This window comes from Psychrobacter sp. FME6 (assembly GCF_014861365.1).
In the GTDB taxonomy this organism is placed as follows: Bacteria; Pseudomonadota; Gammaproteobacteria; order Pseudomonadales; family Moraxellaceae; genus Psychrobacter.
The window spans coordinates 1-94,162 of the sequence record NZ_RRYW01000002.1 but is presented as its reverse complement, the minus strand read 5'-3'; the positions used below and the strand labels follow the sequence as shown (position 1 = coordinate 94,162).

Sequence of the window (94,162 nt, the reverse complement as noted above, 5' to 3'; positions counted from 1 at the left end):
TGCCGCCTTGTCTCTTGTCACGCCAGATATAGCGATAGATGCTCATGTGACTAATACCACCATGAACTCCGGCTATTTGTTCAGGACTCCAGCTGTCTTTTAGCTTGTCTGTAACCCAACACCAGATATCAGTAATAATAGTGACGGCGTTGTTTGCTCGTCTGTCACAAGCCTTGTTATGAGCATGATTAACCCGATAACCTCGAAGGCTTTTATTGCGTCTGATCTCTCTTGATATGGTGCTGGGACTTCTGCCTAATGCTCGAGCTATAAATTTAATACTATGTTCTGCCCCTATCAGGGCATAAATCTGGTATCGTTCCCCTAGGCTTAGATGTGTATAGTTCATGGTTGCAATCTCACTTTGGCGGTGGATAAAAACTTTGATGCTAGCGCATCTAGGTCTTTTTTTCACCTCGCATTTGGTATTGCACTTCATGTGTTAATCTAAGATTCATTTAATGTTAGGGGAGAAACTGATTAAATCGGTTAAAGGAACTACGCACCCAGGCGTGCAGAGCTTAACTAATCCAGATGCATACAATAGTGCAAGAACTGGATCTCCAGTTTGGGATTTTGGTTGGCATTATGGTGTTTGGAGTAAAGGTAGACACCGTGGTAAAATTGACGCTTTTGCCCATACTGGGGTCGCTTATATTAGGGGCTGTATAGAATTGGGAAATAGTTGAAAAAAATAAGCAACGCCTTACACTCTTGTTTACCACAACAATGAACCGCCCCGACTTTATCGGAGAGTGATTTACTTGAGTCAGGCAGCGATGCCTGACAGGATTAAACTATCATAATACCGCTTTTCAAACTCAAAGGGTGACACATATCCAATCGTGCCATGTAAACGGGTTTTATTAAACCAGTCTACCCACTCAAGGGTTGCCAGTTCAGCATCGTTCACACCGTGCCATTGCTCTTGTAGATACTCAATCACCTCGGACTTATACAGACCATTGACCGTTTCAGCTAAGGCATTGTCGTATGAATCGCCTGTGGTGCCGACCGAGGCAATGATGCCAGAGTCCTTCATCTTATCTGTGTAGCGAATGGATAAGTACTGAACCCCGCGATCACTGTGATGAATGACATCTTTGGGATTGTTTCTATCTGTTATCGCTTGATTTAATGCTGCCATCACCATATCGGTATTCATGCGACTCGATACTTTCCAGCCGACGATAGTGCGAGCAAACACATCAATGATAAAAGCGGTATATACCCAGCCGCTTGTCGTCTTGATATAGGTAAAGTCAGCCACCCATAGCTGATTAGGGCGATGCGCATTGAAGTTGCGATTAACCAAGTCATCAGCGCGCTTCTGATCGTCACGGCTGTTGGTGGTAGTCTTACCCTTACCACGCCAAACGCCTTGTAAGCCATGCTGCCTCATTAAACGCTCTACGGTGCAACGAGCAACCTTTAACCCGTCAGATTTCATCTGCTGCCATACCTTACGGACACCATAACGGCATTTACTGTCCTGCCAGATGCGTTTAATCTCACTGATATAATAGTCGTCATGTTGACTGCGTAATGAGCGCTTTTCAGGGCAGCTCTCCAAGTCTTTAGCACGATAATAGGTTGACGGGGCAATCGGTAATACTCTACAAATTGGCTCGATCCCATAAAGATGTTTATTGTCGTCGATGAATTGAATCATGGTTTTAGTCAGCGGCCCGTCTCCGCCTGGGCGAAAAAAGCCGCAGCCTTGCGTATAATTTCATTAGCTTGTTTAAGCTCTTTATTCTCGCGTTCAAGCGCTTTGATGCGCTCTTTGTCACTTTGCGCTTGCACTGAGGCAGGAATAGTTTGATCGATGTGCTTTTTATGCCATGATCGTAAGGTTTCAGGTGTGCAGCCAATCTTAGGGGCAATGGCTTAAATGGCTGACCATGTGGAGGGGTAATCGCTCGACGCTTCAATCAGCATGAGAACGGCGCGTTCTTTCATCTCAGGAGTGTAGGTTTGTTTTTTCATTGTCGTATTCTCTCAGAATATTAAGTCTCCGACAATCCCGGGGCGGTTCAAAGACTTATGACGAGATGTCTGAAGAAGAAAGAAGGTTGCAACAAAGTACAGCAAAAATCAGGCATACCTAATGTATCTTAAATACAAGGGATCTACAGTGAGAATAATAATCACTCTTTTTTTCATTTTTGTATTAGTATCATGCACAAATAACTACGGTGATACTAATACAAACGATGATGCTATCAATAAAACTGATATTAAAAATGACAATACAGTCATAACGAATATTGAAAACAGCTCTCTCTTAGAGGATAACAGTAACCCGCTTATTTTTAATAAAATAAATCCATCCATAGTCTATGATAATAGTCAGGATAAAATTGACATTAGACATGATAATACTGCCATCTCTATCAACCTATTTGGTGATGATGAGTCTGATTTAACCTTAATAATGAATGGTAGCGTTGTCAGCAAAGGGTTTGATGGGCGTTTTAATTATACTTATGAAGTAGATTTAAAAAGTGCATTAAAGAGAATTAGTGTTTTCTCTAATGATGCTAATAGGCAAATTTTGATATTACCTGCGACAACAGAAGAATATCTGACATACAACGCTATTCTGTTTGATGATAGTGGATTTTTACACACTTATATGTTTGAAATAGCTGAATGGCATTGTGGGGGTATTGAGTCGATAACTGCAAATACTAAAGCCGACGCTAACGCCATTAAAGTTATAGATAATACAGGTAAGAGTTGTAGCACCCATATTTATCTGATTGATGGGGAGTACATAAAGGAAGATCCTAAATCATTTTCTTTTACAGATATTGTAGAAAAGCATGAGAAAAAAACACATAAGATCTTCACTTTTGATATCAATGGAGATGGCATTGATGATAAAGTTATTACTCATATTAATAAATTAAATTCAAGCGGAAGTGGCTATCAAGGAAACGACTTGGTCGTATATTTAGGAGTGCCTAATGATAAATATATGCTGAGTTTAAATAGTATTAATTATACTGAAGATGGGTTATTTTACTTCAGCAGCCTTTCCCCGCGCACTAATAGTACAGGCTTTATTTTATCAACATATTTTGGTAGTCGAGGCTACCCATATAAAGACTATTACTTTACATTAGATAATGATGAATGGAAGATTGCAAAAGTAATAGTGAAGGGGTATATGGGTAATAATGCGTTTTATTGCGAACATCTAACGGATTATAATGTATCTAGCCCTACCGCTGAGCCAGAAGATTTAGAGGTTCAAAATTCCGAAAATGATATCCTTGGTCAATGTCCTTCGCCTCCTACTAAATATACTGTCATATCAGAGAAAGCAGAGATACTAACAGAGGATTTTGAGTCTAGATCATCACCAAATTACTATATTAAAGGTGATTCGATTGAAGCCGTCAACCAAAATGAAGATTGGGTACAAGTATCTTATAAAAATGGTACTAAATTTGGTTGGATCGATAAGCGTGATTTGACACCTATACCAAACTAGCCCGAGGCAAAAGCTTTCATTATATACTTTGACTATAGTAGCTAATAGAAAGATTAAACCAAAAAAAAGCCAGCCACCTAAGTGACTGACTTCTTTAACAATATTTGGTGGAGATGGCGGGAGTTGAACCCGCGTCCGCCAGCATTACGCTCATGAATCTACATGTTTAGTTTCTGTCTTTAGTTTTAGTCCGCACCGATCCGACAGTCAGGATGGATTGGACGATTCTCTACTTTTGAACCCAAGCAATTGAGACAATCACTTGTGGCGAGCCTACATGCGGACGCTTCAACTTAGTTGACCAACTGTAGGTGATCAGCAACCAAGTAAGCAGGGTTTAAGCTGCTAGAGCGTAAGTTTCGTCGTTTGCGACTATAACAATATATGTTGGATTAACGAGAGGACATATACTCTCGACATGCATCATTGAGTTTCATCACCAGCGTCGAAGCCAGAACATCCCCAATAAGACTGGCTATTATATACGATATATAGCTCAGGTTTCAAGCTGTAATAAGCCCCTATTACATTACGTTACAGCCTATTGGGCTAAGCTAAAACTTTATTTAGCCACTTACCGATATTTTGAATCTGCGGCATACAAACCTGATGTGCCATCGGATAAGTATGATAAACAACATTATAGCCCTTCTCTGATAGTAGCTGCTGCGCCTGTTCACCCAAAACAGAAGGAACGACGGGGTCATGCGTACCATGCTCAATCAATATTGGTATGTTTTTATTAGCAGTACTATAGTTGATATTGTCATTAGTCGCTAGATAAGTAGATAGCGTCATCAATCCAGCCAAGCGCTCTGGATAGCTGAGCGCGACATGATAAGCCACTGCTCCGCCCTGTGAAAATCCTGCAATAACAATATGCTCAGGTGACACGCCACGCTCTAGCTCACGGCTGATTAATTCTCTTATTTGCTGAGAAGACTCTTCAATCTGAGTAACATCAATTTTACGCTCAAGGCTCATCTCTATAATGTCATACCACGCCGGCATTACCATTCCACCATTGACGGTCACTGCACGCTTAGGCGCATGTGGAAAGATAAAACGTACGGCCATATTATCAGCCAGCCCTAACTGCGGAACGATTGGCTCAAAGTCATGACCGCTTGCACCTAAGCCATGCAACCAAATAACGGCTCTATCTATTTTTTTTTGCGATGGATTATGCTCAACAATCACAGCATCTAAATAATTGCTCATATAGCCTAATTTCCTTTATAGTCATAACAACTCTATATTCTTAACGAGATATATCGTTGCAACATATTTTATCTTGGTATTATTTTCAAACTGCTGATTATTCTACAGCCTTTAAACAAAACCGCCAGTCAGAAAAACTATTCGCTAACAACCCCAATTTTCATCAATTTTTCACATCATTTACTTACTGGGTCCAAAAGCTAGAACGGCTTTTATGCTACGATCATTCAGTAGGTTTATACTCAATACGTTAACCATTGTATGACGCCCTACTCTTGTTTTTCAATGTTCGTATAATGGTTAGACATAAATGAGTTATGTATCTTAAGCCATTTTCTTATCTTATATAGTGATATAAAACCTATGACCCATATTTTATTGGTAGAGGATGACCCTGCTATTGCGATGTCGCTTAAAGTCACTTGCAAGCGTGAAGGTTGGCACATTACGTGGCTAGATAATGCCAGTAGCGTCCTACCGATGCTACATAGCGATGAGGCAAAAGATTTATCAGCGATCATATTGGATGTTGGGTTACCAGATGGTGATGGTCTTAGCCTCTGCCAACAAATACGTCATACAGCCGATATTGATGCTTTAAAGGATATCCCTATCGTATTTTTGACGGCGCGTAGCGATGAGGTCGATCGTATTTTAGGCTTAGAGATGGGCGGCGATGACTACTGTGCCAAGCCTTTTAGCCCACGAGAATTGGTTGCCCGTCTAAAAGCCATTTGGCGACGTGAGCATTTGCTTTCGCAGCAGACTACTACCATAGAGACAAACGATACAGCAAATCCAGCCTCTTCGCATAATATGTCAGGGCAAGCGTTAACCTTTGAATGCCAATCTGGCATCTGGCACTACCAACCGCTTAATTACTCGTTAATGTGGCAGGAGCAAAAGCTAGAGCTGAGTAACACAGAGCGCAAAATTTTATTGACCTTGCTACAAGCGCCCAACCAAGTATTCAGCCGTGAACAGCTACTCAATGCTGTCAGCGATTATCCCGATCATCGCTTAGCGCGGACGATAGATAGCCATGTTAAGTCAATTCGTAAGCAGCTAGCGACCATCGACCCTAGTGTTGAGGTGATACATACACATCGTGGCCTCGGTTATGCATTGTGCCCCGCCTAGCTGCATGCCCATAGTCGTATTTTGATTAAAACTGACTTTCTATAACGTCAAAGAACACGCCTAATAATATGAATCAAAACACCCATAACCGTATTAACGAGCATGTTAGCCAAAGTAACTGGTATGCAAAATTGCATCCTATTGGCACCGCACAGCAAATAACAGAGCCAAAACGACTACTCAATTTGAGTATATTTTTTAGGATTTGGTTAGCAGTTGCTCTCGTACTCATCATTTGCGGTATGGTCGTCTTTACTCAGCTGTTTGGTTATATCAAACCGACAGCACAGCAAGTCATGGAAGATACCTTATTAGATACCAGTAAGCTGCTCGCGGCAAGTTTGCAAATGCCACTATCTTCAGGGCAGCTATACGATGGTGTCTATCAAGTAAGACTTGATGCGGCATTTATTGGCATGCCAGCGGTTGGTAAAACTCAAGACCCAGAGTATAAAAACAAAAGCTATAGTAGCTTTCGGATATACGTAACGGATGATACAGGCCTGGTCATATACGACTCTTTACCCGAGCCTGACAATGACGAAGGGCGAGATTACAGTCGCTGGAATGATGTGTACTTAACCTTAAAAGGTCAGTATGGCGCGAGAAGTACCACGCGAGATTATAATCAGCGCGATGGTACAATTATGTATGTGGCGCAGCCAATCAAGGATGAAACTGGTCATCTGATTGGTGTGGTCAGCGTCGGTAAACCTATTGCTAGCGTGTTGCCTTATTTGGACAATACGCGCAATCGTATGCTTATCACAGCGCTATTCATGAGTATTGCCGCTCTTATATTAGCAGGATTGGTCGCATGGTGGCTCAAGCAAAGCATCAGTTTAGTGACCCAATACACCAGTGCGCTAGCAGAAGATACCAAAAAGCCGTATTTTTACTTAGGTCATGAACTCAATAGCCTGACAGATACCATTGAATCTATGAAGCATCGATTGGAAAACCGCGCTTATGTCACCGATTATGTCCATACGCTTACCCATGAGCTCAAAAGTCCCTTAACCGCCATTCGCGCTAGTAGTGAGTTGCTAGAAGATGACGGACTTGATGAAGAAGATCAACAGATGCTGATCCAATCCATCGGTGAACAAAGTATCAAAATGCAGCAGCTAATTGATCGATTACTGCTGCTTGCTAAGGTTGAGCAACCAACCTTTAAGCTGAATCGGCAGCTGACGCCTTTATTACCATTATTACGGACCCTCGCAAAAGACAACGCTGCTAAGTTGCAACAGCAACACTTGCCAGCTATCGATATCTATCTTGACGAAAAGCAGGTTACTGAAACAACCCTTTTATCACCAGATATCTTGGCAAATACCAGCGTTTTCGCTGACCAGTTTTGGTTGGTACAAGTACTGCAAAATGTATTGGATAATGCCATCCATTTTGCTGATAGCAAAGTCGTTATTTATCTGCACAGCATTACGCAACATAGTTCAGCGCAAAATAGTACCGCGCGAAATGTGACCATTGACATCTTTAACGATGGTAAATTGCTGCCTAACTATGCCGTTGACAAAGCGTTTGACCGTTATTTCAGCTTATCGCATCAGAGCCAACCTGCTTATAATCCATCAAATCATTTATCAGAATATTCGTCAAATGAGGATTCAGCACAAGGCGTTAAGCAAGCGCCACCTAGCATGGCTAGTAGCACCCTCAAAAAAGGCTCGGGACTTGGTTTAACTTTAGTGAAGCAAGTGATTGAACATCATGGAGGTCAGGTAACTATTAATAACGTCAATGCTAATAACGATAAAATTGGTACTGATGAGAATCAGCGTTCTGGTGTCATGGTTAGCTTAACCCTACCTTTGGCTAAAGAATAAAAAATTATGATAATCCATAGAATTTTCATCATTCCTACACAGGTTTTCTATCTCTTTATTTTATGATGCTGTTATTCAAATTTATCATTAATATTAAGGATAGAAAAGCCATGCCAAACCTTCTTGCTCAAAACCAAATCATAGAAAACTACTTAGGATATAGCCGTCACGATTGTACGCAAAATTTATCAAATCAAGGCATCGACAGTCTTGAGTTTGGACATTGGCTAGCCATTCCTAGTCAACATCTGCTATTGATATTTCGTCATCAGCAATGTGTGGCGGTTGACTATTACCAAATAGCGGCTTAAGGCTTTTCATCATTTACGGGTTAAACTCTATCGATTAAGTTATTAACTTTCTAGGGCATGTCATCAATTAGCCATGAAAAAGCCCTTTGTCGCTGCTAATGATATTTAATTAGAAGCGATAAAGGGCTGATATTTTTACGATATAGCTTTTTAACTATTCACCTAAGTAATCGACTCAACCGGCGCTACTACATCCGCATTTTGACCGCGATGGCGTAAATAATGATCGAGCAATACAATCGCTAGCATAGCTTCAGCGATAGGCGTGGCTCGTACCCCCACGCAAGGATCATGACGACCTTTGGTCAGCATATCGACCGACTCCCCTTTGGTATTGATACTCTTGCCAGCCGTCGTAATACTAGAAGTTGGCTTTAGCGCGATACTGACACGAATATCTTGTCCTGACGAGATGCCACCCAAGATACCGCCCGCATGGTTGGCGGTAAAGCCATCTGGCGTCAGCTCATCACGCGAGCGATGACCGAACTGTCCTGCCACGGCCATTCCGTCACCAACCTCAACCCCTTTTACCGCATTGATACTCATCATCGCATGGGCAATATCTGCGTCTAAGCGATCAAATACCGGCTCACCCAATCCAACAGGTACGCCGCTGGCGATTACTTCTAAACGCGCCCCGCAGCTAGTACCTTCACGGCGCAAGCTGTCGATCAATATCTCAAAACGGGCAACCGCTTCTTTATCTGCACAGAAGAACGGATTGCTATTGACAAAATCCCAGTCGATTTGACTTGGATTTAGCACTTCACTATATTCAGAACCAATTTGCGTAACATGACCTCGGACTTGCACACCTAAGCGGTCTTGCAAGTATTTCTTAGCGATAGCGCCAGCTGCGACGCGCATGGCAGTTTCACGTGCTGATGAGCGACCACCGCCACGGTAGTCACGAAAGCCATACTTCATACTATAAGTATAGTCAGCATGACCAGGGCGAAACGTATCTTTGATTTCGCTATAGTCTTTGGATTTTTGATTGGTATTGCGAATCAACAGACCGATAGACGTGCCCGTGGTTTTACCTTCAAATACACCAGAGATAATCTCAACTTCATCAGATTCGCGGCGCTGAGTCGAGTACTTAGACGACCCTGGCTTGCGGCGATCCAAATCTATTTGCAAGTCATCTTCACATAATGCTAAGCCGGGTGGCACGCCATCGACGATGGCCATGAGGCCTGCCCCATGCGACTCGCCGCACGTGGTGACCGTGAATACTTGCCCAATGCTATTGCCTGCCATATTTATCCTTAAACAAATGAAGTCAATTTTTGATTGATGATAGCCCTAATCTCGATGGTTCTATTGAATGCTATCTAATAACTGTACATAAGCGGCAAACAGCTGGCGATGTGTCACGAGTTCATCATAAGTAATCGCAAAGACACCATGACCACCATGAGCAAATTTCAGCCAATCGAACTGGATTTCAGGGTAGGCTTGTTTTAATGCCCATTCGCTATCGCCCACTTCACAGATCAGCAAGCCTTCTGGGCTTAGATAGTCTGGTGCTTCAAATAAGATACGATGGACCAAATCTAGGCCATCTTGACCCGCGGCTAGTGCGTGCTCAGGCTCGTACAAAAACTCAGGTGGTAGGTCTGCCATAATAGCCGCATCGACATACGGCGGATTGGTAACGATAAGCTCGTATTGGTTTTCGGCAGGAATCTTGGCAAATAAATCTGACTCAATCACATTGACCTGATGCCCAAGGTCATGATGGTCGACGTTAACCATCGCCACTTGTAGCGCACCTTTATCAATATCAACCGCATCGACCAGCGCATCAACGAAGCGCGTTGCCAAGGCAATAGCTATACAACCAGAGCCAGTACATAAGTCCAAAATGCGCTCAGGCTGTGACAGTTGCTTGACCTCTAAACCGTGATCGTAAAATGCGGCTGCTTGCTCATTGATGCTAATGCCGAGTGGTTTGGCCAGCTCATTGACATCGAAGTACGGATGGAACTGCTGACGTATCAATTCGGCGATAGGTGAGCGCGGGATAAGCACGCGCTCATCGACATAGAATGGCAAATCACAGAAGTAAGACAAGTTAATTAAGTAGCTTAACGGCTTGCGCTCAGCGATACGCTCTTCTAGCAGACTGAGTACCAATTGCTTCTCTGATGAGGTCAAGCGACAGTCAAGAATCTGCTCATTGGCTGACCAATCTAATGATAGAGAGTGCAAAACGATGGCAGAGGCTTCAGCGAACTCATCGGTGGTTCCTTGGGCGACGACCACGTCATAGTTGCGCAATTGGGTGACCGAAAAACGAATGAAATCACGAATACTAACCAGTTGCTCGCGTGCTTCTTCTAACTCTGCATGCAAGTTGGCAAATTGCTCGTCTTCGCCAAGAAACCCCGCCTCCAAATCGAACGCCTTATCACTGTCTAAACCTTGTGACTCATCATCATTGAAGTATTGATTTTGAAATTCTTCTGCGCTCATTGTTTGGTCGTCTGACATATCGCACCTTGCTGACTGCATGCTTGCTGATTACATGCGGGTGGGTTAAATCGCTTTGGGTTAAAAGCTGATCTATTAAATAAAAAACTCTTTATACATTATAGACGCAAACGCTAAGTTGCGCCAATATTTGCGTTTTTGTGCCAAAAAAACATTATAGAGATTAGATCATAAAGATTAAAATGTATTGAACATTCACAAATAGCTACTGTCAATGCCAGGGTCGTATGTTCAACACCCCTAAACGTTTTTGGTATAAATCGAATAGCATCCTATACACACCTTCGCTAAGTTATTGCCCAACTGTAGTGAATACGTCAACAGTTGACGTTTGGGGTGTTTTAGTTGAAAAAAGATGTATCAAAAGTTTGCGAAGCTTCCAAATTATGCGCATAATAGCCGCATTAGTAGCCACCACAAGTGATTCAATATGATGAAAATAAAGCCTCTTATTACCGCTATATCTATCGCTGCCGTTAGTGCCAGTGTTAGCGCGCTTGCCGCCCCCACCGACGATACCCGCACATTGCCAGTGCGCACCGCGGATACAATGCCTAACCTCGCTAAGAAAGTTAGCCTCAATGTGGAAGAAAATCGTAGTAGCTCAATCGATGCTCATCCTGCTGTCAAGCCAAGTTCTGACAAATCAAATGCTGAAAAGCCAAATGCTGAAAAGCCAAATACTGAAAAAACCAAACCAGCTGATCGTATGACGCAGCTGATCGATGCCAAGCAAGATGCGCAGTCAAAGACCGAGCCAACAGCGACGGCCGCTGATAACATGAGCGCAGAAGAACTGACTCGCAAAGATGAACAATCTGACAGCACTGATGATATTAGTGACGGTCAAGCCGTCGCAGCCCCTAGCAATGTCTCCTCTATCGACTCATCTGACCCGCTGGCTTTTGAATTACCTGACAACGAAAAACGTCAAGACTTTAGTGATGACCCTACCATCAAAAATATCGAAGACAAAAATGGTAAAAGATATACCACGCTAAACTTGTCAAGCTATGCCAAACAAGTTAATGATGCAGCTTGGTCACCGAATATGAAAGTCAACTCAGCGATGACTATTAAGATGCAGGCTTTGCTCGACTGGAACCATGCTTCTCCTGGCCCTATTGATGGTGGCTGGGGTATGAATAGCAAAAAAGCCCTTATCAACTTTCAGACCATGAAAGGCTTGCCAGCCACTGGTAAGATGGATCAAAAAACGTGGGATGCATTGATTAAAAAAATTCCTACCGATAAGCCGGTGTTAGTGACTTATACCCTAACCGAAGACGATATAAAAACCAACTTTGCGACCACTCCTGCTGGCTCAGAAGCGAAGTCAAAAATGAAAGGGCTGTATTATCAAGACATCAAAGAGATGCTAGCCGAACGCTTCCATATGGATGTGCGCTACCTAGATAAGCTAAATACAAATAAAAACTATAAAGCCGGTGAGACCATTACGGTGCTTAATACCCGTGCTCCACTCAACCAACGCATAAACCGTGTCGTCGCTAACAAAGCAGATAAAACCTTATACGCTTATAATGACAACCAATTAGTGGCTACTTATCCGACCACTGTCGGTAGTGATGCTACGCCATCGCCGCAAGGCAGCTTTAAAATTGTCAATAAAGTAAAAATGCCTTGGTATAAAGCAACCGTTGGTAATGGCGCGGATAAAAAAGTGCATATGCTACCACCAGGTCCAAACAACCCTGTCGGCGTCGTATGGATGGGCTTGTCTAAACCGTCGTATGGCCTACATGGCTCACCGAAGCCTGAAGGCATCAGTCGCCAAGCGTCAGCAGGTTGTGTGCGTTTGACCAACTGGGATGTGTTAGAGGTTTATGCCAATATCGAAAATGGCGCAACTGTTGAGCTTAAATAATTCATCATAAACGAGAGACAAAAAAAAGACCTTGATAATCAAGGTCTTTTTTTATGGCCAAATATAGATTTTATACTATTTATTTTCTGTCTTAGGCTTTATACCCTTCTTCCTTGCCAGTAATACTACCGACTTTTTTAGTGAAAAATAATGCTGCCGGAATAGACAATACAAAGCCTGCTGCTACCGCCATTTGAATATGCGGAATTTGGTTAAATCCTGTAACCAAAGCGCCAATCATGAATACACCGATGGTGACGGTTGCGGCAATTGAATAGATAACAGAGAATAGTGGCCAGTTCATGATGTATTCCTCATTTTTTGTGTGGGTATAAGTACTTTATACACTAAACCCACACAAATAGTAAGCCTTTTCTTTTAGACCCTCAAGCCAGTTATATTAGGAGACTACACACATAAACCATGTTATAGTTATGGTTTTATAATGACGTTTTTAATGCCTCGTTTATGGCCTTTATATTCAATTTTTAATATACTTATATTCAATTTTCGACGATTGTATTGCAACGACAGCTCTCTTCGTTTATCCGCAAAAAACTCATACATCGCTTCTTATTTATCATTACAATAATGACTTTCTGTTATTCGTTAAGAAAGCTATCCGCTATGACCTCACCCGAAAAAAACCACTCTAATGAGCCTCCACACTCCAAGGGCTCATCAGGCATTACCGACTATTCAGACCAGCAAGCTGCTTTAGTGAACGCTGACCGCCCTACCCAAAAGCAAGGCAAGGCTATATTAGACAATGCTGATGCCTTAGAGCATCCAGAGACTGATGATGAGAGTGAGTTGGACGAGGACATGGCTGGTGCTCAACCACCTGAGACGACAATAGCGATAGAATCACTCGGTTCTGATGAAGTGGTTGCAACATTAGAGACGTCTAAACCCGAAGCTCAACCTACTAACGAAAACGCAGAATACGAAACTTTAGAGTCTGACGAATCATTCTTTCAGGAAAAAATGGTTACTGCTACCGAAATGGGTGCTAGTACCGAGAACAGTGTAGAAACAGATAGTACTGACACTGCTAATACTCACCCTTCTACGCAGCAAAGCTCACCAACTATACAGGCTCAGGAATCGTCAGTTGACGCCGCCATTCCTTCTCATAATAATTTAGACGAAGGTTCTCAAGAGTCCTTAAGGTTAGAAAATACAAGTGAGCAAGAAAATGTAGCTTCTGACGAGGAGCTTTCTATTGCTGAGCAAAATAATGACACTGCAGTAAAAGATAAGTTGGACGAGCAGGAGAACCAAGAAGAGGAAGTTCAAGAACAAAAAGAAGCCAAACTTGAGTCTTATAAACAGTTTGTCGCCGAACAGTTTAGCAACCAAAAAGTAGACTATCCAGAAGTACGGGTAAGAATTGAAGCCAATGCTCTGCCTAGTAAAATGTATTTCATTATGAATATACTTTCTGCCATCATCGCCAGCTATGGCTTAGTGACCAACTCAGCGGCAGTGGTTATTGGGGCCATGTTGGTCGCCATGATGTTAGGCCCTATCACTGGAATCGCTTTAGCGATTATTGATCACCGTATGCCACTGCTGCGCAAGTCACTTATTACCGTTATCATCGGCATATCATTGGTGGTAGTGGTAGGCTTTATCGTCGGATGGCTACACAAAGACCAGCCATTGACAGCAGAAATATTGTCGCGCACCCAGCCAACCTCTATGGACTTAATGATTGCTCTCGCAGGTGGCACTGCTGGTGCTTATGCGATGGTCTCGCCGCACCTTTCGGTCGCTGTTGTCGGCGTAGCAGTAGCCACTGCTTTAGTACCGCCTCTTGCCGCTAGTGGAATTTTATTTGCCAATGGCGAGATGCAGCTTGGCCTCGGTGCATTGCTACTGGCCTTAACCAATATTATTGCTATTCAGTTTACCAATGCTTTAGTACTTTGGTTGTTGGGCTTTCGCCGCTTGGTCGATGACGATTATAAATCAAGCACCTACTTAACCTTTTTGCGTCGCAATGCAGTGACCTTATTACTGTTGAGTGGATTAGGAGCCTATTTGACCATTAATTTGCAAACCAACGCCAAGCAGCAAGTGTTCGAGAGTAGCGTAAAAGAAGCCATCAATAGTTACTTTAACGATAAGGGCAACGTGCTGACCAATACGCAATTCGACACCGGCGATGAGAATCAAGTGGTACGTGCGGTTATTCGCGGTGAAACCACGCCCAGCTCCTATGATGTCCAGCAGATTGAAATGATTATTACCCAAGATATGACCGAGAATTTTCCTGACTACCTTCCGATTAAACTGCAACTACGCTACTTGCCAGTACAGGTGATTGAATCCAATCCATTGATACAAGACAAACTGGACAAGACGGATGCAGCGATTTTAACCAATTAGCCTTTGTTTCACCAACTGATCCTTGCTTTAATATATATTTTTTGGTTAATTAAAATATAGGCTGTTTCTATACAACAACCTAGCTGTTGTAACTCTTGTACCAAGAGCTTGGGCGTTTATGCTAAAATCGCTTGCAAAATTACTTTACTTAACCTACTCAATCCTATCCGTCAGTAAGGAGCCGCTGTGAGCCAGCCATTTCGCTCAGCCGATATTCGCCAAGCTTTTTTCGATTTTTTCATAAGCAAACAGCATACCCCAGTCTCATCGTCTAGTTTGATTCCACACAATGACCCGACATTGTTGTTTACCAATGCCGGTATGAATCAGTTCAAAGAGACCTTTTTGGGTATGGAGCCACGTGACTATACCCGCGCTGTAACGTCGCAAAAATGCGTACGTGCTGGCGGCAAGCACAATGACTTGGATAATGTCGGCTACACTGCACGTCATCATACGTTCTTTGAGATGCTCGGCAACTTCTCTTTTGGTGATTACTTTAAACAAGCAGGTATTGAATATATCTGGGAGTTTTTGACCTCGGATCAGTGGTTAGCAATTGATAAAAACCGCTTATATGTGACCATTTACGAAACCGATGACGAAGCGTTTGAGATTTGGAATAAGGACATCGGCATCCCAGCTGAGCGCATTATCCGTATTGGCGATAATAAAGGCGCACCTTATGCGTCTGATAACTTTTGGACGATGGGTGATACCGGTCCTTGTGGTCCTTGTACCGAAGTGTTTTATGACCACGGTGCAGACGTCGAAGGCGGTCTACCGGGCACAGCTGAAGAAGACGGCGATCGCTATATCGAGATTTGGAACTGTGTGTTTATGCAGTTTAATCGTCAAAAAGATGGCTCGATGCTACCGCTACCAGCGCCAAGTGTCGATACTGGTATGGGGCTTGAGCGTATTAGCGCCATCATGCAAGGCGTGCATGGCAACTATGAGATAGACTTATTTGTGCATTTGATGGATGCTGCCGCTCAGATTTTAGGTATTGAAAACCAGCAACAATCCTCGTTAAAGGTGATTGCCGACCATATTCGTGCGGTGGCATTTTTAATCGCTGATGGTGTTACACCAAGTAATGAGGGTCGTGGTTATGTGCTGCGCCGCGTGATTCGCCGTGCGGTACGTCATGGTAATAAGCTTGGCGCAGACAGCGACTTCTTTTATAAAATGGTCGCGCCACTGGTCGCTGAGATGGGCTCGGCCTACCCTGAGCTAAAAGACAAACAAAGCGTCATCGAAAACGCCATTCAAAAAGAAGAAGCACAGTTTGCTAAAACCTTAGCGCAAGGGTTACGTTTACTCGCCAGTGAGCTTGAGGATTTGCAAGATGGCGATGTGCTCTCTGGTGCGGCAGCATTTAAGCTATATGATACTTATGGCTTTCCGCTTGATTTGACCGCTGATATCACTCGTGAGCGCGGTATTGTCATCGATGAGACTGAATTCGATGAGCATATGCAAGCGCAGCGTGAACGCGCGCGTGATGCGGGTAAATTCGATGTTGACTATAGTAGTGTCATTCAAGTAGACAACCCAACGACGTTTGTTGGCTATGAGCAGCTTGCAGCAGAAGGTGTGACGATTGATGCGTTATATCAAGACGGCAATCCAGCTAAAAGCTTAAACGAAGGTATGGAAGGCGTTATTGTTCTTGACCGTACACCATTTTATGCTGAAGGCGGTGGTCAGGTTGGTGAACTGGGCGAAATTCGTACCGAGACGGGCGTCTTTGAAGTTCAAGACACCAAAAAATCTGGTCAAGCCATTATTCACTATGGTGTCATTACCATGGGTGAAATCACACCCAATCAGACGGCAGAAGCACAAGTACTATCGAGCATCCGTGCTGCTAGCGCCAAAAATCACTCTGCCACGCATCTATTACATGCGGCATTAAGAGAAGTACTAGGGGAAGAAGTCACGCAAAAAGGCTCGCTAGTATCAAGCGACGTATTGCGTTTTGACTTCTCTTACGACAAGCCAGTCAGCGGCGCTGAGATTAGCCGTATTGAACGTCTGGTCAATGAGCAAATCCAAGCCAATACCCCTACCCGCATCGAGCACATGTCTATCGATGAGGCCATGAATCAGGGTGCTATGGCATTGTTTGGTGAAAAGTATGGCAGTGACGTGCGTGTGCTGACTATGGGCACAGACAGCATCATAGATGGTCAACGTAAGCCTTTCTCTATCGAGCTGTGCGGCGGTCTTCATGTGCAGCGTACTGGTGATATTGGTGTTTTGAAAATCACTAGCGAATCAGGTATCGCTGCTGGTATCCGCCGCATTGAAGCGGTCACTGGCATGAACGCGATAAAAAATATTCAACAAAGCGAGCAACAGTTAAGTGAGCTGGCCAGTCATTTAAAAGTAAAACGCCCTAACGTTGCACAGCGTGTACGCACCATGGCTGACAAGCAGCGCGATTTAGAAAAACAACTAGAGCGTTTGCAACAAAAAATGGCCAGCGCCCAAGCAGCAAGTTTGCTAGACGACGTTCAGACTATCGCTGGCACTCCCGTGCTCATCAGTACGCTAAGCGGTATCGATGGCAAATCAATCCGTACGCTAATGGATGATATCAAATCCAAACTGCCTGATAGCGTGATCGTTTTGATTGGCGATAAAGACGAGCAGTTAGCCCTAGCAGCCAGTGTGGCAAAGTCGGTGACGGCTAAAGTAAAAGCCGGGGATATCATTCGTCATTTGGCAAGCGAGCTTGGCGGTAAAGGCGGTGGTAAGCCCGACTATGCCCAAGGCGGCGCGCCAAAATCAGGTAACAGTGCGGCTGTTATCGCAGCCTTACCTGCTTGGATAGCAGACCAGCTCGGCTAACCATTAAACTGAGTTCATGCCGTTTTATCATAGATAAAATACGCGATTGGTTATAACGCTTATAACCAATCGCCATACATCTAAGCAGCTCTAGTACTTAACGTTGTGATGCAGATATGGTATAAAGGTCAACGCTTGAACGCATCATTTCTGTGTTAAATTAATAGCAAGCAACACTGGATAAAAAAAGCATAGAGCGCAACTCTTATAATACGGCTTTATCTATGCAAACATTGATTGAGGGTCACATCCGCACATTGATTCTTTTTGATGATAAAAAAGTCCATTAATGAATAATAGGTAGATTTTTATGGCGTTAATAGTACAGAAATACGGCGGCACCTCGATGGGTAGTATCGACCGCATAAAAAACGTCGCCAAACGAGTCAAACGCTGGCATGACAACGGTCATCAAGTGGTCGTTGTGGTTTCTGCTATGAGCGGAGAAACCAACCGTTTGATTGATCTGGCTCGCCAAATTAGCACTCAACCTGATCCACGTGAATACGATCAAATGGTCTCAACGGGTGAGCAAGTTTCTATCTCATTGCTTGCGATGGCGATTAAAGAGCTTGGTGTTGGTGCTCGCTCATTGACTGGCCGTCAGGTGGCTATCAAAACCGATGGTGAGCATAATAAAGCACGTATCGAAAGCATTGACGACAAAAATATCCGTGAGCAATTAGATGCAGGTAATGTCGTTATCGTGGCCGGTTTTCAGGGTATCGACGAGCAAGGCAATGCAACCACATTAGGTCGTGGCGGTTCTGATACTACAGGTGTCGCGGTTGCCGCAGCTTTGGGTGCGGATGAATGTCAAATCTATACCGATGTCGATGGCGTGTATACCACAGACCCTCGCGTCACTTCAAAAGCCAAAAAGCTTGAAAAAATCACCTTTGAAGAGATGCTTGAGATGGCAAGCCTTGGCTCTAAGATTTTGCAGATTCGCTCAGTAGAGTTCGCAGGTAAGTATGGTGTACCGCTGCGCGTACTATCTAGCTTTGATGAAAATACCGATGGCAGCTTTGACCAAGACTTTCAAGACAATGTCGGCACCCTAATTACGATAGACGAAGGAGACAGTATGGAACAGGCAATTATCTCAGGTATCGCGTTTAACCGAGACGAAGCAAAAATTGTAGTACGCGGCGTACCTGATCACCCTGGTATTGCCTCTGCTATCTTAAGCCCCATTGGTCGCGCCAATATCGAAATCGATATGATCGTGCAAAACTTATCGGACAATGGCACCACAGACTTTACTTTTACTGTCAATCGCACTGATTTAGACAAGACCATGAAAGTGCTCAACGACGAAGTCAAAGATGAGATTGGTGCCAAAGAAATATTGGGTAATAGCGAAGTTGTCAAAGTTTCGTTAGTAGGTGTTGGCATGCGCTCACATGCAGGCGTTGCTAGCCTCATGTTCCAGACCCTTGCCGAACACAATATCAATATCCAAATGATATCGACCAGTGAAATCAAAGTATCTGTCCTTATTCAAGACCAACACCTAGAAAAAGCGGTTAAGTCATTACACACCGCCTTTGGGCTGGATCGTGAAGACGGTGATAGCACAATCCCTGGTCTGTGATATAGCGGATTTACTTTAAAACGATACAGAGCTACTATCAACAAAATATCAATAAAATAGGGTCTTTTTAGATCCTATTTTATTTTTTATTATTGCTAGGGTAAGTATTAACCCAATAGTTTTGTGAAAACTCGTGACAGCATCTGTTATGCCGCCTATAATGAGGCTTTCATTTGGGCTAAATGAATCTACCTATCATTGCCGCTATTGGTACAAGTTTAGGCATAGCGTCTAGCAATGTGTTTTATGAATATAATGCATATTTAGTGCTGCGGTGATGTCCTGCAATTGAGAAGTAATCAGATGAGTAATAATTTTTTGATGCGACATAAGGAGTGTGACGCATGTTAATTTTGACACGCCGCGTGGGCGAAACGCTAATGATTGGTGATGAGGTCAGTGTGACTGTCCTAGGTGTCAAAGGCAATCAAGTACGTATTGGTGTAAATGCACCAAAAGATATTGCCGTACACCGCGAAGAGATTTATCAACGTATTCAGCATGAGCGGTCTGTACAGTCGCAAATGCAGCATCTTGAGCAAGGCAACTTTGCGCCTTCATTTGATGACGAAGACTACTTTAATCGCTAAGCTGTAAGACTTAACGCTTAATTACTAATAATTATTGAGCATATAAAAGCATGTTACTTTTATAATACTGTATTTTTATACGTATTATATTTTGCTTTATTAATCTGCTCTGAGGTCATTTATTTATGAGTATCCGCCAATCAGACGTATCGGCTCTACTTAATGGTTTAAATAAAAAAGCCATTGGATTCAATGATGTCATCAGTTTTATTGATGATTTTTATCGCTATGCACCTGCCCCTTTTGTCAACGGCATGGTACATAATGCAGCGGGTGAAAACGAAGACAGTGCGAAGATTTTTGGCTTTGCCAAGCACCATGGTCTTAATCAATTAGATACGCTAAAACTATTTGGTGAACATTACACCAAAATTCAGGCCACCCCTAAGGGTACGGATCATGCCAATATCCGCAATTTTTTACATTGGGGCTGGCAAGGGTTTTTGATGGAAAAAAACCCATTAACCGTACGTCCAAGTGTTGATACTACCGCGCTTTAATTTTTAATCGAATAACAAAAAATCCACGCTATCATAGCGTGGATTTTTTTGGGGCTGACTTTATTCGGAAGTCTATTTATTACGAAACTTGACGGGTTGCACCGCACCTTTAGGATTGGGCATATTCGGGTAATGATGCTCATGTTCGACATCACATTCAGCGCCAACGATAGAACCATCATCTTTTACGGGTTTATGAATGTAGCCAGTACGTTCGACAGGTGGTAGATGCTCATGCTCCCACACCATTACTGCTTGCATACAAGTGTCACGCTGTTCAGCGGTTAATTTGCGACCATCAGGCCACTTGCCAAGCTCAATTGCCAGACGAAATTTTTCAACCACTTCTGGCGTTAAGCTTGCTAATATCGTTTGTTTATCCATCTTGCCTACTCTCCACCATTGTTTTCTATCATATATTTCATATAATGTTTTTATATAACAGCCACGCTTATTCATCATCCATAATATCATCATCGACATCCAGACTGAATTCTTCGGCATGGACGTTCCAGTGCAGCTTTGTGCGGCACGCCTCATAAAAATCAAACCCTGGCGGATGTAACAAGGTTAATTTATCAGGATGCTTGCGTATGTAGAGCCTTTGCTCTTGCTCAAGTGGCACACTTGGCTTGCCATCTGCACTGACCATCGGCTGTGTACGATTGTCTTCATGGATGCGGATACACACTTCACTATTACCACTGACCACGATTGGCCTACTAGACAAGGTGTGTGGATGCATAGGCACTAGACAAATGGCATCCATGCTCGGATGAATGATAGGGCCACCGCCAGACAATGCATAAGCGGTCGAGCCAGTAGGCGTGGCAGCGATTAAACCATCACTATGCTGACGATAGACATCTTGACCGTCAATTTTCATCTGAAAATCAATCATATGCACGGATTTACCAGCATGCAACACTACATCGTTGAGCGCCATGTCTTCATGGATGATATTGCGCCCTTCTCGTATCTCCATGGTCAATAAAAACCGATGATCCAACTGGTAATCACCCATCAATACTTGGCGTAGTTTAAACTCAGCTTCATCAGGCTTTACATCGGCTAAAAACCCCAAACGACCACGGTTGACGCCGAGTACGGGTACACGGTAACGCGCCAGTGCTTCAGCGGCGTGCAATATCGAACCATCACCGCCAACGACGATGACTAAATCGCAAATCTCACCAATTAGGCTACGTTTAACGATTTTGACTTTTTCAATCTCAGTAAAATTCAGTGTGGGCAAATTAGCTGTTTGCACATCCATAATCAATGTGAGATTCATCTCATTGATGGTTTGCGCAATTTGTACCAAACTTTGAGTGACACTGCGCTTGCCGGCGCGCCCCATCAGCCCAATGCGCCTAAAAGCGGGGTTTTTGATAGCGTGGAACAGCTCTGACTCATGTAAATGTGGCAATCTCGCAGACTGCGCTGAGTTTTCCATAAAACGACTCGGTATAACGGTAAAATACAGAGTAATGATAGCGATAAATGAGCGCTTAGACTAGCATGTTTATGATTTATCGTTGTTAACTGTCGTAATCGACCCAATATACAAGCCATCACACGCTATTTTCAAACGTGTTTGTTTGGCTACACAAGGTCGTTTTATCTATGAGCCAATCGGCTATTTAGATGGTTGTTGAGTGACGCGAAGCCTTGATGGCTGTCACGTAAACACAGTTGACAATAATGGCGGTTTTGCTAAAGTAGCTGACATCTATATTACTTATATTTTATTATTAAGGACACATGTATGGCCAATCCTATTGTCAGTCGCGCAGAACTTGCGATCGGCGGTAATCCAATGACGGTCAAGGGCGTGATTCAAAAGACCAGTCTATTACTTGGATTATCAGCAATCACTGGTGTGGGTTTTTTCTTTTACGCACTGATGGCTGGTCTATCGCAAGGTTTTATCACCATGGCAGCCTTTGGTAGTATGTTTGCCGCTTTTGGTCTCGCCATCTTTATTACCTTTAAACCACAGAAAGCCAAAACTTTCGCGGTACCTTACGCCCTCTTAGAAGGTATATTTTTAGGTGGTATCTCACTGTTCTTTATGAGAATGTATCCAACCGTACCGGTCACCGCTATGTGTGCAACCTTTGTGACTGCAGCGGTCATGCTAGGGTTATATCGCTCAGGTCTGGTTAAGGTTACCGAAAAATTCCGCTCCATTGTAACCTCAGCATTGATTGCTATCATGCTCGTTTATGTGGCACAGTGGGTACTTTCTTTGGTGTTTAGTTCAAGCCTGCCTTTCTTGTTTGAAGGTGGCGCTATTGCTATCGGTTTTAGCTTATTTGTGATCGTTATCGCCTCTTTCACGCTCTTGTTAGATTTTGACAACATTGATCGCGGCGTTGCCATGGGTGTCTCTGAGGACTATGAATGGTTATTCAGTATTGGTATACTTGCAACACTAGTCTGGATGTATATCGAATTTATGCGCTTGCTTAGCTACTTACAAGACTAAGTTAATAAGCCAATCAATAAAAATTCTGCATAAAAACTAAAACCGTCTTAACTATTTATATATAGTTAAGACGGTTTTTTTATGGGTAAAGTTAAATATAATCAGTAAAAAGTAGTGTCGATACACCACATACCGCTTGTATAGTTTTTTCTTGCTTGCTATGCCTTCGCAGACAGAGGCTGCAAAAAAACTATACAAGCAGTATCGTAGTGTTCTTAAAGTACTTTAACTATCATATAAAAAGTGTCCATACACCTAAAAATGCTATTAAGCACGTTTTAAGCGCAGCGCATTTAGCACCACAAACAATGAACTTAGCGACATACCAATAGCAGCGAGCCAAGGTGGTACATAACCTAAAGCCGCTGGTATTAATACACTGCCATTATAAATAAGTGCCCAGCGGAAGTTTTGCTTGATAATGCGCTCCGTTTTATTAGCGATACGCTTGGCCGCAGTAATGGCCTCAATCTGTCCGTTTAAAATAATACTGTCACTCGATACTTGCGCCATATCTGCCGCGCCAGCAATCGAGGTTGAGACATCTGCTGCTGCCAATACGGGTGCGTCATTGATACCATCGCCGACCATCAGCACCACTGCACCGTTAGCTTGCAGCTGCTGAATATGGTTAACCTTGTCTGTTGGTGATAGACCATTATAAGCGGACTGCATACCTAAAGTTTCCGCCATTACCATTGCTTGCGGGCTTGGGTCACCTGTCAGCATCACCGATTCAATCCCCAGCCCTTTTAGTGTATCGAGCATCGATTTGGCGCTATCACGCACCTTGTCATTAAAATAAAAACACGCCAGCGCTTGCCAAGTGGCTGATTCATTTTTCTGACAAGTTTTCTGACAAGATAGTATCACTGCTGAGCTTGCTCGCTCAGCGGCCAAGTCAATCGTAAAATCATTGCTTGCAGTGGGATTACTAGTGCTGTCTAAGGCAAAATCCACATGACCGATGCGATAGAACACCCCATCAATCATAGCTTCAACGCCACCAGCTGGATAGTGCTGTAATGCTTGCGTGGCTGGTAGATGCAGCTGATAGGCAGCGGTTAGCAAGGCATGCGCAATCGGATGCCGACTGCCTACCTCTAGTGCCGCGGCAATTGCTAATAGATGATCTTTTTGCTCAGGTGGTTCGGCATTTCCAAAATCGTTCACCTCATAAGCTTTATGTTGCTCTATAGGTTCTACTAGCGCAATATTCAATAAATTAGGCTTGCCATAAGTCAACGTACCTGTTTTATCAAAAGCCACATGGGTGATTTCTGCTAAAGTTTGTAGCGTATGTCCACGCGTGGTCAAAAATCCATAGCTTGCCAGTCGATTGGTCGCCACCGTGAGCGCAATCGGTGTCGCCAAAGACAGCGCACAAGGACATGTCGCAACCAATACGGCAACGGTTGCCCAAATCGCTTGGCTTGGATCGACAATGTACCAGCCAATAAACACCAAGGCTGACAGCACTAAAATCCGTGCAACAAACCAACGTGCCAGCTTATCTGCTTGCTGTGCCAGTTTGGGTTTTTCGCTCATGGCACGGTTCATCAGCCGATCAATCAGACCAATTTGGCTGTCTTCTGGCAGCGCTGTCACCAACATCTCAAACGGTTGGCTATCATTTTGCGCCCCGCCAACGATATAATCCCCTTGCGACTTAATGATTAAATCGCCCTCGCCCGTTAGCAAGCTTTGCGATACTGTGGCAGCCTGACTCAGCAAAATACCATCACTGATAATTTCCGAGCCAGCCTCAACCAAAATGATGTCACCCACCTGTAAGCTATGAGCGGTTACCATTTTCTTTTCTTCCGCGTCGCCTTCTACATTTGAGAGCGCGTCTAGTTTTGAGGGGTCGGCTGGTTGGTTTTTCGTCTGCTGCCATTTTTGGGCGATATCCGATGTCAACTGATGGATATTGCTATCCATACTCTGCATAAAGTCAGGCACAGACTTTGATAAAACTATAGTAGTTACTTTATCAACAGCCAAACCCTCCGCCTGATTAATGGTTTGTTCAGACTGCTTATCAAAGGCTTGTTGCTTAAGTACATTTTGTTCTAGTCGCTGCAAAATACGTTCAGCAGCTTCTTTATCTTCTGCAATTTTTTGTACCAATACTGGCTCAACCACCACCAAATCATTGGCCATACTGGCTGCTTTTAGGCGCGCATTGTGCTCGATATAGCGTCCAGCCAGTAAGAAGAATATAAACATGCTGACCGATTCATAATAGGTTTCCCCTTGTCCAGTGATAGTGGCATAAAGACTGGCAAAGAATGTTACAATCAAAGCAATACTAACCGGCACATCCATATTGACTTGACGCGCACGAACCGCTGACCATGCTGAGGTGAAGAAAGGAACGCCAGCATAAAAGAATACCGGTGTACTGACGAATAACGATACCCAGCGCAGAAAATCACGTTGAAATATCAACATATCGCTGCTCGCGCCAAAATACATCGGCACTGCATACATCATTGCCTGCATCGAACCCAATGCGGCGATGCCTAAACGAACTAGCATTTGGTTGTTATGTCGCGCCAGCATGGCTTCGTGGGTATCCTGCCGATAAGGCTTGGCTTCATAGCCAATCTCATTAATAACCGCGAGAATACGGCTAATAGGCAGTTTGCTCTCATCCCAAATCACGCGCATACGCTGATTGGTTAAATTGACCTGACATTGACTGATACCATCCAGCTCATCTAACCGCGATTCAATCAACCAAGTACAGGCCGCACAACGTAAGTTATTGACAGACAACTCTGCAACCGACATGCCGTCTTGCGCATAGACGAACTGTGATTTGATTTCGTCATGGTCATAAGCTTCGAGACGCGTCAACTGCGTCGGTAAGCTGGCCGTGCGGTTAATTTCTGAGCGATCCAGATAATACTGCTCAAGCCCAGCCTCTACGATACTCTCTGACGCTAACTGACAGCCCATACAGCACATCTCACGAGACTTGCCTAGTATTTCAGCATGAAACGGCGGTTGTGGGACTGGATCACCGCAATGAAAGCAATGACCAGCAAGTGGCAGTACTAAACCGTCAGTGATGGAGTTGTCTTCGTAGTGATGACTGGAGGTTGATGCCATGGGTGATGGGACACTGGACATAATCGCACTTATTTCCTTTAGACAGGTTTGCTCAAACCCTATTCGCTTTGAGTAAACTGGCTACCGTTAATACTGCTCAATGATTATTTAAAATAGCTAGGGCGTGTCTTCAAACAAGGTAAAAGACAACAACCGCTAATTTATAAAAAACACATCATGATAGCAATCTTAAACTGCTATCGTGAATATCTATGCTATATGGCACTTATTAGGCCAATTAAAAGCTTTTAAGGCTTTCGTATTAATAACCATTATACTATACGCCAGTGCTGTGAGCAGGATAACCACTCATAGTTGAATACCAATGAATGCCCACATTGACGATGATAGATTGAAAAATTTATCAATTTGCGTCATTATGAGGCAGTTTTTTATCCCAAAATGGTGCGACATCAGTGCAAAAATCCAATTCTAAGTTACCAAATACCAAATTATCACAGTCATCTAAGTCTGTTAAACACACGCTACCTTCACAGCAGCGTGGCTTGGTATTTAGTAGTCTGATATTAATTGTTATTATCGCTGGTATGGTGCTATTGGCGCTATATTTAATCAAACTTGATCGCACCATTACTCATAAGTTTGAGGGTAAACGCTGGGATATTCCTGCCAAAGTATACTCACAGCCGCTTGAGTTATACCAAGGTGCTAGTGTTGATAAAGATACGATGAAGACCTGGCTGGAATTGCTTAATTATCAAAGCAATAAAGCCTATGATCGCACGGGCACCTATCACAAATCAGGCAACACCTACTTTATCCACACTCGCGGTTTTAGTTATAGCGCCAACGATGTGGACAAAGAGCAAGTCATCAAAATGACCATTGCCGGCAATAAAATTGAGTCGGTACAAAGCACCTTGCCTGCCAAAAGCGGTATTATTCGTTTAGAGCCTGTCAATATTGGTGGTATTTATCCAGACAGCAATGAAGACCGTATGGTCGTCTCATTAGATGACGTGCCGCAGCCGTTGATTGATGCGCTAATCGCTACTGAAGACCGCGCGTTTTATGAGCACAAAGGGGTCTCTATACGCGGTATTGCTCGCGCCGTACTGAACAACTTTTCTGGTGGCTCTAGACAAGGCGGTTCGACCATCACTCAGCAGCTGATCAAAAATTTCTATCTCAATTCAGACCGTACCCTAAAACGCAAAGCCAACGAAGCATTTATGGCGGTACTACTTGAGCTACATTATAGCAAAGATGAAATTTTACAAACGTATCTAAACGAGATTTACTTAGGGCAAAATGGCAACCGTTCTATTAACGGTTTCGGTTTGGCCTCACAGTTTTATTTTGACAAACCTTTAAAAGAGTTGCGCTTAGATCAGCAAGCGATGCTGGTCGGTATGGCAAAAGGTCCTAGTGTTTATAACCCGCGTCGCCATCCAAATGATTCAAAAGCACGCCGTGACGTGGTGCTTAGCAATATGCTAGCCGTTGGCTCACTTAGCCAAGAAGACTACGACAAAGCCTTAGAAGAGCCGCTAGGTATCGTCGATAAGCCTGTTGAAGGCAAGAGTCAGTTCCCCGACTTTTTGGATATCGTCAAACGCGAATTAAACACCGTCTACTATTCTGATGACCTCAAAAATGAAGGCTTGATTATCATCAGTACCTTGGACCCTATCGCGCAATTGGCCGCAGACAAAGCCGTTGATAAGAAATTAGGTGAACTACGTCGTAAAGGTAGCAAAACCAAAGATCTACAAGGTGCATTGGTGAGTGCCAATCCAGAAACTGGCGAGCTGGTCTCTGTGGTAGGTAGCGGCAGTGAATTTACTGGCTTCAACCGTGCCGTCGATGCCAAACGCCAAGTAGGTTCATTATTGAAGCCCATTATTTATATGACCGCGCTTGAAAGCGGACGCTATAATCTAGCCAGTTCAGTAGATGATTCGCCGATTACTGTCAATCTAAGCGACGGTACAAAATGGAATCCAAGAAACTACGACAACCGTGACCATGGCTATGTACCCTTTACCACGGCCCTGTCTAAATCTTATAACCATAGTGCGGTACGCTTGGGTATGGAGTTTGGGGTCAACACCTTTGCCAAACAGTTACAACGCATGGGGGTCAAAGAAAAAATACCACCCTATCCTTCGGCTTTATTAGGCTCTGTCAATCTTAGCCCAATGGATATGCTCGGTGTCTACCAAGTCTTTGCCACCGGTGGCTTCCGCACACCTATTCATAGTATCCGTACCGTAATCGATGATCGTGGCCGCATATTGCAGCGTACTGGCCTAAATACTCAGCGCAGCATTCCACCTGAGACAAACTTTTTGACAAACTATGCGCTACAACAAGTGGTCTCAAACGGTACTGCTAGACGGGTACAATCACTTGGTAGTAACTTAAACTTGGCAGGTAAAACAGGCACCACGAACGATTATCGTGATGCTTGGTTTGCCGGTTACAGTGGCAACTATGTCAGCGTGGTTTGGGTGGGCCGTGATGATAACAAGCCGATTGGTCTAAGCGGTGGCACTGGCGCGTTGCCGGTTTGGGTTGATTATATGAAGCGCTTAAAACTGACACCTGTGGCACTACCAGAGCCTGAGGGTATCGAATGGTTATGGTTAGAGAACAACTCAGGCAAACTCTCTAATGAGCGCTGTGCCGACGCCCGCTATCTGCCAGTGATGTCAGCACATTTACCAGAAGAGGCCAGCAGCTGTGCCATTGGCTTATACCAACAAGAGCGTGCTCGTGAGCAGATGCAGTGGCAAAATCAGAGGGGCGCGACCGATCAGCAACGCCGCCGTGAAAATTTAGAAAGTCCAAATGGTGACGCCGTTGAAACAGACGATGACGATAGTGCCGAGCAAAATGGTGACACACCCAATCGTGCTGACACTTGGTACGACCGCGCAGTTGAATGGTTCTAAAATTGCTATTAAAAATCAAAAAGGATCTCGAGATGGTGTTACCTCTACAACAAACTGTATCGGTTAAAGAAGCTATTATTAACCCGTTAAAAAAATACACAGCAGCCAATACGTTACTCGTAGCCAGTGCTGTGATTGGCATGCTAAGTTTGAGTGCTTGCCAAACTGCACCAAGTACGCCCACTGCGATGAAAACCTCGACCGTTCAAACGGTGCCATCCTCACAAACCCCAAAAACCTCCACAACGACGGTCACTCAAGCGCCCATTGTTAATACAGATATGGTTAGAACAGATAACGAAAACAATCATCCCATCGAGCCATACCCTACATCTGAGTCAACAAATCCATTGACGCAAGAAACGCCTGTATTCGCACCGTCTAATCCAATGTCGACCCAGCCTGACACGACTATAATAGCGCCTTCTCGTGAAGACTATATAATCTCTGAGCCATCAGCGCCTTCACATAATGAGCTGTTGGAGCGTGCCAGAAAAAACTCACAACAAAAATCCCAGCAACCAGTCATTAATAACAGCAATCTACCAGCATTTCGCAATTTGATGCAAGCGGGAATCAGTCAGCTAAAATCTGGCCAACTAACCAATGCTGAAAACAGTTTTACCCGTGCTCAACGCATGGCACCCAAGTCGTCTGCGGTTTATTTTTATTTGGCCCAAGTAGCACTGAAAAAGAACCAACCTCGCAAGGCAGAAGCCATGGCACGCCGTGGACTGAGCGTTTCTCAAGATGCTAATCGCAGGCGTGCGTTATGGCAAATAATTTTGCAGTCAGGACAAGCACAAGGCAACTCGCGTGTGGTCAGTGAAGCCAAACAAGCATTGCGTTAATATCAAGACATATCGAAGTGAATCGATACTAAGTTTATAACTTTGTAATCTATAGTTAAATCACTTTAGAATAGATACAAGCGCTACTGGAGTAAATTTTTCGCAGCCTCTGTCGGCGTAGGCACAGCAAGCCAGAAAAACTTACTCCAGTAGTGCATGGTTATTAATGTGTCGACTTTAATCTCCAACTGACTATACTCACTTTTTCTATTCTGCACCCTCATTATTTATCCAAATCATACATTCATTTTTATTTTAGCTTAAGGTTATCGTTATGGCATGGCAACAACTGCATTTACAATGTGAAAAAGCAAACGTCGATTTGGCTGAGGCGCTGCTACTAGAGGCAGGCGCATTATCAATAGCCTTAGACGACGCAGGTGATCAACCTTTGTTTGAGCCACTTCCTGGTGAGTCACCACTGTGGGATGAGGTCATCCTAACAGGATTATTTGATGCCACTACCGATGCTGGTAATCGTCAGGCCATCGAGCAGCTAAGTCATGACATCGCCGCACAAGTACAAGCCACCCGACTTTGGCTAAGTGCTGTCGATGACAAAGACTGGGAGCGCGAATGGATGAGCAACTATCACCCAATAGAATGTGCCAATAACTTGTGGATTGTGCCTAACTGGCTAACGCCGCCCAATCCTGACGCGACTAACATTATTATGGATCCTGGCTTAGCCTTTGGTACTGGCTATCACGCCACCACACGCTTATGCCTCGACTGGTTAACAGAACAAGACTTAAAAGACAAAGTCGTGATTGATTACGGTTGCGGTTCAGGTATTTTAGGCATCGCCGCTTTATTATTGGGTGCACGCCAAGTTTACGCAGTCGATATTGATCCCCAAGCGGTGCTCGCAACCAATCAAAATGCAGCACGTAACCATGTTGGTGATCGTCTACAAGCGTTTTTGCCAGAAGACTTCACTGATTACTGCTCGCAAAATGATGTCTTACCTGTAGAAGCTATCATCGCCAATATTTTGGCCAAACCACTTATCGGCTTAGCCCCTTATTTCGCCACCTTAATCGCACCGAAAGGTCGCATTGTATTGGCAGGCTTAATCGAGTCGCAAACCGAACAAGTAACGGCGGCTTACCAACCTTATTTTACGCTTGATGCAAAACATGCTTTTACGGCACAAGAAGACCAACATTGGCAGCGTTTATCTGGTATATTTACAGGCTAGCAACATTTAATTACATCTGTTACGATAGAGGGCAGTCAAATGTTATGTGTTTGACGCCACTCTGTCCATGACTCATAGAATTTTAGAGCTTTTAAATGGCAGTATTAGCACCATAGGCAGCTTTTAGTGAGTGGCTCAGCGGTAGTGATAACCATACTTTCTTGGATTCAACCCTATGACCACCCCAATAAAAACCCAGTGCCCTCATTGCCAAGCTTGCTTTAAAGTAAAACAAACTCAGTTAAATAAAGTCAACGCCACTGTTAGCTGTGATCAATGCCAGCGAAATTTTTTGGTCAATAAGCATCTAATCGTCACTCCTAACTCCCTCAATGACACTACTATTCAAGCAGATATCGACTCTACTCAACCTAAAGCACGGTCATCAAAAGACTTCCCATCCGATACATTGATTCATGACGACTTGATTTATGATGATATGGATATCGATGAGTCAAAAGAGAGCGGTTTGGAGTATGACTCTTTAGATAGTATGGATGCTTGGTTGACTCAAGCCAGTCTTAGCTCTACAACAACGAACACCCCCTCAAAGAGCCGCGCTAAAACGTCTGATAAAAACGCCAATTCATTGGTGAAATCAACTTCTAACACTGTAACAAACCACTCATCATCCGCACAGGTTGCACTAAGTTCGGCAGCCGCTAATGATATTCGTGCAAACGTTGATGCTGCCACTGACAACGCCTGGCTCGAAAAACTCCTTAAAGACCAAAATATAGACCAAAACATACCGCAAGATGATACAGATTTATCGCAGTTATTACTCGATATGGGTGTGCCACTCAAACATGAAGACAGTGCTGCTACTAACGGGACTGTAAATAGAGGGGCTGTAAAAAAACCACCAGCCCATCACAGCTCAACTCCTGAAAGGCGCTCGGTCGCATCGTTACTGTGGATACTCGGATGCTTGGTATTAGCCATGTTGCTTTTTGCACAATATGTCATTTTCAACTTAGAAACCTTGGTAAAAACCCCCGCTCATGCAGAGCGCCTTCAAGCCATATGTTCGATCGCGGCTTGTAGTTTACCCAGTGCAGATCTAATGGCATTTACTATTAACAACCCCAGTCACAAACCCAGTCAAATCAATCAAACCGGCAGGTTTAGCGATGTCAGCGCCACATTGAGTAATCAGAGCGCAACCGCGCAGCTATACCCTAATGTTAAGGTCAGCGTTTACGGCGCAGACAATCTGATTGGTGAATTTATCGCGGCACCAGACGATTATCTATTGAGCAAGCAGAATCAATTAGCCGCTAATAGTGACAGAAAACTACTGTTTACAATACCTGTTGCTAATGCACAAATTCGCGAAGTGACCTTAAATGCTCTGTATTAAGCCTATTTTTATTTATACTTTTTGGATAGGCTATAATATCTCTAGCCTATTTACTCGCTTTCGTTCAGTTTGAGGTTACGCCCTAATTCATCAAAGTCTAATCCAGACAAGAGGCAAATCAACGGTAATGCTAAGATAGTGACCAATCTTTCGGTGCTAGACGATGTTAATTTGATATAATGCCTTAACATCTTACGGTTTGACTCTTTCTAACCCAAAGGACATTATCTTATGGCACCTCATGTACAGCATAATGCCAATCATTTTGCCAAAAGCTCTGAGCATCCTGCCGACTATACTAAAGAAAACTGCCTTCACCCCACTCAAGATGTTGAGTACGCTCCAGACAACCATAATAGTCATGCGCAAGAGCCTCTGCGGGTACATGTTGAGCGTGTGGTACGCCAGTATTTTTCGATGCTAGGCGATGAGATGCCCACCGACCTATACGAGCTTATCTTAAGACAAGTCGAAGAACCCCTGCTATCCGTCGTCCTTGAAAAAACTCGGGGCAATCAAACCAAATGTGCGCAAATTTTAGGTCTCAATCGCGGCACCTTACGCAAAAAACTCAAAACTTATGATTTAATGTAGCACCGGCTATATGAGTCTACCTATTTTCACTGACAATTCTTATGCATGGCCATTCATTATTCATGACCTTATCTATCGTGACTTTATCCATGGTGACCATGTCTGCAATGATTGTCGCTATCACCTTGCCAGACATCAATGTCAGGCTTTTTTTATGGAAGTTTTTTTATGAGTACAACCCCACTTGCTCTATTATCAGTTTCCGATAAATCTAATATCGTTGAATTTGCTCAAGGCCTCATTAAAGCAGGTTTTGGCTTATTGTCTACTGGCGGTACTTATCGGCTACTCACAGAAAACAATGTCGATGTGACCGAAGTGTCAGATTACACTGGCTTTCCTGAAATGATGGATGGCCGTGTTAAAACGCTGCATCCGAAAATTCATGGTGGTATCTTAGGCCGCCGTGGTACCGATGATGCAGTGATGAGTGAGCACGCGATTGAGCGTATTGATTTGGTTGTGGTAAATCTATATCCTTTTGCTCAAACCATTGCTCGTAGCGACGTTACCATGAATGATGCCATCGAAAACATCGATATTGGCGGTCCTACGATGGTGCGTTCGGCGGCAAAAAACCATGCTCACGTAGGTATCGTTACCGATCCAGCAGATTATCAGCGCATACTTGCAGCCTTAGGGGATGGCACTGAGTTGACAACGGCCCTACGCTACGACTTAGCGGTCAAGGCATTTGAACATACTGCCCAATACGACGGTATGATTGCCAATTTCTTAGGCAGCCGTGTTAATGAAAATCAAGAACCTGAGAATTTTTCGCGTACATTTAATGTTCAGCTTGAAAAAGTTCAAGACCTACGTTATGGCGAAAACCCGCATCAAAACGCCGCTTTTTATACTGAAAATCAGCCGTTAAAAAGCCAACAAGCCTCTATTGCGACCGCTAAGCAGTTGCAAGGTAAAGCGTTATCGTACAATAATATTGCCGATACTGATGCAGCGCTTGAATGCGTTAAAGCCTTTAGTACGCCTGCCTGCGTTATCGTTAAGCACGCCAACCCTTGCGGCGTTGCAGTGGATAACGATCAAGTAGCCGCTTATCGCACTGCCTTTAGCACTGACCCTGAGTCTTCTTTTGGTGGCATCATTGCCTTTAACCGCCCCTTGACGTTGGTGGCTGCTAAAGCCATTATCGACAATCAGTTTGTAGAAGTTATTATTGCCCCTAGCATTGAAGACGGTGTTCTTGAAGCGACTGCGTCAAAGAAAAATGTCCGCGTATTGGTATGCGGTGAGTTACCAACACCAGATCAGCGCGATGGCCAGCTTGACTATAAACGTGTCAACGGTGGTTTGCTTGTTCAAGAACAAGATCTTGGTCTAATTACAGCAGATGATCTAAAAATTGTCACTGACGTGCAGCCAACTGAAGCACAAATTGCTGACCTGCTGTTTAGCTGGAATGTGGCAAAATACGTCAAATCCAACGCCATCGTTTATGCCAAAGGTCAGCGCACTATCGGTGTGGGTGCGGGTCAAATGAGCCGTATTAACTCAGCCCGTATCGCTGCTATCAAGGCTGAGCATGCAGGACTTGCCACTGAAGGCGCAGTAATGGCATCTGATGCTTTCTTCCCGTTCCGTGATGGCATTGATAATGCAGCTGAAGTAGGTATCGCTGCTATCATTCAGCCAGGCGGCTCTATGCGTGATGATGAGACCATCGCTGCGGCAAATGAGCATGGTATCGCCATGGTATTCACTGGCATGCGTCATTTCCGTCATTGATATGCTCTAAACAGCACTTCATGTGTTAATATAAGTATTGAAAAAAGCCACTGTAACTATAGTTACAGTGGCTTTTTCATATCAAATATTTATGGCTGTTTAAGTTTAAAGACCAGCCAAACGCTTAACGTCCCTGCGCATTGGCCATATTAGAGTCATTAATCTCAACTTTATACACCAAACGTAGATAATCTAAATAATCTTGTAGCTGGTCTTGACCTAAGTTATCACGAATAATGGTCGCGGTTTGTGCTCTTTGCATATCAGACAATGGTGATTGCTGCTCCGTCTTAATACGATCGCCCACCAATACCGTCGCACCCATCTCAGATTCGCTAGCAACGGCCACGACAGCATTTTCAGCCGCTTGCTTACTGAACGCTAGCCCACGCTCTTTTTCTGTCAATACTGTGGTCTGACGGTTCACATCACCCAATGCTTGAAAGCTGACTGGTTGCTTACTGATATCAGCAGTGGTTTTAATCCCAGCAGCAACTGCTTGAGCATCTTTTAGCGCCAACGCCGTGGCTTTTTGTTGACGTAATACTTGAGTGATTATCGGTGTAGCCGCTGATAAGGTTAATACTTTAGTCGGACGATAATTACTCGGCTGTACCCATACTGTACCATTCCCAACTTTTATACCTGCAGTTACTGCTTGATCTTGAATCGTAAATTCATCAAACGCTTGCTTGATTACTGCTGGTTGAGACAGTACCGATTGGTTGTTTTCTTTACGGTAATCTTTGATATGCTTGAGCGTCACGTTTTCTTGCTGAGCAATATCTTCGATACTAAAACCATCTGCGGCCAAGTCATTAATCGACGTCACTTTATCGGCATATATTTCCTGACGCTTATATTCTTTTGCTTTAACCGTCAACTCGTCACGCATGCTTTCTAGGCTTGGCATTTTGCTACCATTGTCTTCGGTAACCGTAAATATTTGATAGCCAAAGCTGGTCTTAATAGGTGCCGTGACATCACCAACATTTAGACCCTCTAGGGCCTTTTCAACAGCAGTGGCGTCATTACCAAATACTGCCGCGTTAAAGCGACCGATATCGCCGCCCGTTTCTCCTGATGGATCATCAGACTCTGCTTTAGCAAGCTTGGCAAATGATTCACCTTTATCTAGGCGCGCTTTCACTTTATCAGCGCGAGCCTTAGCGTTATCACCAGTTAATAGGATTTGGCTAACTTTACGCTCGTCAGTGATCGCAAGACCTTGCTTATATGCTTCATATTGCTGCTGTAAATCTTCTTTAGTAACGTCGCTCACCTCAATGGTTTGCGGACTCAGTTGCAGATAAGCCAAATCGACCATTGCTGCACTTTTTAGCGTTTCTTTATTACTATCATAATACGCTTGCATGTCATTTTTGCTCAGTTTCACTTTGTCTTGATAGTCTTGCCAATTAAAGCGATGTAGCCAGATGTTGCGCGACTCAAGCTGTAGATCGATTAATTGACTGACCGCTTGCATCGGATAAATAGCGGTACCAACGATACTGGCATTGAGCTGGTCGAGGCTTAGTTGATTACGAAATTCAGCAAACAGCTGATCTTTTGTCATATTGCGCTGACGTAAAAAATTCGAAAACTGATCGTTAGAGAAGTTGCCTTCTGCATCTTTAAATATCTCTTCTTGACGCAGCAGACGATTAATCGTGTCATCAGAAACGGTCATACCAAGCTTGCCCGCTTGCTGCTCTAATAAGGTACGATCAATGAGCCCTTTTAATACTTGCTCATGCAGTACATCTTCATTTAATAGACTGGCATCATCAACCTGCTCTAATATTTCGGTACGACGGTTATTCACGGCAGTCTGATACTCTGACAGCCCAATACTTGCATCACCCACCTGAGCAACTTGGTTGGGATCAACGCCACCGCCAAAATAGCTTTCGACACCCAATAGAGCGAGTGGCGATAGGCATAAAATCAATAAAATGCGACCTGGCCAGCTTTTTAAAAAATCGCGCAATTTATCCATAGTTATCTCTACTTTATTAACCTATATTGATGAAAAACCATTGTAATACTATTATTAATATCGATGCTATCTAAGCAGGCAATGGTAAGAGTAAGAACATGTACATGTTATATAGGTTGTGTTGCAGCAACCTGATTTTGACAATGCGTCTATCGCGCGCCCTATGATACGTGATTTTTGATGCAGACTCAAAATATTCACGTTATATGATGCAAACTATAGCACTAAAAAAGCACCTAAATATTAGGTGCTTTTTTAGTGCTTCTATTGTGAACTACGCTATGAGCGACTGTCTATTATTTTACTGCTAACAAACGCTATTTTTATTCGTATATCACGTTCATTATATAGCGCTTATCTATAATAGAAATAAACTTTCTTAGTTTAAGCGCTCTTTTAAGTTTTTGCCAGCTTTGAAGCTTGGTACTTTGCTTGCTGGAATACTAAGCTCTTCACCAGTCTTAGGGTTACGGCCTGTACGGGCTTTACGGTCTTTTACGCTAAAAGTACCAAAGCCAACCAATGAGATACTATCGCCAGCTTCTAATGCTTCACCAACACTTTCCATAACAGCATTCAATGCATCACCAGCTTGGGTTTTATTTAGACCACTTTTGTCTGCGATGCTATCAATTAATTCTGACTTATTCATAAAATTTCCTTCAAGTTTAAGGGGATAATAAATGCTCACGCCAAGTATTGTAACGCTCTCATAGCACTTAAGCAATAAAAACTACCTGACCCACATATTAACGAGTTTCACTTTGTTATCGTCTTTATATCAAGGCAGCATAGGGAGCGCAAGCGATTTTACATATTTTTGTGTACTGTACTACGTATTTGACACTCAATGTTACGCAAAACATCTGCAACGGTTCTAACTACTCATCACTTTAGCTTACTATGAGTTCGGCTTACGTAGCCGAACTGTGTCAATTTATGGTTTGCAGCCGTTGCTACGCAATATCAATACATTACCAGTCATTAATACCAGTGTCTTTATCGACTGCCGAATTGTAAGGTAATAATTTACCCACTGGTAGCGAATTAATAGAAACTAGCGTTACTTTTTATTATAAAGACGTTAATATAAGCAAAATATCACTGCACATCTTGGATGGGTTTCGACTCTTGTTTGTCTTTTGCCTCTGATTTGCCAAATAAAAAACGGATTACTTACATGAAGCGTTCTACGTTGTCTCACTCTTTTCTCAATATTATTCTGGTGTTCATCGAGTCGGCGCTGACCCTACTGTTACGTCTAGACCCCGAGCTACGTAAAGCCGCTTATCCACTTGCCAAGCAAGGTACTGTCGTGGCGCTGCGCTTATATTTACCACATGTAGAGGTTTTCGCCACTTTTAGTACCAAAGGTGTGTTGCTCGATTCCAATTTACCCATCGGGCGTAGCGAGCCTGACGTCGTCATCAATGCTTATAGTCTTCAAGTAATCAACGCGATTACCACTCACGATAGCGAAACCACGGAAAAGCTACAGATGCGTGGGGAGTCCGTTCAGGTACAGCTGGTCAAGCAGTTTATTATGCAACTCGGTCTTGGTAGCTTAATCCAAGGCTTGATTAAAAAGATAAAAGGTGGCAAAGGCAAATCCAAACCTACAGAAGCTGAAATGGCAGATAAGAAGGAAAGCTATAAGCTACGCATTAAAGAACAACAAACTCAAATCAATACCTTGACCATCAAAAACCGCGAACTTGAAACCACGGTTAAAGAATTACAAAGCAAGCAAAAAACATTCATGATCGTGACGGTGGTCGCGCTCGTTGTGATGGTTGGATCAATCATCGCATTATTAATGAATTAGTTTAGACAATGCCGAGTTCGGCAATACTAAAAATACATTTAACTGCAACTATTATATTGTTTGATGAATTGAGCGCTTAATGCCTGTAATAAGATATTAAACGCTTTGTTCGGCTTTTATACTCATATGCCAATTGCTCTAAACATCAACATTCCTCTCGCACTGCCCCCTCTTTTATTGCCCTTATTATTAACACTATTGATCACATTGTTTTTATCAATCACAGTTATAAGCTGCATTAACCATTCAACCACATTTTAATCTTGACTAAATTACTCGGGATTAAGTATAATTGGATTAATCGTTACACACATCGGGTGCACCATCTGTTGTTTAATGACGATAGAACACAACTTAGCGGTAGATATGTAGATACTCTGATAGGCCACTCTCATGTTATTTCAATAGTGCCCATAGATACCTTTTCGTTAAGATCGTTGTTAAATATAAAAAACATAAAAGTTTGGAGATAACACATGCGTTTGACTACCCGAGGCAGATACGCCGTTACTGCATTATTGGATTTGGCACTACAAACCAGTCAACAAGACAGTGCAGTATCATTATCTGATATTGCCAAACGGCAATCGATTTCTATCTCGTATCTGGAGCAACTATTCTCTAAACTACGTAAACGTGGTCTCGTTACTAGTATTCGCGGTGCAGCAGGTGGCTATCACCTCGCAAAACCATTGCACGAGATAGATGTCATGAGCATCATCTCTGCTGTCGACGAATCAGTTGATGCGATGCAGTGCGAAGGACGCGGTGACTGTCAAGGTGGTACAATGTGTCTAACCCATGATTTATGGTGTGCATTGTCCAATCATATCGAACAGTACTTGAAAAATATAACATTAGCGCAATTACTAGACATGGAAAATGTGCAATTAGTCTCAGAACGTCAGCACACACCCACTAAAAGTATTTCTATAAAAGATATCAATACTATTACCCTATCGAACAGCGAGGCAAACCCAGCATGAGCCAACATAACAACCTTATATACTTAGATTATGCCGCCACCACGCCAGTTGCAAAGTCAGTAGCTGCTAAAATGAGCGAGTATCTGACTGTAGATGGCATCTTTGGTAATCCAGCCTCGCGCTCGCACGGCTATGGCTGGCAAGCAGAAGAAGCGGTAGAAACAGCGCGTCAGCAAGTGGCTGAAGTGATCCACGCTGATCCACGCGAAATCGTCTTCACTTCTGGTGCGACAGAGTCTGATAACTTAGCCATTAAAGGCGCAGCACATTTCTATCAGTCTCGTGGCAAACACATCATTACCAGCAAAATTGAACACAAAGCAGTGTTAGATACTTGCCGTGAGCTTGAGCAAGAAGGTTTTGACATTACTTATCTTGAGCCACAGCCAAGCACTGGTTTGATTTTACCAGAACAAGTTAAAGATGCTTTGCGTGAAGACACTATCTTAGTCTCACTGATGATGGTAAACAACGAACTTGGTACGATTACTGATGTGGCTGCTATTGGCGATATCACTCGTGAAGCCGGTGTGGTTTTCCATGTCGATGGCGCACAGTCTGTAGGTAAAGTGCTGATTAATCTCGAAGAAATGAAAATCGACTTAATGAGTTTTTCAGGTCACAAAGCATACGGTCCTAAAGGTATCGGTGCGCTATTTGTTCGCCGTAAGCCTCGTATTCGTTTGAAAGCCGAACAACACGGTGGTGGTCATGAGCGTGGTATGCGTTCTGGTACCTTGCCAACCCATCAAATCGTTGGTATTGGTGCCGCATTTGCCTTAGCCAATGAGCGTTACCAAGAAGACCATGCTCACGCAGCGAAACTACGTCAAAAACTGTGGGACGGTCTACAAGATATCGAAGAGATCTACCTTAACGGTGATTTAGAGAACAGTGTACCTAATATCGTAAATATCAGCTTTAACTTTGTCGAAGGCGAGTCATTAATGATGTCGCTAAAAGACTTAGCTGTCTCATCAGGTTCGGCCTGTACGTCAGCGACACTTGAACCATCCTATGTACTACGTGCTATTGGTCGCCCAGATGAATTGGCACACAGCTCGATACGTTTCAGCTTCGGTCGCTATACCACTGAAGAAGATATCGAAACCGTTATTAAGCAAATGCATGAAGCCGTTGATAAATTACGCGCGCTATCACCACTTTGGGATATGTACCAAGAAGGTGTTGATTTAAATTCAGTCGAATGGGCTGAGCACTAAAATTATTGAGAATATAAACATGGCTATTAAATGTAGCCATCAAACGATTGATCAGACAATTAAATTACGTGTTTGACCCCAATTATCGATGAGCAAATAACACTTCAAACTAATCAGTTATTGCTCATCATCTAACTAGGAGAAAACCTCATGGCCTATAGTGACCAAGTTATTGATCATTACGAAAACCCACGCAACGTTGGTAATTTTGATAAAAACGCCAAAAATATCGGTACTGGTATGGTTGGTGCCCCAGCTTGTGGCGACGTAATGCGTCTACAAATCCAAGTCGATGACAACGGTGTTATCGAAGATGCACGCTTTAAGACTTATGGCTGCGGTTCAGCAATTGCATCAAGCTCGCTCGTTACCGAGTGGCTTAAAGGCAAGAGCTTGGATCAAGCTGGCGAAATTAAGAACAACGATATCGCTGAAGAATTGGCATTGCCACCAGTAAAAGTGCATTGCTCTGTACTAGCAGAAGATGCCATTAAAGCCGCTATCAGCGACTATAAAGGTAAGCATAGTACAGCAGCTGACGCTGTTACAGAAGAAGCTACCAGCTAAATCGTTTAGCCTGTGCGCTATATCTTTATGGTAGTACAGTGTTAACGAATTACTGAAAGCGACTGACGCTAAAAAGGTGACAATGACGCTTATGCAATTGTCACCTTTTACTTTATATTGTCAGTTTAGATAGAATCTATCTCGGCACCATTTTATAATACATATTTTTTTTATTAATGGCTTCTTAATTAAGTTAATACCTCTATTATTGATAATCAATGGGAGTTGGCATGATTGAAATGACAGAACGCGCCGCCCAGCATGTTCGAGATTTTTTGGACAACCGCGGCAAAGGTGAAGGCATTCGAGTGGGCATTCGTACGGCTGGCTGTTCAGGCTTAGCCTATGTTTTAGAGTTCGTCGATACGCCTGACGAAAATGACACGCGCTATGAAAGCCGCGATGTTAGTATCTTTATTGATCCTAAAAGCCTAGTATATTTAGATGGGCTACTAATGGACTATGAAAAAGAAGGTTTAAACGAAGGTTTTAAGTTCACTAACCCCAATCAAAAGGGTGAATGTGGTTGCGGTGAGTCCTTTACAGTCTAGGGCTTTCGTACTTTGTGTTTAAGCTTAGCTGGTAATTTAAGCTCAAGCGATGAACTATTACAGCTACAACGGTATAATGAACCCAGTCGTAAACAAGTCCTTAGTCTGAAAAACTTAAAAAACAAATAAAAAAGTAAGGCGTATGACATGACAAATATTACTCAAGAAGCACAGTTTGATAACTTCTTTGCCCTATTTGAGCAACCTGTACAATTTGAAGTCAATCAAGACAACCTCGACCAACATTTACGTCTGCTACAAAAACGTTATCACCCTGACAATGTCGTCAAAAACGGCACAGATGCTGCACAAGCGAAACAGCAATCTGAGCAAGCTTCTGCGCTAATCAACCAAGCGTATCAAGCATTAAGCGCCCCCGATAGCCGGGCAAGCTACCTATTAGATATGGCAGGCCAAGCACAGAATGTGGAGCACTCTATCGCAGACTTAGATTTTTTAGAAGATGCGATGCAGATGCGGATTGATTTAGATGAAGCCATTGACGATAAAAATCGTTCAACCTTACAACAGCTACATCCACAGATTACTGAACGTCTGGCTAAACAGTCTCAACGCTTTAGTAGTGCCTACCAAAATCAAGACTGGCAAACAGCGATCGATGCGACCCAAAAACTCAAGTTTTTAGTAAAATTGAATGCTGACGTAACCACAGGACTTGATGAAGTGGCTACTACTGAACATTCAGATGACGATGATTTATACGTTTAATATTTTATTTTAAGCACTCTTAACCGATCGGCTTTTCTGTTTCTATAGTAAGATAGCTGCGGTAGTGCGTATGTTGTATTTGCTCCATTTCACTTATTCATTTTATCTCTGAGTTATCTTATGTCTTTATTGCAAATTGCCGAACCCAATCAAAGCGCTCAACCTCACCAGCATCATTTTGGTCTGGGAATCGATCTTGGTACCACACGCTCATTAGTGGCAGTGGTACGTTCAGGCAAAGCGCAGGTCTTAGAAGCAGGCACAAGTACAGATACCTTACTCCCTTCTGTTGTTTATTATCCCAGTACAGGCAAGCCTCTTGTTGGCTATGATGCCCTAGCCCATTTAGCGGATGATCCAAAAAATACGATCGTCTCGGCTAAGCGGTTTATGGGCCGTAGTCAAGCGGATATTAAGTTCTCTCATCCTTATGAGTTGAGTGGCAACAAAGACGATATGCCAGCATTCGTGACCAGCCAAGGGGATGTTTCTCCGGTCGAAGTCTCAGCACGTATATTAGCAGCGCTTGAGCAACGTGCTGCAAGTACATTGCCTGCAGATAGCATCGAAGGCGCGGTCATTACCGTTCCAGCCTATTTTGATGAAGCTCAACGTCAAGCGACAAAAGATGCGGCGCAAGCGGCAGGTATCAATGTTTTACGTCTCTTGAATGAGCCCACTGCTGCTGCCGTTGCCTACGGTCTCGACCAGACAACACAAAGCAATGAGTTAGAAAGCTATTATTTAATCTATGATTTGGGTGGCGGTACCTTTGACGTGTCTATTTTAAAGCTGACTGATGGCGTCTTTGAAGTATTGGCGACCGGCGGTAACAGTGCCTTGGGTGGTGATGATATAGACCGTCTTATGACCAACTGGCTTATCAAACAATTAAACATCGACCCTAAAGACGTGAGTCGTCATGACAAATCGATACTTGCGCAACAAGCCAAAGCGTATAAACAAGCATTGACTGATGCTGAGCAAGTTGCTATCAGCATCACTGTCAATGAGCAATCTTTTCAAGGTATCTTACACCGCAAAGATTTACTGGCTATCGCAGAACCAGTTAGCCGCCGTACACTAAGTGTATGCGAGCAAGTATTACGCGACGCCAAACTGTCTGCTTCAGAATTAGACGAAGTAATTTTGGTCGGTGGCTCTACACGCATGCCTGCTGTACAGCAAGTCGTGACAGACTTTTTTGGCAAAGAACCACTTTGTCGTCTTAATCCAGATGAAGTAGTCGCTTTAGGCGCTGCTCAAACGGCGCATCAATTGATCAATGGCGACAGTGACAACAATCTACTATTATTAGATGTAACACCACTATCGCTAGGTCTTGAAACGATGGGCGGTCTGGTTGAAGTGCTTATCCCACGCAACACTCCAATCCCTGTCAAAAAACGCCAAGTATTTACGACCTATCAAGATGGTCAAACAGGTATGGTGATTCATGTAGTACAGGGCGAGCGCGAAACCGTGGAAAACTGCCGTTCACTTGGGCGTTTTGAGCTATATGGCATCCCGCCAATGAAGGCTGGATTTGCGCGCATTGAAGTGACTTTTAGTATTGATGCTAATGGGCAGCTTACCGTCAGTGCTCAAGAGACCACCACCAAGACAGAAAGCAAAATTGAAATTGTACCTGCTTATGGTTTATCAGATGAGCAAAAAGAACAATTACTGGTGGCAGGATTCAAGCATGCAGAAGAAGATAAAAATGCACGCTCTTTAATCGAGACCAAAGTAGAGGCTGAGCGCGAAGTATTGGCACTACAGTCTGCCCTTAAAGAATTTGCCTCATTAATATCGCCTGAAGAGCAGCAAGCATTAGCAGAGCAAATACAAGCGCTACAAACCGTACTCAGCACTGATGACTTAGCGCTTATCGAAGCACAGCAAGCCAAGCTTAAACCCCATAGTGATGCTTTTGCCGCTCGTATTATGAATCAAAGCGTCAAAACCAGCATGGCAGGAACTAGCGCCCAAGACTGGTAACAAATACGTTAAAATTACCGCTTAGCACCTTTACTAAGCTGATTTTTCATTTTTTAAATTGATTAGCATCGGATAAAATATTTATGCCAAAGATTACCGTACTACCCCATCACGAAATTTGCCCTGAAGGCACCGAAGTTGAGCTAGAGTCTGGTGAGAACCTTTGTAAAGCGCTGCTAGAAAAAGGCATCAAAATTGAACATGCTTGTGAGATGTCAAAGGCTTGTACTACTTGCCATGTGGTAGTACGTAAGGGTTTCAATAGCCTAGAAGAGATGGACGATATCGAAGCAGATTTATTGGATCGCGCTTGGGGATTAGAGCCTGACTCACGCCTATCTTGTCAGGTAATGCTTGATGAAGACGATTTAACCATCGAGATTCCTAAATATACCCTTAACCATGCCAAAGAAAACCATTAAACACTAGGGTGTGTCATAAATTTGTTTGTTGTTATATTAAAAAAGCCAGCTATCATATGATAGCTGGCTTTTTTCCACTTAAACGTATTTATGTACGTCAATCCAAAATAAAAGAAATACAAGTCAAATAGTGCATCCCATCTTAAAAAACAGTATTTCTTGAGCGCTTAATTAGGGTTGCTATCGCTACGTTTACTTTCTGCTTCTATATCAGTGGCTACCTTTTCTTGCTCCTGCTCAACACGCTCAAGCGCAAAATTTAATCGCGCTCTGATATCCTGATAATCACTGTCACTCATATCTTTAAAGTTCAGATGTAAGTTAAACCCTGGTAGCGTGTGGTCAACCCACTTTGATAAATGTCCCTTATGCGTATCAGGATCAAATACTTTCCAGGCGTTTACCTTGTTATCAAATCCTTTTAGCTGAAACGCGCCAGCATGCTGGCACTCATAATTATGGCAAATATAATCATAAGTACTTTCGCTTACCAATATCTCATCTTTACCCGCACTAGACTCTAGTCTTGACGCCAGATTGGCCTCTTTACCAATCAATGTATAGCTAAGACGGTTGTTACTGCCAAAATTACCAACATGACAATAGCCTGTACTGATGCCAATACGTATGTACAGCCCCTCAAAGCCCATCAACCGCCATTTCTGCCTCAAAGTTCGCATTTCACGGCGCATATCTATTGCCATTGCAATACAGTCTAAAGCATCTTGGCGCGCACCGCGGCTATCTGGCTCACCAAAAAAAAACACCATGCCATCTCCAATAAACTTATCCAAAACGGCGCCATGCTTGTTGGCAATCAAAGTCATGCAATGCATATAGGTATTCAAAATATCCGCCAAATTATCAGGGCTTAGGCTATCAGAAAGTTCAGTAAAACCAACAATGTCTGAAAACATAATGGTCAGCTTGGCACGCTTATTAGAAACGTTAACGGGAATGTCTTCCTTAACAATTGGCTCCCAGACCTGCGGTGGTACAAAGCGCGTCAATTTATTGATGACCGATACCATGGTACTTAGCCGCCCTACTGCCTGATGAGCACGTGCTTCATGATTGATATATTCCCTATAAACATAGCGAAACTGGTATAAAATGACAGTTATAGTTGCTAATAGTACTACAGAGGGTAGCCAGCCTTCATAACAGTCCATATTGGGACCGTTTAAGGTCACACTGACATAATAAAAAGCAATAACCGTCACTATCGACACAGTAATGAGCTTAAGCTGGTTCTCAGAATTGCTGATAATGACGCGAAGGCTGATTAAGGCGGCTAGACTGATAGACATCACAGCGCAGAACTGTAACGACCCTATCACCACTGCCAATAAAATAACGACAATATTAGAGGTCCAAAAACTGCTTTGGCGTCGATAATTATAAATCAAGATCATTAAACTTGGCAGGCAAACAATGACAAGAAGTGCCATTGAGCGGGGATTAAAATTGAAATGTACAGCGAGAAGTATGACCGTGAGGATTAAGACAAATACTTCCGGATAGTCAAACCGATAGCTGCCTTCATTTACCGAAGGTAGCTTCGGTCTCAACGTATCTAAAAAAGGCATATGAGATGTTCGCTTAAGCAAAACAGATTATCAAAAAAATAAAGAGAACATAATTTCAGCAACGGCCTCTCATGATAAGTACAGTATAGATTATCTAATCAATATTATACGTTTTAAAGGTAATAAAACCTAGGTCACTGATAACTAAAAGCATACCACCTGTCATACAACCTGACTAAAAGCATGTTCAAATAGCAAAAATTAAACTAAAAATAGAAAAGCCAGATAATACTTATCTGGCTTTTCATAGCTCCTAAACCTATTCAGTATAGGACAGAAACAGTCAAATGCTTTAACCTTTGCTTCAACTTTATTACATTTGCCAATCAAATGGCATTTGATGATGACCACGTAATGCCATCATCAAAGTTTGCTGCATTTGTGCCAGCACTTCTTTGGTATAAGGAACAGCAGGCACGCCCCATACTGGGTTTGGCCATTGCATGTCATTTTGATAGCGAACGATATGATGGAAATGTAGCTGCGGCACTTGATTGCCAAGGGCTGCCACATTCATTTTATCGGCTTGAAAAGTTTTGGCTAGCTGGCTTGATAACCAGCTCGATTCACGCAAAAACTGCGCTTGATCTGCCTCCGATAATTCATACAATTCTTTGATACCCGATACGCGCGGTACCAATATCAACCAAGGAAACTGACAATCATTAATTAAACGACAGGTTGATAATGGGAAATCACCCACTAAAAAACTATCGGCAGCAAGTTTATGATGAAGTTGGAACATAATAACGGTTCTCTTGTTATGACGCTTAGATAAAAGAAGGTAAAAACTTAAAAGGATAAAACATGAATAAGTAACGATTTAGTTCTGAAAACATAGTGCTAAAAACAATATAGTGCTGAAAATAAAGGCTTAAAATACGATATCACTATTTTATCAGTTATCCAGCCGATAAAATAGCACCACGACTCATTACCTTAGTCTTATCTAACCACGATGATTGGTTTATCGCTAAGCGGACTCCACCACCATATGCTCGCTAAAATAGTGTAACAACTCCTGAATAACGGTCACACGTTGCTGCGGTGTTTCAAGCTTATCGCCATCTTGATAGCGAATACCAGACGCGCCATTCATACGATAGTTCTGCCCATTTGATTGAATCAATTTAATAATAGCTAGAGCATCGACTGGGGTATCTGGTGCGAACTCTAACGTCATACTACTATTGGCATCAATTTTATTAATCTTTAGCGGCTCTGCTTGTATGCGCAGTCCGTGAATGGCAAAAAGATGCTTGGTTTGATCAGGTAGTGTACCAAAGCGATCAATCATCTCAGTGCGAATATCGGTCAACGCCTCTTTATCATCGGCATTACCAATACGTTTGTAGAATAATAAACGCTGATGCACATCGTGCAAGTACTCTTCTGGTATCAGCGCAGAGCTGTGCAGGTTAATTTCACTGGTGAGCGACAGTGGTGTGCTTAAATCAGGCTCCTTACCCGCTTTGATTGCTTTTGTCGCCCGCTCCAGCATGTCCATATATAAGCTAAAGCCAATCGCCTGCATATTACCACTTTGCTGCTTACCGAGTATCTCACCGGCACCGCGAATCTCTAAATCTTCACTGGCCAGCATAAAGCCTGCACCCAGGGTATTAGCGCGCTCAATGGCATGCAATCGACGTTTGGCATCGCCTTTAAGTCCTTTAATAGACGGTACGAGTAGATAGCAATAGGCCTGATGGTGACTGCGACCCACGCGGCCACGTAACTGATGCAACTGCGCCAAGCCAAATTTATCAGCGCGTTCAATAATAATCGTATTGGCATTGGGCACATCGATACCGGTTTCGATAATGGTTGAGCATATCAGTACGTTGAATTTTTTATGATAAAACTGCTGCATGACTTGTTCTAGTTGACGCTCTTGCATTTGCCCATGAGCGACCCCTACTCGTGCCTCAGGAACCAGCTCACGGATAGTTTCTGCCATACGTTCGATACTGGCCACATCATTATGTAATAAGTAAACCTGACCGCCACGCAGTAGCTCACGTAAAATAGCTTCTTTCATCAAGGCTTCTGTTTTTTGCATCACAAAGGTTTTAATCGCAAGGCGACGGGCAGGTGGCGTAGCAATAATCGACATATCACGCATACCAGAGAGCGCCATATTCAGCGTTCTAGGGATTGGGGTCGCTGTCATCGACATACTGTCCACATCGGTCTGAATCGCCTTGATACGCTCTTTATGGCGCACGCCAAAGCGATGTTCTTCATCGACAATCATCAAACCTAAGTTAGAAAACTTCACGTCAGGTTGTAATAGTTTATGCGTACCGATAACGATATCGACCTTGCCTGCTGCGAGGTCTGTTAAAACCGTTTCCTGATGCTTTTTGCCACCAAAGCGCGAGAGCGTTTCAATACGTACTGGCCAATCCGCAAAGCGATCGCGGAAATTGTCTTCATGCTGACCTGCTAGCAATGTCGTAGGCACCAATACAGCCACTTGATAGCCGGCGCTGACCGCAATAAAAGCTGCGCGCATCGCAACTTCTGTTTTACCAAAACCCACGTCGCCACAGATAAGGCGATCCATCGGTTGGTTTTGCCTCATGTCTTCCATAACCGCATGGATGGCATTGGCTTGGTCAGGCGTTTCTTCAAAAGCAAATTGACTGGCAAATAACTCATATTGCGATGGGTCTATTTTAAAATGAATGCCTACTTTGGCTTCGCGCCGTGCTTGCATATTGAGAAGCTCAGCGGCAACATCGTGAATTTGTTCTAACGCTTTTTGCTTAGCCTTATCCCATTTGCCGCTACCGATTTTGTGTAATGGCGCAAGCGCAGGGTCGCCGCCACTATAGCGGTTAATCATTTGCAAATTAGCGACTGGCACATAAATACTGGCATCATCAGCGTATTTTAGATGAATAAACTCTTGCTCACCATCACCGACATCTAGCGTAATCAAACCGTTATAACGCCCAATACCGTGTTCGATATGGACCACAGGACTGCCATCCGTTATTTCGGTCACGCTTTTAACTAAGAACTCTTCTGACACACCGCTTTGGCGACGACGGCGTGTTTGCAGTACTTGCCGACCAAACAATTGTGTCTCACTAATCAGCACCAAGCGCTCAGGGACATATACACCGCGCTCAATGGGTGCAACGGTTAGACCAACCTGTGGTAAATTTTTATCGTTAAGCGCGCGCGTTTTATCAGCGGCTAAAAACGCTTCAAAACTGTCATAGGCTTTGATATCGATTTTGCCTTTAAACAGCTCAATAAGAATCTCACGGCGACCCGCTGTTTCGGCAACCACCAATACTGGTGTCGCGGTTTGCGCTTGTAGCTCTAAAAATGCCAATAGCTCCGTAAGAGGCTCTGCCTTTTGATGGTTCACTGCTAGCTGAGGTGGTTCTTGAGCACTAAGCGTCACTAAACCTTGCTGTTTATTTGGTTGTTGCTCAAGCTCTAATGATAAATCGTCACTATCGATCGCGGCGACATCTGTCATTGTCGCTAGCTCATCACGCGCACTAAGTATCACGCGTGGATAATGATTGAGATGTTCATTAAGCGTATTAGACAATAAATATAATAACTCAGGGGCAACGATAGGTTTATCGATATCATGACGACGCTCTTCATAGCGGCGCTGGATTTGTGACCAATAATCTGCCTGTTTTTCGTTAATCAATTCATCAGTAATAAATAAAGCATCGCTTGGCAAGTAAGAAAATAAACTGCTCTCATTTTCCCAATCTTTTAAATCAAAAAATAATGGCTGATAGTATTCAAGCCCACTACTCGCGATACCCGCCATCACATCTTTGTGCAGCTCAAACTTACGGCTACTGGCATTAGGGAACATCGCGGCAAAATTTGTCCGGAACGTCTCACGCCCTTCATCGAGTGGAAACTCTTTTGCCGGTAGTATTTGGAATTGTTGAATAGGTTTTGAGATATCTGGCAGTTTATGCAGCAGCGACAGTGATTCTTTGCCCATACTATTATCGTTGCCACTCATCATGGTTTTCAGGTCGTCAACGGTTAATGTGCGCTGGGTCTGCGGATTAAAAAAACGAATCGTTTCAATCTCGTCATCAAATAAGTCTAGACGCAACGGAAACGGCTGCCCCATCGCAAAAATATCAATGATACTACCCCGTACCGCAAACTCACCCGGCTCAAAGACATTTTCTACTGCGCGGTAGCCAGCCTTTGCTAGTAATGTACGCTGGGTATTGATATCAAATCGATCACCCACACTTAAATCAAAATGCTGTCCAATCAGCCAGCTGGGCGGTGCCACACGATGCATCAGTGCTTGTACTGATATTAGCAACACGCCTGAGGTTGGCATGTCAGTTAATAGGTTGATACGCTCGCTGACGATATCCTGATGCGGTGACAGCTCATCATAAGTCAGCGTTTCCCAATCAGGAAACACATGAGCATCGACCCCACTAAATGCCAACTCTGTTTCTATTTGATTGAGCTGATTTTGATCGCGGGTTACCACGACCTTTAGCCGATCAGCAATATCCCATATCGGTGTCTGCACCAAGCTTGCCAGCCACAAACTACTGACCGCACCATGCACAGGTGCTAGCCAACGCCTCTGGGCATTTTGGATAGGGAATAACTGCTGGTTAATAGGGTCAAAAGCGTCAGTCAAAGCAGTGATAGGCATAAAGGATATGGTCAACGTTAAGAGTCAGAAAGCTATTATACGAATATTTTAGCAATTACCAAAATTTATGCCGTAACGGTTTGTCACTTAGTCTATTGCTTTGTCATCCGCCTGCTAATTATTTGACAACGGACTACTTTTTATAACCACTGAGATTTATAGCCACCATAACAGGGTTGCGTGCTCATTTGACAAGGCTAGGTATTTTGTTAACATAGTTTGCTTTTTTACAAAAAAGTTCATATATCAACACAGGATGTTATATCTGCGCCTAAAAAAGTGCCCCTTCGCTAAAATCAGGATCTTTATTACCTATGAAAGAGCACAAAAAAATCCCCAAAGTTTTACTCGATAAATTCCAACGTAGGCTTTATACCACCAAGCATGAAGTTGGTGAAAACAATATTAATATTCTTGGGTTAGAGCTACATAACCCAGTGTTTTTTGTCACTGCTCTTGCGGTTATTGCCTTTGTATTATTCACCTTAATCCTTCCCGATGTCTCTAAATTATGGCTCAATGGTACTAAAAATTGGGTGGTAAATAGTTTTGATTGGTTCTTTATCAGCGCTGCCAACATCATGGTGGTATTCTGCCTGTTACTCATTGTCTCACCCTATGGCAATATTCGGATTGGCGGTGTTAATGCCAAACCCGACTTTAACCGACGTTCATGGTTGGCCATGCTGTTCGCGGCGGGTATGGGCATTGGCCTGATGTTTTGGAGCGTCGCTGAACCTTTAGCATACGCCAGTGGCTGGGCGGGTACGCCGCTTGGTGTCGAAGCCGATAGCCCCGAAGCCTTTAGAGCAGCAATGGGCGCGACCATGTATCATTGGGGGCTACACCCATGGGCTGTGTATGCAGTAGTTGGCTTGTCATTGGCAATATTCGCCTATAACTTTCGTTTCCCTTTGACCATGCGCTCGGTATTTTATCCTCTACTAAAAGAAAAAACCTGGGGATGGCCGGGGCATATTATTGATGTGATGGCTGTATTGGCTACTATTTTTGGCTTAGCAACGTCTCTTGGTCTAGGCGCCCAACAAGCGGCGAGCGGATTGAACTACCTATTTGGCTGGGACTTTGCCGGCAATACCCTGGAGATGATCATCATTATATTGGTGACCGGTCTGGCAACCATATCTGTGGCACGCGGTATCGATGGCGGGGTGAAGTTTTTAAGTAATATCAATATGATCGTAGCGGCCTTGCTATTATTGTTTGTCTTTTTTGTCGGCGACTCCTTAGGATTACTCGTTAAAATAGGCGCAACAGCGGTTGATTATATCAGCTATATCATTCCCTTATCCAATCCTGTAGGCCGCAGCGACAGTAACTTCTTCCATACTTGGACTATATTTTATTGGGCTTGGTGGATCAGCTGGTCACCATTCGTAGGGATGTTTATTGCGCGTATTTCTAAAGGGCGTACGGTACGTGAATTTGTTACCTCGGTAATGCTAGCGCCTACTATCGTCACTATCGTTTGGATGACCGTATTTGGACAAACAGGCCTTAGTCAATATACCAATCAAATGGGTGAATTATCAGGTGGCATTAGCGATGCTTCGCTAACCTTGTTTCAGATGCTTGATAACTTGCCATTGGCTACCTTTACCTCATTGATTGCTGTTATTTTAGTGATGGTGTTTTTTGTGACCTCATCAGACTCAGGATCATTAGTCATCGATACTATCACGGCAGGCGGCAAGCTTGAATCACCGATGTCGCAGCGCGTATTCTGGGCGATTGCCGAAGGCTGTATTGCCATTGCCCTACTTTATGGTGGTGGTACTGAGGCGCTAACCACCATTCAAGCAGGCTCTGTTAGTACTGGCCTACCCTTCACCTTTCTGTTGATTATCATGTGTGTCAGTCTGTGGTTAGGGCTACGCCGTATTTATAAGGCTCGTGAACAGATGCTTTCAGAATTAGAAAAGTATTGATAGCACAGTTTAGAAATGGTCATATTTAAAAACGACTCTCTAAAAGCCTGCAAAAACTAAAAACTTATCAGCTATTTAAACGCAAAAATCCCAGCTTTTGACAGGCTGGGATTTTTTATTGGCTGTGTTTGTAGTGGTTTATTCTATAGGGCTAACAACAACCCCTTAAAAAACCAAGTTTCGCTTCACCCTTATATTAAAGATTTGTCGCTAGCGATAACGCCATTATTGTCTGCATAAACAAACATACCAGAGTTTAATACTAAATCACCAAAGCTGATTTCAATATCAGTCTGACCTTCATCGCGACGAGTCGATTTGCGCGGGATACAGCCTAATGCTATTACGCCAACATCCATCTGTGCCATATCATCGACATCACGAACACATCCATATACGACTACACCCGCCCAGCCATTATCAATGGCTGCTTGGGCAATCATGTCGCCTAACAGCGCGCAACGCATAGAGCCGCCACCATCGACGACCAAAACCTTGCCATTGCCGTCTTTATCTTTGCCATTGCTGTTTAGTAGTGATTTGACACGGCTGTTATCTTCAAAGCATTTAACCGTCACAATTTCACCGCAAAACTTGTCCTTGCCGCCAAAACTATAAAACGACTTACCTTCAATATTGGGCAAGCACACTTGTGATTCAGGGTTGGCATCCAACAAATCACAAGTTACAAAGTTTTCTTTATTCATCGTTGTTGCTTCTGGCATGGTTAGACTCCTTGTCTTTAATTATGTTTTTAATCGTACTTTTAATTTAATCCTACTTTTAACTATGGAAACATCGTTCTTGATTAGGCTATTTAGTGGGTTAAGCCATTTTAAAACCCAGGCTCATTGATAGCTTAATGTTTTACTCGGGTCATCGCAAGCATCTGTTTATTTTCGATAATCTCCGTGGTTCTAATCATCGGTTCGGTACGATACTTACTGCGCTCATAAATGCTATGCGCGCTCATAGCCATGGCATTGGCAACACGTTTCGCAGAAATGGGGTGCAGTGAAAGCGACTCTGATACCAGCGGCGAGATAAGCTTAAAGGCTTTTTGACCCATACTTTCCAGTGGGCGGCCTTTATGCTTACCCAATAATAATGAAGGGCGAAAAATGACTAGCTGTGCAAAATCTAACGCCATAATAGTACGTTCAGTTTCAGCTTTTACCCGATTGTATAAAAAGCGACTCTCGGCCTCGGCATTCATTGAGGACAATAAAAAGAAGTTTTCAACGCCTTTATCTTGGCACAATTTGGCAAAATTTACATTATAGTCGTGGTCTACTTTACGAAAAGCCTCATCACTACCCGCTTGTTTTTTTGTGGTGCCAAGGCAGCTAAAAGCATCCGTATTTCGATCAACACCAACATTTGCAAATATTTCAGCCAAGTTTTCAAAATCGTTCACCTGATAAAAGCGCATGCAGGCATTGATATAGCGTGGCGGTCGCCGTGCAATCACAATTAACGTATCATAAAGCTCACTAAGCTGCTTAACAAGATGCTGCCCTACCAGTCCTGTCGCGCCAATTACAATTGCTTTTCGCTGCATATCCTACCCATTTATATAGTGTTGGAGAACTTTACCAAGATGAGAAGAGGGGGTGTTAGAAAATCCTTGATTTAGTATCATACCTAAATTAACAGAAGACTGACGCTATTCTACAGAATTTATTGTAAAAGATTTTATCAGTAATGAGGCTTATTGAACCAACACTATTTTTTATAACTATAATGACAACCTGTTCGATAAAAAAAACACTGCGGGACTGGAAAGCTTTTATTTAAGACATAAATTTTGCAGCGTAGGCACAGCAAGCCAGAACAATCTATACCAGTCGCACGTCTAACATCATGTACCCATGTTATTTAGTATCAGCGTTATTTAGTATCGACGATACAAAGAATGGCTCAATAAACACCCTAAAAAACAGTTATCCATATAGGGACACAACTTCTTTAAGCATTAATCATCAAATATATTGTTCTAAGCGCGATAATTTGCTAAGATAACCGGCTTTACACGTCAACGCTGTTTAATTATTCCAAACAGTTCTGGCGCTTGCGATGTTCCTATTGATATTAGATACTTTAATATTAGACATCGACATCATGTTTGACGAGACGGCTGCTCGTCACCGATGATTGTTAAACCCATTATTGTAATCAACATTCATATTTTTATCTGTCTTTATCAAGGAGATACGCGTGGCTAATACTGCACAAGCTCGTAAACGCGCCCGTCAAAACACCAAACGTCGTCAGGACTCTGCGTCACAACGCTCTATGGTTCGTACTTACTTAAAACGTGTTGACGCGGCTATCGCTGCTAAAGATTATGACGCGGCTACCGAAGCTTACAAAAAAGCGGTACCGGTTCTTGATCGTATGGCCGACAAAGGTATTATTCATAAGAATAAAGCTGCTCGTCGTAAGAGCCGCCTAAACAAAACAATCAAAGGCCTACAAGCTTAAGATTTGTATTGTTTGGACCCCATGATGCTTTGAGAGCATCATGACGAAAACCTTGTCACTGGTTCTAATACTGGGGCAAGGTTTTTTTATGCCTGCTCAAAAATATCCCTTTCAGCACATAATAGAAAGATTTTATGTCCACTTAACCTCTGGTGGCAATAGCAACTTGTTAGGATGAAACCCAGCCGCGCGGTAACCATCCAACAAAGTATGAATCGGACGCACATAAACCTCACCGCGCCAGACAAAGTAGGCGCTGGCTTGTTCAAATGGCTTATCATCAAACCACAAAAACACTCCCTCCATCATCTTTGGCCAATCGTTCCAGTCAATCTCACTCACATCAAACATCACTGCTAAGAATGCAGACAACAAGGTATCATGGCTGACAGCCAACATGAGATGCCCGTCTTGCGGCTGATTTTGATAAAAAAGCGATAAAATATCAAGTCCCCCTTGATAGGCATTTTTAGTGCCTTCAAGATTGCCTTGTAAGAATCGATTAATAAAGTTGAGCACACCAATTTCTTTAAAGATTGGATTGGCTATATCAGGTTCGGTCACGAGGCTGCCAGGTTCGACCAGTAACGACTGATGCGCAATATCTCGACGCAGCCCTGCTCCTTCTTGCATCAACTGTGCAGTATCAATACAGCGCCCTATTGGGCTTGAGATACTATCGACATCGAGTGAATACGGCAGATGTCCTGATAACCAACGGCCCCAAGATTTTGCCAGCACACGACCTCTAGGCGTCAGTGGCAACTGATAACTGGCAAAGCCATTACCATCAGAACGCTCACGTAGAGAGTGCCTAGTAAATAAAATAAGGCGCTTATCTTTAGGCAATAAACTGACCGAAGAAATCATGCTATCAGGCAGGTGAGAAGGTGCTGGCGCACTTGGGATGTGATTCCCAAGCCTCTCAACAGATGGCTTTGATAATGGGTTATTAGAAGTTTTACTCATGACACAAGACTAGCAGATTTTCTGAGAGTAATGAACTAAATATAAATTCAGTTGCAATATAAGCAAGCTGAATGGAAGACACGCTCTAATAGCAGAGAAATTGAGGCACGTCCTCAAAAAGTCCCCTATTCGCCAATATCAATCACTCTATCCCATGCAAACGCTAATGCCGTACTGCTAACCTCATTGGGGTAAGCACGTGGATTGACGATCACGCGTGTCTTATTAATCTGATAATCAAATGCTTCGTGGGTATGACCATGTACCCATAATATTGGTGCCCAATCTTCATGCATCCATGCAGAAAAATCACTGACAAAAGCAGCATTACTCGGTAAGTCAGCAAATTTCTCAGATACAGATAACGGGCTAATACTATGATGACTCATGACTACAGTTTTTTTGCCCAACTCTTTAGCGGTTATTAATGCTTGTTTTAACCAATGACGGTGCTTAGCATGAATCTGCATAGATACTTCAGGTGAAAATAACTCGCTACCAGCATAGATTTGCTTATAGTCACGCATAAACCGCGTAACAACTGCCATAGTGTCTTCATTAGCTTGATACTGATAGTCAGTCCAAAGTGTACAGCCTAAGATTCTTACTTCGCCAATATCAATATGCTGGCACTGCAAAACGCGAACGCCAGTTTTTGATTCAGCATTATAATTGTCCCAAGTCGCCAGCTTTTTATCGAAATGTAGCACATCTTCATTGAAATACTCATGGTTGCCAGCAATGGTGATAAGAGGGACTTGTAAGCGCTCTGCTTGCTCTTGTAGCCACGGCATACCACTATCACTATTGGCAGTGTCTCCCGCCACTAGCACGATATCTGCGTCGGTTTTGGGGATGTGTCCCATCGGATGTGACTGACGCGCATAACTATCAATATGTAAGTCACTCAAAATCTGTAATTTCATATGATCCAATATTCTTAAATAAACCCAAATAGTTTAGCACCTTTTTACCTACCCGCAAAAACTAAAAAAGACAGCGGCTTAGGCTGTCATTTTTAGTTTTTCTGGCGCATTATAAAGTATTAAATACCTTTAAGTATCGTCTGCAATTTAGCCGCAGGGTCTGCAGCTTGAGTAATTGAACGCCCAATCACCAGATAATCAGAACCATCACTTAATGCCTGTTTTGGAGTACAAATGCGCTTTTGGTCATCTGTATTGTCATCAGGCAAGCGTATACCTGGGGTCACCAGTTTAAAATCATCACCGCACAATTTCTTGAGCGTTTTTGCCTCTTGTGCTGAGCACACCACGCCATCAAGACCTGCTTGCTTAGTCAATTGAGCTAAGCGGCTCACTTGTGCATCCAGACCGTCAGTGATACCCGTTTGCATGAGTGCTTCGTTATCCATAGAAGTCAATACGGTGACTGCGATCAACAGTGTTTCAAAGTTTCCATCTAACAAACGCTGCTTTGCTAATGACATCGCATCGTAGCCGGCGCTTGCATGGACATTTACCATCCATACTCCCAGCTCAGCAGCTGCTAATACTGCTTGCGCTGTGGTATTCGGGATATCATGGAACTTTAAATCTAAAAACACCTCAAACCGACGCTGATGTAATGCTTTGATTATGTCAGGGCCACAGCGGGTAAAGAGCTCTTTACCTACTTTTAATCGGCATAACGCCGGATCTAATTGGTCAGCGAGTGCTAGAGAGTCATCCTTAGTCATATTGTCTAATGCGACGATGACTGGAGAGCTAATTGTGTTGTTCATGGTTATGCCACTTTATATCAGGTTTATCACATAATTATAAGACGATTTATCAGCAACAGATTGACTAGGGGCTGTATAGAATTCAGCTAAGGAACTGACAGAGACTATTTTTTAGGCAATTCGACGCCAAAAATAGTAAGTTTAGTTATTCTAAGCGCGATATTTTTGGCTATGAAGTGGCAAAAAATAGTCCTGTTCCTTCGGACTGATGCTAAAATCGCCCCAGACGTTGTTGTAAATCTAGCTAAGGTCTCGACATTACCTTCGATTTACGCCTAGTCTGGAATTATTTTAGCGATCAGCAGTCCTAATAGATGAATTCTATACAGCCCCTATTTACCCAATCAATAATCTCGCTTTTTTTTGGTTAAGCTTGCACCTTCGTCATTATTATCTGCTATGCCATTCTGTACGTTTTCAGCTGTGGCGCCATAGACGGCTTCGTCTACTGTTGGCGAATTCGCTTGACGATCAATAACGACATTGGCTTGGTTTATCTGCTCTTGCAAATTAGCGTTCGCCTTTTGTAAACGCGAAATTTCCCACTTGTTTTGTAAAACACGGAAAATGAGCAACGCTAATAAAATACCAATGACGATGCCAAGTATCAGGCAGAGGATCAGTAGCAACCCTAAGTTCATCGTCGGTGCTTGCGAAAACAGCAAATTCACGCCGACTTCCGTATTATTTGCCAATACCAAACCCAGAGAATAAGCAAAGCTCAAAAACAGTAATACAAATAGTAAAAAGCGCATGAGACGTATACCTCGGTTTGAAATATTATTAATCTTTTAAGAGCAGGACGGTCACAAAGATAGCTGACAAATCATTTCATAGAGCACGCTTACTCACTCTATGATTTATGGCTACACTAGCTATTTGCAACGGTATCATTGACTGCTTCGCGTAGCGCTTTACCCGGCTTAAAATGTGGGATAGCCTTGGCGGGTACGGGGACGCTTTCCCCTGTTTTAGGGTTACGCCCTAAACGAGCACGGCGATGATGGAGACAAAAACTCCCAAACCCACGCACTTCTACCCGACCATCATTGGCTAAAGTATGGGTCATCAAATTTAATATTTCACGCACTGCATCATCGACAACGGTATCCGTTATGTTGTCACAGTTCGCACTCAAATTACTAATAAATTCGGACTTATTAATCGCTTGCTGCATTATTACGCTTGCCTTGTTGATTGATGGATAAGATCATTTTGAGTCCAAACCACATAAATTATGCTAACAGCGGTAAGTTTACTCGTTAAGCCAATTATTAACTTATAATGATTCAAATTCAGGTGTACATCTCGTTACTCGATGTTGTAAATGATAGCGGATATTAGTGTAAATGGAAATAAGAGTTTACCCATTTGGGCAAAACCCTAATAGCAATATCAAAATTCACTCATAAAAAAAAGCGACCGGGGTCGCTTTTTTTATATTACTTTTATATCAATAACTTACTGCATTTGTTCTTTGATCAAGTCACCAATGGTTTTTGGCTGTGCATCAGAACCTGCAGCTGGAGTAGTACCTGCGCCGCCTAGATCTTTAATCGCTTGACGCTCTTCAGCTTCGTCTTTCGCTTTGATAGACAAGTTGATGTTGCGTGTTTTACGATCAACACTGATGATCTTAGCTTCAACGTCATCACCAACGCTTAGATGCTTAGTTGCATCTTCAACGCGGTCACGTTGGATCTCAGAGGCACGTAGATACGCTTCAACTTCATCAGCAAGCTCAATAGTAGCACCTTTAGCGTCTACTTCTTTTACTTTACCATTAACGATAGCACCACGGTCGTTACCGACTAGGTATTCGTTGAATGGATCAGAGCTTAACTGCTTCACGCCCAGGCTAATACGGTTTGCTTCTGCATCTACAGATAATACCATTGCTTCAACGGTGTCGCCTTTGTTGTAGTTACGGATAGCGTCTTCGCCAGTTTCGTTCCAAGAGATGTCAGATAGATGAACCAAGCCATCAATACCACCGTCTAGACCGATAAAGATACCGAAGTCAGTGATTGATTTGATCGTACCAGTGATTTTATCACCGCGCTCATGTTTCTTATCGAACTCATCCCATGGATTGGCTAGAGTCTGTTTGATACCCAAGCTAATACGGCGACGTTCTTCGTCGATATCAAGAATCATTACTTCAACTTCATCACCCACTTGAACTACTTTTGATGGATGGATGTTTTTGTTGGTATGATCCATTTCTGATACGTGTACTAGACCTTCGATACCTTCAGAAATTTCAGCGAAGCAACCATAATCAGTTAGGTTAGTTACGCGTGCTTTAACCACACTACCTACTGGGTATGTGCCGCCAACGTTGTCCCAAGGATCAGTACCAAGTTGTTTTAGACCTAGGCTAACGCGGTTACGCTCACGATCAAACTTCAATACTTTAACTTTTAGGTCTTGACCAACTTCAACCACCTCAGATGGGTGCTTGATGCGACGCCATGCCATGTCAGTGATGTGCAATAGACCATCAATACCGCCAAGGTCAACGAACGCACCGTAATCAGTTAGGTTCTTAACGATACCTTCGATCTCGATACCTTCTTCAAGCTTGTTCAGTAGCTCTTCGCGCTCAGCTGAGTTTTCAGCTTCCATAACAGCGCGGCGGCTTACCACAACGTTATTACGTTTTTGGTCAAGCTTGATAACTTTGAACTCTAGCTCTTTACCTTCAAGATGCGTCGTATCACGAATAGGACGTACATCTACTAATGAACCTGGTAAAAACGCACGTACTGAACCGATATCTACAGTGAAACCGCCTTTAACTTTGCTTGAGATAATACCTTTTACGATCTCATCATTGTCAGAGATTTTTTCAAGGATATTCCAGGTCTCAACACGTTTGGCTTTTTCGCGTGACAGTAAGGTTTGACCCATACCGTTATCAACCGCTTCAACCACGACATCAACGCTATCGCCAACTTCAACTTCAAGTTCGCCTTCTTCGCTTAAAAACTCTTCACGAGCGACGATACCTTCAGATTTAAGACCAGTATCTACTGTGATCCAATCGTTATCGATGGCCACAACAGCACCTGTAATAACCGAGCCACGCTCGATATCCAGACCCTGCTCTTCAATGCTCGCTTCAAATAGTTCAGCAAATGATTCCATTATGTCTACCTTTGTATAGCCGTATCCTGTCCAGCACAGTACGGATCAAATTTATGACTGCATAAAACGAGAATACTGGTTTTATATCTTATGCAATCATATATAAAAACGATTGTTGGTAATAAGCAAATGGTTCAGAAAACTCACTAGCAACAATGGTTTTACATCAAAAAACTTTATATTCTTAATCTTTATACTTTTTAAACAGAGCCTTTTAGATAGCATTTTTGATGCCTACCTAAAGACTATCAAACTATTACTACTGTAATTTTATACTAAAACCCATCCTCATTGTAAGCTTTTTAGTGCTTACTATGTTGTTTTTATTAACTATTAAAACAAATACCTTTCGCCTGACAGTGCCTTTTGACTTGCTCATAGACAGTATCAGCATCTAATGTTGAGCTATCAAGTAGCAAAGCATCTTTTGCAGGTTTAGAAGGTGACGTCTGACGATTTTCGTCACGATCATCACGGGCTTTAATGGTTGATAAAATTGCCTGATAATTAGCCTGTTGACCTGCTTTTATTAATTGTAATACACGACGTTCAGCACGTGCTTGGGCGCTGGCAGTCAAAAACACTTTAACATCAGCATCTGGAAACACTACCGTACCCATATCACGACCATCAGCAACCAACCCTGAGCGCGTTGCCATATCTTGCTGCAAAGCTAACAGCGCTTGTCGTACTGTTGGATAAACCGCCACCTGTGACGCATAACCGCCAACGGTTTCGTTGCGAACTTGCTCACCGACTGCTTCACCATTCACAACGATATCGACACGCCCTGAGTCAGTATTAGGCTCAAATACAATCTGCAAGCTTTGAGTCAATTCTAATAGCGCGGCTTCGTCAATTGTTTGGCTAGCATCTGCTGTAATCAACCCCGCTTCAAACGCCTTGAGTCCGACAATACGGTATAACGCCCCTGAGTCTAGCAACTGATACCCTAAGGTCTGTGCTAAACGCCACGTGACTGTGCCTTTGCCTGCACCACTTGGACCGTCAATACAGATAACAGGGTAACGCACTATTTGAGCCTGGCGGTCATCGTCACTATTAAGTGTAGAGCGATCAGTAGTAGAGACAGTCATAATACTCACTTAATAGTAGGCGATACTTGTATGGCTTTTTGCATATTAATAACAAAGCAATATTTACTTATATATCAAACATTTGACAGCGACTTAGCCACTTCACCATCAAATAGGGCAATATTATAGCAAAGAAACCTGCCTATCACTAGCAGCAAGACTGATATCATTGTTAATGAGGCATACTGGCTTTATTTTTTGCCACTTTTCGGCGCTCACGAAAAAACGTTCTGAGCATCTGGCTGCTATGCTCGCCGCACAAGCCCTTATGTACTTCGATAGTATGATTATAAAAAGGTTGCTCAGGCAGATTCAGTTGACTGCCAACCATGCCAGCGCGCGGCTCACTCGCTGCATAGATTAACCTATCGACTCTTGCATGAATCAGTGCACCTATGCACATGGTACAAGGCTCCAAGGTCACATATAGGGTCGTCTGTAGCGGCAAGCGATAGTTTTTTAGACGTGCGCAGGCATCTCGCAGCGCCACAATTTCGGCATGAGCCGTTGCATCATGGCGACCAATTGGCTCATTAAAGCCTTGGCCAATGACTTGCTGCTGATGCACCAGTATCGCTCCTACAGGAACTTCCCCATACTTAGCGCCCTTTTTAGCCAGTTTCAGCGCTTGTTGCATCCATTTAACATCGTCAACCGACCAGAATGTACTGGTTTTAAGCTGCTCGCTTATGAACGTTCCATCGATGGATAAGCTATCTGATAAATAATAAGGCGGCAATTGGTGATGTAGAGAATTTATCATTTATTGCGGTAACTGCCAATCGATGGGTGTTTGACCATACTGTTTTAGATAATCATTGGTTTTAGAGAATGGTTTAGAGCCAAAGAAACCACCACGGTTGGCAGCTAATGGCGATGGGTGTACCGCAGTCAGAATTAAGTGTTTATCAGTATTGATATACTTGCCTTTTTTCTGCGCTTTACTGCCCCACAAAATAAACACGGTATGCTCTGTTTGCTCATTAACCACATCAATCACCGCATCGGTAAACTGCTCCCAACCTTTATTTTGATGGCTGTTTGGCTCGCCTTCTTTTACCGTCAATGAGCTGTTTAATAGCAAAACGCCTTGCTCTGCCCAATAGGTCAAATCACCATGTGCTGAATAGCTAGTGTCAATATCATCTGCCATCTCTTTCAATAAGTTGTTAAGAGACGGTGGCTTTGGGATCGCTTTGGGTACAGAAAAGGATAAGCCCATTGCTTGCCCTGGACGATGATAAGGGTCTTGTCCCAAAATGACGACCTTGACCTGAGATAAGGGGGTCAGATTAAAGGCATTAAACATCAGCGGCGCTGGTGGATAAATACTGTCATCTGATTGGTACACTTCTTTTAAAAATGCCCGCAGGCTATCCATATTATCAGAGGTCAATTCTTCCGCTAACGCTTCTTTCCAGTCTTCTGGCAAGCGCACATTGTCTAAAATCACTTGCTTTTGCGCTTGCGTCTTTGCTGGCTGTTCATCGAACAATTCCATAATATGTCCTGTTTTATTTGTTATAGGAGAAGAGAATATCTTATATTAGTACATCACGACTCATCTTAAAACGAATGATAGCAATAAAAAAACGGCTACCGTAATAATAGGATAACCGTTTTTATAACACATAGGCTAAAAATTAGCTGGCTAATGATTCAGAGTCTGGATGAGGCTCATGAGTTTCAACGACCGTCAAGACAATACGACTGTCCGCTGAACCTTTATCCGAAGCTTTCTCACTATATTTATCTAGCTTCACAGCGTCACTATTTTGTTCATCGACCTCTTCTGGCTCTAAAGTGAGGTGTACAACACCACCATTCACTAAGTCACCAAATAAAATCATACCGGCCAATGGCTTTTTGATTTCATCTTGAATCAAACGTTGCATCGGACGTGCGCCCATTAGACGATCATAGCCTTTGTCAGCTAAATAATCACGGACATCATCATCGATCTCTAAAGTTACTTGCTTATCATCTAGCTGGACTTGTAGCTCAACCAAGAATTTATCGACTACAGATACAACGACTGACGTATCAAGAGGATTAAACTGGATAATCGCATCGAGACGGTTACGGAATTCAGGGGTAAAGACACGTTTGAGCGATTCAGTATTGTCACGGCTATGATCTTGCTGAGTAAAGCCCATAGACGAGCGGCTGATACTCTCAGCACCGACGTTGGTGGTCATAATGACAATCACTTGCTTAAAGACAGCAACTCGACCATTATTATCGGTCAACGTACCGTGGTCCATCACTTGTAGCAACAAGTTAAAGACATCGGGATGCGCTTTTTCGATTTCATCAAACAATACGACACAATGTGGATGCTGATTGATTTTTTCGGTCAACAAACCACCTTGATCATAGCCAACATAGCCTGGGGGTGCACCAATCAAACGTGAAGCAGTATGCGCTTCCATATACTCTGACATGTCAAAGCGTACTAGCTCAACGCCCAGTAGGTTTGCCAACTGACGTGAAACTTCTGTTTTACCCACGCCTGTAGGCCCAGCAAACATAAACGAACCGATAGGCTTATCTGGTGCTTTTAGACCCGCACGCGATAGCTTAATCGCATCGGCTAAAGTTTCAATTGCCTCATCTTGACCAAACACTAAATGTTTAAGATCACGATCTAAGTGTTCAAGAATGCTCTTATCATCACTCGATACTGATTTGGGTGGAATACGCGCAAGCTTGGCAACAATCGCTTCAATGTCTGCCACATCGATTTTCATCGGTGGTTTCTTTTTGGTTTTCGACACTTTTGACTTATCATCTGACTCACTATCTAACTTGGCACGGTCATCGGCTTTTGCCGTATTGGCCTCATCCCGCATCTCGTTATCAATAGCTTCATTACCTACAGTGCTATCAGCATTATCGCTATCAACACCTTCTTCGTCAGCATCAATCTGTGTATCAAAATCTTGCTCTAAATCAGCAATAAAGCTTTGTTCTGCATCGATATCATCCGCATCAGGAATCACGCCTAAGCGCTTATAAGCACCCGCTTCATCAATGACATCAATCGCCTTGTCTGGTAAAAAGCGCTCATGAATATGTTTGGCTGATAATTGAACGGCAGTTACCAAGGCCTCATCAGTATATTCAACATTATGGAACTCTTCGTAACGTGGTTTGAGACCGCGTAAAATATCGATGCTGTCATCGACACTAGGTTCTTTGACATCAATTTTCTGGAAACGGCGTGACAATGCATGATCTTTTTCAAAAACCTGACGATACTCGGTAAATGTCGTAGAACCAATACAACGCAGCTCGCCATTAGCAAGTGCGGGCTTAATCAAGTTTGATACATCCATATTACTACTCATCGACGACCCTGCGCCAATAATCATATGAATCTCATCAATGAACAAAATTGCATTGGGCTTTTTCTTGAGTGCATCGAGCAGTGATTTCATGCGTTTTTCAAAATCACCACGATACTTAGTGCCAGCAATCAACGAACCAATATCAAGACTATAAATCACACAGCCATTCAGCGGCTTTGGTGCTTTTTCATTGATAATCAACCATGCTAGACCTTCAGCGATTGAAGTCTTACCCACACCAGGCTCACCGACCAACAACGGATTGTTTTTGCGGCGGCGACACAGAACTTGTGCAGCGCGCTCAATTTCAGGACCGCGGCCGATCAATGGGTCGGTTTTGCCTTCAGCCGCGCGCTGATTTAAGTTGGTTGCAAACTCGACTAATGGGTCTTTACTGGTTTTTTCTGAGGCACTGCGGCGCTCACCCGTCATAGAAACTCGTGGCTCAGATGATTCGTCTTTATCTTGACCATGTGATAGATATTGGGTCAGCTCAAGGCGGCTAATGCCCTGCTTTTTAAGCAAATAAACCGCATAAGTATCATGCTCTGAAAACATAGAGACCAAAATATCTGAACCTTCGACGAGGCGACCACCACCAATAGACTGTACATGGAAAATAGCGCGTTGCAGGATACGATCAAAGCTTTGGGTTGGCTGCGGCGACTGCTCTGTATCTACGTCGACTGTTGGTGTGTGCTTGTTGATATAGGCCTCAAGCTCGCTACGCAGCGTTGAAACATTAGCATTACAGGCAGTCAATGTATTTGCCGCATGGGTGTTTTCTAATAAGGCCAGTAATAGATGTTCAACAGTGAGATACTCATGCGATTTTTGACGCGCAAGTGTCATTGCTAAACGTAAAGAAACTTCAAGATGACGACTTAACATAACGACTTCCTACGGTTATACCTATCTTTATAATTGATAGCTTTATGAATGAGTTAGTAAGTAAATCAGGGCGATAGATGGATTGTTCAAGGGCAATAATTTATTATTAAGAGACATTACTAAATGACCACATCCATGACTTGAGTGTTGTTTTCAGCTTTTCTTTATCTCAACACGATACTTGAGAAGAGTCAATCTATTAACGCAGTCTAAAATGTATCAAAGCATGCTGCTTATCGATAAGCACAGAAATAACAGTATATTAGGGCTGGGCAAATAAAAGAGAGGTTGGCAGTAAAATAATGAACGAAGATATAGATGATAGACAACACACGCTTCAAACAACTATTTGACGGTGTAGTATAATATGTGGGGCTTCTTTGTAGAAAAATCAAGGTTGAAACAATAACCATCGACATCGTTTAAGAGAAGTTTTTTAGGCAATTATTGGCTAAAAATATCTGCCAGGCTCACGCTATAAGGGTGATATTCATAACATATGCAGACGGTTTGAAAGGGTAAAACAGAGAAAGCTGTAAAGCAGAAGAATTAAAAATCGAGCCTAGAACCTAGCATTACAATCAAGAAAACCTCATAATCAAGAAGACCCTGCTACTCACCTTGGTGTGGTTCTATTTGAGTTAATAATGGATAGCCTTCACGATGAGCCAGACTGTTTACTTTCTTGGCTTTGGTTTCCGCAATATCCTTAGGATAAATACCCGCAATACCCTTATTGCTATGATGAATCGTCAACATAATCTCAACCGCAGAATCCATACTATGACGGAATTCTGACTGTAAAATATAGACGACAAACTCCATCGGCGTATAGTTATCATTGTACATAATAACGGCATACATTGGCGGCTTGGCCACTTCTGGCTCTGCCACCAATACATCTGCTTGTGGCGACGTTTCGCCATCTGTATCACCGTCTTGCGCACGGTGAGCAGGCATATTTGGGAAGTGCCAATCAGATACGGCTGGCATCGCTTGTAGGTTTTTTTGTTTTATCATAGTTAGAATACAAATTAATAAGTATATTTATAATAGGATAAAGCGCTATTAAAATAGATTGGCAGAAATAATACTAAGATTGGTTGGACATCGCGGTTCTAGATCATCAAAAGCTATAGACTGTCAGAGCCAACAACCATTAAAACGACTAAGGCGCAATCGGGCTTTCATCGACTTCTGGTAAGTCTAAAAGCGAGAGCGGCATATTATCAACTCGATCACCGAGTTTCCAATCATACAGCTGTTCTATCTTTTTCCCACCAGCTTGCAAGCTGATTTTTGCTTGTAGCGGCTTAAAGCCTGACGGCATCGTAAAGCGGCCGCGAATACGGACGATACCTTCAATCGTATAAGAGGAAGGATCTAGCGGTACTTCTACAAAATCATCATCGTTGAGCAATGTTAGTACTGGTGTTAGGCGCTTGGCTTTACCATCTTCACTAAGCATCGCAATATCAAAACCATATTCGAACGCATTTTCAGGCAAGGGTTGAATTTTGGCACCCAATATATGTAATGGCATACCACCCTTTTCACTCAGAAATTCAGCATATAGCTCATTGAGCTGTGAGACTTGTTTGTTTTCCACTGTCAGTTCTTGCTGATTTTCACGAAGCTCATCCAGATTCGCCAAACTAATGGCCAGCTCTTGTTTAGCAGTGCTGGCTTGATTAGTCGCGATTTTATTACTGATCCGTAAGTCCTCAAGCTCTTGGACGGCCTCGCTACTATTAATCATTGCTTGCTTGGTTTCGGTTTCTATGGAATGAAATCCGCGCTGATAGCCGATTTTATGTCCAAATATCAACCCCACCACTGCGGTCACTAATATGGCCACAACAAACAGTGCCAATACCAGCGTAGACGCCCCTCGTTGTGTGCTACTAATATTATTGACTAAGCGATCACATTCTTTAGGAGAATACAGTCTACGTCCCACATTATCTGGAACAGAAGCCTGACACGATAAACGTGCTGGCCGTGAGCAAAAGCGTAGTACGAGCTTAACACGCATCTAGACAGTATCTCTTAACAGGAAGGGCAAGTTATTATAGCGGAATTCATAATCAATACCTAGCGCCATAAATATGAAGGATTTTTTCCTTAGTAAATCTCTCTTAAGGAACGATAGGCGCAAAATTTAGCCCCATTGATTCATCGAAACCAAACATTACATTCATATTCTGCACTGCTTGTCCCGCTGCCCCTTTCACCAAATTGTCTTGAACAACGATAACCGTCAGCTCAGCGCGTTCATTGTCTTGATGAACAGCAATACGCAACCGATTACTGGCCCGCACGCTGCGCGTATCTGGGTAGATACCCTTTGGCATCACATCAACGAACAGCTCTGACCTATAGGCATTTTCAAACGCTTGCTGCCAATCAATAGCAGCCCCAGCATCCGTTAGCTCCATATGAATAGAGCTAAGCATGCCACGTATCATCGGCACCAGATGCGGTAAAAAACGAATACGATGGGTGAATTTACTATCCAATAACTGCGCAACGCCTTGCTCAATTTCGGGCAGGTGCCGATGGCCTTCAACGCTATATGCTTTGAAATTGTCTGTGGATTCAGCATAATTAAGTGCAAGCTTGGCTTGACGTCCAGCACCAGAAACACCAGATTTTGCATCGATAACGATACGCGATTCAACAAGCTGTACGGCTTGTTTATTTTGCGCCTCTATAATCGGTTTTAAGCCCAAAATAGCAGTGGTTGGATAACAACCAGGGTTACCAACGACTAAAGCATCAGCAAGCTTATCACGATTGATTTCAGGTAAACCATATACAGCTGTTTTTAGCAGCTCAGGACAAGCATGTGACTGTTGATACCAGTGCTCAAAATCCGTCAATGATTGCAGACGAAAATCAGCAGCAAGATCAATGACTTTGACGCCTGCTTGCGTCAGCGCTTCAGCCTGCTTCATTGCCACGCCATGCGGTGTCGCAAAAAACACCACATCGCACTTTTGCAGCGCTGCAAGCGTATCATCACCCAAGTCGCTAAAAACAATATCTGAGATACCGCGTAAGCTTGGAAATATCTCATCAGCTCGTGTACCCGCTTCACTACGCGAGGTTAGCAAATCAATAGATACCTCAGGATGAGCAGATAATAAGCGAATGAGCTCAATACCTGTATAACCTGTGCCACCGACAATCGCTGCTGAAATCATAAGACATCCTTTTTTCTGTTACTTAGTAAACATCTGGCTTTATAGATTATAAGCTTTAGATTTTATAATCATGTACCGCATCGATAAATACTTTGGCATTATCAGGGTTGACCCACTGGGTAATACCATGACCTAAGTTTGCGATGTAGCCAGTCTTTTCGCCATTCGCATAAGCGCTATCGAGCATCGCGTTTACTTCAGCACGGATAGTCGCAGGTGAACCATATAAAGTCGCTGGATCCAAGTTACCTTGAATGGCTTTGCTACTTTGTAGTTTTTTATGTTGTTTGGTCAATTGGCGCTGACTTTCTGTCAATACTTGGCGGGCACGATCGATCGGCATTGTCCAGTCTAGACCCAAAACGTCTGCTTCACTATCCGCTTGCACATCTAACCAAACGCCACCACCTTTGGTAAATAATACCACCGGTATTTCAGGATGACGTACTTTTAGCTCAGCGACAATACGCTTGTTATAAGCGTGAGAGAAATCGATAAACTGACGATGGGCTAACGCGCCGCCCCAGCTATCAAATATCTGTAATATTTGAGCACCAGCAACCACTTGCGCATCCAAATAATCAATGACAGACGTTGCTAATTTATCTAGTAATTGATGTAAAAACTCAGGATTGCTATATAAGAAGCCTTTAGTATAACGATAGTCTTTTGAGCTGCCACCTTCAATCATATAAGTGGCGAGTGTCCACGGACTACCAGAAAAACCAAATAGCGGTACCTGTCCATTTAGCGCGGTACGAATGCTGGTCACCGCACGCATGACATAATCAAGAGAGTCATTGACATCCAGCACAGGCAATCTATCCAAATCTGCTTGCTTACGAATAGGATGCTTAAACTTCGGTCCTTCCCCAGTTTCAAAATATAAGCCCAACCCCATAGCATCAGGAATGGTCAAAATATCACTGAATAAAATAGCCGCGTCCAAATCCATACGACGTAACGGCTGCAAAGTCACTTCAGTGGCACGTGCGGTATCTTTACACAGACTCATAAAATCACCTGCTTCAGCGCGAGTGGCTTTATACTCTGGTAAATAACGACCCGCTTGACGCATCATCCATACAGGCGTGGTATCTATTGGCTCAAAGCGGAGTGCCCGTAGCAATCTGTCGTTTTTTAGAGGCGCAAAGTTCTGCTCAAGCGCACTATTATTGTCTGAAGCACTCATGTACAAATCTCCAAAGCAGCACTGTATTTAATAAATATATAAACAGTACCGGATAAAATAAATTGAATAAGGGAATACTAAACGCTAATAACTTATAGGCCGCGACAGCTAAACTTTATGTTAACTGTCATTGACCAAATAAAACTTGAGACTAGGTAAAGGTATGTCGTTAGGGCATATCCTCACTCTGAACGAAGCCAGCTAAATGGGCTAAAAATGAGGACACACCCTAGTATTATACCGTTAACGCTAAATTATCTCGGTGTACCATGACCACACGCTCTTCATTACTGCCAAGGATTTTATCGAACTGCTCGGTACGCTCACGCGCAACGCGCGACGCATCACGAGAGGAGAAATTAACCTGACCGACCGCTAAACGCTCACCCGTATCTTGATGAATAATTTCTACCACATCACCTTCATCAAAATTACCGCGTACATCTACTACGCCGACTGGTAACAAGCTTTTGTTGTGTTCAGCCACCGCTTTAGCAGCCCCTGCATCCACAATAAGCGCGCCTTCCATGCGCAGATGCGCAGCGATCCACTGTTTGCGGGCGATTATTTTGTCTTCATCATTGGTTGTGAGCAACGTCCCGACCGCTTCACCTGATACCACACGAGTGATGACATCTTCGATAGCACCACTGACGATGACTGTTGGACAGCCGCCCATAGCAGCGAGGCGACCAGCACGGATTTTGGTCAGCATACCGCCGCGACCAAGCTTACCGCCGTCGCCTGCAATATCAAATAAATAGTCTTCCATCGCCCGTTCTTGACGAATCATTTTGGCATTAGGGTCGTTGCGAGGGTCCCCTGTAAACACACCTTCTTGATCGGTTAAGATAATGTATAAGTCAGCATTAACCATCGCTGCTACCATCGCGCCTAAGGTGTCATTGTCGCCAAACTTAATCTCATCGATAGTGATGGTGTCATTTTCATTAATCACTGGCAGTACATGCCATTCTAACAGCTGAGTTAACGCACTGGTGGTATTCAAGTAACGGCTGCGGTTAGATAAGTCGTCATGGGTGAGTAACAACTGCGAGCTTTGAATACCGTGCTGAATAAGTGCTGACCACCACGTCTCAATCAAGCCCATCTGGCCGATAGAGGCACAAGCCTGTAGAGCAGCCAACTTCTTCGGTCGCTCATCTAAGTTCATACGTACCACGCCTTCAGCGACTGAACCGGAGGATACTAATAGTACTTCAACCCCTTGCTTATGCAGCTCTGCAATCTGTTTTGCCCACCCATAAATGGCAGTTCGATCCAGCCCTCGGCCGTTATTGGTTAGTAACGATGAGCCAATCTTGACAATAACGCGCTGAATATCAAAGTTACGAGTTTGCTTAACAAACCTTGCTTCTTCTGTCGTGTTCTCTATGTCAACTGCCATATAAACTCCTGTTGCTAATGTAAATTGATTAAGGGGATTAATTTAAAAATACGCACAAGCATCTATCAACTTAAGGGACGTAAACCACTTCAACGCCATCTTCATCATCATCACGATCATCATCTAGACTGGCGTCGTCGGTTAAGTCTAACCCTTCGCGTTGTGCTTTGCGAGCCGCACGATAGGCTTCACGCTGTGCTTCAGTATTAAGACGCACTTCTGCTTCTAAACGTTCAAAGCGTTCTTGTTGTGCTTCAGCGAAAATAGGATCTTCTAATTCACGTTCGCGTTCAAGTTCAATTTCGTTCATCAAATGATATTTGACCGCGTCGACGCCTTCGCCTGTCAGGGTTGCGGTGCGAAAGACAATACCTGTCCAGCCAAGTTCCGCGACAATATGGGTACAAAGTGCATTCAAATCTTCGTCAGCGACCTGATCGATTTTATTTAATACTAAAATCTGTGGCAAGTTGGCCAACTCAGGTGAAAAACGCTCAAGCTCATTTAAAATAACGCGGGCATTTTCTACTGGATCGCTGCCATCGACAGGTTTTACATCGACTAAGTGTAACAGACGGCGAGTACGAGCGACATGCTTTAAGAAGCGAATGCCCAGTCCAGCCCCTTCTGATGCGCCTTCAATTAGTCCAGGAATATCAGCCATAACAAATGAGCGATGGCGACCGATATCGACCACTCCTAAATTAGGTACTAGGGTAGTAAATGGATAGTCGGCAACTTTTGGCTTAGCCGCAGAAACTTGGCGGATAAAGGTAGATTTACCCGCATTTGGCAAACCAACCAAACCCACGTCAGCTACTACTTTTAGCTCAAACTTAAGAATCTTTATTTCACCTTCAAACCCTGATGTGGCTTTGCGTGGTGCCTGATTGGTAGAGCTTTTAAAGTGAGTGTTACCCAGACCACCATCACCACCTTTGGCAATCAGTAATGTCTGATCAATCTCAATCAAATCACCCAAGACTTCATCTGTTTCAGTATCAACCACGGTCGTACCAATAGGTACCGATAAGTAAATATCATCAGAGGCTTTACCTGAACAGTTCTTACTATGACCGTTCTCACCGCGCATCGCGTCATAGCGGCGCGTATAGCGATAGTCAACTAAGGTGTTGGTGTTATCATCTGCAATGACGTACACATCACCGCCACTACCACCATCACCACCATCGGGGCCACCGCGCGGGACGTACTTTTCTCGGCGAAAACTGGCGATTCCGTTACCACCGTCACCTGCTTTTACCGTTACGACGGCTTCATCAATAAATCGCATTTCTTACGTTCCTTTATTTACACTCTGGTTTATAAGCCATAATTGAGATCATCGACCGCGTTTTAAGCCTATAGTTATCTTTTAAATAGCTATCTTTTAAAAATCTTAAAGATTTATCTCTATATTTTATTGCATCATTGCTTTCATGATGACAATAACACCCGATAACCAATCGGACTATCGGGTGCTGTCTATCCTAACTTTAAACTGTATTACTTTCAAAATCACATTTATCTATAAATGCTGTAACTGACCTTTAAGAATTGGCTCTTAAGAAATAACTCTTTTCATAAGAGTACGGTTAAAAAGTCGATACGGCTTTATAGAAGTTTTAAGCTGGAATCTGAGTATAACTGATACCGGCCATTTGCGTCGCCAAACGCAATACTTGTGTACTATAGCCTACTTCGTTGTCATACCAAATATAAACAATAGCATGATTATCAGTCAAAATAGTGGCTTGTGCGTCTACGATACCCACATGAGTGTCGCCGACAAAATCGGTTGATACCGCTTCTGTAGAATCGGTATATGCAATTTGTGTTTGCCACTGGCTGCTATTAGAAATTTTACGCATAAAATCATTTAGCGCGTCGGCACTGTCTGGGGCTGTTTTCAGATTCAAATTCAAAATCGCCAAGCTAACGTTTGGCGTTGGCACACGAATAGCATTACCCGTCAACTTACCGCTAAGCTCTGGTAGTGCTTTACCCACTGCTTTTGCCGCACCAGTACTAGTAATGACCATATTCAATACGGCACTACGACCACGGCGATCGGCTTTATGGTAGTTATCAATGAGGTTTTGATCATTGGTAAACGAGTGAATCGTTTCGACGTGACCGTTTTCGATACCGTACTCGTCATTTAATACTTTAAGCGTTGGGGTAATCGCGTTGGTAGTACAGCTCGCTGCACTAACGATCGTATCATCACCAACCGTATCGTTATTCACACCATACACGACGTTTTTGATATCGCCGCCAGCAGGTGCGGTTAATAGTACTTTTTTCACACCAGTAGATTGCAAATGCTTACCAAGGCCCGCTTCGTCTTTCCAGATACCCGTATTATCCACCACGAGTGCATCGTTAATACCATAAGCGCTATAATCGATATCGCTTGGATCGTTGGCATAGATAACTTGCACAAAACGACCGTTAATAATTAAACCATTGTTTTTATCATCAACAACTACGCCACCGGCGAAGCTGCCATGAATCGAATCACGCTCTAGCAATGAGGCACGTTTGGCTAAATCGCCTGCGGCAGCTGGACGTACGACGATGGCCTTTAATTGTAAGCCTTTCGAGCTTGAGGCTTGCGACAGCAACAGACGCGTTAAGATACGACCAATACGGCCAAATCCGTATAGCACTACATCTGTGGCACCATTGATAGACGCTTTAGTATTATCGATAGATTGTAATGCTGCTTGAATATCACTGTCATTGGCGATCAGCTGGCCCACATCGATACGAGTGGCTTGAAGGTCTTTGTTTTCTGCCAAAACTTTGACCATCGCTAGCGTATCAGCGATATCGATAGATTTTGCGCCTTGCTCACGTAGTGCTACTTTTTGATGCAATGCCAATATTTGACCAACAGAGGTGGTATCTAGCATGTCACCGAATAAAGTCACTTGCACGTCTTGCTCATTATAGAGCTTGTTCAATAGACCCATTAGCTCAATCGCTTGTTGCTCTTGATTGTTATAATTGCTCAAGTGGTCTTGATGTAATTGGCGTAAGGTATCAGCGTTGCTCACGAGAAACATCCTTATGGTCAGTAATGTATGATCAGTAAAGTATAAAGAGAGTTAAATTAGATAGGTATATGTGGTCTAAGCAGTCACTCTAGTGTGCCAACCAGACACTAACGGTGCTGGTTATTCGCAATAGAGTATTTAGATCGTCTAGATTTTAGCTTAAAACGGCCTATTTTGCTAGTGATAACCGAACTGCTAATACTTATATGGGATTTAATGGCAATATACCAGTGATTGTAAAAAACATCAGTGATGATAAAAAGTGATGATAAAAAATAAAGGCAGCCAATGATGCTGCCATCTTATTTATGCATTTCCACTTTATGCATATCCACATTAAAAATAAGTATTAAGCATCAATCATTAAGGAATCAGACTGACCGTTTGATTGGTTTGCGGGGTTAACTTAAATTCTTTTAATTCATAGCCTTGCTGCTGTGCAACTTGACGATATTTGGCATAAGTTTTTTGACTGATATTTGGCGAGCGCGACAATAACCATAGATAGTCTTTATCCGGCGTCCCTACCAAAGCAGTTTTGTAATCAGGGTCGCGTGCCAATACCCAATAGTCGGCGCGACCGACTGGTATCCAGCGAATCCATGACGGCAAAAACGTGACTTTCAGCTTACTACCGGTGTCGTCAGCTGGCTTCGCTAAACCCTCAGCAACAATACCAGAACCGTCTTTATCTGCACACTTATTGGTAACGATAATACCTGAGCCATCCGTTTTTTCGGTGTAATTAGCCGTGACGTCACTGGCGCAGTTACGCTGAAAATACATCGGTAAGCGACCTATCTCATACCACGTACCAGCGTATTTTTTGAGATCAACACTATCAACTGTGGTTGGCGTATTTGCAGACTTATGAATAATAGTGCTAGGGTCAACAGACAGCGTTTCTACTGTGGTGGTATTATTAGTAGGGGCAGCCGTTGGTTGAACGGGTGGCGTTGCCGCGTAAGCTGAAAATGCGGCTAACGGTATAATAATCGCTAAGGCAATACCCGTATGCTTGATAAGGCCATTCATAAATACGCGTTCCGGTATCTCTTTATATGATGAGAGGGTGTTTTGTTCAGAATCCTGTTTTTCAAAGGCCTCTTTTTCAGTGCCATGCTTTTGAGTGCTGTGTTTTAAAGCGTCTGTCTGATCATTCAAAAACTCTGACATTAGCGGTTGGTTTTTGACAGGTTTCTGTGGTTTTTTATACCCACCCGCACTGCTATCGTTTGTGTCATCAAAGCCATTTATATCGCTATACTTCAAGTCGTCATTTTCTGCATTATCATGATCAATCATAGCAGACTCTTTTATTTTCACAGGACTTTTAGCGGCGCTTTTGTAGCCAAAGCAACTGTCTTGCAAGGAGATGTTTTTTGAGCATTCATCGTTCGAGCTTTCATGGTTGTAGCTAGCATCGTTGCTAGCATAGCTTGTCTGCGGCTTACTATCATTTGGATAATAGCTGCTCGACTGGCTGGTCCGCATAGGTTGAGAACCAGCTTCCTGTGAATCAGACCATGCTGATTGAGGTAACTTATTGGTTTTCATAGGAATACCATTGTTAATAGTGTTGTTAAAATTTATTATACATGCCTTCAATATGATTCAACTTTCTATGCATTATCAATTTTAAAATCAATTCAAAACCACACTTTCAATATGAAAGCTAATGCGACGAAAAATTAAATTTTATCTAATAGAGCAGCTTTCTCTTTTTACAAGGTTTTTACAAGCAATTCACTTATAAAAAGCAGAGTAGATACTCTTTAATTCGATAATATATATTAAGGGCAACTCGACTATTAAAACAGTGTCGCAATGTAGGAAAACGCAACGGTTTGTAAGTAACTATGTGTCTATACTTGAGAACAAACACATAGTTACTGTTTGGATAAATAGATTTAAAATCAATTGTTTGTCATAAAAAAACTCGATAAACAACTATTATAATATAGGTTTTGTAAGAACTTTTAGCGGCGGTTATATGCTGGCTTTTATCCTTATAAAAACTGACGAATACCAGCAATACTAACTCCACCATATTGTAAAGCTTGGTCAATCATCATGGGTGACAATCCACCCAAACCGATAATCGGCATGTCAGCCAATTGCGCCAGCGCTGACCATGATTCCCAACCAAGCGGCGTAGCATCAGGATGTGTTTGAGTGGCTAAAACAGGCGATAAAAAAGCACCAATGACTGGTGGTAGCTGTTGTTGTAGCCGAGTATTGGCCAGTTGATTGGCAGCATCAATGCTAGTGGCGTCATGACAACTGACTATCAACGGAAAATCTTGTGATAGCAGTGGGCTGGATACAAACTCATCGTTATTATTAAAGCATTGCATCAATGCCTGATGAGTCAGATGGTGGGCGACGATTCGGTCAGTGATTTGATTGATGGGTTGGCTATTAACCGCCATCTCTTGAGCCACTGGCAATGCCTTAACATCTAAAGGCTGACTGTCAACAGCACAGGGTACAATCACATGGATATCTGGTCGTGCCTCTATTAATCGTGCAGCGATACTATCGGCACAAGTTTCTTTGACTCGAATATATAACCAAGATTCTGGCGCTACATTCTGTTGATGATATTGTAGCCATGCCAATTCTGGATTAGGATGCGCGTTGAAATGTGCTAACGGATAGGTAATCGCTATCTGTGTAGGCAAAGCCAACCATTTAAGAATCGTCTTGTTGGCAGCCGGCAGAGAATACTGCCCTGCTAATAACTCATCCTTATTTACCCATGTCAGCGCCTGCCCTTCTAAACCATGCTGGCAATACTTATATTTCTCGTATTGCAGCGTTGTCAGCTCTGTTATATATACCTGTAAGCTGACCTGCTTGTCACCATAATCATGATGCAGACGCCCAAGCTTGACGATCGTATTGCCACTGATTGCCATCCCTGTCTCTTCCGCGACTTCTCGTATCAATGCCTGCTCTGCACTTTCATTGGCATCTATTTTGCCGCCTACAAACTCATAGCGATTGCCTTGATGCTGCGCCGCGTTGCGAAAACCAAGCAAATACTGCTCTTTATAATGAATAACTGCCACCGCAACATTGACGATGGTTGCTTTTTCATTTGTGGCTTGGTTTTCAGCTTGTTTTTTGGCGGGATTGACTGACTGGCTTGACATGAGATTGTCCTTTATTATTTTTTAACTTAGGTATTAAAGCATGCTGAATGTTTCTAGGACATAGAGCATGTCCTCAATCTGAACGAAAGCAACTAAATGAAGACACGCCCTAATATATTTACTTTATAACGCCTGCTTTAGTTAAATTTACATAATGACTGCAATTCATTTTATTAATTAGCTTGCAAAAGCACTTAATCTAAATGATAATTATTATCGTTAATAGCTTGTTTGCTGTCACTCTTTACTGTTTAATTATTTCATCAAAAGGAATTTATTATGAGCATGGTTATCTCCCGTTATTTGAACTGCCGTGAAAACCGTCTGCCTACTCTACAATCACAGCATCTTTTTGCACTAACCAAAGAGGTACGTATCGAGCATGAAGGCGAAGAATACCGTCTACGCCTAACGCGCAACAACCGCTTAATTTTGACCAAATAAATTAAAATTAAGAACCGTCCTATCTATAAAAAAACGCCTTCATTACAAGGCGTTTTTTATGGGATTGACTAGGGGCTGTATAGAATTCATCTACTAGAACTGCCAACTGTAGACCACATCCACGGCATTCTCTGCCGCTGAGGTTGCTTCGACATAGATACGGCGTGTCAGCTGATAACGAATCGACAAGCTGTTTTGAGCATTGAACACCCCTACGCCGTAGCGAATATACAAGTCAGGGGTCACATAACCTGTGACATTGACATTGGTGTCTTCGCTGCTACCTGAGGCATCAACGGTGAGGCTTTGCAAACCGAAAGCTTGACCAATTTGATTGGTTAGGCTGCGGGTTCCACTAAGCCCAAAGCTCAGTCCTGCTGCTGCTAAGTTATTGGTGACTTGTGATTTAAACCCTTGCTCACTGATTTGCGTGGCGCCCTTATTATTGATTCGACCTGTCACCAAGGCATTCATCGCTTGCTGCTGGGTCAATCCAGCATTATTAAAGACGATAATATTTGGATTTTCAGTACTGCCTTTGACACGTAGGCCCACTGTTTTGCCATCAATAGTTTTGACCGCCTCAATACTCAGGTTAGGTTTCATCACGTCGCCATTAAAGCGTACTTGACCATAGTTCAGCTCTAAACTCTGTCCAAAAGCGTTGACGTTGGTACGACGCGATACTTGCACCACCCCTTTAGCGCGCATAATACCAGTGCCATTTTGATTGATATTGATCGCACCCGCCAGAGGAATAACCGCACCAAACCCTCGGAAATTAATATCGTCACCCAAGTCTACACCGACATCTGCGTTGATCGACCAAGGTTTTGAGATAGCCAATACCTCATCGATATTACCAATGAGGCGACGATCAAGGACGACCGCATCTTCGGTTTGGGTAATGATATCTTCACTGGCTTCTGGTGGACGGATGGTCGCTGATGGCACACTGACAGCACCTTTAATATCGACATAACGGTCACCTGGGCGCACAATAATGTCAATATCAGGATTCACTTCAGCCACTAGTAATGGCGGTTGGGTGATGACCAAGCGCTCGCCAATAACGCTGAGTTTGGCTTGTAGCTTTTGTTGCCAGTTGACCGAACCAACCAATTTACCCGTCCCCGTACCACTATTGAATGTCCCATCAATAGTCGCTTGCGTACCTCGGATTTTGGCTTCAGTATTAACATTGGTTAGATTTACGGGCAAGTCAAGCATAGCGATACGACCGTCAGCGAGCTTTACATCACCATAAAACTGCGGCTTGTCCAAGGTGCCACCCAGTCCACCTGCCATCGTGACGTTACCTTCTAATACGCGCATACCTGGGAAGAAAGGCTTAAATATCGCTAGATTCAGCTCATTTAGTACCAACGCGCCCGAAATAGGCTTAGGTGCTTTGTAGGGATCAACGACAACTTCAGCATAACCACGAGCGCCGCGACCAGTATTAATATCTGAGCGTAACTTGATACCTTCAGGGACTGATAAAGCGATGAGCGAGATACGCTTATACGGCAGCGTGACTGGCGCACTATCCCCTTCTTGGATTAAGCCAATTTTACCATTATCCGAATATAGCGTGGTGTTAATGGTCGGTGGACGCCCACGTTGCCAGCCGACAATAGCTTTACCATTAATCTTGCCATGCCAATCGATGTCTTTGGGTAAAAACACTGAAAACAATGAAGTATCTATATTTTGTAAAGCGATATTGACGTCACCTTTATCTGGTGATGCGACCAAGTTTTCACGTAAGCACAGTTTGCCAGTTTGGTCGGTCGCCTGCCAACAATGCGCTGCCAATTGTACTTTTAAATCGTTACTATTGCCATTTTGCTCATTAGGTAAATTCACAATTAATTGCGCTGGCTGTAATTGATTCAAGGTAGCGTATTTAGATTTGATGCGCCCCTTACCAATCACACCTGACCAACTAAGCTTATCTCGATCGAAACCGCCTTTTAGACGTGCCGCAATATCGAGCTGCTCATTGGCGACGTCAAGGTTGACCACATGCGCCTGTTCAGTACCATTAAACGAGGCTTTGATATTCTTGAATGTCTGCCCAGCGGCATCTAAGCCTTCAGCCGTAACGATAAGCTGACTGGGGCTATTTGCCAAATTAACCAGCTTGCCGCGCACTCGACCTTGGCGCAAAATAAAGCCTGGCAGCGCAATACGCTCACCGACCAAATCGATATAAATAGTGGGTAACGCTTGACCTGCTGGCTGTGATAACGTCGCACCGCCAGAGACTTTACCAGCGAGCTTATCTGATAGCTGATCTAGACTGGTAAGATTTATTTTGGTTTGTAATTGCTTGGCGTTACCATTAGCCGTGAGGTAATTATCACCCCAGCGTAGTACTAAATTATCAGCATCTAAGCTATCGATTAAGGCATTGACTTGTTGGTATTGCGCTTGAGCATCTTGCGTTTGTAGACGTTGAAAGTAACTTGCCAAGTCTTTTGGCAGACGCATTTTTGCCGCCAAGCTGCCTTTTGCACTCAGTGGCTTGCCTTTTAACATACCGCTTAAGTCAATTTTTTTGATATTAACAATTTGCTGCGAGTCGCTCCAGCGCCCATCAGTATTGAGTGTTCCGGTGATGAGACTTGGGGTGTCTTTTAGAAAATATCCAACGTTAAAGCGATCCATCACCGCATCAATATCCCAAGCGATACCTTGGCGGACATCGACGGTGCCTTTGGCATCGATACTGCCCGCCGCACCTACATGACGTAAGCGCTTGATACGAATCAGCTGGGCATCACCACTGGCATTAATAGTCAGCTTACCTGCTGGCAATTGCTCAGCATCTAATACGCCATCGAAGTTTACGGCAAAGTTTTTAAGCTGACCTTTCGCATTGGTGTTATTTTTAGGTGCGCTCTGCCATGCACCACTGGTTTTCAGATCACCAGTAATAATCGCTGGATTATTGGGTAAGAAATAACCTAGATTAAATTTATCAAAACGACCCTCTACCGTCCAGCCGATATTTTTACGCAAATCGATAACACCTTTCGCATTCACTGCGCCGGCTTCACCGTTATAATTTAATTTTCGAATACTGATAAGCTTTGGCGTACCAGCAGCATCGATAGCTAGCTGTCCTTTTGGCACATCAGCAGTATCGACTTGCCCATCAAAGCGCGCATCGAACACCGATAGCTCACCACCAACGATATCAACACTGGCATCGCCGCCACCGGTCAAACCGATCTTACGACCATCCTGCGAGGCATCAAGTTGTGCCTGCAAGTCAGTATTATTCAAGGTAATAATATGGCGCTGACCACTGATGCCGCCTTTATTGATATTTAGCAAACGCCCGCGCGCGCTGACACTTCCTGTCAAACGCTCAAGCGGTAAGTCACTGCGATACTGTTTGGGTAGTAAGCCATTGGTACGAGCGTCAACCTGCCATGTTAAAGGACGCTTGTTACTCGCCAGTTGAATCTGCCCAGTACCCGATAAATCACCCACTATCCCATTATAATCAAGGCGGTTAATACCAATGACATCACCTGCTTTGCGCACGCGCACATCATAGTTGCCTTTGGGTGCGGCATTGAGCTCATTAATCACTGCATTGGCATCAACGGACAATCGTGACCCACGAACGATGACATCTGCCTGCCCACTCGGGCTATCGATATTACCAATATTAGGGACATCGCGGCGGATAAGATTTTGCCATTTTGCATCAATATACCAAGGTGCCACCTGTTTAGACTTCGCTGATGTTTTACCTTGAGCAATGTTAGCATTGATATGCTCGCCATCACGCTGGCGCAAATCCGCATCAATCTCTGTATTACCAGCAAGATTTTGCTGCTGATAATGTACTGACAGTCGACCATTTAACTTTTGCGGGGCATAGGCTTTAAAATCGGCGTACTCATCAGGAATAGCTCGGCGAACATCAAAATTGCTGCCTGTCGCTCGTACTTTTGCATCAAAGCTGTCTTTCCAATCTAAAATACCTTGCAGTACCAAGTTTCCAGCTGGAACTTGTGCATCTAAGCGATCAACGCGCAACTGGCTGTTGGCAATGATAGCGCGGCCTTGATAATGACCTGACGGAATGTCTTTGGCTGTCAGCTCGGTGTTGATACGCAGACGTATCTCAGAGATGACACCAGTGGCGGTCGCGGTACCACTTTTTAGACGAATATCTTGACTGTCGGCATAAGGAATAAGGATGTCATCCCATTGCAACTTTGCCCTAAATGGTGCATCGTCATCCAATCCTTGCACCACAAAATCACCGCTGACATCGCTGTCGTTATAACGACTACGCACCTTGCCGACGGTGCGTTTTAGCGTACCTTTTGCGGTAATATTCAGTGGGTCAACGTAGGCTTTTTCTAGTGCGCTAACTTCTACAATGGCGCTCAGATCCAGCGGATAATCGCCTTGTAAGTCAATCTTACCCTTTAAGGCGTTGATCTTGACGATATCGGCATACTGTAAATTACCGCGACCCACCGTGACTTCAGTACCCACCCATGCCAAATCACGGGCAACAATATCATGGACAACGACAGGTTCTTTAGTCACTTGCTTATAAGTGATATTTTTGATTTTGGCTTGATCGAAACGCAAGTTGACGGGTAGTTGTAGCGTTTTATAATCGAACGGCTCACCTGTCGGTGGCGCATTATTGATAATCTCGATGGTTTGTATATCGGCATCACGCAAATGCACTGTTTTAGCAAATACGGCGCGCCAGCCTATCTTGACGTAGGCTTTATCGACCAATATTTCAAGATCTTCGGTCGCTTTGATGTCGATATCAGACACCCAAATACCGTCACGCAAGTTACCGCGCCCGTATTTGAAGTCGATACCCGTCTCGACACTAATTTTCTCTAGGATAAACTTGGTGCCTGATTCTGTCCCAGCCGCATACAAAAATATGGCGAACATAATCGCCAATACGATGAGAATGAGCACAGACAGTTTGATCAAAAATGACAGCGGATACCAACGTTTGACTGCACGGGCATCGCGTTGTGCTGGATCTTCATCTGATGAGTTATTGGGCGGGGTATTTTTTGTCAGCATGACACTCAACTACGTTAAAGAATGATTACCAGCAATCGGTATGATAAATAATACATGGAACAAATCAAGCGATGGGTCTAATTGGTTACTTTAAGCTATTTATTTAAGTCACTAATTTAAGCAACTATAAAGGCGAGCCAATAAAGAAGTGCAGTCTAACTGGAATACTACTTTCTGTCACACCAGCCGCGACATCGACGCGCACCACCCCTACAGGAGATGCCCAGCGGATACCGACGCCGACGCCGACCTTTGTGTCAGTCTCAAATTTTTTGTCGTAAGCATTACCCACATCGGTGAAGAATGCCCCGCGGAAGCCTGGTTTAAACTCATAGTTATACTCTGCACTACCGACAGCCAGTATTTGCCCGCCGGTTAGATAGCCTTTGTCTATTGGTGATAGGCTCTCATAGTCATAGCCACGGATACTTTGATCACCACCAGCAAAGAAACGTAATTTATAAGGCACTTCATTAAAATCATCCGCCCAAATATAGCCAGTATTTACACTGCCCAGTAATTGATGTTTTTTGTCCTCGCCAAAGCTATAGATACCGCTAACACCTGCGCGAGCGATTGCCAAATCAGTGTCGCTAAGTGCTTTATCAGCCCCTGCTTCGACCGAATAATACTGGCGTATACCGCGAGTTGGGTTGGTCGCACTATCCACGTCTGCCTTATTGAGACCATAGCCAAATAACAGCGCTCGTTGCTTGGGCTTAGAGGAGACAAAGCGAATAGGCAAATCGTCCAAGTCCGCTTTATCAACGCCCGTTTCGAGCTCATCCAACCGATAGCGCATGGAATAAACACGATTCCAACCACTTTCACGGCGAATATTGCGTGCCAGCCCTGCTTTTAGCGTTTTGGTCGACAAGTCGAAGTTACCTTTACCTTGGTCGATCACCTCTTCTTCATAGCTAAGACGGGCATCCAAGGTATCATTGAGAGGATGTTTCCAGGGTCGGCTCGCATAGACGGCCACATTCTTAGTGATTCTGGACACCTCTGTCTCTACGCCCGCTTGATAACCTTTACGATTGAGTAAGTTATAATCTACCTTTGCCGTGGCACGAACACCCGTATCCGTCCCATAACCCAGACCGACTTGAGCATCGCGTGGTTTATCAGAAGATACAAAGACATACAATGGTACTTTTTTACTCTCTGCCACTTGCTGCGGTGTTTTACGTCCTTCGAGCGTCGGTGGCACGAAGTTTTCATCAGAAATTAGAGTCTCTTCATCAGGGAAGATTTTTTGCGCAACATTACTGATTGAGTCGCTAATTTTGCCTAAAACACTATCTGCTTTTTGGTCTTTTTCATCCAATACACGATCGTTTGGCAAGCGACTTAAGCGATCTGCTTTTTGTTTGACAGCTTGCAGTTTATCGAGCGTTTCTTCATCAACCTCAAACTCGATTGCGGCAATGTCAGCGTCATTGACTGACTCTCCACTATCAGCATTGAGACTCTCTTCACTCTCTGCATCGATTTCGCCATCATCGACTTTATTACTGGCATCATCACTAACAACCTCCGAGCCACTTTTATTTTCGATGTCACTTTTACTTTCTTCGATGTCACCATTATCAAGAGTAGCACTATCAAGATTAACATTATCGCTATCATCATCTGGCGTATCATTGTCGTTAGTTGGTGCATTATCAAAAGCCAATGTACTGGCTTCACTGCGCTCATCTGGTGGTAATACTGACTCAACGTTGACCGTATTAAAATAACGAGTCGCTGATAAATCATTACTAAATTTGGTGATGGCTGGGCGATAAAACGGATCCCCTGGTTTAAAATCGAGTAATTGCTGCAACAAAGGCAACTCAACAGGCAGCTTTTCAGGATCTCGAGTTAAGGTGTTGGACTCTCGGTCATAAGTAAAAAAGACAACATCATCAAACTCATAACGATCGCCAGTATTATAGACCAAGGACACATCCGCTATGTTGTCTGGTAAGATGATACCAACAGACTTGTTGAGCCAATATTGGTCAAAATACCCATAAGTACTGCTTAGTGACTCGAGTGCCGCTTTACTGTTTTTATAAGTGCGATGATTGAAGATATCACCTTCTTCTGGGGGCAACTCTTTTTCTAAGGCTACAAATTCTGGTTGCTCACTGCCTGCACCGCGAACTTCGACAACACGGCTGTCCACAAGCACAGGTTCGCCCAATGCTTCAATAACCACATCGATGGTGTCTCTGTTAGGCTGACGCAGACGCAAAGTAACGTCATAATAGCCGACTGCATTGGCAGCATCTAATGCCGTTTGGCGTAGACGTGGTAAGGCCGCGGTAAAGTCAACGACCGATTGAACGGTAGTGTCATCAAGAGCGGCTTTGATATTTTTCATTGGCTGAACATCGTCATCCGCTTTGGTTATTCTAGGCTTACCATCAATGGTGTCTTCAGCAGCGGCTTCTTGCATGTACACTGTCGTTTCTACATGCGGTAATGCCTTAACGCCACCTTTAAACAAACGATTATAAAGGCGCTTGACGATATTGCCTTTATTGCGAGCCAGCGGCTTAGGTTTACTGGCTTGCTCGACACTTTCGCTGACGGGCTGATTGTCTGTCTGATAATCTGGCAAATATTCATCGGGATCTATGACGTTTGACGCCGACTCATCCTGATTGTCTGATGCCTCATTCGCATTCGCTGAAAGATCATCACTACTATCTGTAACGTCATCAACACGCCCACTACTGACGGAGTCGCTGACGTTAACTGGACGAGACGCAACCTCAGACGTTTCGGCCTGTTTGGCTGCTGTTTCGTTCTTACCTAAGGTGTCAAGGTTACTAGGGGTGGGCAAATTGGTGGCATCTAGATCGGTATCTAAACCCATCGGTACGGTTGTACTGCCTAGCGTCGCGATTGGCGCATCAAAGTCACTGTCGTTAATATTATCGTTAACACTACTGTCAATATTGTCGTCAACATTGCCATTGGCACTAATTTCGTTGCCATTAGCGTTGTTGCTATTATTGATAGCATCAAATTCTTCGGCATTCTGTCTATCCAGCTCAGCAAGCTCACGATCAATCTCTTCAGGCGTCATCATCTGATAGCCTTGTTGCTGTATCGCTGTCGCTTGCTGCAACAAATCCTCATTGGTGGTGTCAGGCATATCGGACGGATTGCTATCAGCACCATTCACACTATCTGAATTATCTTTATAATCTGCATCGACATTGGTATCGACACTAGCATCAACATTGGCATTAGGATTTGATTGAGAAGCAGGCGTTTTTTGAGCATTAGAATTTTTAATCCCTAGACTTTCCTCACTATAATCATCCAATACGGACTGGTCGATGAGGCCTTGCTCTACCGCCTTTTTAAGACGCAAGGCATCTAAGGCGATATCAACCTGAGTATCATCCTCCGAAAGTGTGGCTGATTGTTTAGTAGGTGTTTTTTTCGCAGGGGCTCGTTCAGTAGAGGCTTGACTGGCAGATGGCTCATTCACAACGATTTGGTTGCTGATAGTGTCATCTACGACACCTGATTGATTGACGGTGTCAGCCACCGCCGTAGGGGCAATACCAAAACCTACCAAGCTGGTCGCTAGCGCAGTAAAAAGTGTTGAACGCGTGAAATGAGTACGCGGGGCATGACGATGAATATTTTCAGTATTGATACCATCAAAAATATTGACAGTATTATGCTTTTTATTAACCGCTACATCGTGCGCTAGGGTTGTAGGTTGCTGTTTCATGTTGGTTTCCTATCACCTCACGCGGCACACTATTATTGACGATAATGATGGTTAAATCTCACCGGTGAATAAACGTATAGCAGTTGGCTGGGATTAATAATTTACTATCATACTTATGATAACGATGGTCTGTAGGACGAATCACAGCGCCCATTCAAGCGCAATTTCAAATAATGGAATCGTAGCATATACAGACAGTCTTAAGTGCTAGAAAGCGTTTGCCGTCGCCCACACTTTGAGACACAAGCATTTAAAATTTACAAATCATAACTTAGATAATTATGAAATCATAGCGTCGAGCGCATGTATTTTTACCAAAGCCTTGCTATTATACGGCTTAATAATGATAAAACCTATGCTATATTCTATTAAGTTTTTGATACTATTGATAATTATAACAAGCGTTGGCTCAAGAATCATGTCGACCGCTACCTTTACTTTCAAAGCGGCGTTCAGTGTCTCGCTTTAATCTACCAGCTGCGCCCCATCTGTAGGAATTTTCATGGCCAATCAGTTTCAGTTATTTAAGCGCCGCCGTTTTAGCGCCATGTTTTTTACCCAGTTTTTGGGCGCGTTTAATGACAATATTTTTAAACAAGCACTCATTCTAGTTTTGACTTATACCGCTGCCAGTCAGTTGGGTATGGAAGTGAGTATTTTAAATAACTTGGCCGCGATGTTATTTATTTTGCCTTATTTTTTGTTTTCGGCATTGGCAGGTCAGATTGCAGATAAGTTTGAAAAATCAAAACTCACGCGATTGATCAAATTACTTGAGCTGGCCATTATGGTGATTGCGACAGTAGGGTTTGTATTTGAGTGGTATGCCCTATTATTTGTCGCATTATTTCTCATGGGCACACAATCCACCTTTTTTGGACCTATTAAGTATGCCTATTTACCACAAGCGATGAGGGAAGACGAATTGGTTGGTGCTAATGGTTTATTCCAAATGGGCACCTCCTTAGCTATCTTGCTCGGGATGATTATCGCAGGGTTCTTAACCCAGATAACGCAGCCGCTGTATTGGATTAGCGTCACCGTATTAATAGTGGCTGTATTGGGTTATTTTGTCGCACGGTCGATACCCAACATGCCCGCGATGCAGCCCAATTTGAATATTAATTGGAATATTTTTACCACCAGTCTAGCGACTGTACGCTACCTATACTCTCTGCCCTTTTTATTCTTTGTCATCCTTGGCAACAGCTGGTTTTGGTTTTATGGGGCGACGTTTTTGACCCAAACACCAGAGTTCAGTAAGGTAATCTTGTATGGTGATGAGTCGGTGGTCATTTTCTTATTGACCTTGTTTTCTGTTGGTGTGTCGATTGGCTCGTTGTTATGTAAATCGTTGACTAAAAACCAAGTGAGTCTACGCCTGCTGCCTTTTGGTATTGCCGGCTTAAGCATCTTCGCTATCGACTTATACTTTTCGCTTTCAGGGTTGAGTATCAATGTCAGTAGTGACACGCTACTTGGCATCAGCGACCTGTTTGGGATGAGCGGTAGCTGGCGCGTCTTTGCGGACTTGTTCTTTTTGGGCTTTAGTGGCGGTCTATATATCGTGCCGTTATATGCGTCTATGCAGGCCTATGCGCCCAAAAGCCATCGCGCGCGCATTGTTGGTGCCAACAATATTTTTAATGCGATATTTATGGTCACTTCAGCAATTTTTGCCATTGTGATTTTGAATACTTTCGGGCTGACGCTGCCACAGCTATTTTTGGTAACCGGACTGTTAAATATTGTCTTCGGTGCCTTTTTATACATGAAGCTCAACAAACATATCAAAAAAGCGGTTATCCAAACGCATGATGAAATCAGTCAATAATATTCGTGCCGATAATTTGGATTGTTTGCTATAGTGATGTTTGTGAGGCAGTGGCTGTAGTATAGAAACTGCGATTATATTGCCTCACAAACTGAATGATCTTATTTTCTAAACAACCTTATTTTCTAAATAGCTTTTTTTGATTGTCCATAAAGCCATCAGGAGTGAATCATGGCCCTGCGTCCCTTATCCAAAATCGATCAGTTATTACTTGGAGTTGACAAGGCTTTACGAGCTGTCGTACCGCATTCAAACCCCAGTACCCGTCCTTTACCAGTCAGTAACGATGAGATTCCTGAGCTGACCATAACTGAGTCACGCCATGTCGCTGGACTGATGCGTATCAATCATACTGGCGAGGTATGCGCGCAAGGCCTTTATCATGGTCAAGCGTTTGCTGCCAAAGACAACGGCGTCAAGCAAGCCATGCAACAGTCTGCTGAAGAAGAAGTCGATCATCTGGTCTGGTGCGAGACTCGATTAGACGAGCTTGGCAGCCATGCCAGTGTGTTTACCCCGCTATGGTACGGCATGTCTTTTGGTCTTGGCGCGGTAGCTGGCGCTATCTCTAACGAGTTTAGCTTGGGGTTCGTAGCCGAGACGGAAGCCCAAGTCAGCGAGCACCTGCAAGACCATATCACGCAATTGCCCGAACACGATCAGCGCTCAAAAGAAATACTGGCACAAATGGATATTGAAGAATTACACCATCGTGAGCTGGCGCTGGCGAGCGGCGGCGCGGCATTATCACCACCTGTACGTTATACCATGCGCTGGATGGCCAATCGTATGAAAGCCACCGCCTATCATTTGTAACGGTAGATAATGTACTTTGGTCACTTTGTCTATACGATTGGGCGTGATTAATTCTTACTATTAACATTCCTACTACTGATAGCGTTTGGCTTACTTTGCTAAGGTATTAAAAATTTGTACGATTTTGCAGCCACAATACCGCATAATTATCCATCAATAAGTAATGACGAAATAAGGTAACACCTTTTATGAAAGCCACTAACCAATCGACTCTCTCTAGCCATTTATCTACCAAGTCGCCCAAGTTTGCCACGCTAACAGCATTGGCCGCGGCATGTACCATGCTGCTGTCTGCGCCTATAAATGCTGCTGAAACTGATACTACAAAAGAAGATGCCGTCACCACATCTTCTGTCCCTAGTGCCACAGATTCAAGCAAGCGTGTGATTCGCCGTGCTAGCCCTAAAGCTAATACGACGGCCGATACTCAACAAAACGATGCACCGAAAAACGATAAGGATGTTGAACAGACAAATACTCAAAAGAGTGAGTCTCAGAAAAACCGTGCGCAAGAAAGTAATGCTCAACAAAACCGTGCTCCTATGAGTACAGCGCAGCCGCAAACGCTCAATTCAGTCCCATCAACGCCTGAATTTAAAGGAGCGACTCACGTTTATAAACGTGGTCCGATGACGGCGACTGGCGTAGATTTGCGTAGTGGTCAACTGACTAATATCCCAACACCGCAGCTAGAACTATCTGACGTGAGTTTTGTACCGACAACATTGATCCCACAACAAACCGGCGGCAGCATCGATAAGCTAGACGTAAGCCTACTTGATGACTTCATCAAAGAAGTAGCACCTAACGCCCGTCATTATCCGCCAAACTTCCCTAACCGCTCGCAGCGCCACTATACGCGTGAAAAAATCAAAGTATTGGCCGAATGGATTCAACCTTATGCTGAATCGCCAAATGCCTCTTACGATGTACTACTTCGTGCAGCCAAACTGAATGGCATGGGACGTAATCTAGATTTGGGCTCAGACTATACTATACGCGGCGGAAGGTATATTGACCGAGCGATTAAGCTACAATCAGATAGTGGTGAAGCCAACTTTTTATATGGTTTGATGCTATCAGAAGGCGGCGGCTTTAAAGAAGGTCAAAAGTACCTAGACCGTGCCGTGTCTATGGGCTACACCGAAGCCGAGCAAAGCTTGGCTCAGTCAGACTTGTTGAGTGATCGTCGTGATGAAGCTTTGGAGCGTCTGCGTCGCCTCGAAGGTCAGCATCCTGACAATAAAATCATTCCTAAGCAAATCAAAATTGTTGAAGAAGGCAAATTCTATATTTGGGATATCCCTGCGCCTGACATCGATATTAAACCAAGTGCGTAAACGTACCTTATTTACTAGAGCGTGTTCTTATTTTAAAATGGTGATAAAATAGGATAATTCGCAGCATTTAAAACAAAAGCTCTGAGCGTCTTTCTTTTATATGGATATTATTTCAATATAGAAGACAGGCGTTTTTTTGTGCCTGTTAAATAGTTTAATATTAAAAGTTACGCTACACTCTTTCTTTCCAATTGCTGATTCAATCAATCATGGTTTTACGACTATTATTTACTGGACTGACCTATGACTTTCGCTAACCCCATTAAAAGTATGGCGACGCCTGCCAAGAATAACGCTACTTCTATCATTTCCATAGCCTTGATAGCGGCGGTCACGTTATTGCCTGCCTGTAGTACGGTATCGGTGAATAAACAGGCATCAGCGAAAACCATTACGGCACAGCGTGGCAATATCGTCACTAGCAAAAAACTCAGCAGCGACACGGAATCGGCGTTATTATCAGCAGGGCTCAATGAACAAGCCTGTATGCAGCAGTTTGACTTATGCTTGACTCAGCTTACCGACAGTATTTTAAATGAACACTATCGTCCTGCACTGGCTGTTTTCTCAGAGCTTCATTACACCAAGGCTCGCCAGCTTAAAGACTCTGAAGACTGCCGCAATGCCCTTGCCCGACCACCAATTGATCCTTATTATGCCAATGCGCCTTTAGACGATGCTGAAGCCAAAACCCAAGAAGAAAAAAACAACCGTTGTCTCACTGGTTATCAAGAACGGCTGTTTGATGCGATCAAGTACAGTTATACCTATTTGTTTTATGACAGTTTGACCCACGATTTTGAGGGTGCTGACCAAGATAAAAGTCTGAATGCGCAAAACCGTATTCCAAATGACAACGATATTCAGACTCAAGATATCTATAATTCCGCCAATAATGATGTCATTACCCAGTTATACAGATCAGTCAATGGCTCAGGTAAAGTCATGGGTGATACAGACGTAGACTATCTACCAACGACTGCCAGTCATATCGATGACAATAACCTAGCAGCGATTGCCAATCACTCACCACTAAATCCACCACTAAAAGGCAAACTGACTGACCAAGTCAAAGTCAAAGTCATGAAGGTACAAGTTGATGATTATGATCTTGGTATTTATTTGCCCAATGAAAATAGCTATCTGCAAAATGCCCATAAACAAACTTCTGCCCTAGCAGATCTAGTATCTACCTACGATCTACGTCTATCTGGGCTTAACTCAATCAGTAAACGTCCAGGCTTGGGTATCAGTTTAGTGGCTTCATTAGATGATCGTTATACCACCACCATCCGCCAGTTATTGGTATCATCACTTTCAGATAGATTGAATCGTGAAAAAGACAACGACAGTCAGGGTGATAGCGAGCCAAGTTCGCGCATCTATCCTACTGGACACCTGCTGTTAACGGGATTGATTAAACCAAGTGGCGATAGCGTGCTAGATGTACTGAATAATCGCAAGCTCGATGTGCATTTATATAACCCGTACCAAAGCGAGAGCGTCAATATTCTAAATAGCGACTATCCTCTAGCTGCCAATTTCTCCGCAGGTTATGGCTTGTGGCTGTCAGAGAATCAACTGGATGGTGTGGGTTATCTCAATTTAATAACCCGCCAGCCAGATGCCAGTCTACCCAAACTATTTATGCTTGAGCCTTATGATCCCAATAAGCGCGTACTGATTATGTTGCATGGCTTGGCCTCTAGTCCTGCCACTTGGGTAAATTTGACCAACGATATTCTCAACGACGATAAATTGCGCGATAACTATCAAGTTTGGCAGATATTTTATCCAACCAACTTGCCTATTTTAGAAAACCGCTATCAAATTCAACGTTTGATTAATAGCACGTATCAGCAAACGGACCCCAAAGGACAGAATCGTGCCAGCCAAAACAGCGTGATTATCAGCCACAGCATGGGTGCCATCATCGCGCGTATGATGTTGTCCGATGAAAATCTGGTCGACGACCTAGGGCGTGTCATCAATTAAGCCAAACGACACAAGAAACTAAGTGAATGGCACTA

General features: G+C 43.4%; 67 protein-coding genes, 1 other RNA gene, 2 pseudogenes and 1 other annotated feature. Of the genes and pseudogenes, 32 read left to right on the top strand and 38 right to left on the bottom strand.

The window, feature by feature from the left end; genetic code table 11:
- Positions 1-349 (bottom strand): helix-turn-helix domain-containing protein (locus EI162_RS00735; RefSeq protein WP_192522518.1); only part of this gene is annotated, 349 nt, incomplete at its 3' end.
- A 420-nt stretch (positions 350-769) separates the two neighbouring features.
- Positions 770-1,989 (bottom strand): annotated as a pseudogene (locus EI162_RS00730) (IS3 family transposase).
- Positions 1,598-1,714: a sequence feature (AL1L pseudoknot), on the bottom strand. Its footprint overlaps the pseudogene before it by 117 nt.
- Before the next feature lie 148 nt (positions 1,990-2,137).
- Between EI162_RS00730 and EI162_RS14820 the strand changes: the two are divergent.
- Entirely contained in the window at positions 2,138-3,502 is a 1,365-nt protein-coding gene (locus EI162_RS14820; protein WP_318779279.1) for a GW dipeptide domain-containing protein, read from the top strand.
- Positions 3,503-3,607: 105 nt separating this feature from the next.
- On the opposite strand, the gene ssrA is transcribed toward EI162_RS14820, so the two are convergent.
- Positions 3,608-3,966: a transfer-messenger RNA gene (ssrA, locus tag EI162_RS00715) on the bottom strand.
- An 85-nt stretch (positions 3,967-4,051) separates the two neighbouring features.
- Entirely contained in the window at positions 4,052-4,723 is a 672-nt protein-coding gene (locus tag EI162_RS00710; protein ID WP_192522515.1) for an alpha/beta hydrolase, read from the bottom strand.
- Positions 4,724-5,086: 363 nt separating this feature from the next.
- Between EI162_RS00710 and EI162_RS00705 the strand changes: the two genes are divergently transcribed.
- The 3 genes from EI162_RS00705 (at position 5,087) to EI162_RS00695 (ending at position 8,024) form a co-directional block, all read left to right on the top strand.
- Positions 5,087-5,863: a response regulator gene (locus tag EI162_RS00705; RefSeq protein WP_192522514.1), complete on the top strand. Its 777-nt coding sequence runs from the start codon at positions 5,087-5,089 to the stop codon at positions 5,861-5,863.
- A gap of 68 nt (positions 5,864-5,931) precedes the next feature.
- On the top strand, positions 5,932-7,713 hold the full coding sequence (gene creC / locus EI162_RS00700; protein ID WP_192522513.1) for a two-component system sensor histidine kinase CreC: 1,782 nt from the start codon (positions 5,932-5,934) through the stop codon (positions 7,711-7,713).
- Between the two features lie 110 nt (positions 7,714-7,823).
- Complete coding sequence (locus tag EI162_RS00695; RefSeq protein ID WP_192522512.1) at positions 7,824-8,024, top strand: hypothetical protein; 201 nt, start codon at positions 7,824-7,826, stop codon at positions 8,022-8,024.
- Between the two features lie 162 nt (positions 8,025-8,186).
- Here the strand turns inward: EI162_RS00695 and aroC are convergent, their stop codons facing one another.
- Entirely contained in the window at positions 8,187-9,290 is a 1,104-nt protein-coding gene (gene aroC / locus EI162_RS00690) for a chorismate synthase (RefSeq protein WP_192522511.1), read from the bottom strand.
- 60 nt (positions 9,291-9,350) lie between these two features.
- Positions 9,351-10,526 carry a 50S ribosomal protein L3 N(5)-glutamine methyltransferase gene (gene prmB / locus EI162_RS00685; protein WP_192522510.1) on the bottom strand — a complete coding sequence of 392 codons (1,176 nt, stop codon included), beginning with the start codon at positions 10,524-10,526 and terminating at the stop codon, positions 9,351-9,353.
- 430 nt (positions 10,527-10,956) lie between these two features.
- Between prmB and EI162_RS00680 the strand changes: the two genes are divergently transcribed.
- Positions 10,957-12,414, top strand: coding sequence for a L,D-transpeptidase family protein (locus EI162_RS00680; protein WP_192522509.1), 1,458 nt, complete (start codon positions 10,957-10,959; stop codon positions 12,412-12,414).
- 91 nt (positions 12,415-12,505) lie between these two features.
- On the opposite strand, the gene EI162_RS00675 is transcribed toward EI162_RS00680, so the two are convergent.
- Positions 12,506-12,718 carry a hypothetical protein gene (locus EI162_RS00675; protein WP_192522508.1) on the bottom strand — a complete coding sequence of 71 codons (213 nt, stop codon included), beginning with the start codon at positions 12,716-12,718 and terminating at the stop codon, positions 12,506-12,508.
- A gap of 323 nt (positions 12,719-13,041) precedes the next feature.
- Here EI162_RS00675 and EI162_RS00670 point away from each other — a divergent pair, with 323 nt between their 5' ends.
- From EI162_RS00670 to EI162_RS00650, 5 genes and pseudogenes are all read left to right on the top strand, one after another.
- Positions 13,042-14,808 (top strand): DUF389 domain-containing protein, encoded by a 1,767-nt coding sequence (locus EI162_RS00670; RefSeq protein ID WP_225736875.1) that lies wholly within the window; start codon positions 13,042-13,044, stop codon positions 14,806-14,808.
- Positions 14,809-14,994: 186 nt separating this feature from the next.
- On the top strand, positions 14,995-17,667 hold the full coding sequence (gene alaS / locus EI162_RS00665; protein ID WP_192522507.1) for an alanine--tRNA ligase: 2,673 nt from the start codon (positions 14,995-14,997) through the stop codon (positions 17,665-17,667).
- 310 nt (positions 17,668-17,977) lie between these two features.
- Positions 17,978-19,264, top strand: a complete 1,287-nt coding sequence (locus EI162_RS00660) for an aspartate kinase (protein ID WP_192522506.1) — start codon at positions 17,978-17,980, stop codon at positions 19,262-19,264.
- A gap of 344 nt (positions 19,265-19,608) precedes the next feature.
- Positions 19,609-19,776 (top strand): annotated as a pseudogene (csrA, locus tag EI162_RS00655) (carbon storage regulator CsrA); the annotation flags it as partial.
- A 203-nt stretch (positions 19,777-19,979) separates the two neighbouring features.
- Complete coding sequence (locus EI162_RS00650) at positions 19,980-20,354, top strand: HopJ type III effector protein (protein WP_192522505.1); 375 nt, start codon at positions 19,980-19,982, stop codon at positions 20,352-20,354.
- Between the two features lie 72 nt (positions 20,355-20,426).
- Here EI162_RS00650 and EI162_RS00645 read toward each other — a convergent pair whose 3' ends face one another.
- A complete protein-coding gene (locus EI162_RS00645; RefSeq protein ID WP_192522504.1) occupies positions 20,427-20,738 on the bottom strand; it encodes a YeaC family protein in 312 nt (103 codons plus the stop codon).
- A 67-nt stretch (positions 20,739-20,805) separates the two neighbouring features.
- On the bottom strand, positions 20,806-21,810 hold the full coding sequence (locus tag EI162_RS00640) for an NAD(+) kinase (protein WP_192522503.1): 1,005 nt from the start codon (positions 21,808-21,810) through the stop codon (positions 20,806-20,808).
- A gap of 312 nt (positions 21,811-22,122) precedes the next feature.
- On the opposite strand from EI162_RS00640, the gene EI162_RS00635 reads away from it, so the two are divergent.
- Positions 22,123-22,845 (top strand): Bax inhibitor-1/YccA family membrane protein, encoded by a 723-nt coding sequence (locus tag EI162_RS00635; RefSeq protein ID WP_192522502.1) that lies wholly within the window; start codon positions 22,123-22,125, stop codon positions 22,843-22,845.
- Positions 22,846-23,112: 267 nt separating this feature from the next.
- On the opposite strand, the gene EI162_RS00630 is transcribed toward EI162_RS00635, so the two are convergent.
- Positions 23,113-25,983, bottom strand: coding sequence for a heavy metal translocating P-type ATPase (locus EI162_RS00630; protein WP_192522501.1), 2,871 nt, complete (start codon positions 25,981-25,983; stop codon positions 23,113-23,115).
- 395 nt (positions 25,984-26,378) lie between these two features.
- Between EI162_RS00630 and mrcB the strand changes: the two genes are divergently transcribed.
- The 6 genes from mrcB to purH all read left to right on the top strand — a co-directional run bounded on the left by mrcB (position 26,379) and on the right by purH (position 34,638).
- Entirely contained in the window at positions 26,379-28,880 is a 2,502-nt protein-coding gene (gene mrcB / locus EI162_RS00625; protein ID WP_192522500.1) for a penicillin-binding protein 1B, read from the top strand.
- Positions 28,881-28,912: 32 nt separating this feature from the next.
- Positions 28,913-29,731: a tetratricopeptide repeat protein gene (locus EI162_RS00620; RefSeq protein ID WP_192522499.1), complete on the top strand. Its 819-nt coding sequence runs from the start codon at positions 28,913-28,915 to the stop codon at positions 29,729-29,731.
- A 274-nt stretch (positions 29,732-30,005) separates the two neighbouring features.
- The gene (gene prmA, locus EI162_RS00615; protein ID WP_192522498.1) at positions 30,006-30,932 is read left to right on the top strand and encodes a 50S ribosomal protein L11 methyltransferase; all 927 of its coding nucleotides are present in this window, start codon (positions 30,006-30,008) and stop codon (positions 30,930-30,932) included.
- A 175-nt stretch (positions 30,933-31,107) separates the two neighbouring features.
- A complete protein-coding gene (locus tag EI162_RS00610; protein WP_192522497.1) occupies positions 31,108-32,295 on the top strand; it encodes a zinc-ribbon and DUF3426 domain-containing protein in 1,188 nt (395 codons plus the stop codon).
- 231 nt (positions 32,296-32,526) lie between these two features.
- Positions 32,527-32,889 carry a DNA-binding transcriptional regulator Fis gene (gene fis, locus EI162_RS14750; protein ID WP_192522496.1) on the top strand — a complete coding sequence of 121 codons (363 nt, stop codon included), beginning with the start codon at positions 32,527-32,529 and terminating at the stop codon, positions 32,887-32,889.
- Positions 32,890-33,057: 168 nt separating this feature from the next.
- Positions 33,058-34,638 carry a bifunctional phosphoribosylaminoimidazolecarboxamide formyltransferase/IMP cyclohydrolase gene (purH, locus tag EI162_RS00600; RefSeq protein ID WP_192522495.1) on the top strand — a complete coding sequence of 527 codons (1,581 nt, stop codon included), beginning with the start codon at positions 33,058-33,060 and terminating at the stop codon, positions 34,636-34,638.
- A gap of 124 nt (positions 34,639-34,762) precedes the next feature.
- On the opposite strand, the gene EI162_RS00595 is transcribed toward purH, so the two are convergent.
- Together EI162_RS00595 and EI162_RS00590 are read right to left on the bottom strand one after the other, a co-directional pair.
- Positions 34,763-36,637: a SurA N-terminal domain-containing protein gene (locus EI162_RS00595; RefSeq protein ID WP_192522494.1), complete on the bottom strand. Its 1,875-nt coding sequence runs from the start codon at positions 36,635-36,637 to the stop codon at positions 34,763-34,765.
- 379 nt (positions 36,638-37,016) lie between these two features.
- Positions 37,017-37,289, bottom strand: coding sequence for an HU family DNA-binding protein (locus EI162_RS00590; protein WP_045445077.1), 273 nt, complete (start codon positions 37,287-37,289; stop codon positions 37,017-37,019).
- A 528-nt stretch (positions 37,290-37,817) separates the two neighbouring features.
- Here EI162_RS00590 and EI162_RS00585 point away from each other — a divergent pair.
- From EI162_RS00585 to fdx, 8 genes are all read left to right on the top strand, one after another.
- Positions 37,818-38,462: a hypothetical protein gene (locus EI162_RS00585; RefSeq protein ID WP_192522493.1), complete on the top strand. Its 645-nt coding sequence runs from the start codon at positions 37,818-37,820 to the stop codon at positions 38,460-38,462.
- A 476-nt stretch (positions 38,463-38,938) separates the two neighbouring features.
- A complete protein-coding gene (locus EI162_RS00580; RefSeq protein ID WP_192522492.1) occupies positions 38,939-39,448 on the top strand; it encodes an Rrf2 family transcriptional regulator in 510 nt (169 codons plus the stop codon).
- Positions 39,445-40,671, top strand: coding sequence for an IscS subfamily cysteine desulfurase (locus EI162_RS00575; protein WP_192522491.1), 1,227 nt, complete (start codon positions 39,445-39,447; stop codon positions 40,669-40,671). The genes EI162_RS00580 and EI162_RS00575 overlap by 4 nt, the downstream gene beginning before the upstream one ends.
- Positions 40,672-40,821: 150 nt before the next feature.
- Entirely contained in the window at positions 40,822-41,238 is a 417-nt protein-coding gene (iscU, locus tag EI162_RS00570; RefSeq protein ID WP_192522490.1) for a Fe-S cluster assembly scaffold IscU, read from the top strand.
- Between the two features lie 230 nt (positions 41,239-41,468).
- On the top strand, positions 41,469-41,789 hold the full coding sequence (iscA, locus tag EI162_RS00565; RefSeq protein WP_025653020.1) for an iron-sulfur cluster assembly protein IscA: 321 nt from the start codon (positions 41,469-41,471) through the stop codon (positions 41,787-41,789).
- Between the two features lie 147 nt (positions 41,790-41,936).
- Positions 41,937-42,518, top strand: coding sequence for a Fe-S protein assembly co-chaperone HscB (gene hscB / locus EI162_RS00560; RefSeq protein ID WP_192522489.1), 582 nt, complete (start codon positions 41,937-41,939; stop codon positions 42,516-42,518).
- A gap of 120 nt (positions 42,519-42,638) precedes the next feature.
- Entirely contained in the window at positions 42,639-44,519 is a 1,881-nt protein-coding gene (gene hscA, locus EI162_RS00555; protein WP_192522488.1) for a Fe-S protein assembly chaperone HscA, read from the top strand.
- A gap of 83 nt (positions 44,520-44,602) precedes the next feature.
- On the top strand, positions 44,603-44,941 hold the full coding sequence (fdx, locus tag EI162_RS00550) for an ISC system 2Fe-2S type ferredoxin (RefSeq protein WP_192522487.1): 339 nt from the start codon (positions 44,603-44,605) through the stop codon (positions 44,939-44,941).
- Positions 44,942-45,108: 167 nt separating this feature from the next.
- On the opposite strand, the gene EI162_RS00545 is transcribed toward fdx, so the two are convergent.
- From EI162_RS00545 to mfd, 3 genes are all read right to left on the bottom strand, one after another.
- On the bottom strand, positions 45,109-46,530 hold the full coding sequence (locus tag EI162_RS00545; RefSeq protein ID WP_192522486.1) for an adenylate/guanylate cyclase domain-containing protein: 1,422 nt from the start codon (positions 46,528-46,530) through the stop codon (positions 45,109-45,111).
- Positions 46,531-46,843: 313 nt separating this feature from the next.
- Positions 46,844-47,275, bottom strand: a complete 432-nt coding sequence (locus EI162_RS00540; RefSeq protein WP_192522485.1) for an HIT domain-containing protein — start codon at positions 47,273-47,275, stop codon at positions 46,844-46,846.
- A gap of 228 nt (positions 47,276-47,503) precedes the next feature.
- The gene (gene mfd, locus EI162_RS00535) at positions 47,504-51,208 is read right to left on the bottom strand and encodes a transcription-repair coupling factor (RefSeq protein WP_192522484.1); all 3,705 of its coding nucleotides are present in this window, start codon (positions 51,206-51,208) and stop codon (positions 47,504-47,506) included.
- A 314-nt stretch (positions 51,209-51,522) separates the two neighbouring features.
- Here mfd and EI162_RS00530 point away from each other — a divergent pair, with 314 nt between their 5' ends.
- On the top strand, positions 51,523-53,157 hold the full coding sequence (locus EI162_RS00530) for a BCCT family transporter (protein ID WP_192522483.1): 1,635 nt from the start codon (positions 51,523-51,525) through the stop codon (positions 53,155-53,157).
- A gap of 191 nt (positions 53,158-53,348) precedes the next feature.
- Here EI162_RS00530 and rraA read toward each other — a convergent pair whose 3' ends face one another.
- On the bottom strand, positions 53,349-53,864 hold the full coding sequence (rraA, locus tag EI162_RS00525; protein WP_225736876.1) for a ribonuclease E activity regulator RraA: 516 nt from the start codon (positions 53,862-53,864) through the stop codon (positions 53,349-53,351).
- Between the two features lie 152 nt (positions 53,865-54,016).
- Positions 54,017-54,718 carry an NAD-dependent epimerase/dehydratase family protein gene (locus EI162_RS00520; protein WP_192522481.1) on the bottom strand — a complete coding sequence of 234 codons (702 nt, stop codon included), beginning with the start codon at positions 54,716-54,718 and terminating at the stop codon, positions 54,017-54,019.
- Positions 54,719-55,374: 656 nt separating this feature from the next.
- Between EI162_RS00520 and rpsT the strand changes: the two genes are divergently transcribed.
- A complete protein-coding gene (gene rpsT, locus EI162_RS00515) occupies positions 55,375-55,641 on the top strand; it encodes a 30S ribosomal protein S20 (protein WP_192522480.1) in 267 nt (88 codons plus the stop codon).
- A gap of 132 nt (positions 55,642-55,773) precedes the next feature.
- Here the strand turns inward: rpsT and EI162_RS00510 are convergent, their stop codons facing one another.
- The 19 genes from EI162_RS00510 to EI162_RS00420 form a co-directional block, all read right to left on the bottom strand.
- A complete protein-coding gene (locus tag EI162_RS00510) occupies positions 55,774-56,610 on the bottom strand; it encodes a histidine phosphatase family protein (RefSeq protein WP_192522479.1) in 837 nt (278 codons plus the stop codon).
- A 125-nt stretch (positions 56,611-56,735) separates the two neighbouring features.
- Positions 56,736-57,536, bottom strand: coding sequence for a metallophosphoesterase (locus EI162_RS00505; protein ID WP_192522478.1), 801 nt, complete (start codon positions 57,534-57,536; stop codon positions 56,736-56,738).
- A 119-nt stretch (positions 57,537-57,655) separates the two neighbouring features.
- Complete coding sequence (gene pyrF / locus EI162_RS00500; protein ID WP_192522477.1) at positions 57,656-58,354, bottom strand: orotidine-5'-phosphate decarboxylase; 699 nt, start codon at positions 58,352-58,354, stop codon at positions 57,656-57,658.
- A gap of 344 nt (positions 58,355-58,698) precedes the next feature.
- Positions 58,699-59,109, bottom strand: coding sequence for a LapA family protein (locus EI162_RS00495; protein WP_192522476.1), 411 nt, complete (start codon positions 59,107-59,109; stop codon positions 58,699-58,701).
- A 116-nt stretch (positions 59,110-59,225) separates the two neighbouring features.
- On the bottom strand, positions 59,226-59,531 hold the full coding sequence (locus EI162_RS00490; protein WP_192522475.1) for an integration host factor subunit beta: 306 nt from the start codon (positions 59,529-59,531) through the stop codon (positions 59,226-59,228).
- Positions 59,532-59,815: 284 nt separating this feature from the next.
- A complete protein-coding gene (gene rpsA, locus EI162_RS00485) occupies positions 59,816-61,504 on the bottom strand; it encodes a 30S ribosomal protein S1 (RefSeq protein ID WP_192522474.1) in 1,689 nt (562 codons plus the stop codon).
- 326 nt (positions 61,505-61,830) lie between these two features.
- Positions 61,831-62,601 carry a (d)CMP kinase gene (cmk, locus tag EI162_RS00480; protein WP_192522473.1) on the bottom strand — a complete coding sequence of 257 codons (771 nt, stop codon included), beginning with the start codon at positions 62,599-62,601 and terminating at the stop codon, positions 61,831-61,833.
- Between the two features lie 172 nt (positions 62,602-62,773).
- The gene (gene tadA, locus EI162_RS00475) at positions 62,774-63,364 is read right to left on the bottom strand and encodes a tRNA adenosine(34) deaminase TadA (RefSeq protein WP_192522472.1); all 591 of its coding nucleotides are present in this window, start codon (positions 63,362-63,364) and stop codon (positions 62,774-62,776) included.
- Positions 63,365-64,102, bottom strand: a complete 738-nt coding sequence (locus EI162_RS00470) for a uracil-DNA glycosylase (protein ID WP_192522471.1) — start codon at positions 64,100-64,102, stop codon at positions 63,365-63,367.
- A gap of 142 nt (positions 64,103-64,244) precedes the next feature.
- Entirely contained in the window at positions 64,245-66,842 is a 2,598-nt protein-coding gene (locus tag EI162_RS00465) for an AAA family ATPase (protein ID WP_192522470.1), read from the bottom strand.
- Between the two features lie 612 nt (positions 66,843-67,454).
- Complete coding sequence (locus EI162_RS00460; protein ID WP_192522469.1) at positions 67,455-67,862, bottom strand: ATP-dependent Clp protease adaptor ClpS; 408 nt, start codon at positions 67,860-67,862, stop codon at positions 67,455-67,457.
- Between the two features lie 148 nt (positions 67,863-68,010).
- Positions 68,011-68,877: a hypothetical protein gene (locus EI162_RS00455; protein WP_192522468.1), complete on the bottom strand. Its 867-nt coding sequence runs from the start codon at positions 68,875-68,877 to the stop codon at positions 68,011-68,013.
- A 103-nt stretch (positions 68,878-68,980) separates the two neighbouring features.
- Positions 68,981-70,048, bottom strand: a complete 1,068-nt coding sequence (argC, locus tag EI162_RS00450) for an N-acetyl-gamma-glutamyl-phosphate reductase (RefSeq protein WP_192522467.1) — start codon at positions 70,046-70,048, stop codon at positions 68,981-68,983.
- A 55-nt stretch (positions 70,049-70,103) separates the two neighbouring features.
- Positions 70,104-71,240 (bottom strand): uroporphyrinogen decarboxylase, encoded by a 1,137-nt coding sequence (gene hemE, locus EI162_RS00445; RefSeq protein WP_192522466.1) that lies wholly within the window; start codon positions 71,238-71,240, stop codon positions 70,104-70,106.
- Between the two features lie 235 nt (positions 71,241-71,475).
- Positions 71,476-72,648 (bottom strand): glutamate 5-kinase, encoded by a 1,173-nt coding sequence (gene proB / locus EI162_RS00440; protein ID WP_192522465.1) that lies wholly within the window; start codon positions 72,646-72,648, stop codon positions 71,476-71,478.
- 70 nt (positions 72,649-72,718) lie between these two features.
- A complete protein-coding gene (cgtA, locus tag EI162_RS00435) occupies positions 72,719-73,942 on the bottom strand; it encodes an Obg family GTPase CgtA (RefSeq protein WP_192522464.1) in 1,224 nt (407 codons plus the stop codon).
- Between the two features lie 331 nt (positions 73,943-74,273).
- A complete protein-coding gene (locus tag EI162_RS00430) occupies positions 74,274-75,719 on the bottom strand; it encodes a glyceraldehyde-3-phosphate dehydrogenase (protein ID WP_192522463.1) in 1,446 nt (481 codons plus the stop codon).
- Positions 75,720-76,073: 354 nt separating this feature from the next.
- Positions 76,074-77,267 carry a lipocalin family protein gene (locus EI162_RS00425; RefSeq protein ID WP_192522462.1) on the bottom strand — a complete coding sequence of 398 codons (1,194 nt, stop codon included), beginning with the start codon at positions 77,265-77,267 and terminating at the stop codon, positions 76,074-76,076.
- A gap of 452 nt (positions 77,268-77,719) precedes the next feature.
- Positions 77,720-78,868 (bottom strand): NUDIX domain-containing protein, encoded by a 1,149-nt coding sequence (locus EI162_RS00420; RefSeq protein ID WP_192522461.1) that lies wholly within the window; start codon positions 78,866-78,868, stop codon positions 77,720-77,722.
- 285 nt (positions 78,869-79,153) lie between these two features.
- Here EI162_RS00420 and hemP point away from each other — a divergent pair, with 285 nt between their 5' ends.
- A complete protein-coding gene (hemP, locus tag EI162_RS00415; protein WP_227672156.1) occupies positions 79,154-79,312 on the top strand; it encodes a hemin uptake protein HemP in 159 nt (52 codons plus the stop codon).
- Between the two features lie 93 nt (positions 79,313-79,405).
- Here the strand turns inward: hemP and EI162_RS00410 are convergent, their stop codons facing one another.
- Positions 79,406-84,400 (bottom strand): translocation/assembly module TamB domain-containing protein, encoded by a 4,995-nt coding sequence (locus EI162_RS00410; protein WP_192522460.1) that lies wholly within the window; start codon positions 84,398-84,400, stop codon positions 79,406-79,408.
- Between the two features lie 124 nt (positions 84,401-84,524).
- The gene (locus tag EI162_RS00405) at positions 84,525-88,142 is read right to left on the bottom strand and encodes a BamA/TamA family outer membrane protein (RefSeq protein WP_192522459.1); all 3,618 of its coding nucleotides are present in this window, start codon (positions 88,140-88,142) and stop codon (positions 84,525-84,527) included.
- Between the two features lie 502 nt (positions 88,143-88,644).
- On the opposite strand from EI162_RS00405, the gene EI162_RS00400 reads away from it, so the two are divergent.
- The 4 genes from EI162_RS00400 (at position 88,645) to EI162_RS00385 (ending at position 94,127) form a co-directional block, all read left to right on the top strand.
- Positions 88,645-89,976 carry an MFS transporter gene (locus EI162_RS00400; RefSeq protein WP_192522458.1) on the top strand — a complete coding sequence of 444 codons (1,332 nt, stop codon included), beginning with the start codon at positions 88,645-88,647 and terminating at the stop codon, positions 89,974-89,976.
- A gap of 177 nt (positions 89,977-90,153) precedes the next feature.
- On the top strand, positions 90,154-90,792 hold the full coding sequence (coq7, locus tag EI162_RS00395; protein ID WP_225735205.1) for a 2-polyprenyl-3-methyl-6-methoxy-1,4-benzoquinone monooxygenase: 639 nt from the start codon (positions 90,154-90,156) through the stop codon (positions 90,790-90,792).
- Between the two features lie 188 nt (positions 90,793-90,980).
- Positions 90,981-92,132, top strand: coding sequence for a tetratricopeptide repeat protein (locus EI162_RS00390; protein ID WP_192522456.1), 1,152 nt, complete (start codon positions 90,981-90,983; stop codon positions 92,130-92,132).
- A 243-nt stretch (positions 92,133-92,375) separates the two neighbouring features.
- Positions 92,376-94,127, top strand: coding sequence for an esterase/lipase family protein (locus EI162_RS00385; protein ID WP_225736874.1), 1,752 nt, complete (start codon positions 92,376-92,378; stop codon positions 94,125-94,127).
- Positions 94,128-94,162 lie beyond the last annotated feature (35 nt).

What these genes read in the sequence shown, in the direction of transcription:
- EI162_RS00710 (WP_192522515.1), bottom strand. Translation starts at nt 4,723, where the DNA reads ATGAGCAATTATTTAGATGCTGTGATTGTTGAGCATAATCCATCGCAA.
- EI162_RS00705 (WP_192522514.1), top strand. Translation starts at nt 5,087, where the DNA reads ATGACCCATATTTTATTGGTAGAGGATGACCCTGCTATTGCGATGTCG.
- creC (WP_192522513.1), top strand. Translation starts at nt 5,932, where the DNA reads ATGAATCAAAACACCCATAACCGTATTAACGAGCATGTTAGCCAAAGT.
- EI162_RS00695 (WP_192522512.1), top strand. Translation starts at nt 7,824, where the DNA reads ATGCCAAACCTTCTTGCTCAAAACCAAATCATAGAAAACTACTTAGGA.
- aroC (WP_192522511.1), bottom strand. Translation starts at nt 9,290, where the DNA reads ATGGCAGGCAATAGCATTGGGCAAGTATTCACGGTCACCACGTGCGGC.
- prmB (WP_192522510.1), bottom strand. Translation starts at nt 10,526, where the DNA reads ATGTCAGACGACCAAACAATGAGCGCAGAAGAATTTCAAAATCAATAC.
- EI162_RS00680 (WP_192522509.1), top strand. Translation starts at nt 10,957, where the DNA reads ATGATGAAAATAAAGCCTCTTATTACCGCTATATCTATCGCTGCCGTT.
- EI162_RS00675 (WP_192522508.1), bottom strand. Translation starts at nt 12,718, where the DNA reads ATGAACTGGCCACTATTCTCTGTTATCTATTCAATTGCCGCAACCGTC.
- EI162_RS00670 (WP_225736875.1), top strand. Translation starts at nt 13,042, where the DNA reads ATGACCTCACCCGAAAAAAACCACTCTAATGAGCCTCCACACTCCAAG.
- EI162_RS00660 (WP_192522506.1), top strand. Translation starts at nt 17,978, where the DNA reads ATGGCGTTAATAGTACAGAAATACGGCGGCACCTCGATGGGTAGTATC.
- EI162_RS00650 (WP_192522505.1), top strand. Translation starts at nt 19,980, where the DNA reads ATGAGTATCCGCCAATCAGACGTATCGGCTCTACTTAATGGTTTAAAT.
- EI162_RS00645 (WP_192522504.1), bottom strand. Translation starts at nt 20,738, where the DNA reads ATGGATAAACAAACGATATTAGCAAGCTTAACGCCAGAAGTGGTTGAA.
- EI162_RS00640 (WP_192522503.1), bottom strand. Translation starts at nt 21,810, where the DNA reads ATGGAAAACTCAGCGCAGTCTGCGAGATTGCCACATTTACATGAGTCA.
- EI162_RS00635 (WP_192522502.1), top strand. Translation starts at nt 22,123, where the DNA reads ATGGCCAATCCTATTGTCAGTCGCGCAGAACTTGCGATCGGCGGTAAT.
- EI162_RS00630 (WP_192522501.1), bottom strand. Translation starts at nt 25,983, where the DNA reads ATGTCCAGTGTCCCATCACCCATGGCATCAACCTCCAGTCATCACTAC.
- EI162_RS00620 (WP_192522499.1), top strand. Translation starts at nt 28,913, where the DNA reads ATGGTGTTACCTCTACAACAAACTGTATCGGTTAAAGAAGCTATTATT.
- prmA (WP_192522498.1), top strand. Translation starts at nt 30,006, where the DNA reads ATGGCATGGCAACAACTGCATTTACAATGTGAAAAAGCAAACGTCGAT.
- EI162_RS00610 (WP_192522497.1), top strand. Translation starts at nt 31,108, where the DNA reads ATGACCACCCCAATAAAAACCCAGTGCCCTCATTGCCAAGCTTGCTTT.
- fis (WP_192522496.1), top strand. Translation starts at nt 32,527, where the DNA reads ATGGCACCTCATGTACAGCATAATGCCAATCATTTTGCCAAAAGCTCT.
- purH (WP_192522495.1), top strand. Translation starts at nt 33,058, where the DNA reads ATGAGTACAACCCCACTTGCTCTATTATCAGTTTCCGATAAATCTAAT.
- EI162_RS00595 (WP_192522494.1), bottom strand. Translation starts at nt 36,637, where the DNA reads ATGGATAAATTGCGCGATTTTTTAAAAAGCTGGCCAGGTCGCATTTTA.
- EI162_RS00590 (WP_045445077.1), bottom strand. Translation starts at nt 37,289, where the DNA reads ATGAATAAGTCAGAATTAATTGATAGCATCGCAGACAAAAGTGGTCTA.
- EI162_RS00585 (WP_192522493.1), top strand. Translation starts at nt 37,818, where the DNA reads ATGAAGCGTTCTACGTTGTCTCACTCTTTTCTCAATATTATTCTGGTG.
- EI162_RS00580 (WP_192522492.1), top strand. Translation starts at nt 38,939, where the DNA reads ATGCGTTTGACTACCCGAGGCAGATACGCCGTTACTGCATTATTGGAT.
- EI162_RS00575 (WP_192522491.1), top strand. Translation starts at nt 39,445, where the DNA reads ATGAGCCAACATAACAACCTTATATACTTAGATTATGCCGCCACCACG.
- iscU (WP_192522490.1), top strand. Translation starts at nt 40,822, where the DNA reads ATGGCCTATAGTGACCAAGTTATTGATCATTACGAAAACCCACGCAAC.
- iscA (WP_025653020.1), top strand. Translation starts at nt 41,469, where the DNA reads ATGATTGAAATGACAGAACGCGCCGCCCAGCATGTTCGAGATTTTTTG.
- hscB (WP_192522489.1), top strand. Translation starts at nt 41,937, where the DNA reads ATGACAAATATTACTCAAGAAGCACAGTTTGATAACTTCTTTGCCCTA.
- hscA (WP_192522488.1), top strand. Translation starts at nt 42,639, where the DNA reads ATGTCTTTATTGCAAATTGCCGAACCCAATCAAAGCGCTCAACCTCAC.
- fdx (WP_192522487.1), top strand. Translation starts at nt 44,603, where the DNA reads ATGCCAAAGATTACCGTACTACCCCATCACGAAATTTGCCCTGAAGGC.
- EI162_RS00545 (WP_192522486.1), bottom strand. Translation starts at nt 46,530, where the DNA reads ATGCCTTTTTTAGATACGTTGAGACCGAAGCTACCTTCGGTAAATGAA.
- EI162_RS00540 (WP_192522485.1), bottom strand. Translation starts at nt 47,275, where the DNA reads ATGTTCCAACTTCATCATAAACTTGCTGCCGATAGTTTTTTAGTGGGT.
- mfd (WP_192522484.1), bottom strand. Translation starts at nt 51,208, where the DNA reads ATGCCTATCACTGCTTTGACTGACGCTTTTGACCCTATTAACCAGCAG.
- EI162_RS00530 (WP_192522483.1), top strand. Translation starts at nt 51,523, where the DNA reads ATGAAAGAGCACAAAAAAATCCCCAAAGTTTTACTCGATAAATTCCAA.
- rraA (WP_225736876.1), bottom strand. Translation starts at nt 53,864, where the DNA reads ATGAATAAAGAAAACTTTGTAACTTGTGATTTGTTGGATGCCAACCCT.
- EI162_RS00520 (WP_192522481.1), bottom strand. Translation starts at nt 54,718, where the DNA reads ATGCAGCGAAAAGCAATTGTAATTGGCGCGACAGGACTGGTAGGGCAG.
- EI162_RS00510 (WP_192522479.1), bottom strand. Translation starts at nt 56,610, where the DNA reads ATGAGTAAAACTTCTAATAACCCATTATCAAAGCCATCTGTTGAGAGG.
- EI162_RS00505 (WP_192522478.1), bottom strand. Translation starts at nt 57,536, where the DNA reads ATGAAATTACAGATTTTGAGTGACTTACATATTGATAGTTATGCGCGT.
- pyrF (WP_192522477.1), bottom strand. Translation starts at nt 58,354, where the DNA reads ATGAACAACACAATTAGCTCTCCAGTCATCGTCGCATTAGACAATATG.
- EI162_RS00495 (WP_192522476.1), bottom strand. Translation starts at nt 59,109, where the DNA reads ATGCGCTTTTTACTATTTGTATTACTGTTTTTGAGCTTTGCTTATTCT.
- EI162_RS00490 (WP_192522475.1), bottom strand. Translation starts at nt 59,531, where the DNA reads ATGCAGCAAGCGATTAATAAGTCCGAATTTATTAGTAATTTGAGTGCG.
- rpsA (WP_192522474.1), bottom strand. Translation starts at nt 61,504, where the DNA reads ATGGAATCATTTGCTGAACTATTTGAAGCGAGCATTGAAGAGCAGGGT.
- cmk (WP_192522473.1), bottom strand. Translation starts at nt 62,601, where the DNA reads ATGACTGTCTCTACTACTGATCGCTCTACACTTAATAGTGACGATGAC.
- tadA (WP_192522472.1), bottom strand. Translation starts at nt 63,364, where the DNA reads ATGATAAATTCTCTACATCACCAATTGCCGCCTTATTATTTATCAGAT.
- EI162_RS00470 (WP_192522471.1), bottom strand. Translation starts at nt 64,102, where the DNA reads ATGGAATTGTTCGATGAACAGCCAGCAAAGACGCAAGCGCAAAAGCAA.
- EI162_RS00465 (WP_192522470.1), bottom strand. Translation starts at nt 66,842, where the DNA reads ATGTTAAGTCGTCATCTTGAAGTTTCTTTACGTTTAGCAATGACACTT.
- EI162_RS00460 (WP_192522469.1), bottom strand. Translation starts at nt 67,862, where the DNA reads ATGATAAAACAAAAAAACCTACAAGCGATGCCAGCCGTATCTGATTGG.
- EI162_RS00455 (WP_192522468.1), bottom strand. Translation starts at nt 68,877, where the DNA reads ATGCGTGTTAAGCTCGTACTACGCTTTTGCTCACGGCCAGCACGTTTA.
- argC (WP_192522467.1), bottom strand. Translation starts at nt 70,048, where the DNA reads ATGATTTCAGCAGCGATTGTCGGTGGCACAGGTTATACAGGTATTGAG.
- hemE (WP_192522466.1), bottom strand. Translation starts at nt 71,240, where the DNA reads ATGAGTGCTTCAGACAATAATAGTGCGCTTGAGCAGAACTTTGCGCCT.
- proB (WP_192522465.1), bottom strand. Translation starts at nt 72,648, where the DNA reads ATGGCAGTTGACATAGAGAACACGACAGAAGAAGCAAGGTTTGTTAAG.
- cgtA (WP_192522464.1), bottom strand. Translation starts at nt 73,942, where the DNA reads ATGCGATTTATTGATGAAGCCGTCGTAACGGTAAAAGCAGGTGACGGT.
- EI162_RS00430 (WP_192522463.1), bottom strand. Translation starts at nt 75,719, where the DNA reads ATGTTTCTCGTGAGCAACGCTGATACCTTACGCCAATTACATCAAGAC.
- EI162_RS00425 (WP_192522462.1), bottom strand. Translation starts at nt 77,267, where the DNA reads ATGAAAACCAATAAGTTACCTCAATCAGCATGGTCTGATTCACAGGAA.
- EI162_RS00420 (WP_192522461.1), bottom strand. Translation starts at nt 78,868, where the DNA reads ATGTCAAGCCAGTCAGTCAATCCCGCCAAAAAACAAGCTGAAAACCAA.
- hemP (WP_227672156.1), top strand. Translation starts at nt 79,154, where the DNA reads ATGGTTATCTCCCGTTATTTGAACTGCCGTGAAAACCGTCTGCCTACT.
- EI162_RS00410 (WP_192522460.1), bottom strand. Translation starts at nt 84,400, where the DNA reads ATGCTGACAAAAAATACCCCGCCCAATAACTCATCAGATGAAGATCCA.
- EI162_RS00405 (WP_192522459.1), bottom strand. Translation starts at nt 88,142, where the DNA reads ATGAAACAGCAACCTACAACCCTAGCGCACGATGTAGCGGTTAATAAA.
- EI162_RS00400 (WP_192522458.1), top strand. Translation starts at nt 88,645, where the DNA reads ATGGCCAATCAGTTTCAGTTATTTAAGCGCCGCCGTTTTAGCGCCATG.
- EI162_RS00390 (WP_192522456.1), top strand. Translation starts at nt 90,981, where the DNA reads ATGAAAGCCACTAACCAATCGACTCTCTCTAGCCATTTATCTACCAAG.
- EI162_RS00385 (WP_225736874.1), top strand. Translation starts at nt 92,376, where the DNA reads ATGACTTTCGCTAACCCCATTAAAAGTATGGCGACGCCTGCCAAGAAT.